Annotated in this window: 98 protein-coding genes, 5 tRNA genes and 1 pseudogene (2 of these 104 only partly in view); 52 read left to right on the top strand and 52 right to left on the bottom strand. The window is 65.4% G+C overall.

Annotation, left to right across the window (positions count from 1 at the left end; translation table 11 throughout):
* A protein-coding gene (locus AC2T4A_RS12530; RefSeq protein WP_486743425.1) for a DMT family transporter crosses the window boundary here: on the top strand, window positions 1–87 show its final stretch. 372 nt of this gene lie to the left of the window's left edge; only the last 87 of its 459 coding nucleotides appear in the window; its start codon lies off the left edge, out of view; its stop codon occupies window positions 85–87.
* Between the two features lie 149 nt (window positions 88–236).
* On the opposite strand, the gene AC2T4A_RS12535 is transcribed toward AC2T4A_RS12530, so the two are convergent.
* Window positions 237–3713: a PAS domain-containing hybrid sensor histidine kinase/response regulator gene (locus AC2T4A_RS12535; RefSeq protein ID WP_416745383.1), complete on the bottom strand. Its 3477-nt coding sequence runs from the start codon at window positions 3711–3713 to the stop codon at window positions 237–239.
* A gap of 229 nt (window positions 3714–3942) precedes the next feature.
* On the opposite strand from AC2T4A_RS12535, the pseudogene AC2T4A_RS12540 reads away from it, so the two are divergent.
* The 4 genes and pseudogenes from AC2T4A_RS12540 to AC2T4A_RS12555 all read left to right on the top strand — a co-directional run bounded on the left by AC2T4A_RS12540 (window position 3943) and on the right by AC2T4A_RS12555 (window position 10024).
* Window positions 3943–4544, top strand: a pseudogene (locus AC2T4A_RS12540) (GNAT family N-acetyltransferase).
* Window positions 4545–4760: 216 nt separating this feature from the next.
* On the top strand, window positions 4761–5612 hold the full coding sequence (locus AC2T4A_RS12545) for an AraC family transcriptional regulator (protein WP_478379685.1): 852 nt from the start codon (window positions 4761–4763) through the stop codon (window positions 5610–5612).
* Window positions 5613–5814: 202 nt separating this feature from the next.
* Entirely contained in the window at window positions 5815–7980 is a 2166-nt protein-coding gene (locus tag AC2T4A_RS12550) for a TonB-dependent receptor family protein (protein WP_486743426.1), read from the top strand.
* A 169-nt stretch (window positions 7981–8149) separates the two neighbouring features.
* Window positions 8150–10024 carry an MFS transporter gene (locus tag AC2T4A_RS12555; protein ID WP_486743427.1) on the top strand — a complete coding sequence of 625 codons (1875 nt, stop codon included), beginning with the start codon at window positions 8150–8152 and terminating at the stop codon, window positions 10022–10024.
* 66 nt (window positions 10025–10090) lie between these two features.
* Here the strand turns inward: AC2T4A_RS12555 and AC2T4A_RS12560 are convergent, their stop codons facing one another.
* The 4 genes from AC2T4A_RS12560 to rdgC all read right to left on the bottom strand — a co-directional run bounded on the left by AC2T4A_RS12560 (window position 10091) and on the right by rdgC (window position 12903).
* Window positions 10091–10300 (bottom strand): cold-shock protein, encoded by a 210-nt coding sequence (locus AC2T4A_RS12560; RefSeq protein WP_015478234.1) that lies wholly within the window; start codon window positions 10298–10300, stop codon window positions 10091–10093.
* A 206-nt stretch (window positions 10301–10506) separates the two neighbouring features.
* A complete protein-coding gene (sugE, locus tag AC2T4A_RS12565; RefSeq protein ID WP_416745375.1) occupies window positions 10507–10821 on the bottom strand; it encodes a quaternary ammonium compound efflux SMR transporter SugE in 315 nt (104 codons plus the stop codon).
* A 134-nt stretch (window positions 10822–10955) separates the two neighbouring features.
* On the bottom strand, window positions 10956–11912 hold the full coding sequence (locus tag AC2T4A_RS12570; RefSeq protein WP_486743428.1) for a bile acid:sodium symporter family protein: 957 nt from the start codon (window positions 11910–11912) through the stop codon (window positions 10956–10958).
* Window positions 11913–11982: 70 nt separating this feature from the next.
* Window positions 11983–12903: a recombination-associated protein RdgC gene (gene rdgC / locus AC2T4A_RS12575; protein ID WP_017522054.1), complete on the bottom strand. Its 921-nt coding sequence runs from the start codon at window positions 12901–12903 to the stop codon at window positions 11983–11985.
* A gap of 177 nt (window positions 12904–13080) precedes the next feature.
* Here rdgC and AC2T4A_RS12580 point away from each other — a divergent pair.
* From AC2T4A_RS12580 to AC2T4A_RS12595, 4 genes are all read left to right on the top strand, one after another.
* Window positions 13081–13156: transfer RNA gene (locus AC2T4A_RS12580), tRNA-Val, on the top strand.
* A 13-nt stretch (window positions 13157–13169) separates the two neighbouring features.
* Window positions 13170–13246 (top strand) — tRNA-Asp (locus AC2T4A_RS12585).
* 287 nt (window positions 13247–13533) lie between these two features.
* On the top strand, window positions 13534–14274 hold the full coding sequence (bamJ, locus tag AC2T4A_RS12590) for a BamJ family beta-barrel-assembly machinery protein (protein WP_416745370.1): 741 nt from the start codon (window positions 13534–13536) through the stop codon (window positions 14272–14274).
* A 374-nt stretch (window positions 14275–14648) separates the two neighbouring features.
* Window positions 14649–15074, top strand: a complete 426-nt coding sequence (locus tag AC2T4A_RS12595) for a YkvA family protein (RefSeq protein WP_416745368.1) — start codon at window positions 14649–14651, stop codon at window positions 15072–15074.
* Here AC2T4A_RS12595 and AC2T4A_RS12600 read toward each other — a convergent pair.
* Window positions 15062–15820, bottom strand: coding sequence for a substrate-binding periplasmic protein (locus AC2T4A_RS12600; protein WP_478379696.1), 759 nt, complete (start codon window positions 15818–15820; stop codon window positions 15062–15064). The genes AC2T4A_RS12595 and AC2T4A_RS12600 overlap by 13 nt on opposite strands.
* An 85-nt stretch (window positions 15821–15905) precedes the next feature.
* On the opposite strand from AC2T4A_RS12600, the gene AC2T4A_RS12605 reads away from it, so the two are divergent.
* The 3 genes from AC2T4A_RS12605 to AC2T4A_RS12615 all read left to right on the top strand — a co-directional run bounded on the left by AC2T4A_RS12605 (window position 15906) and on the right by AC2T4A_RS12615 (window position 17072).
* A complete protein-coding gene (locus AC2T4A_RS12605) occupies window positions 15906–16223 on the top strand; it encodes a helix-turn-helix domain-containing protein (RefSeq protein WP_416745366.1) in 318 nt (105 codons plus the stop codon).
* A complete protein-coding gene (locus AC2T4A_RS12610; protein ID WP_024763424.1) occupies window positions 16220–16585 on the top strand; it encodes a hypothetical protein in 366 nt (121 codons plus the stop codon). Before AC2T4A_RS12605 ends, AC2T4A_RS12610 begins: the two co-directional genes overlap by 4 nt.
* A gap of 70 nt (window positions 16586–16655) precedes the next feature.
* Complete coding sequence (locus AC2T4A_RS12615; protein WP_416745654.1) at window positions 16656–17072, top strand: SEL1-like repeat protein; 417 nt, start codon at window positions 16656–16658, stop codon at window positions 17070–17072.
* Between the two features lies 1 nt (window position 17073).
* On the opposite strand, the gene AC2T4A_RS12620 is transcribed toward AC2T4A_RS12615, so the two are convergent.
* Entirely contained in the window at window positions 17074–18822 is a 1749-nt protein-coding gene (locus AC2T4A_RS12620; protein WP_486743429.1) for a bifunctional diguanylate cyclase/phosphodiesterase, read from the bottom strand.
* Window positions 18823–18913: 91 nt separating this feature from the next.
* Window positions 18914–20992 carry a carboxy terminal-processing peptidase gene (locus tag AC2T4A_RS12625; RefSeq protein WP_478379681.1) on the bottom strand — a complete coding sequence of 693 codons (2079 nt, stop codon included), beginning with the start codon at window positions 20990–20992 and terminating at the stop codon, window positions 18914–18916.
* 138 nt (window positions 20993–21130) lie between these two features.
* On the opposite strand from AC2T4A_RS12625, the gene AC2T4A_RS12630 reads away from it, so the two are divergent.
* Window positions 21131–22093 (top strand): NAD(P)H-quinone oxidoreductase, encoded by a 963-nt coding sequence (locus tag AC2T4A_RS12630; protein ID WP_478379680.1) that lies wholly within the window; start codon window positions 21131–21133, stop codon window positions 22091–22093.
* 26 nt (window positions 22094–22119) lie between these two features.
* Complete coding sequence (locus tag AC2T4A_RS12635) at window positions 22120–23286, top strand: site-2 protease family protein (RefSeq protein ID WP_486743430.1); 1167 nt, start codon at window positions 22120–22122, stop codon at window positions 23284–23286.
* A 23-nt stretch (window positions 23287–23309) separates the two neighbouring features.
* Here the strand turns inward: AC2T4A_RS12635 and AC2T4A_RS12640 are convergent, their stop codons facing one another.
* The 6 genes from AC2T4A_RS12640 to AC2T4A_RS12665 are packed head-to-tail and all read right to left on the bottom strand — an operon-like array spanning window position 23310 to window position 28491.
* A complete protein-coding gene (locus AC2T4A_RS12640) occupies window positions 23310–23963 on the bottom strand; it encodes an HAD family hydrolase (protein WP_478379678.1) in 654 nt (217 codons plus the stop codon).
* Window positions 23963–24958: an ABC transporter ATP-binding protein gene (locus tag AC2T4A_RS12645; protein WP_416745355.1), complete on the bottom strand. Its 996-nt coding sequence runs from the start codon at window positions 24956–24958 to the stop codon at window positions 23963–23965. Before AC2T4A_RS12645 ends, AC2T4A_RS12640 begins: the two co-directional genes overlap by 1 nt.
* Window positions 24955–25743, bottom strand: a complete 789-nt coding sequence (locus tag AC2T4A_RS12650) for an ABC transporter permease (protein WP_416745353.1) — start codon at window positions 25741–25743, stop codon at window positions 24955–24957. The genes AC2T4A_RS12645 and AC2T4A_RS12650 overlap by 4 nt, the downstream gene beginning before the upstream one ends.
* On the bottom strand, window positions 25727–26569 hold the full coding sequence (locus tag AC2T4A_RS12655) for an ABC transporter permease (protein WP_486743431.1): 843 nt from the start codon (window positions 26567–26569) through the stop codon (window positions 25727–25729). The genes AC2T4A_RS12650 and AC2T4A_RS12655 overlap by 17 nt, the downstream gene beginning before the upstream one ends.
* The gene (locus tag AC2T4A_RS12660) at window positions 26566–27375 is read right to left on the bottom strand and encodes an alkaline phosphatase family protein (RefSeq protein WP_486743432.1); all 810 of its coding nucleotides are present in this window, start codon (window positions 27373–27375) and stop codon (window positions 26566–26568) included. Before AC2T4A_RS12660 ends, AC2T4A_RS12655 begins: the two co-directional genes overlap by 4 nt.
* A gap of 57 nt (window positions 27376–27432) precedes the next feature.
* On the bottom strand, window positions 27433–28491 hold the full coding sequence (locus tag AC2T4A_RS12665) for an ABC transporter substrate-binding protein (protein WP_416745347.1): 1059 nt from the start codon (window positions 28489–28491) through the stop codon (window positions 27433–27435).
* A 331-nt stretch (window positions 28492–28822) separates the two neighbouring features.
* Here AC2T4A_RS12665 and AC2T4A_RS12670 point away from each other — a divergent pair, with 331 nt between their 5' ends.
* Complete coding sequence (locus tag AC2T4A_RS12670; protein WP_486743433.1) at window positions 28823–29539, top strand: UTRA domain-containing protein; 717 nt, start codon at window positions 28823–28825, stop codon at window positions 29537–29539.
* A 155-nt stretch (window positions 29540–29694) separates the two neighbouring features.
* Here AC2T4A_RS12670 and AC2T4A_RS12675 read toward each other — a convergent pair whose 3' ends face one another.
* The 5 genes from AC2T4A_RS12675 to minC all read right to left on the bottom strand — a co-directional run bounded on the left by AC2T4A_RS12675 (window position 29695) and on the right by minC (window position 33942).
* Complete coding sequence (locus AC2T4A_RS12675) at window positions 29695–30984, bottom strand: M18 family aminopeptidase (RefSeq protein WP_486743434.1); 1290 nt, start codon at window positions 30982–30984, stop codon at window positions 29695–29697.
* Window positions 30985–31146: 162 nt separating this feature from the next.
* Window positions 31147–31782 carry an RluA family pseudouridine synthase gene (locus AC2T4A_RS12680; RefSeq protein WP_017522036.1) on the bottom strand — a complete coding sequence of 212 codons (636 nt, stop codon included), beginning with the start codon at window positions 31780–31782 and terminating at the stop codon, window positions 31147–31149.
* A 75-nt stretch (window positions 31783–31857) separates the two neighbouring features.
* Window positions 31858–32112 (bottom strand): cell division topological specificity factor MinE, encoded by a 255-nt coding sequence (minE, locus tag AC2T4A_RS12685; RefSeq protein WP_045210300.1) that lies wholly within the window; start codon window positions 32110–32112, stop codon window positions 31858–31860.
* The gene (gene minD / locus AC2T4A_RS12690) at window positions 32109–32924 is read right to left on the bottom strand and encodes a septum site-determining protein MinD (protein WP_413351307.1); all 816 of its coding nucleotides are present in this window, start codon (window positions 32922–32924) and stop codon (window positions 32109–32111) included. Before minD ends, minE begins: the two co-directional genes overlap by 4 nt.
* A 61-nt stretch (window positions 32925–32985) precedes the next feature.
* A complete protein-coding gene (gene minC / locus AC2T4A_RS12695; RefSeq protein ID WP_486743435.1) occupies window positions 32986–33942 on the bottom strand; it encodes a septum site-determining protein MinC in 957 nt (318 codons plus the stop codon).
* A gap of 144 nt (window positions 33943–34086) precedes the next feature.
* Here minC and AC2T4A_RS12700 point away from each other — a divergent pair, with 144 nt between their 5' ends.
* Both AC2T4A_RS12700 and AC2T4A_RS12705 read left to right on the top strand, forming a co-directional pair.
* Window positions 34087–35019 carry a lipid A biosynthesis lauroyl acyltransferase gene (locus AC2T4A_RS12700; protein WP_478379342.1) on the top strand — a complete coding sequence of 311 codons (933 nt, stop codon included), beginning with the start codon at window positions 34087–34089 and terminating at the stop codon, window positions 35017–35019.
* Between the two features lie 45 nt (window positions 35020–35064).
* Window positions 35065–36249: a patatin-like phospholipase family protein gene (locus tag AC2T4A_RS12705; RefSeq protein ID WP_486743436.1), complete on the top strand. Its 1185-nt coding sequence runs from the start codon at window positions 35065–35067 to the stop codon at window positions 36247–36249.
* Window positions 36250–36370: 121 nt separating this feature from the next.
* Here AC2T4A_RS12705 and AC2T4A_RS12710 read toward each other — a convergent pair whose 3' ends face one another.
* The 5 genes from AC2T4A_RS12710 to AC2T4A_RS12730 form a co-directional block, all read right to left on the bottom strand.
* A complete protein-coding gene (locus AC2T4A_RS12710; RefSeq protein WP_486743437.1) occupies window positions 36371–37231 on the bottom strand; it encodes a pirin family protein in 861 nt (286 codons plus the stop codon).
* A gap of 140 nt (window positions 37232–37371) precedes the next feature.
* Window positions 37372–38184, bottom strand: coding sequence for an MlaA family lipoprotein (locus AC2T4A_RS12715; RefSeq protein WP_486743438.1), 813 nt, complete (start codon window positions 38182–38184; stop codon window positions 37372–37374).
* A 4-nt stretch (window positions 38185–38188) separates the two neighbouring features.
* Window positions 38189–39538 (bottom strand): alpha/beta fold hydrolase family protein, encoded by a 1350-nt coding sequence (locus AC2T4A_RS12720; RefSeq protein WP_416745331.1) that lies wholly within the window; start codon window positions 39536–39538, stop codon window positions 38189–38191.
* A gap of 85 nt (window positions 39539–39623) precedes the next feature.
* Window positions 39624–40109 (bottom strand): GNAT family N-acetyltransferase, encoded by a 486-nt coding sequence (locus tag AC2T4A_RS12725; protein WP_416745329.1) that lies wholly within the window; start codon window positions 40107–40109, stop codon window positions 39624–39626.
* Between the two features lie 71 nt (window positions 40110–40180).
* The gene (locus tag AC2T4A_RS12730) at window positions 40181–40747 is read right to left on the bottom strand and encodes a hypothetical protein (RefSeq protein ID WP_416745327.1); all 567 of its coding nucleotides are present in this window, start codon (window positions 40745–40747) and stop codon (window positions 40181–40183) included.
* A 111-nt stretch (window positions 40748–40858) separates the two neighbouring features.
* Here AC2T4A_RS12730 and AC2T4A_RS12735 point away from each other — a divergent pair, with 111 nt between their 5' ends.
* Window positions 40859–41227 (top strand): hypothetical protein, encoded by a 369-nt coding sequence (locus AC2T4A_RS12735; RefSeq protein ID WP_416745325.1) that lies wholly within the window; start codon window positions 40859–40861, stop codon window positions 41225–41227.
* 1 nt (window position 41228) lies between these two features.
* Here the strand turns inward: AC2T4A_RS12735 and AC2T4A_RS12740 are convergent, their stop codons facing one another.
* Complete coding sequence (locus tag AC2T4A_RS12740) at window positions 41229–42788, bottom strand: glycoside hydrolase family 17 protein (protein WP_416745323.1); 1560 nt, start codon at window positions 42786–42788, stop codon at window positions 41229–41231.
* 73 nt (window positions 42789–42861) lie between these two features.
* Window positions 42862–43074: a DUF2061 domain-containing protein gene (locus tag AC2T4A_RS12745; protein ID WP_416745321.1), complete on the bottom strand. Its 213-nt coding sequence runs from the start codon at window positions 43072–43074 to the stop codon at window positions 42862–42864.
* A 286-nt stretch (window positions 43075–43360) separates the two neighbouring features.
* Between AC2T4A_RS12745 and AC2T4A_RS12750 the strand changes: the two genes are divergently transcribed.
* The 10 genes from AC2T4A_RS12750 to AC2T4A_RS12795 all read left to right on the top strand — a co-directional run bounded on the left by AC2T4A_RS12750 (window position 43361) and on the right by AC2T4A_RS12795 (window position 52009).
* Entirely contained in the window at window positions 43361–44215 is an 855-nt protein-coding gene (locus tag AC2T4A_RS12750; RefSeq protein ID WP_416745319.1) for a glycine betaine ABC transporter substrate-binding protein, read from the top strand.
* Window positions 44216–44427: 212 nt separating this feature from the next.
* Window positions 44428–44739, top strand: coding sequence for a DUF485 domain-containing protein (locus AC2T4A_RS12755; protein ID WP_205336883.1), 312 nt, complete (start codon window positions 44428–44430; stop codon window positions 44737–44739).
* A complete protein-coding gene (locus tag AC2T4A_RS12760; protein WP_081520245.1) occupies window positions 44736–46391 on the top strand; it encodes a cation acetate symporter in 1656 nt (551 codons plus the stop codon). Before AC2T4A_RS12755 ends, AC2T4A_RS12760 begins: the two co-directional genes overlap by 4 nt.
* Window positions 46392–46467: 76 nt before the next feature.
* Window positions 46468–48258, top strand: coding sequence for a DUF294 nucleotidyltransferase-like domain-containing protein (locus AC2T4A_RS12765; RefSeq protein WP_486743439.1), 1791 nt, complete (start codon window positions 46468–46470; stop codon window positions 48256–48258).
* Window positions 48255–48881: a 3'-5' exonuclease gene (locus AC2T4A_RS12770; RefSeq protein WP_416745314.1), complete on the top strand. Its 627-nt coding sequence runs from the start codon at window positions 48255–48257 to the stop codon at window positions 48879–48881. Before AC2T4A_RS12765 ends, AC2T4A_RS12770 begins: the two co-directional genes overlap by 4 nt.
* Before the next feature lie 121 nt (window positions 48882–49002).
* Complete coding sequence (locus tag AC2T4A_RS12775) at window positions 49003–49161, top strand: DUF3309 family protein (RefSeq protein WP_416745312.1); 159 nt, start codon at window positions 49003–49005, stop codon at window positions 49159–49161.
* A gap of 397 nt (window positions 49162–49558) precedes the next feature.
* Window positions 49559–49858, top strand: a complete 300-nt coding sequence (locus tag AC2T4A_RS12780) for a hypothetical protein (RefSeq protein WP_478379350.1) — start codon at window positions 49559–49561, stop codon at window positions 49856–49858.
* Between the two features lie 168 nt (window positions 49859–50026).
* Window positions 50027–50839, top strand: a complete 813-nt coding sequence (locus AC2T4A_RS12785) for an SDR family oxidoreductase (protein WP_416745308.1) — start codon at window positions 50027–50029, stop codon at window positions 50837–50839.
* 383 nt (window positions 50840–51222) lie between these two features.
* Complete coding sequence (locus AC2T4A_RS12790) at window positions 51223–51648, top strand: hypothetical protein (RefSeq protein ID WP_017522014.1); 426 nt, start codon at window positions 51223–51225, stop codon at window positions 51646–51648.
* A gap of 31 nt (window positions 51649–51679) precedes the next feature.
* The gene (locus AC2T4A_RS12795; protein ID WP_138215220.1) at window positions 51680–52009 is read left to right on the top strand and encodes a YnfA family protein; all 330 of its coding nucleotides are present in this window, start codon (window positions 51680–51682) and stop codon (window positions 52007–52009) included.
* A 196-nt stretch (window positions 52010–52205) separates the two neighbouring features.
* Here AC2T4A_RS12795 and AC2T4A_RS12800 read toward each other — a convergent pair whose 3' ends face one another.
* The 4 genes from AC2T4A_RS12800 to AC2T4A_RS12815 form a co-directional block, all read right to left on the bottom strand.
* Window positions 52206–52436, bottom strand: coding sequence for a YheU family protein (locus AC2T4A_RS12800; protein WP_081520251.1), 231 nt, complete (start codon window positions 52434–52436; stop codon window positions 52206–52208).
* A gap of 72 nt (window positions 52437–52508) precedes the next feature.
* A complete protein-coding gene (locus AC2T4A_RS12805; RefSeq protein WP_486743440.1) occupies window positions 52509–53729 on the bottom strand; it encodes an osmoprotectant NAGGN system M42 family peptidase in 1221 nt (406 codons plus the stop codon).
* Window positions 53726–55525 carry an N-acetylglutaminylglutamine synthetase gene (ngg, locus tag AC2T4A_RS12810; RefSeq protein ID WP_478379351.1) on the bottom strand — a complete coding sequence of 600 codons (1800 nt, stop codon included), beginning with the start codon at window positions 55523–55525 and terminating at the stop codon, window positions 53726–53728. The genes AC2T4A_RS12805 and ngg overlap by 4 nt, the downstream gene beginning before the upstream one ends.
* 72 nt (window positions 55526–55597) lie before the next feature.
* Window positions 55598–57367: an N-acetylglutaminylglutamine amidotransferase gene (locus AC2T4A_RS12815; RefSeq protein ID WP_478379352.1), complete on the bottom strand. Its 1770-nt coding sequence runs from the start codon at window positions 57365–57367 to the stop codon at window positions 55598–55600.
* A gap of 132 nt (window positions 57368–57499) precedes the next feature.
* Between AC2T4A_RS12815 and AC2T4A_RS12820 the strand changes: the two genes are divergently transcribed.
* A complete protein-coding gene (locus tag AC2T4A_RS12820) occupies window positions 57500–57982 on the top strand; it encodes a MarR family winged helix-turn-helix transcriptional regulator (RefSeq protein WP_416745299.1) in 483 nt (160 codons plus the stop codon).
* Window positions 57983–57985: 3 nt separating this feature from the next.
* Here the strand turns inward: AC2T4A_RS12820 and AC2T4A_RS12825 are convergent, their stop codons facing one another.
* The gene (locus tag AC2T4A_RS12825) at window positions 57986–58735 is read right to left on the bottom strand and encodes a sulfite exporter TauE/SafE family protein (RefSeq protein WP_416745297.1); all 750 of its coding nucleotides are present in this window, start codon (window positions 58733–58735) and stop codon (window positions 57986–57988) included.
* Window positions 58736–58790: 55 nt separating this feature from the next.
* Window positions 58791–60758, bottom strand: a complete 1968-nt coding sequence (gene mnmC, locus AC2T4A_RS12830; RefSeq protein WP_478379353.1) for a bifunctional tRNA (5-methylaminomethyl-2-thiouridine)(34)-methyltransferase MnmC2/FAD-dependent 5-carboxymethylaminomethyl-2-thiouridine(34) oxidoreductase MnmC1 — start codon at window positions 60756–60758, stop codon at window positions 58791–58793.
* Between the two features lie 107 nt (window positions 60759–60865).
* On the opposite strand from mnmC, the gene pap reads away from it, so the two are divergent.
* On the top strand, window positions 60866–62371 hold the full coding sequence (gene pap, locus AC2T4A_RS12835; protein WP_416745295.1) for a polyphosphate:AMP phosphotransferase: 1506 nt from the start codon (window positions 60866–60868) through the stop codon (window positions 62369–62371).
* Window positions 62372–62988: 617 nt separating this feature from the next.
* Here pap and lapD read toward each other — a convergent pair.
* Window positions 62989–64944, bottom strand: coding sequence for a cyclic di-GMP receptor LapD (lapD, locus tag AC2T4A_RS12840; RefSeq protein WP_416745294.1), 1956 nt, complete (start codon window positions 64942–64944; stop codon window positions 62989–62991).
* 12 nt (window positions 64945–64956) lie between these two features.
* Window positions 64957–65658, bottom strand: coding sequence for a cysteine protease LapG (gene lapG / locus AC2T4A_RS12845; RefSeq protein ID WP_478379355.1), 702 nt, complete (start codon window positions 65656–65658; stop codon window positions 64957–64959).
* A 208-nt stretch (window positions 65659–65866) separates the two neighbouring features.
* Between lapG and AC2T4A_RS12850 the strand changes: the two genes are divergently transcribed.
* The 4 genes from AC2T4A_RS12850 to AC2T4A_RS12865 are packed head-to-tail and all read left to right on the top strand — an operon-like array spanning window position 65867 to window position 72264.
* Window positions 65867–67012, top strand: coding sequence for an efflux RND transporter periplasmic adaptor subunit (locus AC2T4A_RS12850; protein WP_478379356.1), 1146 nt, complete (start codon window positions 65867–65869; stop codon window positions 67010–67012).
* Window positions 67009–70101, top strand: a complete 3093-nt coding sequence (locus AC2T4A_RS12855; protein ID WP_486743441.1) for a multidrug efflux RND transporter permease subunit — start codon at window positions 67009–67011, stop codon at window positions 70099–70101. Before AC2T4A_RS12850 ends, AC2T4A_RS12855 begins: the two co-directional genes overlap by 4 nt.
* Window positions 70102–70150: 49 nt before the next feature.
* On the top strand, window positions 70151–70843 hold the full coding sequence (locus tag AC2T4A_RS12860) for a heavy metal response regulator transcription factor (RefSeq protein WP_486743442.1): 693 nt from the start codon (window positions 70151–70153) through the stop codon (window positions 70841–70843).
* Between the two features lie 32 nt (window positions 70844–70875).
* Window positions 70876–72264, top strand: coding sequence for a heavy metal sensor histidine kinase (locus AC2T4A_RS12865; protein WP_486743678.1), 1389 nt, complete (start codon window positions 70876–70878; stop codon window positions 72262–72264).
* A gap of 261 nt (window positions 72265–72525) precedes the next feature.
* On the opposite strand, the gene AC2T4A_RS12870 is transcribed toward AC2T4A_RS12865, so the two are convergent.
* Window positions 72526–72927 (bottom strand): YbaN family protein, encoded by a 402-nt coding sequence (locus AC2T4A_RS12870; protein ID WP_486743443.1) that lies wholly within the window; start codon window positions 72925–72927, stop codon window positions 72526–72528.
* A 7-nt stretch (window positions 72928–72934) separates the two neighbouring features.
* Complete coding sequence (locus AC2T4A_RS12875; protein WP_416745289.1) at window positions 72935–73522, bottom strand: UPF0149 family protein; 588 nt, start codon at window positions 73520–73522, stop codon at window positions 72935–72937.
* Between the two features lie 164 nt (window positions 73523–73686).
* On the opposite strand from AC2T4A_RS12875, the gene recQ reads away from it, so the two are divergent.
* From recQ to AC2T4A_RS12900, 5 genes are all read left to right on the top strand, one after another.
* Window positions 73687–75831, top strand: a complete 2145-nt coding sequence (gene recQ / locus AC2T4A_RS12880; RefSeq protein ID WP_486743444.1) for a DNA helicase RecQ — start codon at window positions 73687–73689, stop codon at window positions 75829–75831.
* A 191-nt stretch (window positions 75832–76022) separates the two neighbouring features.
* The gene (locus tag AC2T4A_RS12885; protein ID WP_416745287.1) at window positions 76023–77219 is read left to right on the top strand and encodes a GGDEF domain-containing protein; all 1197 of its coding nucleotides are present in this window, start codon (window positions 76023–76025) and stop codon (window positions 77217–77219) included.
* Window positions 77220–77316: 97 nt separating this feature from the next.
* Entirely contained in the window at window positions 77317–78333 is a 1017-nt protein-coding gene (locus tag AC2T4A_RS12890; RefSeq protein ID WP_478379360.1) for a DUF2804 domain-containing protein, read from the top strand.
* Between the two features lie 107 nt (window positions 78334–78440).
* Window positions 78441–78875 (top strand): transcriptional regulator SlyA, encoded by a 435-nt coding sequence (gene slyA / locus AC2T4A_RS12895; RefSeq protein WP_169940203.1) that lies wholly within the window; start codon window positions 78441–78443, stop codon window positions 78873–78875.
* 294 nt (window positions 78876–79169) lie between these two features.
* Window positions 79170–81437 carry a FimV/HubP family polar landmark protein gene (locus AC2T4A_RS12900; RefSeq protein WP_486743445.1) on the top strand — a complete coding sequence of 756 codons (2268 nt, stop codon included), beginning with the start codon at window positions 79170–79172 and terminating at the stop codon, window positions 81435–81437.
* A 204-nt stretch (window positions 81438–81641) separates the two neighbouring features.
* Here the strand turns inward: AC2T4A_RS12900 and AC2T4A_RS12905 are convergent, their stop codons facing one another.
* Window positions 81642–83828, bottom strand: a complete 2187-nt coding sequence (locus AC2T4A_RS12905) for a patatin-like phospholipase family protein (protein WP_486743446.1) — start codon at window positions 83826–83828, stop codon at window positions 81642–81644.
* A gap of 70 nt (window positions 83829–83898) precedes the next feature.
* Here AC2T4A_RS12905 and AC2T4A_RS12910 point away from each other — a divergent pair, with 70 nt between their 5' ends.
* From AC2T4A_RS12910 to AC2T4A_RS12920, 3 genes are all read left to right on the top strand, one after another.
* Entirely contained in the window at window positions 83899–84183 is a 285-nt protein-coding gene (locus tag AC2T4A_RS12910) for an Rdx family protein (protein WP_416745283.1), read from the top strand.
* Between the two features lie 123 nt (window positions 84184–84306).
* Window positions 84307–85299 (top strand): ADP-glyceromanno-heptose 6-epimerase, encoded by a 993-nt coding sequence (gene rfaD / locus AC2T4A_RS12915; RefSeq protein WP_486743447.1) that lies wholly within the window; start codon window positions 84307–84309, stop codon window positions 85297–85299.
* Between the two features lie 121 nt (window positions 85300–85420).
* On the top strand, window positions 85421–85915 hold the full coding sequence (locus AC2T4A_RS12920; RefSeq protein ID WP_486743448.1) for a hypothetical protein: 495 nt from the start codon (window positions 85421–85423) through the stop codon (window positions 85913–85915).
* Window positions 85916–86147: 232 nt separating this feature from the next.
* Here AC2T4A_RS12920 and AC2T4A_RS12925 read toward each other — a convergent pair whose 3' ends face one another.
* The 3 genes from AC2T4A_RS12925 to AC2T4A_RS12935 all read right to left on the bottom strand — a co-directional run bounded on the left by AC2T4A_RS12925 (window position 86148) and on the right by AC2T4A_RS12935 (window position 88283).
* On the bottom strand, window positions 86148–87014 hold the full coding sequence (locus AC2T4A_RS12925; protein ID WP_478379364.1) for a DMT family transporter: 867 nt from the start codon (window positions 87012–87014) through the stop codon (window positions 86148–86150).
* A gap of 87 nt (window positions 87015–87101) precedes the next feature.
* Complete coding sequence (locus AC2T4A_RS12930; protein WP_416745279.1) at window positions 87102–87443, bottom strand: tRNA-binding protein; 342 nt, start codon at window positions 87441–87443, stop codon at window positions 87102–87104.
* Between the two features lie 75 nt (window positions 87444–87518).
* Entirely contained in the window at window positions 87519–88283 is a 765-nt protein-coding gene (locus AC2T4A_RS12935) for a helix-turn-helix transcriptional regulator (protein WP_416745278.1), read from the bottom strand.
* Between the two features lie 137 nt (window positions 88284–88420).
* On the opposite strand from AC2T4A_RS12935, the gene AC2T4A_RS12940 reads away from it, so the two are divergent.
* Window positions 88421–89230 (top strand): UDP-2,3-diacylglucosamine diphosphatase, encoded by an 810-nt coding sequence (locus AC2T4A_RS12940; RefSeq protein WP_138520370.1) that lies wholly within the window; start codon window positions 88421–88423, stop codon window positions 89228–89230.
* Window positions 89227–90258, top strand: coding sequence for a glycosyltransferase family 4 protein (locus AC2T4A_RS12945; protein ID WP_486743449.1), 1032 nt, complete (start codon window positions 89227–89229; stop codon window positions 90256–90258). The genes AC2T4A_RS12940 and AC2T4A_RS12945 overlap by 4 nt, the downstream gene beginning before the upstream one ends.
* Here AC2T4A_RS12945 and AC2T4A_RS12950 read toward each other — a convergent pair whose 3' ends face one another.
* Window positions 90259–90507: a hypothetical protein gene (locus tag AC2T4A_RS12950; RefSeq protein ID WP_192430399.1), complete on the bottom strand. Its 249-nt coding sequence runs from the start codon at window positions 90505–90507 to the stop codon at window positions 90259–90261.
* Window positions 90508–90722: 215 nt separating this feature from the next.
* Between AC2T4A_RS12950 and AC2T4A_RS12955 the strand changes: the two genes are divergently transcribed.
* A complete protein-coding gene (locus tag AC2T4A_RS12955) occupies window positions 90723–91856 on the top strand; it encodes a GNAT family N-acetyltransferase (protein WP_486743450.1) in 1134 nt (377 codons plus the stop codon).
* Between the two features lie 120 nt (window positions 91857–91976).
* Here AC2T4A_RS12955 and AC2T4A_RS12960 read toward each other — a convergent pair whose 3' ends face one another.
* The 6 genes from AC2T4A_RS12960 to AC2T4A_RS12985 form a co-directional block, all read right to left on the bottom strand.
* Window positions 91977–92540 carry a cytochrome b gene (locus AC2T4A_RS12960; protein ID WP_416745274.1) on the bottom strand — a complete coding sequence of 188 codons (564 nt, stop codon included), beginning with the start codon at window positions 92538–92540 and terminating at the stop codon, window positions 91977–91979.
* 141 nt (window positions 92541–92681) lie between these two features.
* On the bottom strand, window positions 92682–93956 hold the full coding sequence (locus tag AC2T4A_RS12965) for a virulence factor family protein (protein ID WP_486743451.1): 1275 nt from the start codon (window positions 93954–93956) through the stop codon (window positions 92682–92684).
* A gap of 1 nt (window position 93957) precedes the next feature.
* A complete protein-coding gene (mprF, locus tag AC2T4A_RS12970; RefSeq protein WP_486743452.1) occupies window positions 93958–96600 on the bottom strand; it encodes a bifunctional lysylphosphatidylglycerol flippase/synthetase MprF in 2643 nt (880 codons plus the stop codon).
* Window positions 96601–96764: 164 nt separating this feature from the next.
* Window positions 96765–96841, bottom strand: a tRNA-Met gene (locus AC2T4A_RS12975).
* Between the two features lie 117 nt (window positions 96842–96958).
* Window positions 96959–97035, bottom strand: a tRNA-Met gene (locus AC2T4A_RS12980).
* Window positions 97036–97151: 116 nt separating this feature from the next.
* A tRNA-Met gene (locus tag AC2T4A_RS12985) sits at window positions 97152–97228 on the bottom strand.
* 279 nt (window positions 97229–97507) lie between these two features.
* Between AC2T4A_RS12985 and dinB the strand changes: the two genes are divergently transcribed.
* The gene (dinB, locus tag AC2T4A_RS12990; protein ID WP_486743679.1) at window positions 97508–98506 is read left to right on the top strand and encodes a DNA polymerase IV; all 999 of its coding nucleotides are present in this window, start codon (window positions 97508–97510) and stop codon (window positions 98504–98506) included.
* 17 nt (window positions 98507–98523) lie between these two features.
* Here the strand turns inward: dinB and AC2T4A_RS12995 are convergent, their stop codons facing one another.
* The 4 genes from AC2T4A_RS12995 to AC2T4A_RS13010 all read right to left on the bottom strand — a co-directional run bounded on the left by AC2T4A_RS12995 (window position 98524) and on the right by AC2T4A_RS13010 (window position 103200).
* Window positions 98524–98922, bottom strand: a complete 399-nt coding sequence (locus tag AC2T4A_RS12995) for an META domain-containing protein (protein WP_486743453.1) — start codon at window positions 98920–98922, stop codon at window positions 98524–98526.
* Complete coding sequence (locus AC2T4A_RS13000; protein WP_416745270.1) at window positions 98919–99359, bottom strand: hypothetical protein; 441 nt, start codon at window positions 99357–99359, stop codon at window positions 98919–98921. The genes AC2T4A_RS12995 and AC2T4A_RS13000 overlap by 4 nt, the downstream gene beginning before the upstream one ends.
* 62 nt (window positions 99360–99421) lie before the next feature.
* Entirely contained in the window at window positions 99422–100411 is a 990-nt protein-coding gene (locus tag AC2T4A_RS13005) for a 2-hydroxyacid dehydrogenase (protein ID WP_486743454.1), read from the bottom strand.
* A gap of 17 nt (window positions 100412–100428) precedes the next feature.
* Complete coding sequence (locus AC2T4A_RS13010; RefSeq protein ID WP_486743455.1) at window positions 100429–103200, bottom strand: response regulator; 2772 nt, start codon at window positions 103198–103200, stop codon at window positions 100429–100431.
* A gap of 127 nt (window positions 103201–103327) precedes the next feature.
* Between AC2T4A_RS13010 and AC2T4A_RS13015 the strand changes: the two genes are divergently transcribed.
* The 6 genes from AC2T4A_RS13015 to mazG all read left to right on the top strand — a co-directional run bounded on the left by AC2T4A_RS13015 (window position 103328) and on the right by mazG (window position 110944).
* Complete coding sequence (locus AC2T4A_RS13015; protein ID WP_416745267.1) at window positions 103328–104038, top strand: response regulator transcription factor; 711 nt, start codon at window positions 103328–103330, stop codon at window positions 104036–104038.
* 1 nt (window position 104039) lies between these two features.
* The gene (locus AC2T4A_RS13020) at window positions 104040–105386 is read left to right on the top strand and encodes a HAMP domain-containing sensor histidine kinase (protein ID WP_486743456.1); all 1347 of its coding nucleotides are present in this window, start codon (window positions 104040–104042) and stop codon (window positions 105384–105386) included.
* 112 nt (window positions 105387–105498) lie between these two features.
* Window positions 105499–106398, top strand: coding sequence for a cysteine synthase CysM (gene cysM, locus AC2T4A_RS13025; RefSeq protein WP_037010266.1), 900 nt, complete (start codon window positions 105499–105501; stop codon window positions 106396–106398).
* Between the two features lies 1 nt (window position 106399).
* The gene (rlmD, locus tag AC2T4A_RS13030; protein ID WP_486743457.1) at window positions 106400–107770 is read left to right on the top strand and encodes a 23S rRNA (uracil(1939)-C(5))-methyltransferase RlmD; all 1371 of its coding nucleotides are present in this window, start codon (window positions 106400–106402) and stop codon (window positions 107768–107770) included.
* A gap of 89 nt (window positions 107771–107859) precedes the next feature.
* Window positions 107860–110118, top strand: a complete 2259-nt coding sequence (gene relA, locus AC2T4A_RS13035) for a GTP diphosphokinase (RefSeq protein ID WP_416745263.1) — start codon at window positions 107860–107862, stop codon at window positions 110116–110118.
* Complete coding sequence (mazG, locus tag AC2T4A_RS13040; RefSeq protein ID WP_416745262.1) at window positions 110111–110944, top strand: nucleoside triphosphate pyrophosphohydrolase; 834 nt, start codon at window positions 110111–110113, stop codon at window positions 110942–110944. Before relA ends, mazG begins: the two co-directional genes overlap by 8 nt.
* 154 nt (window positions 110945–111098) lie before the next feature.
* On the opposite strand, the gene AC2T4A_RS13045 is transcribed toward mazG, so the two are convergent.
* Window positions 111099–111264: the end of an aspartyl/asparaginyl beta-hydroxylase domain-containing protein gene (locus AC2T4A_RS13045; RefSeq protein WP_486743458.1), read on the bottom strand. Its footprint extends 767 nt past the window's final position; the window shows 166 of its 933 coding nt (coding positions 768–933); the start codon falls outside the window, past its right edge; the stop codon is at window positions 111099–111101.

Below are 111264 nucleotides of genomic sequence, written 5' to 3' on the forward strand. Positions count from 1 at the left end.
CGAAAATTATCGCCCGAGGGCTATCTGGCCATTGGGCTGATCATTGCCGGGGTGGTGTTGTTGCAGTGGCGCGGGAGGGTGGCGTGAAGTATCGCTGGCAGCTGGTAGTGGGTGGGTTCGCGAGCAAGAACTGGGCGTCCCCCTCGATCCTACAAGAGCCACTCAGAGGCTCGGTGTGGCTGTAGGAGCGAGCTTGCTCGCGAACCGCCGCGGCTGCCAAGGCACGGCTGGACAATCTATTTCAGGCTCAAATGCCGACTCAACAACGCGCGTAACGCCGCCGGCTTCACCGGCTTGGGCAGGAAGTCCAGCCCGGCCGCGTGGATTTGCGCCACCAGTTCGGGGCGGGCGTCCGCGCTGATCACCACGCCCGGCACCGGTTCACCCAGGCGGGTGCGCAGCCAGGCCATGAGGTCCGTCCCCAGTTCGCCGTCATCCAGGTGGTAGTCGATCAGCGCCAGTTGCGGGCGAGCGTCGCCGTCGAGCAGGGCCTGGCATTCCTCGCGGCTGCGTGCGGTGAGCACGCGGCAGCCCCAGCGAGTGAGCAGGCTGTTCATGCCGGTGAGGATGCTGTCCTCGTTATCGACGCAGAGCACCTGCGCGCCGTTGAGTTGTTCCGGGGTTTCCACTTTGTGCCCGTTGAGCGGCGCCGGGGCCGGCTGGCGCGCCAGCGGTACGCTGACGCTGAACACGCTGCCTTTGCCCGGCCACGAGCGCACTTCCAGGCGGTGGTCGAGCACCTTGCACAGCCTGTCGGCAATGGCCAGGCCGAGGCCCAGGCCCTTTTCGGCGCGGGTCTGGTGGCTGTCCAGGCGTTTGAATTCCTCGAAGATCACCTGCAGCTTGTCTGGCGGGATGCCCGGGCCGTGGTCCCAGACCTCCAGGCGCAAGTGCCCGGCTTCGCGACGCACGCCGAGCAGTACGTGGCCCTTGGCGTAGCGGAAGGCGTTGGTGAGGAAGTTCTGCAGCACGCGGCGCAGCAGCTTGATATCACTTTCCACGCGCAGCTTGCTGCCGCGCACGTGGAAGTCGATGCCGTGCTCCTGGGCCAGCACGCGGAACTCCACGCCGAGGGTGTCGTACAGGTTGCTCAGCGGGAAGGCCGCGATGTCGGCACTGACGCGGCCGCCTTCCAGGCGCGAGATGTCCAGCAGGTCGGTGATCAGGTCTTCCGCCGAGCGCAACGAGGAGTCCAGGTGGCGTACCAGCTCGGTGGCCTCTTCGGGCAGTTTTTCCTGGTGGGCGAGGGCGGCGGAGAACAGCCGCGCGGCGTTCAGTGGCTGCATCAGGTCATGGCTGACGGCGGCGAGGAAGCGCGACTTCGACTGGTTGGCGGCTTCCGCGGTGCCCTTGGCTTCGGTCAGCGCCTGGTTGAGTTGCGACAGCTCGAAGGTGCGCTCCTGCACGCGTTGCTCCAGGCTCTCGTTGGCGTCCTTGAGGCCCTGTTCGGCATCGCGGTAGTTGGTGATGTCGGTGAAGCTCATGACGAAGCCGCCGCCCGGCATCGGGTTGCCGATCAGTTCGATCACCCGGCCATTGGGGAACAGTCGCTCGGAGGTATGCGGCGTGCCCTGGCGCATCCAGTACAGGCGCTTGGCGACGTGCAGGTCCGGGTCGCCCGGCCCGCAGAGGTTACGCTCGGCGTTGTAGCGGATGATGTCAGCGATCGGGCGGCCGACGTAGATCAGCCCGTCCGGGTACTCGAACAGTTCGATGTAGCGGTGGTTCCAGGCCACCAGGCGCAGCGACTGGTCGACCACGCTGATGCCCTGGGTGATGTTCTCGATGGCGCCCTGCAGCAGCGCGCGGTTGAACTGCAGCACCTCGGAGGCTTCGTCGGCGATCTTCACCACGTCCTCCACCTGCATCTCGCGGCCTTCGATGGCGGCCTTCACCACGGCGCGCGCGGAGGAGGCGCCGAGCACGCCGGCGAGCAGGCGTTCGGTGTGGGCGATCCATTCGTCGTTGGCGTTCTGGCTTGGGGTGAAGCCCTTGCCCTGGCGGTAGGCGAAACGGATGAAACTCTGCCGCGCGCGTTCCTCGCCGACGAAACGCGCGGCGAGCATCAGCAGGTCTTCCAGCTGCACAGCGAGCATCGAGCGCGAGCTGAGCTTCTGGGAGATTTCCTGGCCGATGAAGCGGCTGGCCTGCCAGTGCTCGGAAACACGGGTACGGGAGAACACCGAGACCAGCCCGAACAGCGCGAAATTGCCGATCAGCGAGAGCAGCACGCCGAGGGTCAGCGGTTCGATGGACAGGCCGAACGGCCGGCCAGCGAGCCAGGCCAGGCCGGGGAAGGTTTCCAGCGGCCAACCCAGGCCCTTGGCAACGACCGGCAACACCAGGGTGTAGGCCCAGAGGAAGGAGCCAGCGGCCAGGCCGGCAAACACGCCGCGGCGGTTGGCCTGCTTCCAGTACAGCGCGCCGATCATCGCCGGGCCCAGCTGAGCGATGGCGGCGAAGGCGATCTGGCCGATGGTGGCGAGGCTCGCGGTGGAGCCCAGCAGTCGATAGCTGACATAGGCCAGCAGGAGGATCAGCGCGATGCTCACCCGGCGCACGGTCAGCAGCCAGTGGCGGAACACCTCGAAGGGCTGCTCGGCCTCGCCCTTGCGGCGCAGCAGCCAGGGCAGCAGCATGTCGTTGGAGACCATGGTGGACAGCGCCACGCTGGCGACGATGACCATGCCGGTGGCCGCCGAGGCGCCGCCGATGAAGGCCAGCAGGGCCAGGGCGGGATGGGCCTCGGCCAGCGGCAGGCTGATCACGAAGGAGTCGGGCATCACGCCAGCCGGCAGGTGCATCTGCCCGGCGAGGGCAATCGGCACCACGAACAACGCAGCCAGCACCAGGTAGATCGGGAACACCCAGCGCGCCAGGTTCAGGTCGCGCGGCTCGATGTTCTCCACCACCAGTACGTGGAACTGGCGCGGCAGGCACATGATGGCAGTCATCGCCACACCGGTCTGCAGTAGCATGGCCGGCCAGTGCACCGTCTCCTTCCAGTACTCGTTGAGCTGCGGGGCGACGCGGGCCTTGTCCACCAGGTCGCCGAAGCCGTCGTAGAGGCCGTAGGTGACGAAGATGCCGACGGCGAGGAAGGCGGTGAGCTTGACCAGCGATTCGAAGGCGATCGCCAGCACCATGCCGCGGTGGTGTTCGGTGACGTCCAGGTTGCGGGTGCCGAAGACGATGGTGAACAGCGCGAGGATCAGCGACACGATCAGCGCCGTGTCCTGGGCGCGGATGCCGGTGGAGTCGGGCCCGGCGCCGATCAGCAGGTTCACCCCGAGGACGATGCCCTTGAGCTGCAGGGCGATGTAGGGCAGCACGCACACCACGCAGATCAGTGCCACCACCACAGCCAGCGCCTGCGACTTGCCGTAGCGCGCGGCGATGAAGTCGGCGATGGAGGTGATGTTCTCCTGCTTGCTGATCATGATCATCTTCTGCAGCACCCAGGGCGCGAAGAGCATCAGCAGCACGGGGCCGACGTAGATCGGCAGGAATGACCAGAGTTGGTCGGCGGCCTGGCCGACGGCGCCGAAGAAGGTCCAGCTGGTGCAGTATACGGCCAGCGAGAGACTGTAGACCCAGGCGCGGACACGCGGCGAAAGAGGGGCGCGACGGCGGTCGCCATAGAACGCGATGGCGAACAGGACCGCCATGTAGAGCAGGGCGACCGTTGCGATCAACCCACTGGACAACGACATGCTGACTCCGGAAGTGAACTGGCTCCCCCGCAGGAGCACTGGCAGCAGTTTCGCACCAAAGTCCGGAACTGTCAGACGCCTGCTACCAATGTCTCAGTGGCGCTGTGTCGCGCCTCACACTTGAGGACGCGGCGCCAGGCTGGTAGCTTGCCGGCCTTTTCGCGGTCCGTCTGTCGTGCGCCTGCCGGCAGGCGGCACTTCATCGGGCCGCTACGCTCTGATGTGAGCGATGATTTCGCGTCGAGTTTCGAGGAGGGCGCCATGTTCAGACCGTTACCCATCACCTTGCAGCGCGGGGCCCTGCGCCTGGAGCCGATGGTGGAGGCCGACGTGCCGGACCTGGTGACGCTGGCGGAGCAGAACCGTGACGTCCTGCAGTTCATGAGTGCGCCGGGGCGCCCGGACTGGTACCGCCAGGGCCTGGCCGACCAGCGCGAGGGCCGCTCCCTGCCGCTGGTAGTGCGCCTGGGCAACCAGATCGTCGGCACCACGCGCTTCATGGACTTCCTTCCGGCGCTGCCGGCCTGCGAGATCGGCGCCACCTGGCTGGACCAGGCCCAGCACGGCAGCGGCCTCAACGCCACGATGAAGTACCTGATGCTGCGCCATGCCTTCGACAGCTGGAAGATGGTCCGCGTGCAGTTCAAGACTGCCGCCAGCAACGAGCGCTCCCAACGCGCAATCGAGAAACTCGGCGCAGTGCGCGAAGGCGTGCTGCGCAACCACCGTCGCCTGGCTGGTGGCCGGCTGGACGACACCATCCTGTACAGCATCACCGACCAGGAATGGCCCCAGGTGAAGGCCACGCTGGAAGCCGGTTTCGTCGGCTGAGTGGTACTCTGGTCTCGGCTTCAGAACCCCTCACCCTCTCCCCAGGGGAGCGAGGACTGATCGGCGCAGGCTGAAGCCATCGTGCCAGCCGGCACGGACGGCCCCTTCTCCCTCTGAGCGGGGCGCGTAGCCAGGGCTGGGGTGAGGGGAAAGTCCTGGCACCGTAGTAGCTTCCGAATGGCGCGGTGCTCAGAGAATCGATTGACGGGATGACCCATGGCAGAACACGACGCGAGCGGCGAACGCACCCGCTTCTGGCGCGCCCAGGAGTTGGGCGGCGTCGAGTTGCTGCACGCGCGTTATATCGAGCAGGTGTTCTCGCCCCACGTCCATGAAGGCTTCGCCTTCGTCATGATCGAGCAGGGCGCACAACGTTTCCACCACCGTGGCGCCGAGCACTTCGCCCCGGCCGGCAGCGTGGTGCTGATCAACCCCGACGAGGTCCATACCGGCTCCAAGGCCGATGAGGCCGGCTGGCGCTATCGCGGCTTCTACCCAGAGCTGGCGCAGGTCTCGGGCGTGCTGGAGGAGTTGGAACTGGGCGGAGGCGGCACACCGTCCTTCGATGCCAGCGTGGTGTTCGACCCGGAACTGGTGCAGGCGCTGTTCGCCGCGCACCACCTGCTGGATTCCGATGCCACCGTGCTGCAACGCCAGACTTGCTGGCGCGAGGCCTTGCTGATGCTGTTCCAGCGTCATGCGCGGATTCCCGAGGCGCCGCCGGCCGGTAGCGAGCCGGTGGCTGTGGCCCGAGCCCGTGAGCTGCTGGGTTCGCGTCTGATGGAGCCACCGTCACTGGAAGAACTGGCCACCGCCGTTGGGCTGTCGCCGTTCCACTTCGCCCGGGTGTTCCGCAAGGCCACTGGCCTGCCGCCGCATGCCTGGCTCAAGCAGCGTCGGCTGGAGCAGGCGAGGGCACTGCTCAAGCAGGGCTGCATGCCGGTGAACGTCGCCATGCAACTGGGCTTCGCCGATCAGAGCCACCTCAGCCGTCAGTTCAAGCAGGCTTATGGCGTCGGTCCCGGTGAGTACCGTCAGGCCTGTGCTCGGTCGTTCCGTTCGGCCTGATTGTCTTCATCGATTCTCGGAACTCCCATCGCACAGGGGCTGGTGGCCTATTGCCGTGCCTGATGAACAGTTGTTCGAGATGCCGAAAAGAGAATCTGAGTCAACCGGAATATTTTTTCATTTGCGATACATTTGCATTTACAAAATTTACAATCAGTTCTAATTTCCCGCCCCTTCACGAAGTACCCGGGGAGGGGGATGCATGTCGCACGTTCGTTCATGGTCGCGCCTGGCGATCGCCGTAGCCCTGGCCACGCCGCTGCTGCCAGCGCAGGCCGAGGAAGAGACCAAGGAGTTGGAGACTGTCACCGTCGTCGGTGACTGGCTCGGCGAGGCCGACCAGCAGGTGGTGCAGAACCACCCCGGCGCCCGCACCGTGGTGCGGCGCGAACAGATGATCGAAGAGGGCGCGCAGAACGTGCGCGACGTGCTGCGCGGCATTCCCGGCGTGCAGGTGCAGGACAACAACGGCACCGGCGGCAGCGATGTTTCCCTCAACGTCGGCGTGCGCGGTTTGACCTCGCGCTTGTCGCCGCGCTCGACCGTGCTCATCGACGGCGTCCCGGCTGCCGTGGCGCCCTACGGTCAGCCGCAGCTGTCGATGTTCCCGCTGTCGGTCGGCAACCTCGACAGCGTCGACGTCGTGCGTGGCGCAGGTTCCGTGCGCTATGGCCCGCAGAACGTCGGCGGGGTGATCAACTTCGTCACCCGCGCGATTCCCAAGGAATTCTCCGGCGATGTTGGCAGCACCGTGGAAACTGCTTCCCACGGCGGCTGGAAGAAGCTCTACAACGCCTTCCTGGGTGGCACCGCCGACAACGGCATGGGTGCTGCGCTGTTGTATTCGGGCGTGAAGGGCGCGGGCTACCGCGACAGCAACGATTCCACCGACATCGACGACGTGATGTTCAAGACCCACTGGGCGCCCACCGACGTCGATGAGTTTTCTGCCAACTTCCACTACTACGACGGCAGCGCCGACATGCCCGGCGGCCTGACCCAGGCGCAGTTCGACAAGGACCCGTACCAGTCGGTACGCGACTACGACAACTTCACCGGCCGCCGCAAGGACGTCTCGCTCAAGTACAAGCGGCAGATCGACGACCTCACGCAAGTGGAAGTGCTGACCTACTACAGCGACAGCTTCCGCGGCAGCACCATCGCCAACCGCGACCTCAAGACCCTGGCGTCCTACCCGCGCGACTACCACACCTTCGGCATCGAGCCGCGCGTGTCGAAGATATTCATGGTCGGCCCGACCACCCAGGAAGCCAGCATCGGCTATCGCTACCTGAAGGAAGCGATGCACGAACGCGCCAGCCAGGTCGGCCTGGTGAACAACATTCCCACCGTGCAGCCGGGCGCTGACGGCCACATCTATCAGGACCGCACCGGCGGCACCGAGGCGAACTCCATCTACCTCGACGACAAGATCGACGTGGGCAACTGGACCGTTACCCCGGGCATCCGCTTTGAGCGCATCTCCACCGACTGGCACGAGCGCCCGGTAATCGACAACAAGGGCAAGCCGGTCCAGGAAAAGAACCGCAGCAGGGACTACAACGAGCCGCTACCGGCACTGGCGGTGATGTATCACCTGTCGGACGAGTGGAAGCTGTTCGCCAACTACGAGACTTCCTTCGGCAGCCTGCAGTACTTCCAGCTTGGCCAGGGTGGCAGCGGCAACGACACCGCCAGCGGCCTGCAGCCGGAAAAGGCGAAGACCTACGAAGTAGGCACCCGCTACGACAACGGCACCTGGGGTGGCGAAGTCACGCTGTTCTACATCGACTTCGACGACGAGTTGCAATACATCAGCAACGACGTGGGCTGGACCAACCTGGGCGCTACCAAGCACCAGGGCATCGAGACCTCGGCGCACTACGACATGGCCGCGCTCGATCCGGTTCTCGCCGGCCTGACCGCCTACGGCACCTTCACCTACACCCGCGCCACCTATGAAGGCGAGATCCCGTCGTTCAAGGGCCGCGACCTGCCGCTTTACTCGCGCCAGGTGGCCACCATCGGCCTGCGCTACGAGCACGACCGCTGGACCTACAACTTCGACGGCTTCGCGCAGTCGGGGCAGCGCGCGCCCGGCCCGACCACCAACTCCAACGGCAGCTTCACCGGCAACTACATTACCGAGCCGAGCGCCGATGGCCAGTACGGCGACATCCCCGGCTATGTGCTGTGGAACGCCCGTGTGGGCTACGACTTCGGGCCGCAGGCGTCGAATCTGAAGGTTGCCGCCGGGGTGAAGAACATCTTCGATCAGATGAACTACACCCGCTCCAGCGACAACAACGCCGGTATCTACCTGGGTGAGCCCCGCACCTTCTACGTGCAGGGCAGCGTCGGCTTCTGACCGCCTCCCCTCCAGCGAAAAAGCCCGTCCCGCGTGACGGGCTTTTTTCTGTCCGGGATTTCATCACCGGAATGGATTTGTGCGGAAAATGTGGCTTTTCTTCACGCTGTTGCCGTCATATCCGTGCTGTCATTCCGGCTCAAGGCCGCCACGCAGGTATACAAGGACGATGTCTCAACACTCGCAATTCGCCCTGCTGGGCACCAAGCGATTCCTGCCCTTCTTCATCACCCAACTGCTGGGTGCGTTCAACGACAACATCTTCAAGCAGTCGCTGATCCTGGCGATCCTCTACCACCTCACCATCGGTGGTGACCGCAACCTGCTGGTCAACCTCTGCGCGCTGCTGTTCATCCTGCCGTTCTTCCTGTTCTCCGCCCTGGGCGGCCAGTTCGGCGAGAAGTTCAACAAGGACGCGCTGATGCGCGCGCTGAAGCTGGCCGAGATCGTGATCATGGCGGTGGGCGCAGCGGGCTTCGTGTTCGGCAGCCTGCCGCTGCTGTTCCTCGCGCTGTTTGCCATGGGCACCCACTCGGCGCTGTTCGGCCCGGTGAAGTACTCCATCCTGCCGCAGCACTTGCGTGAGGACGAATTGGTCGGTGGCAATGCCCTGGTGGAAATGGGCACCTTCCTGGCCATTCTGTGCGGCACCATCGGTGCGGGCGTGCTGATGTCGCGGCAGGACTACGCTGCTGGCGTTGGCATTGCCGTGGTGATGGTGGCCGTCTGTGGCTTCCTTGCCAGCCGCAACATTCCTCGCGCGGCCGCCGCGCTGCCGGAGCTGAAGGTTGACTGGAATATCTTCCGCCAGTCCTGGAGCATCCTCCTGCTCGGCCTGCGCCAGCGCCCGGCGGTGTCGCGCTCGCTGGTGGGCAACTCCTGGTTCTGGTTCCTCGGCGCGGTCTACCTGACGCAGATCCCGACCTACGCCAAGGAACTGCTGCATGGCGACGAGAGCGTGGTGACGCTGATTCTCACCGTGTTCTCGGTGGGTATCGCGCTGGGTTCGATGCTTTGCGAAAAGCTCTCCGGCAAGAAGGTGGAAATCGGTCTGGTGCCCTTCGGCTCCATCGGCCTGAGCCTGTTCGGCATCCTGCTGTGGTGGCACTCGGGCGGCTTCCCGCAGGGCGAACAGCCTTACAACTGGCTGGCCGTGCTGGAGCATTCGCAGTCCTGGGCGGTGCTGGCGGATATCCTTGGCATCGGCATCTTCGGCGGTTTCTACATCGTGCCGCTGTATGCGTTGATCCAGGCGCGCACCGAGGAGGACAAGCGTGCGCGGGTGATCGCGGCGAACAACATCCTCAACGCGCTGTTCATGGTGGTGGCGGCGGTCGTCTCGATCCTGCTGCTGTCGGTGGCGAAGCTGAGCATCCCCGAACTGTTCCTCGTGCTCTCGCTGATGAACGTCGCGGTGAACGTGTACATCTTCAAGATCGTGCCCGAGTTCACCATGCGCTTCCTGGTCTGGCTGCTGACCCACTCGATGTACCGGGTCGATCACCGCAACCTCGAAGCCATTCCCGACGAGGGCCCGGCGGTGCTGGTGTGCAATCACGTGTCCTTCGTCGACGCGCTGCTGATTGCCGGGTCCGTGCGCCGTCCGGTGCGCTTTGTCATGTACTACAAGATCTTCCGCATCCCGGTGCTCAACTTCATCTTCCGTACTGCGGGCGCCGTGCCCATCGCCGGGCGCAACGAGGATGCCGAGACTTATGAGAAGGCGTTCGCCAGAGTCGCCGAGTACCTGCGTGAAGGGGAACTGGTGTGCATCTTCCCCGAGGGCATGCTGACCCTGGACGGCGAGATGAATGAGTTCCGCGGCGGTGTGGAGCGGATCATCGAAGAGACCCCGGTACCGGTTATCCCGATGGCGCTGCAGGGGCTATGGGGGAGCTTCTTCAGCCGTGATCCGCAAAAGGGTTTCCTGCGTCGGCTGTGGTCGCGGGTCTGCCTGGTGGCCGGCCAGCCCGTTGCGCCGGAAGAGGCCAAGCGCCTGCTGCTGCAGGAGCAGGTAGCCGAACTGCGTGGCGTGGCTCGCTGAGGGCCGGGTGACGGAAAAGAAAAAGCCCCGGCATTGCCGGGGCTTTTTCATGGTGCAGGACGAGGATCAGATAACCTGAACTTCGTCAGCCTGCAGGCCTTTCTGGCCTTCAACAACGATGAAGGAGACCTTCTGGCCTTCCTGCAGCGACTTGAAGCCATTGCCCTGGATGGAGCGGAAGTGAACGAACACGTCGTTGCCGCTTTCCGGGGTGATGAAACCGAAGCCTTTAGCGTCGTTGAACCACTTGACGGTGCCGGTCTGACGATTGGACATGGAATTACACCTTGAACTATTGAAGATTGTTTTGCGGAAAAGGTCCGCGCTCGTCCTGAGTTGCAAGGTGCAGTCGAAGCCGGGTGGTGGGGAATGGCCCCTCCAGGTCACGAGCCACAGTGACCCAAGCAAACACAGTGGCCCGCAGCATACCGACAAATTTTCGGGAAAGCGACAGCCCGCCGGTATCGAAAACCGATACAGCGTCAGTGGCTCATTTTCAGTCCGACCAGTCCGCACAGAATCAGCGCAACACTGAGCAGGCGTACCGGCGCCATGGACTCGCCGAACAGCACGATCCCGACGATGACGGTGCCGACGGCGCCGACACCGGTCCAGATGGCATAGGCAGTGCCCAGCGGCAGGTTCCTCATGGCCAGGCCAAGCAGGCCCATGCTGGTGATGATCGCCAGCACGGTGAGGACGGTTGGTATCGGCCGGGTAAAGCCTTCGGTGTATTTCAGGCCGACAGCCCAACCCACTTCGAACAGGCCGGCGACGAACAGAATGATCCAGGACATGGAGCTCTCCAGACGGTGGATGGATTGGAGGGCCGTCCCCGCTGGAGCACCGGAAGGTGGTGAGGTCGTCCTCACAATGTGCAGTATTTTGCACAAAACCGGTGCGCCGGGCAACCCGGCGCCGGATTCCTGCCCTATTGCGGGGCCTGTTTCTGGGCGGATGGCTCTTCGGTCATGCGGCGGAACCAGGTGGAAAGCGTTGCGCCGGAGATGTTGTGCCACACGCTGAACAGTGCGCTGGGCACTGCCGCCAGTGGCGAGAAGTGCGCGCTGGCGAGGGCGGCGCCGAGGCCGGAGTTCTGCATGCCCACCTCCAGCGCCAGTGACTTGCGCTGCGCCAGCGGCAGGCCGAAGACCTTGGCGGTGAAGTAGCCAAGCAGGAAACCGAAGCCGTTGTGCAGGATCACGACGGCCATGATCAGCAGGCCGGATTCGGCGATCTTTGCCTGGCTGGCGGCAACCACCGCGGCGACGATGATGACGATAGACACCACCGAGATCAGTGGCAGCACGTCCACCACGTGGCGCACCCGCGCGCCGAGCAGGCGCTGGGCAACGATGCCGAGGACGATCGGCACTACCACCACCTGCAGGATCGACCAGAACAGCGCACCGAAGGATACCGGCAGCCACGCGGAAGCCAGCAGCCAGATCAGCGCCGGGGTGAGCAGCGGAGCAAGGAGGGTGGTTACGCCAGCGATGGCCACCGACAGCGCCAGGTCACCGCGCGACAGCCAGGTCATCACGTTGGAGGCGGTGCCGCTGGGGCAGCAGCCGACCAGGATGACGCCCACGGCAATCTCCGCTGGCAGGTGCATCAACTGGCAAAGCAGCCAGGCCATGCCGGGCATGATGACGAAGTGGGCGATCACGCCGAGGGTGACGCGCCAGGGATGTCGGGCGACTTCGGCAAAGTCCTCGACCTTGAGCGTAAGGCCCATGCCGAACATGACCACGCCGAGCATGGGCACGATGGCGACAGCGAGCGGCGTGAAGAGGGAGGGAACGAAGAGCGCCAGGATGGCGAAGAGCAGCACCCAGAGGGCGAAGGTGTTGCCCATGAAGCGGCTGAGCAGGATGAGAGCACGCATGGGCCCTCCTTCTTGTGAGTGGGCCTTTTATGGTGTCAGGCGCCGCGCGGGCGCGGCGCCTGAAGGGGCGTCAGATGCCTTCGGGCATCGCCTCGCCACCGAGAGCCTCGATCAGCGCCGGGATGAACTCGGCGAAGGTCAGCATCATCAGCGTGAAGCTGGCGTCGAGTTGGCCGAGGGCATCTTCGCCGCCGTCCTGCTCCGCCTTTTCCTGCAACATGTCTTCGAAGCGCAGGCGCTTGATCGCCACCTTGTCGTCGAGGACGAAGGACAGCTTGTCCGACCAGGCCAGCGACAGCTGGGTGACCAGCTTGCCGGAGGTCAGGTGCAGCTGGATTTCCTCGCTGGTCAGGTCCTGGCGCTTGCAGCGCACCACGCCGCCGTCTTCGTGGGTGTCACGCAGCTCGCACTCGTCGAGGACGAAGAAGTCGCCGGCGGCTTCCTGGGTCTTCACCCAGTCGGTCAGGGTGGCGGTCGGCGCGGTCTTCACGGTCAGCGGGCGAACCGGCAGCGAGCCCAGGGCCTCGCGCAGGGTGGAGAGCAGGTCTTCAGCCTTCTTCGCGCTGGAGGTGTCGACCAGGATCAGGCCGAGGCTCGGTGCGATGGCAGCGAAGGTCACCGAGCGGCGAATGAAAGCGCGCGGCAGCAGGGTCTGGACGATTTCGTCCTTGAGCTGGTCGCGTTCCTTCTTATAGACCTTGCGCATCTGCGCGGCTTCGATCTCGTCGACCTTTTCCTTGAGCGCGTCACGCACGACGCTGCCGGGGAGAATGCGCTCTTCCTTGCGGGCGCTGACCAGGAAGAAGCCTTCGCTGGCATGCACCAGCGGAGCGTCCGGGCCCTTGCCGAAAGGCGCGGAGAAACCGTAGGTAGTCAGTTCCTGGCTGGCGCAGGAGCGCGCCGGCTTGCTGGCCAGGGCCTTCTCCAGGGCATCGGCGTCGATCTGCAGATCCTGGGTGAGGCGATATACGAGCAGATTGCGGAACCACATGAGGGTCTAACTCCTGGACACAAAGGACGCATTATTCCGTTCGGCGCGGTTCAGGCCAACCCCGTTTCGTCATTCACCCTCTTCATCTAAGCCTTTGGAACATCTGAAAATTTTTTTCATTCGGGGGCTTGCCAGGTTCAAATGTCCTCCGTAGAATGCGCCCCACTTCGAGACGAAGGGTGATTAGCTCAGCCGGGAGAGCATCTGCCTTACAAGCAGAGGGTCGGCGGTTCGATCCCGTCATCACCCACCACTCGAGGTCCGACGCAGCGGTAGTTCAGTCGGTTAGAATACCGGCCTGTCACGCCGGGGGTCGCGGGTTCGAGTCCCGTCCGCTGCGCCACAATTCGAAAAGCCCTCAGGTAGCAATACCTGAGGGCTTTTTCTTTGCCTGCCTTTTTTATCTGCGAACCTCGTTCCTGCAAAAGCTTCCCGTCGAAAATTGCCCCGCCGAGTCACAGTGATTCCGTGCTGGCCGTCTGACTTATCCTGTTAATTTTCTTATAAGTTTGCTGTGGGAACTTCTCCCTCGGCAGTGGTTCCTATTGCCCATAGCCACTGGCCACGAGCGCCTGATAAGCTCGCGGCTTCATTACTTCAGCCATGACGGCGCATAGACAAGGATTCAGCATGAAACAACATCGGTTGGCGGCAGCGATCGCGCTGGTCGGCCTGGTTCTCGCGGGCTGCGACAAACAGGCCGCCGAAGTGGAACTCAAGACTCCTGCGCAGAAAGCCTCCTACGGCATCGGCCTGAACATGGGCAAGAGCCTCGCCCAGGAAGGCATGAATGACCTGGATTCCAAAGCCGTCGCCCTGGGCATCGAAGACGCCGTTGGCAAGCAGAAGCAGAAGCTGACCGATGAAGAGCTGACCGAAGCCTTCACCGCCCTGCAGAAGCGCGCTGAAGAGCAGGTCGCCAAGAAGAACTCCGAGGCTCTGGAAGCCGGCAAGAAGTTCCTCGAGGAAAACGGCAAGCGTGAGGGCGTGGTCACCACCAAGTCCGGCCTGCAGTATGAAGTCGTGAAGAAAGCCGACGGTGCACAGCCCAAGGCCACCGACGTCGTCACCGTTCACTACGAAGGCAAGCTGGTCGATGGTACGGTCTTCGACAGCTCCATCCAGCGTGGCAGCCCGATCGATCTGCCGGTTGGCGGCGTGATCCCGGGTTGGGTCGAAGCCCTGCAACTGATGCACGTTGGCGAGAAGATCAAGCTCTTCATCCCGAGCGAACTGGCCTACGGCGCCCAGAGCCCGAGCCCGACCATCCCGGCCAACTCCGTGCTGGTGTTCGACCTGGAACTGCTGGCCATCAAGGACCCGAACCAGCCTGACGCGGCTGAGGCTCCGGCAGAGCAGCCGAAGAAGTAACTGAGTACCTTCGTACCAGTGAAAACGCCCCGTAACCCACGGGGCGTTTTCGTTTGTGCGGGAAGCGCTCTGGAACGGTACGCTGACCGTCGGGTCTGAAAGGGAGTAACCTTGGACCCGGTGTTACCCTTATGCACATATTTGACGCAGTTGAAACAATGTCCTCCCCTTGACATTGATCAGCCCATCGCTTAGCCGCAACTGCATGATTTTTAACGCATTTACAGGGGTGAACAAAAAATCGCCGATCTGTCTGCAGCCCTCATGGCTCGGGCGTTTGGGCGATATCAAGGGTGGCTTTCAACAGAGTTATCCACAGGAAAGGTGGATAACCTGAACCCGCCCTGTACGAATCTTCCTATCGAGGTGAGTCGATGAAAAAGCCTCCGGGATTTGACCGTTTTCTCAATCTCGCCAGCCGCTTTATCGCGGGTGGGCGGGTGCCTGCGCTGCTGTTCGCCGTGGCGCGCAAGAGTGGCCGGGTCAAGTTGGCAAAGACCGATCTGAAGCTACTGCAGGAACTGCTGGTGGCCTGGGTGCGCGGCGACTACCGGGGTATCAGTTCCCAGGCGCTGGTTTCCGTCGTGGCGGCGCTGCTGTATTTCCTCTCGCCGGTGGATCTGGTGCCCGACTGGTTGCTGGGCGTCGGTTTCCTCGATGACCTGGCGGTGCTGGCGTGGGTGGTTCGTCGCTGGCAGTCGGAGATCGATGCGTTCAAGGTCTGGCGCGACGCGCAGGGTGTGGAAACCCGCGAGGCCCTGAAGCAGCTGCCGCCGCCGGAAGCGATTCAGCGTCTCTGATGCATCCGTGCAGTCTGTTCGCCGAGCAGGCGCTGTATGGAGCCGTCGCTCACCATCGCCTGCAGCACGGCATCCAGGCGCTCGGCGGGGAGCGGTAGCGCGGGGCCGTACGAGCAATAGATCGAGTAGCGCTGCACAGTGTTACGGCTGATCGCGACCGGCAGTTGGCGGTGTTCCGCGAGGAGAAACTCCAGCGGTCGGCGCATGTCTATCAACGCGTCCAGACGGCCGGCCTCAAGCATGTGCAGACGGGTATCCAGGTCGCGCACATCGGCGCGTTTCACCCGGCCTTCGGCGAAAGCCTGCATCAGTGGCGCGGGGTAGACGTAGCCCAGACTGGTGCCAACGCGTATGCCGCGCAACTGCGCGAGATTTTCCACCGGCGGCGCATCCGCACGCTGGGCCATGGAATCTTCTTCCTCGAACAGACTGGGCGACCAGCGCAGCTTCTCCGGCGCCTTCATCCACTGCGGATTGTTGATGCACAGCAGGTGGATTGCGCCTTGGGCGAGAGCCGGTTCGGCGCGCTTGTCCGGGGTTTCCACGAAGCGAACCTCCAGTCCCAGACGCTGTCCGACGGTTTCGCCCAGATCGCGGATGAAGCCAGGCGCCAATTCATGGTCGATACTTTCTGCGTAGGGCATGCCGTTGCTTGGCGAATAGCCCCAGCGCAGTTCCTCGGCGCCGCACAGGGCGCTCGCCAGGCATAGGCACAATGGAAGGAAGCGCTGCAAGTCGGACCCCATGTCTGGTGGCGAGAAGCGCTGCGCAGTATAGCCGGCACAGGCGCGCATCAGACTGTTAAGATGGCCGCCTGCAAGGAGTGTTGTCATGAACGTTCAAGTCATCATGCGTGACGGCGAAGCGGAGTACGCCGTGGTTCCCTGGGCCGAGTACCAGGCCCTGCTGGCAGCCGCCGGCCGGGGGGCCGCCCAGGTCGTCAAGCCGGCTGCCGCTCCGGCACTCGATGAGAAGCCGGACTGGAAGGCACTGCGCGAAGCCCGGGGCTTCTCCATCGAAGCGCTGGCGCGTTCGGTGGGCATCAGCCCGTCCTACCTGGAACTGATCGAGAACGGCGAACGCGAAGCCAGCGACGCCATCCAGCATGGCCTGCGTCGTGCCCTGGGCACTGGGGAGTCTGCTTCTTGAGCGTGCAGATCAGTCGCAAGCATTGGGAAGGCCTGCTCGGCGAGCTGGAAGACGCCCGCCGCCAGCGCCATCTGCTGACCTACCGAGCGCTGATCGAGCGCCTGCAACTGCCAACTCCGGCCATGACCGTGCTGACAGCCGCGCTGGAGCACCTGGCCGCGCTGGACGCCCGTGCGGGGCGCCCGATACGCAGCTCGCTGGTGATCAGCCAGGGTGCCAGCCGCCTGCCGCGCACCGGTTTCTTCGAGCACGTCGAGCGCCTCGGCCGCTTCTCCGGTGCGCCGGATGGCCCCGCCGCCGCCGGTTGGCACGCCGCAGAAGTGGTGCGCGTCTTCGAGTTCGAGTACCCCGAGGAGCTCTGACGTGGCGACACCCCGCGAGCTGTTCTGGCGCCTGCGTGCGCGGCTGAGTTACGCCGTGGCGCGACGCCTGATGGGCTGGCCGTGGATGGTTCGCCAACCGCGCGCCTGGGCCTGGATGCAAGGCCAGTTCGCACGCATGGCAGCTCTCGGCGACGTAGGGGCGCAGAGTTTCTACGGCCACCTGCTGCTGTTTCGCGGACAGGGTTTCGGCGCTCGCGAGGAAGGTCTGCGTCTGTTGCGTCTCGCCGCTGCGGCAGGCGATCACAAGGCCGCGTATCAGGTGGGCGTGCAATCGCTCAAGGGCGATACCCGGCAGGCCGGTGACGCGCAGGAGGCTGCACGATACTGGGCGCAGGCTGCCGAGGCAGGCCATCCGCTGGCGGCGCGCAAGCTCGGTGAGTTGTACCGCAGCGGTGGCCCTGGTCTTGAGCCCGATGAAGCCCAGGCCGAGCGCTACGAGACGCGCGCGCGCCAGTTGGGCCTCTGAATCATTCCGCCGTGAGGATGTGCAGGCTGTAGCCGGGCATGTTCTTCGCGTGGCGCTTGGCCTCCGAAGCGAGCCCGGCCAGTTGACTGGCATCCAGGCGCTGCCCGGCGCCACTCTTCACGTGCACCACGCCGATCGACAGGGATAGCAGCGGATATTCCTCGCGTCGCCCCTGGCGGTTGTACGCGACGAAACAGCCCGCGTCCAGATGCTCGCGGCTGTAGAAGCGCCGGCACTGGCCCTGGAAATCCTCCAGCAAGTGGTTGAGCCGCTCGCGCCAGTCCTGCGTCCCCAGCACCAGCATGAAATCGTCGCCGCCGATATGGCCGACGAAGTCCCGCGTCGGGTCCACGCGCTCGCCCAGGCACTGCGCCAGGCACAGCAGAACTTCATCGCCACGGGCATAGCCGTAGAGATCGTTGAAGGGTTTGAAGCTGTCGATGTCGACGTAGCACACCACGGCTTCGCGACCTTGCTGCAGCAGGCGCGACAGGCACTGCTGGATGGGTACGTTGCCCGGCAGCAGGGTAAGCGGGTTGGCGTGGCGCGCCTGGCGGATCTTCAGCTCGGTGATCAGCTTGAGCACATCGATCACCCGGCCCAGGCCCAGGTAGCGGCCGTTCAGGGTGATGATGAAGTCTTCCTCGATGCGTTGCCGCGCGCGGCTGGTGAGCAGGCGGCTGACCTGCTGCAACGACTGGCTGCGTTCTACCGCGAGGAAGTCATCGCTCATCAGCCGGCTGATCGGTTTGCGTGCATACAACTCCGGTGCGAATGGCTTGAGCAGCGCGTCGGACAGTGCGTGGCGGTGGACGATGCCGACGGGGTGGTCATGACTGTCGAGCACTGCCAGCGAGTTGAGGTTGGCCTGCGCGCGGAAGGCCTCCAGCACGTCGCCAATGGGTGTGCTGTCGCGTACCGCCGGTTGGTCCAGCAGCAGCGGTTCGAGGTCGGACTGATCTTCGGCAAGCAGCGCGCCAGCGCTGTCGACTTCCGGTAGCAGGGCGCGGGCGTCGCGCGGTGGCGTTTCGTTCGGGCGGCCAAGCAGGTAGCCCTGTACCAGGTCGACGCCCATCTCTGAAAGCACCGCCAGTTCTTCCGCAATCTCGATGCCCTCGGCAATCACCTGGGCACGGGAGGCGTGGGCCATCTTCAGGATCGAGCCGACGAATTCGCGCTTCACCGCATCCAGGTGGATGCCTTCGATGAAGTGGCGGTCGATCTTCACGTAGTCGGGGCGCAGTTCGGACCACAGGCGCAGGCTGGAATAGCCTGCGCCCAGGTCGTCCAGGGCGATGGAAAAGCCCATGGCGCGGTAGTGGTGCAGTGCGGTGTCGAGGAGGGTGAAATCCTCGATGGGCGTCTGCTCGGTCAGTTCGATCACCACGTCACTGGGCGATATGCCGAAGGTCTGCAGCAATTGCAGCGTGCGGCCGGGCTGGTGGGTCGGTTCCAGCAGGGATTCGGGGGACACGTTGAGGAACAGCTTGCCCTCGAGCTTCAGGTCGCGAAAGCGTGCGCAGGCCTTGCGTCGGCAGAGCAGTTCCAGCTGGCTCAGGCGGCCGCTGCTGCGGGCGATGCTGAACAGCGGCAGGGGCGAGTGCAGGGGGCCGTTGGACGGGCCGCGCGTAAGGGCTTCGTAGCCCACCAGGCGCCTTTCCGAAAGCGACAGGATGGGCTGGAACAGGCAGTGCAGGTCGCCGTGAGCGAGGATCTGGTCCAGCGCGCTCAACTGCTCGGTGACGGTCATGACGGTTCTCGGTGGCTGTAAAAAGCAAAAGGGCCGGTTTCCCGGCCCTGTGCATTTCACGACAGCGTCATGACTGTTTGATTACATCCGATCAGTGTTTGGCGACCTGGGAGTCCAGATTCAGGTAATCGATCAGGATGTGCCCGGACTCGGTGAGGTAGGCGTCGTCCTGCGGCTTGGTCTTGTCCTCTTCCGGCAGGGCGTTCTCGTCTTCCTTCTTCAGCTCCTTGAGCGGCTCCTGGCCCTTGGATTTGCGCAGGGCGTTCTCCATGGCCAGCTGGCGGTTCTCGATGCTGGTCTGCTGGGCGCGACGCTTGGCTTCGTTGAGGCTGACGGTCTTCTCCTTCATCAGCTCCTGGGCCAGGGCGAGACGCTCGCGGGCATAGACGAAGTCCGCGTTGTGCTCGGTGCGCGCGTCGTGGCGGGTACGCAGCTGGTCGAGGAACGGCTTGAACGGGTCGGCCTGGGCCTTCAGCACGGGCTTGATGGTGTCCCACGGCATCGAGTCGGGCAGGGCGCTCTCGCCGATTTCCTTATCGTCGACGATGGACGGGTAGCCGATGTCCGGAATCACGCCCTGGTGCTGGGTGCTCTGGCCGGAGACGCGGTAGAACTTGGCCAGGGTCAGCTTCAGCTCGCCATGGTTGAGCGGCTGGATGGTCTGCACGGTGCCCTTGCCGAAGGTCTGGCCACCAACGATGAGTGCACGGTGGTAGTCCTGCATGGCGCCGGCGAAGATCTCCGAAGCCGAGGCGGACAGGCGATTGACCAGGACGGTCATCGGGCCGGTGTAGAAGGCCTTGCCTTCGTCATCATTGAGCACGTCGACGCGGCCATCGCTGTTGCGCACCAGTACGGTCGGGCCCTGGTCGATGAACAGGCCGGTCAGCTCGGTGGCTTCCTGCAGGGAGCCGCCGCCGTTGTTGCGCAGGTCGATGACGATACCGTCGACCTTGTCCTTCTGCAGTTCGGCGATCAGCTTCTTCACGTCGCGGGTGGTGGACTTGTAGTCCGGGTCGCCAGCGCGATAGGCCTTGAAGTCGAGGTAGAACGCGGGCACGTCGATGATGCCCAGCTTGTAGTTCTTGCCTTCGTGGTCGATGGTGATTTCCGACTTCTTCGCCGCCTGGTCTTCCAGCTTCACCGCCTCGCGGGTGATGGTGACGATCTTGCTGGTCTGGTCGTTCGGCGCGTTGGTCGACGGAATCACTTCCAGGCGGACCTGCGAGCCTTTCGGGCCACGGATCAGCTTGACCACTTCATCCAGACGCCAGCCGACCACATCGACCATCTCGCCCTTGCCCTGGGCGACGCCGATGATCTTGTCGGAGGTGGCGATCTGCTTGCTCTTCTCGGCGGGGCCGGCCGGTACCAGGCGCACGACCTTCACGTAGTCGTTGTCGCTCTGCAGTACGGCGCCGATGCCTTCCAGCGAGAGGCTCATGTTGATGTCGAAGTTTTCCGCGCTGTCCGGCGACAGGTACTGGGTGTGCGGATCGTAGGTCTGGGCGAAGGCGTTGATGTAAGCCTGGAAGATGTCTTCGCTGCGGGTCTGCTCCAGGCGCATCAGCTGGTTCTTGTAGCGCTTGGTCAGCTGTTCCTGGATGGCCTTGTTGTCCTTGCCGGCGATCTTCAGGCGCAGGACCTCGTCCTTCACCTTCTTGCGCCACAGGTCGTCGAGCGCAGCGCTGTCCTTCGCCCAGGGCGATTTCTCGCGGTCGATTTCCAGCGACTCGTCCTTGGTGAAGTCCATCTTGTCGACACCCTTGTTCAGGGTGGCCAGGGCAAAGTCCAGGCGCTCCTTCAGGCGGTCGAGATGACGCTTGTAGATGGTGAAGCCGGGCTCCAGTTCACCGCTCTTCAGGAAGTCGTCGAACTGGGTGCGCCAGGGTGCGAACTGGTCGATATCGGCCTGGGTGAAATACATCCGCGCCGGATCGAGAGTCTTCAGGTAGCTGTCATAGATCTTCGCCGAGCGCTCGTCGTTCAGCGGCGGCTTGTTGTAGTGATGGCGCTTGAGCAGCTCAACGATGTTGAGGCTGGCGATCACTTGATCCCGGTCGGGCTGCAGGCCGTCCCAGACGTTCGGGCTGGTGGTTGCCGCGAACGAGGAAAAGGCGGTTGCGCCGAGGATGAACAACAGGGCGGTACGGGGCAAAAATCGCTTCATGCTGATTCGACTGATCGCGGAGTTATGACGCATATTAGGCCTTAATTGGCGGCGCCGGGTTCAATCGCAGATTAATTCGGCGCGAAGAAAGGGCCCGACCTTACGGATCGGGCCCTGCAAGGTCACTATGGAGGCAGCGTGAACGCATTGCAAGGCATCGAAGGGCGAGTGGAGTGGGCCGAACGCCCCAACCCGACTTGTGCACAGGGGCAGATCCGGATCCAGGTCGCCGCCGCGGGACTCAACCGTGCCGACCTGCTGCAGGTGGCCGGTCTTTACCCGCCGCCGCCGGGGGCGAGCGACATCATCGGGCTGGAATGTTCCGGCGTGGTGACCGAGGTCGGCGCCGGCAGTACCTGGCAGGTGGGTGACCGCGTCTGCGCGCTGCTGGCTGGTGGCGGCATGGCCGAGGAAGTGGTGGTGGACGAGCGCCATGCACTGCCGGTGCCCGCGGGCCTGAGCCTGGCCGAAGCCGCTGCGCTGCCCGAGGTTTACGCCACTGCCTGGCTGAACCTGTTCATGCTCGGCGCGCTGCAGCCGGGCGAGAAGGTGTTGCTGCACGCGGGTGCCAGCGGCGTCGGCTCGGCCGGTATCCAGCTGTGCAAGGCCTTCGGCAGCCCTTGCTGGGTCAGCGTCGGTTCGGCCGATCGACTGGCCTACTGCGAAAGCCTGGGGGCCGAGGGTGGTGCGTTGCGCGGCGAGAGTCTCGAATCGCTTCGGGATTTCGCACCCTTCGATGTGATCCTCGATCCGGTGGGCGCTAACTACGCCAAGCTGGACCTGGAAATCCTCGGCCGTGACGGGCGATGGGTGGTCATCGGCCTGATGGGTGGTCGCAAGGCCGAACTGGACCTGGCCCTGCTGCTGGGCAAGCGTATCCAGCTGATCGGCTCGACCCTGCGTTCGCGGGATGCCGACTTCAAGGCGCAGCTGATCGCCGAACTGGGGATGAAGGTCTGGCCGTTGTTCGAAACCGGCAAGCTGAGCCCACAACTGGAACGCACCTTTCCGGTCCGCGAGGCGCAGAGCGCGTTCGATGCCCTGGCGAGCAATCAGGTGCAGGGCAAGGTCGTGGTGCTGATCGACGAAAGCCTGAGCTGATCAGGCGCAGGACGCAGGGAGCGGCCATGAGCGAGACAGGGATGTCGCAAAGCAGAGCCGGCAATGCTGCCGGCCTCTGGTCACTGCCTGAGTGGCTCAACACGCCACTACGAATGCTGACGATCGTCCTCGGCGGCGCGACGGGCGCGCTGGGTATGGCCCTGAGCATGCTCTCGATGCCAGCCGAGCCGGTGTGGATCGTCCCTGGTCTGCTACTTGGCTTCGTGGCCATTTACCAGTCCATTGTCGTGCATGAGTTCGGACATCTCCTGGGGGCGCGCCTGGGAGGCATGACGGTGATGCGCCTGCGTGTTGGCCGCTGGGATTTCCGCATGCGGCGCCGAGGCTGGACTTTCAGTCGGCAACCGAAGCACCCGCAGAAGCTCGCTGGCTATGTGATGGCTTTCGCCGACCCGCGTGGTCCCTGGCGGCGCCAGCATGTCTGGTTCAATGCCGGCGGGCCGCTGGCGAACCTGCTCGTGGCTGGGCTCACCGGACTGGTTTCGCTGGCGCTGGAGGACGGGCCCGGGCAGGGGCTCCTGCTCGCGGTGGCTGCGACCAATGCCTGCACGGGCGTTGCCAATCTGTTGCCGGTACAGGGCAAGCTCAAGCAGGTCAGTGATGGCTTGTGGATGATGCGCTGGTGGCGAGGGCTGGATGCGGCGCATCCGCAATTGGCATTCGCTCGTCTGATGGGGCTTTCGTGCGCGGGGCTGTGCGCGGACCAGGTGCCGGAAGCGGATCTGCAACTTCTGGAATCCCAGGAGTCGCCGATGCCGCTGGTGGCGCTGTATATCCGTCTGCGCGCGCTGCAGATACAGGGGCGCTGGCAGGAGGCTGCCGCGCTTGACGCTTCATTCCAGGCGCAACGCAACGCCCTTCCCGAAGCCCTGCAAAAGGTGCTGTACGACATGCTCAGACTGATCGGCGCCGAGCTGGCGTTCGCCCAGGCCGTTGCGTCGCGCAGTGCCGTGGGTTTGTTCGATGAGTTGCTGCCGCAGCGCCTGCAACGCGAGTATGCAAGCATATGGGCGCGTTGCCTGGCGATGCGTGCCGCAGCGGCGGGGGATCAACAGGAGTTTCGCCATCAGCTCGATCGAGCGGTGGCCTTTGCCCGACTGTCACCGGACCTTTCCCAGGAGACGGAAGAGCTGCGCATGCAGAAGCATTTGCTGGAGGTTCTGCCGGCCTGACGGTTCAGGCCGGCACGCCAGGATCATTTCCAGTCGAGGATGTCCCAGCCCATCTTCTGCGCATGTTCCAGCAGCACCGGGTCGGCATTCACCACGTGCGGCTTGCCCACCAGCTTGAGTAGCGGCAGGTCATTGCGCGAGTCGGAGTAGAAGTGCGCGTCGGCCAGTTGGCTGTCGTCGCCTTCGAGCAGGTCGAGCAGGCGCAGCACCTTGCCTTCGCGGTAGGTCAGGGTGCCGACGGTGCGGCCGGTGTAGTGCCCGTTCACCACTTCCAGGTCGATGGCCAGCACTTCGTCGATGCCGATGCGTTCGGCGATGGGTTTGACCAGGTGCACGCCAGAGGCGGAGATCACCAGCGGACGGTCGCCGGCCTCGCGGTGGCGGGCGAGGGCGGCGCAGGCGTCGCTGTGGATCAGCGGTTCGATCACGTCCTCGACGAAGGCTTCCACGTCACGCTCGATTTCTTCCACGCTGCGCCCGGCCATCGGCTCCAGGGCGAAGGCCATGTAGTCCTCCATGGGCAGCTTGCCCTGCGCGTACAGCGCCATCAGTTCGGCGTCGCGCTTGAGGAACGACTCCGCGTCGACCCAGCCGAGATCGGCCATGCGCTTGCTCCACAGGCTCGCGCAGTCGCCGTCGATCAGGGTGTCGTCGAGGTCGAATATCACCAGGGCCATCAGGCCACCTCCCGAATACTTTCAATGTCGATTTGCAGGCTGAGCTCGGTGCCGGCCGGGTACAGGCGCTCGGCGCTGCGGTTGAGGACGTCCACGGTCAGCTCGACGCCACTGGCGTCGACCCGATAGCGGATCACGTTGCCCAGCAGGCTGTGGGAGAGTACCCGAACCGGGATGCCTTCGCCCGGCTCGACGCTCAGACGCAGGGATTCGGGGCGGATCGCCACCTGCTGGCGGAAAGGGCGGTCCAGCAGCCTGGTCGCCTGGGCCGCGTCGAGCAGGTTGTAGTTGCCGATGAAGCCGGCGGCGAAGGCGTTTTCCGGGGCGGTGTAGAGGGTTTCGGCGTCGCCGCTCTGGACGATGCGCCCGGCGTTCATCAGCACGATGCGGTCGGACAGCGTCAGCGCTTCCTCCTGGTCGTGGGTGACGAACACTGTGGTCAGTTTCAGTTCCTGCTGGATGCGCCGGATCTGTTCGCGCAGGTGCTTGCGGATGCGCGCGTCCAGCGCTGACAGCGGCTCGTCGAGCAGCAGCAGGCGCGGGCGGGTGACCAGCGAGCGGGCCAGGGCGACGCGCTGGCACTGGCCGCCGGACAACTGGTGCGGATAGCGCGCCGCCAGCGGGCCGAGCTCGACCATCTCCAGCGCCTCGCGCACGCGCTGGGCCGATTCTGCCGCTGGCACTTTCTGCATGCGCAAGCCGAAGGCGACGTTCTGTTCGACGGTCATGTTGGGGAACAGTGCGTAGCTCTGGAACACCATGGCGATGCCGCGCTTCTGCGGGCTCTTGGGCACGATGTCCTCGCCGTCCAGCAGGATGCGCCCGCTGTCCACGGCGGTGAGGCCGGCGATGCAGCGCAACAGGGTGGACTTGCCGCAGCCGCTGGGGCCGAGCAGGGTGACGAACTCACCGCTCTCGGCGGCGAAATCGATGTCCTGGAACACCGTGGTGGTGCCGTAGCTCTTGTTCAGTGTCTCGACGCTGAGGAAGCTCATGCCTTGTCCTTGCTTAAACGATTCGCCGCCCAGGTGAGCAGCAGGACGAAGAGGAAATACGAGACCACCACCGCGCTGGTGTAGTGGCCGCTGCTGTTGCGCATGTTGTTGAGGAACACCTGCAGCGTTTCGTAGCGGGTGCCCACCAGCAGGTTGGCGAAGACGAACTCGCCGATGAGGAAGCTGAAGGACAGGAACAACGCCACCATCAGGCCCTTGCGCAGGTTCGGCAGCACCACCAGCAGGGCGGCCTGCCAGGTGCTGGCGCCGAGCAGGTGGGCGGCGTCCATCAGGTCGTGCAGGTTGATCGCCTGCAGGTTGTTGCTGATCGCCCGGTACATGAAGGGCAGGGCGATGGTGAAGTAGCAACCGATCAGGATCCACGGCGTACCGACGATGGGCACCGGGCCCGAGGCGTAGAGTTGCAGCAGGCCGACCGACGACACCACCGGCGGCACCGCGAAGGGCAGCAGGATCAGCACGTTCATCAGCGCATCCAGGCGCGGGAAGTAGTAGTGGATGACGAACATCAGCGGCAGCACCAGCGCAACGCTGAGGATCAGTGAGCCGAAGCACACCAGCAGCGACTGGCCGAAGGCAACGAGGAAGCGCGGGTCGCTCCACAGGGTCATGAACCACTTCAGGGTCAGGCCGTCGGGCAGCACGCTGGCGCTCCACGAGGTGGCCAGCGAGTAGAGCAGGGTGGCGGCCAGCGGCACCAGCAGGATCAGGAACAGCGCATGGACCACCACGCGGTGGTACAGCGCGTTAGCGTTTCTGGACATGGTAGCTCCGGCGTAGCAGCCACTGGTGGGCCAGGGTAATGATGCTCATCAGGCCGACCAGCACCATCGCCAGCGCGCTGGCCATGTTCGGGTCGAGGAACACGTCGCCCGAGACCAGCCCGGCGATGCGGATCGGCACCACGTTGAAGTTGCCGGTGGTCAGCGAGTAGACCGTGGCGTAGGCGCCCAGGGCGTTGGCCAGCAGGATGACGAAGGTCCCCAGCAGCGCCGGCGTCAGCACCGGGATGCCGATGTGCCGCCAGAATGCCCAGTGGCTGGCGCCCAGCAGTGCCGCGGATTCGCGCCAGTCCTCGCGCAGGGCGTCGAAGGCCGGGTAGAGCAGCATCACGCCCAGCGGAATCTGGAAGTAGGTGTAGAGGATGATCAGGCCGGTCTTCGAGTACAGGTTGAAGTCCTCGATGATCCCCGCCTGCTTCAGCAACAGCGTGATGGCGCCGTTGAAGCCCAGGATGATGATGAAGGCGAAGGCCAGCGGCACCCCGGCGAAGTTGCTGGTCATGTTGGCGAAGGCCATCACGAAGTCACGCAGCTTGCTGTCCACCTGGCGCAGCGAGTAGCTGCCGAGGATGGCGATGAACAGGCCGATCAGGCTCGACCACAGCGAGATTTCCAGGCTGTAGCGGATCGCCTGCAGGTAGAACGGTGAGCCGAAGATTTCGCTGAAGTTGCCCAGGCCCCAGCCGTCGCCGGTGCGCACGCTGTTGATCATCACCCACAGCAGCGGTGCGAGCTGGAAGGCGAAGAAGAACAGCGCGAAGGGCAGCAGGCAGAGCAGGGCGACGAGTTTTCCGGTGTTCGATCTCATGCCTTGAGCAACTCCCGGCAGACCGGTTTGTCGTGCGGCGCGCCGAGGATCTCGCACAGCGTGCCGCAGAGTTCGACCTGGCGCGGGCGCGCCTGGCCATCGAGGCTGAACACCTCGCCGAAGGCGAACAGCGGCACTTCGCGCTCCTCGGGGAGGATGCCGCCGTGGCTGCGGTCGTCGTTCATGCCGTGGTCGGCGGTGACCATCACCTGGTAGCCGGCGGCCAGCCACTGGTGCAGGTATTCGGAAAGGATGATGTCGACGTGCCGCGCGCTGTTGCGGTACTGCGGCGTGCCCAGGCCGTGCTTGTGGCCGGCGTCGTCGATGTTCATCGGGTGCACCAGCAGGCAGTTCGGCGCATGCCGGCGGCGCAGCGACTCGGCGTCGGTGAACAGGTGCGAGTCGGGGTAGTGGTCGGTCCAGTAGAAGTGGCCGTGCTGGATCGGCAGGGATTCGTCGTCGGTATGACGATCGCGCGCCGGGTCGAAGGGCGTGCGGTTGTACAGCTCGCTGACCCAGTTGTAGGCCGCCGCGGCGGTGGTCAGGCCGGCGTCACGGGCATAGTGGAACAGGCTGCGCTGGTTGGACAGGCGCGACACATCGTTATGCAGGATGCCGCTGTCGATGGGGCGCACACCCGTGAGGATGCATTCGTAGAGCGGGCGCGACAGTGAGGGCAGCTCGCATTCGAGCCGGTAGAGCTGGCCGCGGCCGGCGTTGCACAGCGCTTGCAGGTGGCCCATGCAGTCGTGGGCGACGCTGTAGTTGAGGCCGTCGAGGACGACCAGGATGACGTCGTGGCGCATGGGCGGGAGCCTTCGTCGAAACGCAGCCGCCCCGGTGCTAACCGGGGCGGCTGGGCGTTATTGCATGTTGATGATCACGCTTTCCTGCCACTGGCGCGGCAGACGCTTGGAGGTCTCTTCCCAGGCCTTGGGGTCTTTGATCGGCTGGGCCTTGGCGTACTGCTCGTTGGGCAGCAGCTTGGCCTTCACCTCGGCCGGCAGGGTCAGGTGCTCGGCGCGGATCGGCCGCGCGTTGCCCTTGGCCAGGTTGATCTGGCCGGCGTCGCTGAAGATGTACTCGCGAGCCAGCTTGGCGGCGTTCGGGTTCTTCGCGTACTTGTTGATGATGGTGGTGTAGCCGGAGATCACCGAGCCGTCGGAGGGGATCAGCACCTCGAAGCGCGACGGGTCGATCTGGTCGCGGTAGCTCAGGCCGTTGAAGTCCCAGACGATGCCGACTTCCACTTCACCCTTCTCCAGGGTGTTGATCACCGGGTTGGTCAGCGACAGGCGACCCTGCTTGGCGAGTTGGGCGAAGAACTCCAGGCCCGGCTTGATGTTCTTCTCGTCGCCGCCGTTGGCGATGCTCGCGGCGAGCACGCCGTTGACCGCCTGGGCGGCAGCGCTGACGTCACCGATGGTGACCTTGTACTTGCCCTTGAGCAGGTCGGCCCAACTGTGCGGGACGTCCTTCACCAGCTGCTTGTTGACGATGAAGGCGATGGTGCCGGTGTAGGCGAGCGCCCAATGGCCGTCCTTGTCCTTGGCCCAATCCGGGACCTGGTCCCAGGTACTGGGCTTGTAGGGCTGGCTGACGTCCATCTGCATGGCGATGGGGCCGAAGGCTGCGCCGACGTCGCCGATGTCGGCGCTGGCGTTTTCCTTCTCGGCCTTGAACTTGGCCAGCTCCTGGGCCGAGCTCATGTCGGTGTCCATGTGCTTGAGGCCGTACTTGCTCTCCAGGTCCTTCCAGGTGTCCTTCCAGTTCGCCCAGCTGTCGGGCATGCCCACGCTGTTGACCTGGCCTTCCTTGCGGGCGGCGGCTTCCAGCGATTGCAGATCGGCGTTGGCTGCCATGGCGAGGCCGCTGCCAATGGCAATGGCTGATCCCAGCAGTGAAGCAAGCAAGCGTTTCATTCGGTGCTCCTTCGGATGAAGTTCAGTGTTTTCAAGCGTGGTCTAGATCAGCAAGACGCAGGCCAATCTAAGCGGGGCGGATGACAGTTTGATGTAAGCCCCAGGTGCGCCGGCCCGGCCTTGAGCGCCCTGTGGGTCGTCGGAGAAAAGCGTAGACCATGGCCAACGCCTTGATCCGCCTGGTCTACGCTGGTGTCGTTAACTGGCATGGGCGCTGCTTGCAAAGACTCTGTCACGGGACGGTCATCGGGCTTTCCTAGGATGACGGCACCCCGTTGGGGGAAAGAAATGCCCTGTTCTGGGGCTGGACTAGTCCAAAAGAGGGAATCGAATGCGCGATTCGGCGCTACCCACGGTCACGGCGATCTGCCGCGCACTCATCGAGCAGATCGACAGCGGCCTGCTCAGCGCCGGCGGCAAGCTGCCGGCCGAACGCAAGCTGAGCGAGCTGTTCGACACCACGCGGATCACTTTGCGCGAGGCGTTGGGGCAACTGGAGGCACAGGGCCTGATCTACCGCGAGGAGCGCCGCGGCTGGTTCGTCTCGCCGCCGCGCCTGCTGTACAACCCGCTGGTGCGCAGCCACTACCATGCCATGGTGGAAGGGCAGGGGCGGGTGCCGGCGACCGAAGTCCTGTCCGCGCGGCAGGTGCCTGCCAGCGCAGCGATCTGCGAGCTGCTGGAGCTGCCGGCGCTCTCCAGCGTCTACCAGATCCGCCGGGTGCGGCGGGTGGACGGGCGGCTGGTGTTGTACGTCGAGCACTACCTCAACCCGGCCTACTTCCCCGGTATCCTCGACAGCGACCTGACCTGCTCGCTGACCGAGCTATATGCCAGCCGCTACGACATTCGCTACGGCCGCGTGCGCTTCGACATGGTGCCCACCGCCTTGCACGGCGAGGCCGCCAGTGTGCTGCGCGTCGCCGAAGGCAGCCCGGCGCTGCGCATCACCCGCATCAATGGCGACCAGCATGGGCGCATCATCGATTGCGACCTGGAGTTCTGGCGGCACGATGCTATCCACGTGAGTGTGGAAGTGCCGGATTGAGGTCGGATCTGTAGGAGCGAGCGTGCTCGCGAACGGAGTCAGCCAATGGCACTGGGACTGGGTGGTTCGCGAGCAAGCTCGCTCCTACTAGGAAGTTGTGCCTTGGTAGTTGCGGCCTGAATGAAAAACGCCCGGCGGGTGCCGGGCGTTGGGGGTCAGGGCAGGTCTGCGCTGTCGTAGAAGGCGCTGAGGACCTTGGCCAGGTAGTGCAGGTCCTGGCTGCCGGCCAGTTCGCGGATGGAGTGCATGGCGAACGTTGGCAGGCCGATGTCCACGGTGCGCACGCCGATCTGGCTGGCAGTGATCGGGCCGATGGTGGAGCCGCAACCCATGTCGCTGCGGGTCACGAAGCTCTGCACCGGCACTTCGTTTTCCAGGCACAGGTGGCGGAAGAAGCCGGCGGTTTCGCTGTTGGTGGCGTAGCGCTGGTTGCTGTTGATCTTGATCACCGGGCCGCCGTTGAGCTTCGGGCCGTGGTTGCCGTCGTGCTTGTCGGCGTAGTTCGGGTGCACGCCGTGGGCGTTGTCGGCGGAAACCAGCAGCGAGCGCTGTACCGTACGGGTGAAGGCGTCGCCCTCGGGCAGCAGTCTGCGCAGCACCTGCTCCAGGAACGGACCGTCGGCGCCGCAGGCGGAGCAGGAGCCGACTTCTTCATGATCGGTGCAGACCAGCACGCCGCTCTGCTCGTCACTGCTGCCCAGCAGCGCCTGCAGGCCGGCGTAGCAGGACAGCAGGTTGTCCAGACGGGCACCGGCGATGAAGGCCTGGTCAAGGCCGATCACGGCCGCGCGCTGGGTATCGTAGAAGCTCAGCTCGTAGTCGAGGATGGCGTCGGCGGTGATGCCATGCTCCAGCTGCAGCTGCTCGCCGAGCAGGTCGCGGAAGTCGCGGGTCTCGCCAGCGGCGACCTGGGCGAGGATCGGCGGCAGTTCCGTCTGCGCGTTGATCGACCAGCCCATGTTTGCTTCGCGGTTGAGGTGGATCGCCAGGTTGGGGATCACCGCGATGGGCGCCCTGAAGTCGATCAGCTTGCTCTCGACCTTGCCGGCCAGGCGGAAGGTGACGCGGCCGGCCAGGGACAGGTCGCGGTCGAACCAGGGGGCGAACAGCGCGCCGCCATAGACTTCCACGCCCAATTGCCAATAGCCATTACGCACCAGTTCGGGGTTCGGCTTGACGCGCAGGCAGGGGCTGTCAGTGTGCGCGCCGACCAGGCGCAGGCCATTTTCCAGCAGCGGCACTGTGCCGAGCTTGAAGGCGATCAGGGAGGAGTCGTTGCGGGTGACGTAATAGCGGCCACCGGCTTCGGCGCGCCAGGCATCGCGCTCGTCCAGGCGCTGGTAGCCGGCCTCTTCGAGGCGGAGGGCGAGGGCCTGGGTGGCGTGGAAGGGGGTGGGGGAGGCCGCGAGGAAATCGATCAGGCCCTGGTTGAGTTCTGTACGCATGGGTAACTCCGAACAGCGAATGGCCGGAAGTTTAACGTAAATGTGCAAATCTGCGGCCTGGGAGGAGCGGTGTAGGAGCGAGCTTGCTCGCGAATGGATTCAGCCGGGTGATTGGAGCTGGGCGGTTCGCGAGCAAGCTCGCTCCTACAACCGCCGAAACCGTCAGAACGGCGCGGGCGATTCGAAGCGCAGGCGCTCGCCCGTCTGCGGGTGGGTCAGGGCCAGCATGCTGGCGTGCAGGCACAGGCGGTCGCGCAGTTCCAGGGCTTCGCCTTCGGCGTACAGGCGGTCGCCCAGCAACGGATGGCCGATGCTCAGCATGTGCACGCGCAGTTGGTGCGAACGGCCGGTGATCGGCGTGAGTTCGACACGGCTCCAGTTGCCGTGGCGCTCCATCACGCGCCAGAAGGTCAGCGCATGGCGGCCCTGCTCGAAGTCCACCACGTGGCGAGGTTTGGTCGGCGGGTCGTAGCGCAGCGGCGCCTCGATGCGGCCGCTGTCCAGTTCCGGCTCACCCCAGCACAGGGCGGTGTAGGCCTTCTCGGTTTCGCGGTCGTGGAACTGGCGGGACAGCTCGCGGTGGCTGTCGGCATCACGGGCCAGCACGATCAGCCCGGAGGTCTCCCAATCCAGGCGGTGGACGATGCGCGCTTCCGGATAGCCGTTCTCCTGCAGGCGGGTGATCAGGCAGTCCTTGTTGTCATCCGCGCGACCGGGCACGGAGAGCAGCAGGGTGGGCTTGTTCACCACCAGCAGGGCGGCGTCCTCATGGACGAATTCGATCTGGGAAAGCGGCATGGAAGCTCTTGCGCGAATAAGAATGACGAAAACGACTGCGGCGGCCGAAGCCGCCGCAGGTTCACCAAAGCCGGATCAACGTTCCGGCAGGGTGATGTTGAGTTCCAGGATCGAACAGCTGCCCTGGTTGGCCAGCTCGACCTGGACTTGTTCCTGGTCGATGGGCACGTATTTGCGGATCACTTCCAGCAGGTCTTTCTGCAGCTGCGGGAGGTAGTCCGGTTGCGAACGGTTGCCGCGCTCGTGGGCGACGATGATCTGGAGTCTTTCTTTCGCGATGGATGCGCTGTTTTGCGCCTTCCGGCTGCGGAAGAAATCTAAAAGGCTCATTCACGTCCTCCGAACAGTCGTTGCAGGAATCCTTTCTTCTGCACATCGAGGAACCGATGGGGCATGTCCTTGCCCAGCAGTCGCTCGACGGCGTCGCTGTACGCCTGGCCGGCATCGCTTTCTTCATCGAGGATGACCGGTACGCCCTGGTTGGATGCTTTCAGCACGGCCTGGGATTCCGGGATCACGCCGAGCAGACGGATGGCCAGGATTTCCTCGACGTCCTCGACGCCGAGCATTTCGCCCTTGGTGACGCGCTCGGGGTTGTAGCGGGTCAGCAGCAGGTGTTCCTTGATCGCGTCCTCGCCTTTCTCGGCGCGGGCGGACTTGCTGGCCAGCAGGCCGAGCATGCGGTCGGAGTCGCGGACCGAGGACACTTCCGGGTTGGTCACGACGATCGCCTCGTCGGCGTAGTACATGGCCAGGTGGGCACCTTTCTCGATGCCGGCCGGGGAGTCGCAGATCACGTAGTCGAAGGACTGCTTGAGTTCTTCGATGACCTTGCCGACGCCTTCCTGGGTGAGGGCGTCCTTGTCGCGGGTCTGGCTGGCGGCCAGCACGAACAGGTTCTCGAGGCGCTTGTCCTTGATCAGGGCCTGGGTCAGGGTCGCTTCGCCGTTGATGACGTTGACGAAGTCGTAAACCACGCGGCGTTCGCAGCCCATGATCAGGTCGAGGTTACGCAGGCCTACGTCGAAGTCGACGATGACGGTCTTGTGGCCGCGCAGGGCCAGGCCGGTGCCGATGGCTGCGCTGGTGGTGGTTTTACCGACGCCACCCTTACCGGAAGTGACTACGAGGATCTTGGCCAAGGTGATTCACCCCAAAGAAAAAACGAAGAATTCTGGTCCCTGAAAGTCGCGGCAGTATCCGTTAAAGGCGGGTGATGTTCAACACGTCACCCGACAGGCTGACGTGCACTGCCTGCCCCCATTGCGGACTGCGTCGAAGGTCTTCGGCGACCTTGTAATTACCGGCGATGGACACGAGTTCCGCGGCCAGCTGCTGGCAGAAAATGCGGGCACTGGTATCGCCCTTGACGCCGGCCAGGGCGCGACCGCGCATCGGACCGTACACATGGATATTTCCGTCGGCGAGAAGTTCCGCACCGGGACTGACGGGGGCGAGCACGATCAGGTCGCCGCCGGCGGCATAGATCTGCACGCCGCCGCGTACCGGAGTGGTGACCAGCTTGGTCGGACGGACGACCGGTGCCGGCGGCTCGACAGGCTTTTCCGCAGCGGCTTGCGGAGCCGCTTCCGGGGTGGCTTGCTTGTCCCCTTCCGGAGATTCGGCGGTTGCCTCGGCAGCTTCGGTCGGTTTTTCCGGTTTGGCCTCGGCGGGCTGCTCGGTCGATTTTTCGGCCTGCACACCAGCGCCGGCGGCCTGCTCGACCACCTTCTCGGAGAGTTTCTCGCCACGCGGACGGCGCACTGGCGTGGCGCCGGTCACCTGTGGGACGGCGTCCTTGGGCTCGACCGCGCGTTCACGGGAGGAGCCGGACGGCGGCAGCACGGGGATGTCGAACATGGTGGCCAGGCGAATGTCTTCCTCGCGGCTGGCGCGAATGGCCAGGGTGCGCAGGCCGTGGCGGCGACAGATGTCCAGCACGCCTTGCAGGTCGAGCTGGCCTTCGCCGTCGGGCAGTTTGTCCAGCGCCAGTACCAGCGGGGTATCGCGGAAGAAGTTGGGCGCCTGGGCGACCTTGTCGGCGAGCTGGCGGTCCAGGCGCGGCAGGTCATTGTGGGCCAGTTCCAGAACGGTGACGGCCAGCATGCTGCCCTTGAGCTGGAATACGGGATCGTGGTCGAGAAGGTCGGCTTGGCTCATGGTCAGGCTGCATCACTAAATGGTGTGGACTTATAACGGAGCGCCCCGGTAGCCGCAAGCGTGGCTGAACGCCAGGGCGCGAAGGCGGGCACGGCATGCGCCGGCAAGGTAGAATGTCGGGCTTTGACCCAGCCGGAAAGTTCCATGGACCGCCCCACCTTTCGCCGTGAGTTCCTCCATCCCCGCCACTGGCCGCTCTGGCTGGGCCTCGGCGTGCTCTGGCTGGTGGTGCAACTGCCGTACCCGGCGCTGCTGGGCCTGGGGCGTGCGCTCGGCGCGCTGATGTACCGCGTAGTGGGAAGCCGCCGCGCCATCGCCCAGCGCAACCTGGAACTGTGCTTCCCGGAACTCTCCGCTGCCGAGCGCAAGCGCCTGCTCAAGGAAAACTTCGCTTCCACCGGCATCGCTTTCTTCGAGATGGCCATGAGCTGGTGGTGGCCCAAGGCCCGCCTGGCGAAGCTCGCCCACATCGAAGGCATCGAGCACCTGAAGAAGGCCGAGGCCGAAGGCAAGGGCGTGATCCTCATGGCCATGCACTTCACCACCCTGGAGATCGGCGCGGCGCTGCTGGGCCAGGTGCAGACCATCGACGGCATGTACCGCGAGCACGACAACCCGGTGTTCGATTACGTCCAGCGTACCGGCCGCGAACGGCACAACGCCGACGCCACCGCCATCGAGCGCGAGGACGTGCGCGCCATGCTCAAGGTGCTGCGCGCCGGCCGCGCCATCTGGTACGCGCCGGACCAGGACTACGGCGCCAAGCAGAGCCTGTTCGTGCCGCTGTTTGGCATCCAGGCGGCTACCGTCACCGCCACCACCAAGTTCGCCCGTCTGGGCCGGGCGCTGGTGCTGCCCTTTACCCAGTCGCGCCTGGCCGACGGTTCCGGCTACCGCCTGACCATTCACCCACCGCTGGACGATTTTCCCGGCGAGAGCGAAGAGGCCGACTGCATCCGCATCAACCAGTGGGTGGAAAGCGAGATTCGCCGCCAGCCCGAGCAGTACCTCTGGGCGCACCGCCGCTTCAAGAGCCGCCCCGAGGGCGAACCGAAGCTCTACGACAAGAAGAAGTAGCGCTTCGGCGGACTACGCTGGTACGACGAGACAAGGACTTCTGCCGTGACCGACTCCGCCACTCCCCAGCAAACTCCGGCCGTTACCGGCCTGATCCTCTCCGGCGGCGGGGCGAGAGCGGCCTATCAGGTCGGCGTGCTGGCCGCCATCGCGGAGCTGCTGCCCGAGGGGGCCGAGAATCCTTTCCCGGTCATCGTCGGCACTTCCGCTGGTGCGATCAACGCGGTCGGGCTGGCGTGCGGTGCGTTGTCCTTCACCGGTGCGGTGGAGCGCCTGACCCAGGTCTGGAAGGGCTTTCGCACCGGACAGGTCTACCGTTCCGACTGGCCGGGTGTGTTCAGCCAGGCCTTCAAGTTCCTCGGTCACAGCCTGCTCGGGCTGGGCAAGCGCGAGCCGGTGGCGCTGCTGGACAGCACGCCGCTGCGCTATCTCCTGGAACGTGAACTGGATCTATCCGGCATCGCCGCTGCCGTGCGCCGCCGCAACCTGCGCGCGGTGGCGGTAACCGCCTTCGGTTACGAATCCGGGCAGGCGGTGACTTTCTACCAGGGCCGCGCCACCATCGATCCCTGGTTGCGCCACCGGCGCATTGGTGTGCCGACACGGCTGGATATCGAGCATCTGTTGGCCAGCTCGGCGATTCCGTTGCTGTTCCGCCCGGTGAAGATACTTCGCGAGTTCTTCGGCGACGGTGCGGTGCGCCAGCAGGCGCCGATCAGCCCGGCGCTGCACCTGGGCGCCACTCGCGTGCTGGTGATTGGCGTCAGCGGTAACCCCACGGTCGGCAGCGCCAACGAGCAGGTGGCCAACTACCGTACGGGCCAACCGCCGAGCCTGGCGCAGGTAGGCATCCATCTGCTCAACAGCACCTTCATCGACAGTCTGGAGGGTGATATCGAGCTGCTGCACCGCATCAACTTCCTCAGCTCGCTGGTCCCGGAAGAGGCGCGCCGCAAGACGTTGGGCCTGGCGCCGGTGGATGTACTGCTGATTTCGCCGAGTCGACCGCTGGACGAGATTGCCGCGCAATATCGCCATGAGCTGCCCAAGGCGCTGCGCCTGTTCCTGCGCGGGCCGGGCGCGACCAAGGCGAGTGGTGCGGGCGTGCTCAGTTACCTGCTGTTCGAACCGGGTTACTGCAATGCGCTGATCGAATTGGGCTATCGCGACGCCATGGAAAAGCGCGCGGAGATCGCGCGCTTTCTGGGGATGGAAGATTGGTCGCTGTAGGCTCGCGGCGGTGTTTCCATGAGCGTAGGAGCGGACTCCGTCCGCGATTGGCATCCGGCACGTGGGGAAACCATCGCGGACAGAGTCCGCTCCTACGTGTAGCCAGCCCTGTGCGTCTCGGTCAGACCGCGAAAACGCCATCGCGGTAATCGCGCAGGGCCTGCTCGATTTCCTCACGGCTGTTCATCACGAAGGGGCCGTACTGCACGATGGGTTCGCCCAGCGGCTTGCCGGCCAGCAGCAGGACGCGAGCGCCTTTGTCGCTGGACAGCTGGATTTCGTCGCCCTGACCCAGACGCACAAGTCGGTTGGTGGCGACGGTCTCATCCGCGCGCTCGCCCGGCACCTGCAGCGCACCCTCGTAGACGTACAGCATCACTCGATGGCCCGCCGGAATCCGCGGAGCCACGGAGGCGCCCGCCGGCAGCACCAGGTCGTAGTAGTGCGGCTCGGTGCCGGGGCGCTGCACGGCGCCATCGATGGCGGTCTGGCCGTCGTCGAAGCGCCCGGCGATCACGGTGACACCCACGCCTTGCGCGGTGGTCACGCGAGGCACGTCTTCGGGTTCGATGTCGCGGTAGCCGGCCGGGGACAGCTTGTCCTTGGCTGGCAGGTTCAACCACAGCTGGAAGCCGCGCATGGCGCCTTCCACCTGCTCGGGCATCTCGCTGTGGATGATGCCGTGGGCGGCCGTCATCCACTGCACGCCGCCGGGCTTGAGCAGGCCGGTATTACCCAGGTGATCCTCGTGGCGCATGCGCCCTTCGAGCATGTAGGTAACGGTCTCGAAGCCGCGGTGCGGGTGCGCGGGGAAGCCAGCGATGTAGTCGTCGGGGTTCTGCGTGTCGAATTGGTCGAGCATCAGGAACGGATCGAAGCGTTCGATGCCCGCGCCGCCAATGACGCGGGTCAGGCGCACGCCGGCGCCGTCGGAGGCCGGGTGGCCGATGTGCTGGTCGATCACGGTACGTAAGCGGGTCATGGGGACCTCCTTGATCTGTGAATGGAGATCATCCTAGTCCCAAATGGTGGATCAATGGTTGCGAGTTTTTCAGCTTAACAATCGATAAAATAGATGTGTCAATGGAAAGAAAACCGCCGCCCAAGGGCGACGGTTCCGATTCACTCCTGGATCTGCAGGCGCCGGGCTTCGGTATAGAAGTAGCGCAGCTTCTCGTACTCGAAGGGCGTGTTCATCTGCCCGTAGCGGAAGCCGTTGCTGTAGCGCTTGTCGATGATCTCCAGCACCGGCAGTTCCCAGTACTCGTGGCTGAGCTCGGAGTAGTTCAGGTAGTTCACCTCGCGGGCGGCGACGAAGTCGGTGACCAGCCCGCCGGTGTCGCGCAGGTTGGACGGGCCGAGGATCGGCAGCATCAGGTAGGGACCATCGGGGACGCCCCAGTAGCCCAGGGTCTGGCCGAAGTCCTCGCTGAGCTTGGGCAGGCCCATGGCGGTGGCCGGGTCCCACAGGCCGCCGATGCCGAAGATGGTGTTGAACAGCAGCCGCGCGGTGCTGTTCGCCGCGCGCTGGGGCTTGAGCTGGGCAACGCTGTTGAGCAGCGTCGGCACTTCGCCCAGGTTGCTGAAGAAGTTGCTCACGCCAGTACGCACGAAGTGCGGGGTGACGTACTCGTAGCCGTGCACCACGGGCAGGAACACCCATTCGTCGAAGCGGTAGTTGAAGTGGTAGACCCGGCGGTTCCACGACTCCCAGGGATCGTAGACGTTGAGGGCGTCGAAGGTGGCGCGCTCGAATTCCCGCTGGTCCAGGCCGGGGTTGAACTTCAGCGCATCCAGCGGGTGCTTGAAGCCGTCCTCGTCCGGGACCATGTCGAATTTGGTGGTGGTCGGCGTCTGCACCGGTTGTGGCGTTTGGGCCTGGGCGAAGCCGCAGGCCAGCAGCAGGGCGAGAGTCCAGGAATGGCGGAATGGCATGGAGTCAGTTCCCTGTCTGCGCGGTGGCCAGGCCGTCGGCCGGGGCACCCTGTCCCTTGAAGAAGCCCAGCATGTCCTGGGCGTTCACGCGGTAATTGAGGTTGCCGCAGTGGCCGCCGCGGGGGTAGAGCGTCAGGCGATCGCCAAAGGTGCGGCGCAGGAAGCCGATATCTCCCGGGCCGAGGATGACGTCGTCGGCGTTGTGCATGACGGCGATCTTCGGGCTCTGCTTCAGGTAGTCCTGGACGCCATACAGGCTGACCTGGTCGATCAGCTGCGGGAGGCTGCCGCCGTCGTACTTGGCGCGCCAGAGCGGCATCAACTGGTCGGTCATGTAGCACTCGAAGTCGCATTGCATGGCGCGCTTGAAGAACGGCGTCAGGCTGGTGCCTTCGGTGATCGGGTACTTGGGCGGGGTGATCAGGCCGCGGCGGTTGATCAGGTCGGAGGTGAAGGCGATGTCGGCGGAGGAGAAGCGGAATACCGCGCCGATCAGCATGGCCATCTCTTCATTGGAAAGGTGTTGCTTGGACTGCTGCAGGTCGAAGAGGAAGGCGTCGTTGAGGTCGACATAGCCCTTCTGGTTGAAGTAACGGGTCAGCTTGGCCAGGATCACCTGGTAGAAGGTGTTGGTGTCGTTGATGCCCTTGACCTGGGTCTGCACCAGCTTGTCGAGGTTGCTCACCGAGGTGTAGAGGTTCACCGGCGGGTTGAGCAGCAACACACGCTTGAAGTTGAAGCTGCGGCGGGTTTCGTCGAGCTTGCTGACGAAGGCTGCGTGCAGCGCGCCCAGGCTGTAGCCGGTCAGGTAGTAGTCGCTGACAGGCAGGTCCGGATGCTGCGCGCGCACCGCCTGCATGACTCTGTACAGGTCGTCGGCATCGTCGGGCGTGTAGCCAGGAGTGGCGACGTGGGAAGCGCCAACCATGAAGTCCCAGCTGGTGGGAGAGGACAGTTGCACCACGTGGTAGCCGGCGCCGTAGAAGAGGCGCTTGAGGTATTCCGGGGTGCTGCTGGCGTAATGCGCGCCGGTACCGGCGATGATGAACACCAGTGGCGCAGCATGGTCCTGCCAGGCCAGGCGGTAGTGCAGCTTCTTCACTGGCCAGAAGTTGCTCGGCAGCTCGTACTCGCGCTCCGGGCGTAGTTTGAGCGCGTAGTCCGACTGGCGGATGTCATCGTCCGTCGGCAGTTGCGGGCGCAGCTCCGGCGGAGTGGTGGCAATGGTCGCCTCGAACGGGTTGACCAACGGATAGCCGTAGCTGGCTTGATCCACGTCGCGGGCCGATGCCGGCCCGGCCAGTCCCATTGCGAGGCAACCGATCAGGGCGGCCACGCGGTAAAGAAATGTCATGGTTCGGAGTCCTTTCAAGAGGAGGCCAACTCTAGGGTGACCGGGCATTAAGACCAGCACATTTCCTACAAGTGCAATGCGCGTCTCAGTCCTTGCGCGCGAGGTCACGCAAGGCATCGCCGGTTAGACGATAGACGGTCCATTCGTCCTGCGGGCGCGCGCCCAGGCTGCGGTAGAAGCCGATGGCGGGTTCGTTCCAGTCCAGCACCGACCATTCCAGGCGCCCACAGTCGCGCTCCACCGCCAGCCGTGCCAGCTCGGTGAGCAACGCCTTGCCCAGGCCGGCGCCACGGGCGGCGGGGCGTACGTAGAGGTCTTCGAGGTAGATGCCGGGCTGGCTCAACCAGGTGGAGTAGTTGTGGAAGAACAGTGCGAAGCCCTGGGGTTCGCCGTCCACTTCGCCGATCAGCACCTCGGCATAGGGGCGCGGGCCGAACAGGTGATCGTGCATGCGCTGGGCGTCGGCCCTCACTTCGTGGACCAGCTTCTCGTAGTCGGCCAGTTCGCGGATGAGATCGAGGATCAGCGGGATGTCTTCGGGTGTGGCGGGACGCAAGGTGACACGGGGCATGGGGGAAATTCCTCGTGGAGCGAATTGCGCCGAGCATGCCCAAAGCCCCGCGCCGCTGGCAACCGGTTGCTTCAGTAGCGTTCCAGGCGCTCCACCCAGACCAGTTCGCAAGCGCCGGCGCCGGTGTCCTCGCGGGTCAGTGAACTGACCCAGCGCCAGCCGTCGTCGCCTTCCACGCGCACCAGCTTGCCGGAAAGGCGCACGTGTTCCCCGGCGCTGACCTGGGCCAAAGCGCGCGCCACCTCATCGTTGGCCGGGATCATGTGCATGTTGGCGGCGTGGGTTTCCAGCTCGCGGCGGGGAATCGGCAGCTTGTCCGCGTGCCAGTAGAACCAGCGGTTGCCCTGGGTGATGCGGATATCGGCCAGCACCTTGGGGTCGTCCATCGGGCCCCAGCCAAGGGCGAGATCGGTGGGCGACAGCTCGGCCTCGCGGCCCAGGCGGTAGTCCTCGCGGCCCAGTACGCGCGCTTCGATGCTGAAGTCCTGCAAGGGATAGATGGAGTACCGCTCGACGCGCATGCCACCATCGGACAAGGACTGGCTGTGCTGCTGCGGGGCCTGGGGACGGTCGGTCGGCCACAGCCACCAGAAGCTGGTGGCCAGGCAGGCCAGCAGGAACAGGGACGATCGCTTCATCGAGGGCTCCGTTGATGGGCAAAGTCTAGGCTGCAAGCGGCTCCCCTTGCATCAGCCCTTGCGCTGGTTATGCTGGGCTCCGGTTTTCCGCCTGCCCGGAGTAGTGGCGCCATGTCCCGTCGTTTTTTGCCCGTGATCCTTCTGCTGCTCGCCCTGGCGCTCTGGCTGGCCGCCAGCTATGGCGTGCGTTTCGGGTTGATGGAAGACGGCCGCTGGGTTGGAGTCTGCGCCGACGAGGCCGCGCGCTGGCAGTGCGGCGTGCGCTCACAGCTGGGCTGGGCGATCCATTTCGGTGTGTTCGGCAAGCTGGCGCTGGGGCTGGCGCTGCTGGCCTTCTTCGTGCCGCGTCAGGCGGGTTGGTGGCTGGCTGTGCTGGCAATGCTCGTTACGCTGCCGGCGCTGGTGCTGTACAACGCCGGGCTCGCGGTGTTCGCGGTGGTACTGGCCGGGCTGCGTCTGGTGCGCGCCTCGGCCCGCTGAATCAGGTCTTTCGCTCTGTCTGGCGCAGTCCGCGTAACAGCGCGCCGAGCAGGAGCAGGCTCACCGCCGCCCAACCCAATGCCTGAAGATTGCTCAACCCTTCCTGCGCCAGCTGTGCCGGAATCCCGACGGCGATGATCAGCGAGAGCAACAGTGCCTCCCTGCGTGGTGCCGACACTGGCCGGCACAGGTAGGCCAGCGCGGGGAACAGCAAGGCCGCGCTGGGAAAGCTGCGATAGCGCGCATCGAAGACCATCCCGAGCATCAGCACCGCGCCGGCGAAACCGGCGGCGGCCAGCCACAGGCCGGCGCGCTGCTCCATCCAGTCGAAAGCCCTGGCGCGCCAGTCCTCGCGGGCCGACAGCGCCAGGCTGATGTGCAGCAGTACCAGCAGGTTGAGAGCGGTAAGCGCTGCCGCCCAGAGCCACTCGCCCCAGAAGCGGCTGGTGATCACCGACAGCTCCAGCCACAGGCCGATGCAGCCTGCGCCCATCGCGCCGGCCAGGGGCAGCAGGAAGGCACTGCGGACAGACGTGGGGCGGCCGCCGACAAGCAGCCCGACAAGCAGGATCACGCCGGAAAGCCCGAGCCACAGCGGCCAGCCGGGCAGGTTGCTGACCGGCCCGGCGAGCACGCCTTTTTCTTCGCGGTCCGCGCTGAACAAGCCCCAGTAGCCACCCACCGCGCCTTCGCTCTGGCGTTTCCAGGGTTGGTCGAAGGCCTCGATCAGGTTGTAGCGCCAGCCTTTCTCCTCGGCCATGTGCACGAAGCCGCGGATGAAGCGCGCCTCGTTGACGCGGCTGGGCAGGGCCGTCTCGCGCTGACGTCCCTCGCTGGGCCACCCAGTCTCGCCGATGAGGATGTCCTTGGGCGCGAACTCGTGGCCGAAGTCCTCGCGAATCTTCGCCACATGGGCGAGGGCATCGTCGATGCCGCGTGGATTGTCTTCCCAGTAGGGCAGCAGGTGGATGGTGACAAAGTCCACCGCCGGGGCGATTTCCGGGTGCTGATGCCAGAACTCCCAAACGTCGGCGTAGGTCACCGGCTGGCGCACCTGGGCCTTCACCTTGTGGATAAGTCCGGCCAGGTAGCGCCCGGTGACTTCCTTGCGCAGCAGCGTCTCGTTGCCGACGATCACCGCCTGGACCACGTCCGGGTATTGGTTGGCGGCCTTGATCAATGCCTCGACCTCACGCTCGGTATCCACCGGATTGGCGTTCACCCAGGCGCCGAGCATCAGCTTCAGGCCGTGCTTGCGCGCCAGCGCCGGGATGCCTTCCAGGCCGGTCATGGAATAGGTGCGCACGCACTCGAAACGCGTCGCCAGCAGCGCCAGGTCGGCGTCCATCTGCTCTGGGCGCAGGACGAAGGGCTGGTCGAACGGCGACTGATCCTTGGCGAACGGACTGTAGGACGCGCACTGCAGCTTATGCGTAGGCGTGGCCGCGTCAGGCAGGGTTACCGGTTTGCCCAGGCCGTACCAGAGCCCGGCAAGGGCGATGAAGGCGAGCAGCAGAGCGAGGCAGTAGGGGAGGAGCGGAAAGCGCGAGGACTGTGGCATGGGGACACGCGAACCGTGGCGAGGCGCGCATCTTAGCAACGCTGCTCGCCGCCGTCAGTGCCCGCGCGGGGACTCAGGCGTGGCGATGAATCCAATTGTGCGTCGGCTGCGCCGTGTTGCCCTCGATGCGCTTCCAGAACTTCTCGTGGAAGTGGAAGCCCACCGCGTTGCACAGCGGTTCGACGATGGCCACCAGCCCGCCCACGGTGATGCTGCCGGTCAGCGCGTAGGCGACGCTGAAGGCGATGGCGAAGTGCATCAGGGTGAAGGTGACGGTCTTGAGCATGGCGGCGGTCCTCAAGGTGAGAATGATTCTCCGTTGTTGAAAGACTACTGCGGAGGAACATCGCTGGGTAATCGAGCCTCTGTATGGAGGCGATAGGCCGGCCACCTTGGTCGCGGATGGAATCGCGTGGTCGTGGATGGGTGGATTCTGTCGTGGATCGGACCGTTTGGCGTCGCTCTCAGAGCAGTTCGCCAGCAGCGTGCGCCGATCATGAAAGGGCGGCCAAGACCGCGAATGGCGCCGGGTCCGCCCGGACGCTGCAACGAAAAATCACGGGGAGAAAACCATGACAATGATGCGACGCCTGTTGGGCCTGGGCGCAGGGCTGGTGTTATCGGCCGCGGCCGGGCTGGCCGGTGCGGCGGCCAAGCCGGAAATCACCATTGGTTACGTGGATGGCTGGTCGGACAGCGTGGCGACCACCCACGTCGCCGCCGAGATCATGCGCGAGAAGCTCGGCTACCAGGTCAAGCTGATGCCGGTTGCCGCCGGGATCATGTGGCAGGGCGTGGCGCGCGGCAAGCTCGACGCCATGCTTTCGGCCTGGCTGCCGGTCACCCACGGCGCCTACTACGAGAAAATGAAGGACAAGGTCACCAACCTGGGCGTGAACTACCCGGGCGCGAAGATCGGCCTGATCGTGCCCGAGTACGTGAAAGCCAACAGCATCGAGGACCTCAAGGCGCAGAAGGATGATTTCGGCGGTCGCATCGTCGGTATCGATGCCGGTGCCGGGGTGATGCTCAAGACCGACCAGGCGATCAAGGACTACGGCCTGGACTACAAGCTGGTGGCCAGTTCCGGCAGCGGCATGATCGCCGAGCTGACTCGTGCGGAGAACGACAAGAAGGCCATCGCCGTCACCGGCTGGATTCCGCACTGGATGTTCGCCAAGTGGAAGCTGAAGTTCCTTGAAGACCCGAAAAAGGTCTACGGCGACGAGGAGCACGTCGACAGCGTCGCCAACCCGGCGCTGGAGAAGAAAGCGCCGGAAGTCTGGGCCTTCCTGAAGAAGTTCCAGTGGAAGGACGGCCAGGAAATCGGCGAAGTGATGCTCGCGGTGCAGAATGGCGAGAAGCCGGACGTGGCCGCCAAGAAGTGGGTCGAAGCGCACCCGGACCGTGTGAAGGAATGGCTGTGATCGCCAGCATCGCACCCTAGCCAGAGATAGAAAAATCCCCCGCGAACCTTATCGTTCGCGGGGGATTTTTTTATGCCGAAGCGTCTATTCCGGGCTTGTTCGCACATCGTGGCGCAACGCTACGACTAAAGTCGTCTGGAGCCCTTGCAGCGCTCAAATAAATTAGGGATCGACGACATCCGCGTCATCCCCGCTGTGAGGACAAGAACAAAATGAACGACAGCATCTACCAGCGGATTGATACCAATCCGCGCTTCAAGGAATTGGTGGCCAAGCGCGAGCGATTCGCCTGGCTGCTCTCTTCGGTCATGTTGGGCCTGTACGTGGTCTTCATCCTGCTCATCGCCTTCCAGCCGCAGTTGCTGGGTACGAAGATCAGTGCCGATTCGTCCGTCACCTGGGGCATCCCCATGGGCGTCGGGCTGATCCTCTCGGCCTTCGTGCTCACCGGCATCTACGTGCGCCGGGCGAACGGTGAATTCGACCGCCTCAACCAGGAAATCCTCAAGGAGGCCCAGCAATGAAAGGCCGAATTTCTGCGGCGCTCGCGTTGGCCGCGTTCGCTCCCGCACTCTGGGCTGACGCCCTTACCGGAGAAGTGCAGCGCCAGCCGCTGAACGTCTCCGCCATCGTCATGTTCGTCGCCTTCGTCGGCCTGACCCTGTGCATCACTTACTGGGCCTCCAAGCGCAGCAAATCCGCCGCTGACTTCTACACCGCCGGTGGCAGCATCACCGGGTTCCAGAACGGCCTGGCGATCGCCGGCGACTACATGTCCGCCGCGTCCTTCCTGGGTATTTCCGCGCTGGTTTTCACGTCGGGCTACGACGGCCTGATCTACTCCATCGGCTTCCTTGTCGGCTGGCCGATCATCCTCTTCCTGATCGCCGAGCGCCTGCGCAACCTGGGCAAGTACACCTTCGCTGACGTGGCGTCCTACCGCCTGAAGCAGAAGGATATCCGTACCTTGTCCGCCTGCGGTTCGCTGGTAGTCGTGGCCTTCTACCTGATCGCGCAGATGGTCGGCGCTGGCAAGCTGATCGAGCTGCTGTTCGGCCTGAACTACCACGTCGCGGTTGTGCTGGTCGGTATCCTGATGGTGCTCTACGTGCTGTTCGGCGGCATGCTCGCCACCACCTGGGTGCAGATCATCAAGGCTGTGCTGCTGCTCTCGGGCGCCACCTTCATGGCGATCATGGTGCTCAAGCACGTCAACTTCGACATCAGCACCCTGTTCTCCGAAGCCATCAAGGTTCACCCGAAGGGCGAGTCGATCATGAGCCCCGGCGGCCTGGTGAAGGACCCGATCTCCGCGTTCTCCCTGGGCTTCGCGCTGATGTTCGGTACCGCTGGCCTGCCGCACATCCTGATGCGCTTCTTCACCGTCAGTGACGCCAAGGAAGCCCGCAAGTCGGTGTTCTTCGCTACCGGCTTCATCGGCTACTTCTACATCCTGACCTTCATCATCGGCTTCGGCGCGATCCTGCTGGTCAGCACCAATCCTGACTTCAAGGACGCCACCGGCGCGCTGCTGGGCGGCAACAACATGGCCGCCGTGCACCTGGCCGACGCCGTAGGCGGCAGCCTGTTCCTGGGCTTCATCTCTGCCGTGGCCTTCGCCACCATCCTCGCGGTGGTTGCGGGCCTGACCCTGGCCGGCGCTTCGGCCGTTTCCCACGACCTGTACGCCAGCGTGCTGAAGGGCGGCAAGGCCAACGAGAAGGATGAGCTGCGCGTCTCGAAGATCACCACCGTATGCCTGGGCGTGGTCGCGATCGTGCTCGGCATCCTGTTCGAGAAGCAGAACATCGCCTTCATGGTCGGCCTGGCCTTCTCCATTGCCGCCAGCTGCAACTTCCCGGTGCTGCTGCTCTCCATGTACTGGAAGAAGCTGACCACCCGTGGCGCGAAGATCGGTGGCTGGATGGGCCTGATCACCGCCGTCGTGCTGATGATCCTCGGCCCGACCATCTGGGTGCAGATCCTCGGCCACGAGAAGCCCATCTATCCGTTCGAATACCCGGCGCTGTTCTCCATGGCCGTGGCCTTCATCGGTATCTGGTTCTTCTCCATCACCGACAAGTCCACCGCTGCCGACGAAGAGCGCGCACGCTTCTTCCCGCAGTTCATCCGTTCGCAGACCGGCCTGGGGGCCAGTGGCGCTGCTGCCCACTGATAGCCTGAGCTAACCTGCCGGGGCCGGGGGTGGAAACACCTCCGGCCCTGCTTTTTTCGAAAGGGATGGATAACGGATGTCCGACGATTTCAACTTCGCCTCGCCACCCTTCGACCAGCTTCGCCCGCTGGAGCGCGAACAGCTGCGCGACGCGCTGAGTGTGGGCTATTACACGGTCGACGAAGTGCTGCTCGAAGCCGGCGCGCCGGTGCCCTGCCTGTTCGTGCTGATGAAGGGCGTGATCGAAGAGCGTGGCGAGGACGGCAAGCTGTTCGCCCACTACGGCGCCGAAGACCTGTTTGACGTGCGCGGGCTGTTCTCCGGCAGTAGCAAGCACCGCTACCAGGCGGTGGAAGAGAGCATCGTCTACGAACTGCCAGCGGCGGTGTTCCACCAGCTCTGCGCCGACAACCCGCAGTTCGCCCGCTTTTTCCGCGCGGACCTCGCCAGCAAGCGCCAATTGGAACGCCGCGACGGGCAGAACCTGGCCGAATTCATCCTCACCCGCATCGCCGCCGAACATTTGTTGCCAGCGATCGAGGTGGAACCCACGCTGCCGCTGGGCGACGCTGCCCGCCTGCAACTCAGCCGTGGCGCGGACGCCTTGCTGGTACGCGAGGACGGCGCCCTGGGTATCGTCACGCGCACCGACCTGATGACCGCGCACTTCCGCGATGGCTTCAGCGAGGCGCAACCCATCGGCCCGCTGGCGCACCGCCCGCTGAGCCACGTCGAGTTGGGCGACTTTCTCTTCGACGCGATGATCCTCATGACCCGACAGCGCATCGAGCGCGTGGCGGTGTGCGAGGAGGGCAGGGTAGTCGGCCTGCTGCACCTGACCCAGGTGCTCAGTCTGTTCTCCACTCATTCCCATGTGCTGGCGCTGCGTATCGCCCGCGCCGAAAGCGAGGCGGAACTGCGCGCGGCGGCAGAGACGCTGCACACCCTGATCGCGACCCTGGCGGGCAATGGCATTCGCCTGCGCTTCATCATGCAACTGGTCAGCGCACTCAATGAGCAGTTGCTCGAGCGCCTGTTCGAACTGCAGGTGCCGCCGGTATTGCGCGGCCGCTGCTGCCTGCTGGTAATGGGCAGCGAAGGCCGCGCGGAACAATTGCTGAAAACCGATCAGGACAACGCCCTGATCCTCGACGACGGCCTGCCGGTGGAGCAAGGCCTTTTGCTGATGCAACGCTTCTCAGCCGCGCTGCTGGAGTTCGGCTACCCGCCATGCCCTGGTGGCGTAATGGCCAGCCGGCCGGAATGGTGCAAGCCGTTGTCGGAGTGGCAGCGCGAATTGCGCGAGCTGCCCTTGCTGGGCCGGCCGGAGCAACTGATGCGCCTGTCGATACTCGCTGATGCCTGGCCGGTGGCGGGCAGCCGTCACCTGTTCGACGGCCTGCGCGAATGTCTCGCAGGGCTGGCAGGTGACAGCAGTCGCTGGATGAGCGATCTCGCCCTGCCGGCGCTGCAATTCGACACGCCGCTGACCTTCCTCGGCCAACTGAAGACCCATGACGCGCACCTGGATGTGAAGCGCGGTGGCCTCTTCCCTATCGTCCACGGCGCCCGCGTGCTGGCCGTGCGTGAAGGGCTGGAGGAGCGTGGCACCCTCGGCCGCCTCGCCGCCCTGAAGGCGCTCGGCGTGCTGGATGAGTCGCTGGTCGACAACCTGGTCGAATCCTTCGAGCTGTTCCTCCAACTGCGACTGCGCCAGCAGTTGGACGGCCAGCGTGACGGCCGCGTGCAGGGTCTCGACGTGTCGCGCCTGAGCCGCCACGAGCGCGATCTGCTGCGCTTCGGGCTGCACACGGTGAAGAAGTTCAAGCAGAGCCTGACCCGCCAATTCCACCTGGAGACCCGATGAACGCCTGCGTCGTTGCTCCCGATCAGCACTGGTCTGCCTGGCGTCGCCGCCTCTACTGGTGGCGACACGATCCGGCGGAAGCGGAAGAGTTGGTCTCGCTGGACCTGGAAACTACCAGCCTCGACCCGCGCAAGGCCGATATCCTCAGCATCGGCGCGGTGGTGATCCGGCGCGGCAAGCTGATCCTCGGCGAGCGCCTGGAGCTGCTGGTGGAACCGCCGCCGTCGCTGGACGGCGAATCCATCCGCATCCACAAGCTGCGCCGTGCTGATCTGGAAGGCCAACTGCCGTTGGCGGAGGCGCTGCGCCAGGTGCAGGCATTCATCGCGGATCGTCCGCTGTTGGGCTACTACCTGTCGTTCGACGTTGCCGTGCTGCGCCGGCATTTGCGCGAGCAGTTGGGAGCGCGGCTGGACAACCCCCGCGTGGAAGTCTCGGAGATCTACCATCGAAAGATGAGCCGGCGCTTCCCCGACCTGCACCTGGACCTGCGCTTCGACACCCTGGCGCGCAACCTGGAAATCCCCATTGAAGGCCGCCACACCGCCATCGGCGACGCACGCACTGCCGCGCTGATGTTTCTGCGTTTGCGCAAGGGCTCGCTGCCCCGCGACCTCAGCTGATTACAGGCGCGTGCAGATTCTTTGAATCTTCCATGCGCGGGCCCGGTCGGAATTTACAAGCGCTGGCCCATCGCACTACCGCGAGCCATCGCCCCTCGTCGACTGAAAGAGGAGAGACGATATGGGACTCGGGACCATCCTGTTGATCATCCTGATCTTGATGCTGATCGGCGGCCTGCCGGTCTTCCCCCACTCGCGCAACTGGGGTTACGGCCCCTCCGGCATCATCGGTGTGGTGCTGGTCGTGCTGCTGGTGTTGTTGTTGCTCGGGCGGATCTGACGCAAGTTGCGTCAGGGCCATCGCGGATGAGCTCGCTCCTGCGCAAGCTCCAGGCATTCGGCCTGCGTAGGAGCGACTGTCTTCTTCTGCGAGTTCGTGCCTTCGGCGTTTCCGCTGCCCAGCCAGGGCCCGCAGAGCGGCTCTGGATCTTGTAGGAGCGAGCTTGCTCGCGAGCAGATTCCTCGACGGCTCCGGCGTTGGGTGGGTTCGCGAGCAAGCTCGCTCCTACAGGCGCTGCTCCGCCGAGCAGGGGTCTCTGTCGGTAAGTGTTCGACGCTCGCTCCGGCGATGCCCCTCTTCGTCACAGCGCCGATACGCCACAGGGTGATTCGTCGCACACCCCGTCGCAGATGCCTGTAATAACATACTGGGCCTTTGCCATCAGGGAGTCTTGGGGATGCTGGGCGTTGTACTGGTTGTGCTGGGCGTGGTGTGGTTGCTCGTCCAGTGCGGGCTGGGCCTGCCGCCGCTGGCCGAAGCCATGACCCTGGACCCGGTGGTCAACTCTGACCGCTATTGGCAGTTCGCCTTCCTCGGCCCGGCCCTTCCCGTTGCGCTGGGCATCTTCATGCTGCGCTACCGCATCAGCGGCTTCGCCCAGTTCAAACGCGAACGCATCAACTGCGCTGCTCATCTGCTCGTCTCCGCCGGTATCGCCCTGGTGCTGGGCAAGCTCTGCGTGCTCCTCCAGGCCTGAGCGCGCAGCCCGCGAAGCGCTAGTGCGCCGGCGGTTTGCCAGGGGCATTCAGCGCCCTGATTTCGCCGCTGGAAGCGGAAAGCCTTGGTTACACTTCGGGCCACAGTCGTCGACAAAGCGTTGTCGATCCTCCGTCCCGAACAAGACAAGAAAAGGCAGACCTCCCCTATGCAAAATCGCATCATGATCACCGGCGCCGGTTCCGGCCTCGGACGCGAAATCGCCCTGCGCTGGGCCCGCGAGGGCTGGAAGCTGGCGCTGGCCGATGTCAACGAAGCAGGCCTGCAGGAAACTCTGAAGCTGGTGCGCGAGGCCGGCGGTGACGGCTTCACCCAGCGCTGCGACGTGCGCGACTACAGTCAGCTGACCCAACTGGCGCAGTCCTGCGAAGAGAAATTCGGCGGCATCGACATCATCGTCAACAACGCCGGCGTCGCTTCCGGCGGTTTCTTCAGCGAACTGTCGCTGGAAGACTGGGACTGGCAGATCTCGATCAACCTGATGGGCGTGGTCAAGGGCTGCAAGGCCTTCCTGCCGCTACTGGAAAAGAGCAAAGGGCGCATCATCAACATCGCCTCCATGGCCGCTCTGATGCAGGGCCCGGCGATGAGCAACTACAACGTGGCCAAGGCCGGCGTGGTAGCGCTGTCGGAAAGCCTGCTGGCCGACCTCAGCCTGGTGGACGTGAAGGTCCACGTGGTCTGCCCGTCGTTCTTCCAGACCAACCTGCTGGACTCCTTCCGCGGCCCGAGCCCGGAAATGAAGACCCAGGTCGGGAAACTGCTGGAAAGCTCGCCGATCAGCGCCGCCGACATTGCCGACTACATCCACCAGGAAGTGGCCCGCGACGTCTTCATGATTCTGCCCCACGAGCAGGGCCGCATGGCCTGGCAGATCAAGCAGCAGAACCCGCAGGCGATCTACGACGAGATGGCGAAGATGGCGGAGAAGATGCAGGCCAAGCGCCGCAGCCTGACCTGAGAACCTGATTACGATCTGCTGCGCGTCGGCATAACGGCGTTGAGTGCCGCTGAGAAATGTTCATGGACTGCGTGTCCACTCCGCTTTCTCAGCTGCCCTCGCCTTGTTCCGCTCTTCTGGCTCGCAAGATCGTAAAGCAGGTTCTGAACCAGGAATTTGCCCCCTTTCAGTGCACTGAAAGACAGGGCTTGCCCAGGCCGGTGCAAAGGGTTAGTTTTAGTCACCGGCCTGCCTGGCTGATGTACGTTGGACCCCGGTGAAAGCCCCGCTTATTTCGCGGGGCTTTTGCTTTTTCGGGCTACCGCCCAACGCTTGGGATTCGTGCTTTGCGCATCGTCAGGCCTGTGTTAGAAGGCTCCGGTGCCATTGAAGGAAGAACCCGCTTGCACTCTGAATCCATCGTCTATGGTTGCATCCGCGACTGGCCCGGCGACTCGATGGAGCGCCGCCTGCGCCGCGCCGCCAACCGCAAGGTGCTCGACAGTCTGCCCATGGGCGAGGCCTGGCCGTTCCTTGGCCGCGAGATGTTCAGCCGCTGCGAGACCGAAGGCGCGGGCCTGTACCAGTCGCAGGTGATCCATTTCGGCGCCAGCTACCAGACCATCGAGTACGAGTGGAAACTCTGGGTCGAACAGTTCGAAGCCCTGCTGCGCCGTCTGTACTGGGCCAGCGCGGTGGTGCACCTGGAAACTGAAGTCAACGGCAGCCATACCTTCCGCTGGGAATCCGAGAACGGCTTCCACAGCCCGCGCGAAGGCGAACTGAAAGTGCGCTGCGCCTGGGAACGCGAGGGCGGCCTGCGCGGCTGACCAGCGCACTGCCCGTTACGGAAAGAACCCCATGATCAATTACCTCTGGTTCGTCCTCGCCGCGTTCTGCGAGATCGCCGGCTGCTACGCCTTTTACCTCTGGCTGCGGCTGGACAAGAGCGCCCTGTGGATCATTCCCGGCCTGCTCAGCCTGACGGTCTTCGCCCTGCTGCTCACCCGCGTCGAGGCGAACTATGCCGGGCGCGCCTATGCTGCGTACGGCGGTATCTACGTCGCTGCGTCGCTGTTCTGGCTGGCCTTCGTCGAGAAGAGTCGCCCGCTGTGGAGCGACTGGGTCGGCGTGGCACTCTGCGTGATTGGCGCCAGCGTGGTGCTGCTGGGGCCCAGGCTCGCGCCTTGATGTTTCGCCGGTGGGTCGAGTTCGGCGGATAACGCCTGTGGCGTTATGCCTTCTGCTCTACTGATCCGCTTGGCATCGGCGTTGCGCCGCAATCTGTAGGAGCGAGCTAGCTCGCGAACCGGATTACCAGGCGATGCGGGAGCAATCGACTGGCGCAGAGTTCGCGAGCAAGCTCGCTCCTACGAAAAGCCGTCACTCAGTCCTCCAGCCACTCTTTGGGCACTTCGCTTTTCAGCATCAGTTGGCACTGCTGGCTTTCCGGATCGAAGACGATCACCGCTTCGCCGCGCTTGAGCGCATGGCGCGCGCGCTCCACGCGTACGTCCAGCGGCGTGTCATCGCCGTTGTCGGTGCCTTCGCGGGTGACGAAATCTTCCAGCAGGTTGTTGAGGGTGTCGGCTTCGATGAGCTCGAAGGGAATCAGCATGGCTGGCTACTCGTGAATCGTACTCGAAATCGCAGCGCGGGATTGTAGTCCCGCGCTGCGCTGAGTGCAGCTTCACTTCTTGCGCTTGTCGGCGTCCTTGCCCTTGTCAGCTCCGTCGCCACTGTCGATCAGGTCGTCCACTGGCGGCACATGGGTGGTGCTTTCCATGTGCACGGGATGCTCCAACTGTTTGCTGAAGCGCTCCAGCGCACCTTCGCTGGGCTCAGCATCGCTGTCGAACACTGGCGGGCTGAGCATGTAGGCGGTCAGCAGTTTGGCCAGGGCGGCCAGGCTGTCGATATGGGTGCGCTCATAGCCGTGGGTGGCGTCGCAACCGAAGGCCAGCAGGGCGGTGCGGATGTCATGGCCGGCGGTGATCGCTGACTGCGCATCGCTGTGGTAGTAGCGGAACAGGTCCCGCCGCACGGCAACCTCGTGGCGTTCGGCCAGGCGCAGCAGGTGGCGCGAAAGATGGAAATCGTAAGGCCCGCCGGAGTCCTGCAACGCCACGCTCACCGCATGCTCGCTGGAGTTCTGTCCCTCGGCCACTGGGGCGATGTCGATACCAACGAATTCGCTCACGTCCCAGGGCAGTGCGCCGGCCGCGCCCGAGCCGATCTCCTCGGTGATGGTAAACAGCGGATGGCAGTCGATGGGCGGCACCTGGCCGGCTTCGACGATAGCCTTGAGCGAAGCCAGCAGCGCAGCGACGCCGGCCTTGTCATCCAGATGGCGGGCGCTGATGTGGCCGCTCTCGGTGAACTCCGGCAGAGGGTCGAAGGCGACGAAATCGCCGATGGCCACGCCGATGGATTCGCTGTCGGCGCGGCTGGCGGTGTAGGTGTCCAGGCGCAACTCGACGTGGTCCCAACTGATCGGCAGGGTATCCACCGCAGTGTTGAAGGCGTGCCCGGATGCCATCAATGGCAGCACGCTGCCGCGGAACACGCCGTTCTCGCAGAACACCGTGACTCGGCTGCCCTCGGCGAAACGGCTCGACCAGCAGCCCACCGGCGCCAGTGCCAGACGGCCATTGGGCTTGATCTCGCGGACGATCGCGCCAATGGTGTCCAGGTGCGCCGAGACCGCGCGGTCCGGGCTCTTGCGCCGGCCCAGGAGGGTCGCGCGGATGGTCCCGCGGCGGGTCATCTCGAACGGCACGCCGATTTCTTCCAGCCGCTCCGCAACGTAGCGCACGATGGTATCGGTGAAACCGGTGGGGCTGGGGATGGCGAGCATTTCCAGCAACACGCGTTGCAGATAATTCAGGTCGGGTTGTGGCAGTTGGGTCATGCCGGGGCCTCCACGTTGGGGTGTGGCTGGTCACGATTATCGCGGTGCAGCAATTCGCGGCTGAGCGGGAAGAGCAGGTCGACGAAGCGCTCGGCGACAGGCTGCGGCTCGTGATTGGCCAGGCCCGGCCGCTCGTTGGCTTCGATGATCACGTAGTCCGCCTGGTCGGCCTCGGTGACCAGCAAGTCGAGGCCGGTGACCGGAATCTCCAGCGCCCGCGCTGCTCGGATGGCAGCGTCGGCCAGCGCCGGGTGCAGGCGCTCGGTGACGTCTTCCAGGGTGCCGCCGGTGTGCAGGTTCGCGGTGCGGCGTACGGCCAGGCGCTGGCCACTGGGCAGCACGTCGTCGTAACCGAAGCCGGCTGCGCTCAGCGTGCGTTCGGTCTCGCCATCCAGCGGAATGCGGCTCTCGCCGTCGGTAGCGGCCTGGCGTCGACGGCTCTGGGCCTCGATCAGCTTGCGGATGCTGTGCCGGCCATCGCCGATCACCTCGGCAGGCCGGCGAATGGCGGCGGCCACCACTTCGTAGCCGATCACCACGATGCGCAGGTCCTGGCCGGGATGGTAGCTCTCGAGAATGACGCGGGTGTCGAACTGCTGCGCGTGGACGATCGCGTTCTCCACCTCCTCCGGCGTGCGCAGGTCCACGGCGACGCCCTGGCCCTGTTCGCCGTCCACTGGCTTGACCACCAGCGCGCGGTGTTCAGCGAGGAAGGCGGCGTTGTCCTCCGCGCTGCCCGCCAGGCGCTGCTGCGGTTGACGCAGGCCGGCCCGTTCGAGGGCGCGGTGGGTGAGGGTCTTGTCCTGGCACAGGCTCATGCTCACCGCGCTGGTGAGGTCGCACAGCGACTCCCGGCAGCGGATGCGCCGGCCGCCCTGGGTGAGGGTGAAGAGGCCGGCGTCGGCGTCCTGTACCTGCACCTCGATGCCACGCCGATGGGATTCGTCGACGATGATCTTGGCGTACGGGTTGAGGCCTTCCTCCGGGCCGGGACCGAGGAACAGCGACTGGTTGATGCCGTTCTTGCACTTCACCGCAAAGGTCGGCAGCTCGCGGAAGCGCAGCTTGCGATACAGCGACTTGGCCTGCTGGTTGCCGTGCAGCACCGACAGGTCCAGATACGCCAGGCCGCGACTCATGAAGTGCTCGATCAGGTGGCGCACCAGCGCCTCGCCGACGCCGGGGCGGCTGGACTGCGGGTCCACCGCCAGGCACCAGAGGCTGGAGCCGCCTTCCGGGTCGCGGAAGGCCTTGGCGTGATTGATGCCCATGACGGTGCCGATCACCGTGCCGGTCTCGGCGTCTTCGGCGAGCCAGTAGGCCGGGCCGCCCTGGTGGCGCGGGGTGACGTTGGACGGATCGACCGGCAGCATGCCACGCGAGAGGTACAGGCGATTGATCGCCGCCCAGTCGTCATCGCTGTGTACGCGGCGGATGCGGAAGCCACGGAAGGGCCGGCGTGCCGGACGGTAGTCGGTGAACCACAGGCGCAGTGCGTCGGACGGATCGAGAAAGAGCTGCTGCGGGGCATGGGCCAACACCTGCTGCGGCGCGGCGACGTAGAGGGCGATGTCGCGTTCGCCGGGCTGTTCGTTGAGCAACTCGGCAGCGAGCTTGTCGGGGCTGGAGAAGGTGTGGCCGATCAGCAGGCGCCCCCAGCCGCATTGCAGGATCAGGGGGCCGTGGCTCTCTGTGTGATCACCGGCAAAGCGCGCCTGCAGCCGTTCGTAGGTCGGGGTCTGGCCGCGCAGCAGCCGCTGGTTGTGCGGATGGGGCAGGTTGGAATGGGGTTTCATCTTGCGCTCCCTGATAAGGCATCTGTCCTGGGCTGAAGGGAAAGGCGGCGTCGTACCCGACGCCGCCGGGCTCTAGAGGCCTTGTTCCGTCAGCCAGAGGTTGAGGGCCGCCAACTGCCACAACTTGGAACCACGCAGCGGGGTGAGGTCGGTCGCCGGGTCGCTGAGCAGGCGGTCGAACATTGCCGTCTCGAACAGCCCCCGGTCCTGGCTCGGGTCCAGCAGCAGTTCGCTGACCCAGGCGCGGGTATTGCCTTGCAAGTGCTTGAGGCCCGGCACCGGGAAATAACCCTTGGGCCGGTCGATCACTTCGCTGGGGATGACCTTGCGCGCGGCCGCCTTGAGCACCTGCTTGCCGCCGTCGCCAAGCTTGAAGCGCGACGGAATGCGTGCCGACAGTTCCGCCACGCGGTAGTCGAGGAACGGCACGCGGGCCTCCAGGCCCCAGGCCATGGTCATGTTGTCCACGCGCTTGACCGGGTCGTCCACCAGCATGATGGTGCTGTCCAGGCGCAGCGCCTTGTCCACCGGGTCCTGGGCGCCGGGCTGGGCGAAGTGCTCGCGGACGAACTCGCTGGCCACGTCTTCTACCCGCAGGGCTTCGCGCACGGTGTCCAGGTACTCGCCGTGAGTGCGGTCGAAGAAGGCGGCGCGATAGGCCTGCAATGGGTCCTTCGCGCCGGCCACTTTCGGGTACCAGTGGTAGCCGGCGAAGAGCTCGTCGGCACCCTGGCCGCTCTGCACCACCTTGCAGTGTTTCGATACTTCCCGCGAAAGCAGGTAGAAGGCGATGCAGTCATGGCTGACCATCGGTTCGCTCATGGCGCGGAAGGCCGCCGGCAGTTGCGAGATGACTTCGTTCTCGTCGATGCGCAACTGGTGGTGGCGGGTGCCGTAGCGCTTGGCAATCAGGTCCGAGTACTGGAATTCATCGCCGCGCTCGCCGCCAGCGTCCTCGAAGCCGATGGAGAAGGTCAGCAGGTCCTCGACGCCGGCCTCGTGCAGCAGACCGACCAGCAGACTGGAGTCGACGCCGCCGGAAAGCAGCACGCCGACCTCGCGGGCGGCGCGCTGGCGCACGCTTACGGCATCGCGCAGGCTGGTCAGCAGGCGGTCTTCCCAATCGTCCAGGGTCAGCTCGCGCTCGTCCGGCAGCGGGCCGTAGTCCAGGGTCCACCAGCGCTGGCGCTCGGCGTGGCCTTCGGCGTCGATGGTCATCCAGGTGGCCGGTGGCAGCTTCTGCACCTCCGCCAGCAGGGTGCGCGGCGCGGGCACCACGGCGTGGAAGTTCAGGTAGTGATTGAGCGCCACCGGATCCAGCGCCGGGTTGATGTCACCGCCCTTGAGCAGGGCCGGCAGGCTGGAGGCGAAGCGCAGGCGCTTGCCGGTCTGCGACAGGTACAGCGGCTTGATGCCGAGGCGGTCGCGGGCGATGAACAGGCGCCGTTTGTCGCGTTCCCAGATGGCAAAGGCGAACATGCCATTGAGGCGTGGCAATAGTTGTTCACCCCAGGCGTGGTATCCCTTGAGGAGTACTTCGGTATCGCCTCCGGAAAAGAAGCGGTACCCAAGGGCTTCCAGCTCGCCGCGCAGTTCGGGGTAGTTGTAGATTGCCCCGTTGAACACCAGCGACAGGCCCAGCGCAGTGTCGATCATCGGCTGACCGGAGGCTTCGGCCAGGTCCATGATCTTCAGTCGCCGGTGCCCCAGGGCCACCGGCCCTTCGCTGTGGAAGCCCCAGGCATCGGGGCCTCGTGGGGCCAGGTGATGGGTGATGCGTTCGACTGCGGCAAGGTCCGCAGCCTGTTTATCGAAACGTAACTCTCCTGCTATTCCGCACATGTCCTTACCGGATCTCCGTTGGGGATGAAGTGGGTGGCGCCTCACGGACGCCTTAGGGGATGACCCATCGATCCGGCGAGAGTTCTATTTGATTTCATTGAGGAAAAATGACGGAGCAGCAGGTGGACTGAGATGACCGACAGCAAGGCTTCGATGAGCAACGCCCACGCACTCTCCATGCTGCAGGCCCTGAGGCGCCTGCAGCAGGCAGCGGAAGTGCACTCCAAGAGCTTGGGCCGCGATGGCGAACTGACGCCGCTGCAGTTGTTGATCCTGCAGGTGGTGGAATTGGAGGGGGAAATGACCGCCGGTCAGTTGGCGCGGCAGGTGGCGCTATCGCAGTCGTCCATCTCCAGTGCGCTGACCCGCCTGGAAAGCAAGGGCTTGCTCAGCCGGCGGCGCGACGAGGATGACCGGCGCAAGCAGTGGCTGAGCCTGGACGCAGACGGCCGCACGGCGCTCAAGCATGGCCCGGCGTTGCTGCCCGAGCACGCCCTGGAGCGCTTTGCCGGGCTGCCGGAGTGGGAACAGCACGCCATTCTCGCCGGGCTGTTGCGCGCCGCCGAGCTGTTCGAGACGCCGGGTAGCGGCACCGAGGAAGAAGAGGAGTTCTGAGGCTCAACTCATGAGCTTCTGCGCAGCCAGCGACAGGCTGACTGCCACCAGCATCAGCGCGAACAGGCGCTGTAATGTCGCGCCGCCCAGGCGCACGGCCAGGCGATTGCCGAACAGCACGCCGAGCGCGCCACCCGCCGCCAGGCAGGCCAGCAACGGCAGCGGCGGCTGTGCGTGGGTGAGGTAGAGCAGGAAGCCGCCACCTGACACCAGCGCGATCACCGCCATCGAGGTCGCGGTTGCCGCCAGCATCGACAGCGGCGTGAACCACAGCAGCCCCGGCACGATCAGGAAGCCGCCGCCCACACCCATCAGGCCGGACAGCATTCCCACCGCGAGCCCGACCCCCAGCAGCGGCCCATTGCGCGTCGGCAGGTCGGACACACGTGCCTGGCTGGAGCCTTGCCACATGCGCCACGCCGACCACAGCACCAGCAGGCAGAAACCGATGATCAGCCAGGCGTCGGGCACGAACTTGCCCAGCCACTGGCCGATGGCATTGCCCGGCCAGCCGGTGATCACCAGCCAGAACAGCGGCTTCCAGGCCACCTGGCCCTGCCGGGCGCGCGGCACTGCGCCAATGGCGGCGGAGAGGGCGACGGCGCCGAGGCTGACGCCGATGGCATCGTGCAATGGCAGGTGCAGGCTGAGCAGCAGCGGCAGGGCCACCAGCGAACCGCCGGCGCCGGTCAGGCCCAGCAGCAGCCCGAGGATCAGGCCGATGGCGGAGGATTCAAGCAGCAGTGCATCCATGTCGGTGGTCCGCTCTGGAGGCTGGTCGCGGTCCTGTCGATGGACCGTGAGGTAATCAGGAGTTCTTCTGGCCGCGCACGACGTCGCGCAGGAAGAAACGGTTCGGGTGGCAGGCCTCGGCCACGGCGCGCGGCACGGGCAGCGGTTCGTCGTCGATCCAGGCTGCCAGCAGTTCGCCGGCCAGCGGTGCGGTGACCAGCCCGCGTGAGCCGTGGGCGCTGTTCAGGTACAGGCCGTCGAGCCAGGGGCAGGGCGTTTCCGGCACCTGGCGCGCATCCTTGCCGAGTACCGCGTAAGCCTGAGCAAAGGAATCGCGATCCGCCAGCGGGCCCACCAGTGGCAGGTAGTCCGGGGTAGTGCAGCGGAAGGCAGCGCGGCCCTGGAGGGTTGCCGGGTCGAGTTGGGCGATGTGCAGGCGCTCGGTCAGGTCTGTGGATATCTCCGCGAGCAGGTCGAGGTTGCCCAGGTGTTCTTCCAATGATGGCTCAGTGTCGTCTCGTTTGAATTCGAAACTGGCGCCCAGGGTGTGCTCGCCGTGACGCGGCGGGGCGACATAGCCTTCGGCGCAGACCACGGTACTCAGCGCCGCGCTGTCGGCGGTCACGGGGATGCGCGTGATCTGCCCGCGGATGCGCTTCATCGGCAGCGTCTGGGCTCCTGCAAATCGGCGCACTTCAGCCGCGGTGGCGAGGATGGCGATGGGCGCGCTGGCGAGCTTTTCATCACCGTTCCAGGCACTCCAGCCATCGGTTTCGCGCTGCAGGCGGACTTCCTCGCCAGTCAGTACACGGATGTTCGGATGCCGGGCGAGGTGCCGGCACAGCGCCGGTGGGTGCACCCAACCGCCCTCGGGGTAGAACAGTCCGCCGGCGGGCAGGCCGACGCCCGCGATGGATTCGGCTTCGGCCTTGTCCAGCAGGCGCAGCAACGTGGCCGGGAAGGCTTCGGCCAGTTTGGCCTGGCGTTGGCTTTCGGCGTCATCGAAACCCAGTTGCAGCACGCCGCAATCGGACCATTCCTCGCCCTTCTGCAAACGCTGGATCAGCCGGCGCGTATGGCCGAAACCGCTGACGATCAACCGCGACAGCGCGGTGCCGTGGGCGGACAGCTTGAGATAGAGCACGCCCTGGGGATTGCCCGAGGCCTCTTCGGCAAGCCCCGCGTGGCGTTCGATCAGTGTCACCTGCCAGCCGCGCGCGGCGAGACTGGCGGCGCTGGCACAACCGGCCATGCCTCCGCCGATCACCAGCGCCTCTCGCGCAGCGGCGTGACGGGCAGGGCGCGCATACCACGGTTTGCTGGCGGGCTGTTCGGTCCCGATGAATTCGCCCTGGGACATCTCCCATTTCTTGCCGAAGCCCAGGGTGCGACGAATCTTGAAGCCGGCGGCGCCCAGCCCACGACGGACGAATCCGGCGCTGGTGAAGGTGGCCAACGTCGTGCCCGGTGCGGACAGGCGCGCGAGTTGGGCATAGAGCGCGTCGTTCCACATCTGCGGGTTCTTCGCCGGGGAAAAGCCGTCGAGGAACCAGGCATCGATGCGCGCGTCCAGCTCGGGCAGGGTTTCCAGCACGTCGCCCACCAGCAGGGTCAGGACCACGCGGCCCCCGGCGAAGACGAAGCGCTGGAAGCCGGGGTTGATCGCCACGTACTGCTCCAGCAGCGGTGCCGACAGGTGCGCCAGTTCCGGCCAGAGGGCGAGGGCGCGGCGCAGGTCGTCCAGCGCCACTGGGTACTTCTCGGTGCTGACGAAGTGCAGCCGTGCGTCGAGCGGGGCCTGCGCCTCGAACAGTTGCCAGGCGCAGAGGAAGTTCAGCCCGGTACCAAAGCCGGTCTCGCCGATACACAGGCGCCCGCCAGCGGGCAGCGCGGCGAAGCGTTCGGTCAGGCGGTTGCCGTTGATGAACACGTGCCGCGTCTCCTCGATGCCGGAGACGGGGGAAAAATACACGTCGTCATAGAGGCGGGACGTGGGCTGGCCGTTTTCGTCCCAGTCGATCTGGGCGCTGCTGATGTCTGGCATGTGAAGGCAGGGCAGGGATACGAAGGCGGCAGTTTAGCCGATCCGCCGCGCAGACAGCCTGCGTCACATCCGCTACCTTTTATTCACTTCGAATCAAGGAGAGCTGCATGTTCGAATCCGCCGAGATCGGTCATTCCATCGACAAGGAAACCTACGAGAAGGAAGTCGCGGTACTGCGCGAGGCCCTGCTTGAGGCGCAGTACGAGCTCAAGCAGCAGGCGCGCTTCCCGGTGATCATCCTGATCAACGGCATCGAGGGCGCCGGCAAGGGCGAGACGGTCAAGCTGCTCAATGAGTGGATGGACCCGCGGCTGATCCGGGTGGAAAGCTTCCTGCTGCCCACCGACGAGGAACTCTCGCGGCCGCCGCAGTGGCGCTTCTGGCGCCGCCTGCCGCCCAAGGGTACGACCGGCATCTTCTTCGGCAACTGGTACAGCCAGATGCTCTACGCGCGGGTCACCGGCGAGATCAAGGACAGCCAGCTCGATGGCCTGATCAACGATGCCGAGCGCTTCGAGCGGATGTACTCCGACGAGGGGGCGCTGATCTTCAAATTCTGGTTCCACCTCTCCAAGAAGCAGCTCAAGGAGCGCCTCAAGGCACTGGAAAATGACCCGACGCGCAGCTGGCAGTTGAGCGAGATCGACTGGAAGCAGAGCGAGGTCTACGACAAGTTCGTGCGCTATGGCGAGCGCGTGCTGCGCCGCACCAGCCGGGACTATGCGCCCTGGTACATCGTTGAAGGCTCCGACGAGCGCTACCGCAGCCTGACGGTTGGCCGCACCATCCTCGAAAGCCTGCAGGCCGCGCTCAAGCGCAAGGACCGCCCGACTCCGCAGCCCCACGCGGCGCCGCTGGTCTCCAGCCTGGACAACAAGGGCCTGCTGGATGCGCTGGACCTTGGCCTGAAGCTGGACAAGGACCAGTACAAGGAACAACTGGCGAAGGAGCAGGCGCGGCTGGCGACGCTGATGCGCGACAAGCGTTTCCGTAGCCACTCGCTGATTGCCGTGTTCGAAGGCAACGACGCCGCCGGCAAGGGCGGCGCGATCCGCCGCGTCACCGACGCGCTGGACCCGCGGCAATACCGCATCGTGCCGATCGCCGCGCCTACCGAGGAGGAGCGTGCGCAGCCCTACCTGTGGCGCTTCTGGCGGCACATCCCGGCGCGCCGGCAGTTCACTATCTTCGACCGTTCCTGGTATGGGCGTGTGCTGGTGGAGCGGGTCGAGGGCTTCGCCAGTGACGCCGACTGGCTGCGCGCTTATGCGGAGATCAATGACTTCGAAGAGCAACTGACGAACTACGGTATCGTGCTGGTGAAGTTCTGGTTGTCCATCGACCAGGAGACCCAGCTGGAGCGCTTCAAGGAGCGCGAGTCGATTCCCTTCAAGCGCTTCAAGATCACCGAGGAAGACTGGCGCAACCGCGACAAGTGGGATCAGTACGTGGACGCGGTGGGGGACATGGTCGATCGCACCAGCACCGAGATCGCGCCCTGGACCCTGATCGAGGCCAACGACAAGCGCTATGCGCGGGTGAAGGTGCTCAAGACCATCAACGATGCACTGGAGGCGGCTTACGGGAGTTCGAAGAAGAGCAAGAAGGACTGAAACGTCGGTCCGTTTTTGTAGGAGCGAGCCATGCTCGCGAACCAGGCCTGGCGCCGGCCTTGCCGGCGGATCGCGGGCGTGGCTCGTTGCTACAGGTTGGCGGCTACCGCGGGTGAATCCCTGTCAGCGCGGATTTCTCCGCGAGGGATTTCGCGGTAAGGGGAAGGCGCCCCTGCCTTTCCTTTGAAAGCGTGCGCACCGCATCACTGTGGCTCTGGATTCAACGACTTCCAGAGAAACCTCCGCGCTCACCGGAGCGCCCCTCCAGGAGGCCGAGTGGAATCGGAGTTTCAGGGGTTGAGCGGCATGGATGCCGCGAGAGCCGCGATGGGCCATGGATGGCCCTTCGCGGCGTGCCCCTGACACTCCGATGGAGCGAGGGAACCCCGGCGAAGCCGGGGCCGGATGATGGGGCAGAGACCTTTGCCTACTTTGCGTCGTTTGGCAAAGTAGGTCGCCCGAGGGGGCGAAACACAAACCTTCAGCACACGCCGAAGCGGCGCAGAAACGCCTAACCCCAAGCCTCGCGGACGAAGTCCGCTCCTACGCAAACCGATACGCCGGAGCGGGTCTGAAGTCGCGGGCCTTGCCTGAAATCTGTCGGCAAGGCCGGCGTCCTACCCCCCATTTCGCTGTGACGGTTTCGGCGGCCCGACCAGCCGTCCCATCGCCCCGGCAATCCCCATCTCCCGCAATACCTGCAGCTCACCCTCGGTTTCCACCATCTCTGCAATCAGCGGCAGGTCGATACTGTTGGAGGCGCGGTACATGGCTTCGATGAACAGGCGCTTGTCGTTGTCCTGGTCGATGGCGCGGATGTAGCTGCCGTCGATCTTCAGGTACGCCAGGCCCAGGCGGGTCAGGTTGCCGATCAGGCTGAAGCGCCCGCCGAAGTGCTGCAAGCCGAGCTTGGCGCCGACTTCCTGCACCGATTGGGCGAGCTTCTCCAGCTCAGCCGGTGGCGGCAGGTAGCGCTCGTCCACTTCCAGGGTCATCAGCTGCGCTTCCTGCGGGTGGGCGCGCAGGATTTCGAAGAGCTGGCGCAGCGGCTCGGCGCTGCGCACGGTTTCCGCCGAGAGCGACAGGGCCAGCGGTGCCGGTTGCTGGGCGAGGTGGGCAAGGGCGTGTTCGAGCATCGCCAGGTCGAAGCGCGCGGACCAGCCGAAGCGTTCGATCCAGGGCAGGAACTGCCCGGCCGCGATGGCCTCGCCCTTTGGATCGAGCAGCCGCGCGAGGACCTTCTGGTGCAGCACCTCGCCACCTTCGGCGCAGGCACGCACGGGCTGGAACCACAGCTGCAGCTTGCCCTTCTGCAGGGCGTCATCGAGCCATTCGCGCCAGGCGCGAGAGTCCTGCGCGGGCTGGCCGCCGGAGCTGTCCAGGCGTTGCCAGGGGCGATCGGGTGAGGATTGCGATTGCGCCAGGGCCTGGTCCGCGCGGGACAGCACGCTGGCGGCGGATTCGCCAGGACGGAAGGCCGCGAGGCCAAGGTGGGCGACCGGTTTGCAGTCGCTGGCGCCAGTGCCGCGCAGGTTTTCCAGGGCGGCGCTGAGCTGGTCGGCCAGCAGTTCGGCGCTGGCGCTGTCGACGCCTGGAGCGAGCAGGGTGAATTCGCCGCCGCGGCTGCGCGCGGCCAGCCAGTCCGGAGTGCCGTGGGTCTCCCGCTCACGCTCCAGTAGCTCAGCGACGTCGCGGATCAGCGCGTCGGTGCGCTGCCCGCCCAGGCGCTGGTTGAGCCCGGCGAGGTCGTTCAGGCGCAGCAGCAGCAGATAACCGGCGGCGTTCTGTTCGCTGGGCGAGAGTTGCGCGTCCAGTCGTGCATCGAACAGCCGGCGGTTGGCCAGGCCCGAGAGGCTGTCCTGGTAGGCCTCTTCGCGCAGCTTCTCGCTGCGGGTGGCTTCCTCGGCGAACAGCGCCTTGAGCTTGTCGACCATCTGGTTCATCGCCTGCACCACGCGCTTGAGTTCGGGCGTGCGCGGCTCCTTGGGCAGGGTGAGGAATTCGCGGCGGGTGATGGCGTGGGCCTGCTGCACCATCTGATCCAGCGGCTTGAGCTGGGTGCGCAACAGCCAGCCGCCGAGGATGGCGCTGACCAGCCCGCAGGCCAGCAGCCAGGCGAGGCTGCCCAGCGCGCCGTCCCACAGCTTGGCCAGGGCGAACTGCGGATGGCTGACCACCTCGACCCGCGCGGCCTGTTCCCAGCCGCGCATGATCAGCGCGTCGCCGCCCTGAGCCTTGAGGTTGACCAGTTTGGCGAACCAGGCCGGTACTTGCTGGTTCTGCGTATCGCTGTCGCGTTCGACGATGACCTTGCCTTCGGGAATGCTGACTACGCGGATGGTGGCGAAGTAGCCGGAATCGAAGATGGAGCTGACCATCAGCTCGATCATTGCCGGGTCGTCCACATGTGGGGTGAGCGACAGCCCCAGCGCGGTGGCGGCGTCCTGGGCGTGGGAGCGCAACTGGCTGATCATCTGCTCGCGGGAGCTTTCCAGGCTGGCGGCGAAGCTGCCGGCGAAGGCCACCACGAGGAACAGGCAGATCGCCAGGAACAGTTGCTTGAGCAATGACATGCCGGGGTTCTCCTATCGCGTCTCGTCGAGGTCCAGGCCCTCGGCGCGCATCTTGGTCAACAGGTCCTGCCAGCGCGACAGCTTCTTGCTGTCGCCGGTGCGCTTGCCGCCGCCGGGGCCGGGCAGCCACAGCCCCTCGGCGTTGAAGGCGTAGACGGGCAGGAGGTCCTTGCGCTGGGAAGCGGGTTTGATCTGCGGGATCAGGTTGTCCAGCACCAGCGGCTCGGCAGTGGGGGAGGCGTAGTAGGTGAGCACCATGTGCGCCTGGTTCTGTTGCAGCGCCTTGACGTAGGTGATGCGCAGCTTGTCGCTGGCGACCCCGAGGCGGCGCAGGGTGACGAACTTGGCGATGGAGTAGTCCTCGCAGTCGCCGGCGCCCTTGTAGAGGGATTCCACCGGTGTCGCCCAGTAGTCCTCCTGGTGCCAGACGGTGCGGTCGTCGGTGAACACCAGGGCGCCGTTGAAGAAGGCGTTGACCGCCTTGAGCTTGGCGTTTTCGTCGAGGTTCTCGCTGTCCTGGATGAGCCGGCCCCAGGACTCGATGCGGGTCTTGGCGGTGCCGAGGTTGCCGTAGCGCTGTTCGGCATTCTTCAGGATGGTGTCGAAGTTCCAGGCGGCGCCGGCGGTCAGTGCGAGGAGCGCGAGCAGCAGCACACCGGCCCGCAGACGCAGCGGGCTGGCGAACAGCCTAAGGGCTCCTCGGGGTGGCTGCATCGCCAGCGCTCCATGTGGGATGTGTGGAGTCTAGGCGCTCTTCGTAAACTTGCGCTGGCGTATCGCCACTGGGCGCAAGGCCGCGTCGTACGGGCCTTGCCGGTGAAACTGACAGGATTGTCATTTAAGGGTCAGCATCCGGTCCCGACGGTGGGCTTATAACCCCAGGATGCGGCCGCTGTGGCCGAACCAGACGCAGGAGAGCGGGATGCAGGGGCAACGGCGGGTTTGGCTGGCAGCAGGGTTGCTGGGGGTGACGGCGCTGGGAGCGGGCATCTGGGGTTTTGCCGGCCGCCACGAGGCGCCGCAGGCCGCAGCCCAGGCAGCCGGAGTGCCGGTGACCCTGGCGCGCGTTGCCCGCGAAGACCTGACGCAGAACATCGATGGCGTCGGCACCGTCACTTCGCTGGCCAGCGTGCTGGTGCGCCCGCAGGTGGAAGGCCAGCTCACCGCCCTGCTGGTCGAGGAGGGGCAGATGGTGGAGAAGGGGCAACTGCTGGCGACCATCGATGACCGTGCCATCAAGGCCGCGCTGGAGCAGGCCGAAGCCACCAAGCAGAGCAACCAGGCGCAATTGCGCATCGTCGAGCAGGACCTGGCGCGCTACCAGACGCTGATCCAGCGCGGCTCGATATCCCGGCAGACGGTCGAGCAGAGCGAGGCAGAAGCCGCCCGCCTGCGCGCGACCTTGCGCGGCAACGACGCCACCATCGACGCCGAGCGGGTGCGCCTGTCCTATACCCGTATCACCTCACCCGTCGCCGGCCGCGTCGGTATCCGCAACGTGGACGTTGGCAACCTGCTGCGCACCAACGACAGCAACGGCCTGTTCAGCGTGACCCAGATGTCGCCGATCTCGGTGGTCTTTGCCCTGCCGCAGGAAAACCTGCCGCAGCTGCAACCGCTGATGAAGGGTGATTCTCCGGTGGTTGCGCGCAGCCGCGACGGCGGCCAAGTGCTCGGCGAGGGCCACCTGCGCAGCATCGACAACCAGGTCGCCAGCAGCACCGGCACCATCCGCGTGCGCGCTGTGTTCGACAACAAGGACGGCCAGCTCTGGCCGGGGCAGTTCGTCGCCATCGACCTGCAATCCGGCGTGCTGCGCAACGGCCTGGTGCTGGACAGCCGCGCGGTGCGCCGTGGCCTGGACGGCGCCTTCGTGTTCCGCATCGAGGACGGCAAGGCGCAGAAGGTGCCGGTGCGTATCGTCGAGGAAGTGGACGGTCGCACCATCGTCGAAGGTCTGGCGGCAGACGATGAAGTGGTGCTCGACGGCCACTCGCGCCTGACCCCCGGCGCCCGCGTGGACGTGCAGGGCGACGTGCAGGCCCTGGCCCGCCGGAGCGAACCATGAGCGTGCGCGCCGGCATGTCCGGCTGGTGCGTGCGCCACCCTATCGCCACTTGCCTGCTGACCATCGCCTCGTTGCTGCTTGGCCTGCTGGCATTCTTCCGCCTCGGCGTGGCGCCGCTGCCGCAGGTGGATTTCCCCACCATCCAGGTGCAGGCGCTACTGCCCGGTGGCAGCCCGGAGACCATGGCATCTTCGGTGGCGACTCCGCTGGAGGTGCAGTTCAGCGCCATTCCCGGCATCACCCAGATGCTCTCCACCAGTGCACTGGGCTCCACTACCCTGACCCTGCAGTTCGGCCTGGAAAAGAACATCGACGTCGCCGCCCAGGAAGTCACCGCTGCGATCAACGCTGCCGCCGGACGACTGCCGGCAGACATGCCGAACCTGCCCACCTGGCGCAAGATCAACCCGGCGGACAGCCCGATCATGATCGTGCGGGTGAACTCCGAGCTGATGCCGCTGATCGAGCTCAGTGACCTGTCTGAAACGCTGCTGGCGCGTCAGCTCAGCCAGATCAGCGGAGTGGGACAGATCTTCGTGGTCGGCCAGCAGCGCCCGGCGATCCGCATCCAGGCGCAGCCGGAGAAGCTCGCCGCCTACCGTCTGACCCTGGCCGACCTGCGCCAGTCGCTGCAATCGGCCAGCATCAACCTGGCCAAGGGTGCGCTGTTCGGCGATGGCCGCGTGTCCACCCTGGCCGCCAACGACCAGTTGTTCAGCCCTGAAGAATACGGCGATCTGGTGGTGGCCTACCGTGCCGGCGCGCCGGTGTTCCTGCGCGACCTGGCGAAGGTGGTGAAGGCGCCGGAAGACGATTACGTACAGGCCTGGCCGGATGGCCGGCCGGGCGTTGCGCTGGTGATCCTGCGCCAGCCCGGCGCGAACATCGTCGAGACGTCCGATGCCATTCAGGCCGAGTTGCCGCGCCTGCGTGACATGCTGCCGGCGGGCGTCGAGGTGGAAGTGCTCAACGACCGCACCCGGACCATCCGCGCCTCGCTGCACGAGGTGGAACTGACCCTGCTGCTGACCATGGGCCTGGTGGTGCTGGTGATGGGCCTGTTCCTGCGCCAGCTGTCGGCGACCCTGATCGTCGCCACGGTGCTGGCGGTGTCGCTCAGCGCCAGCTTCGCGGCCATGTACCTGCTGGGCTTCACGTTGAACAACCTGACGCTGGTGGCACTGATCATCGCCGTGGGCTTCATCGTCGATGACGCCATCGTGGTGGTGGAGAACATCCACCGACATCTGGAGCAGGGCAAGAATCGGGTCGAGGCGGCGCTGACCGGAGCCTCGGAGATCAGCTTCACGGTGGTCTCCATCAGCTTCTCGCTGATCGCCGCGTTCATCCCGCTGCTGTTCATGGGCGGCATCGTCGGACGGCTGTTCCGCGAGTTCGCGGTGAGTGTCACGGCGGCCATCCTGATTTCCGTGCTGGCCTCGCTGACCGTGGCGCCGATGCTCGCTTCGCGCTTCATGGGCGCGCCAAAGCATGGGAGCGAGGATGGCGGTATCGCTGGCTGGCTCCTGGCGCGCTACGCCAAGGGGCTGGACTGGTCGTTGCATCACCAGCGCACCGTACTCGCCGGCTTCGTGATCTGCGTGGCCATCGCAGTGGGCGGCTACGTCGGCATTCCCAAGGGCTTCTTCCCGTCCCAGGACACCGCCTTCGTCTTCGGCACCACCCAGGCCGCCGAGGACATCTCCTATGCCGACATGGCCCAGAAGCACAAGCAGCTGGCCGACATCATCGCCGCCGATCCGGCGGTGCAGAGCTACAACCACGCCATCGGCATTACCGGCGGTAGCCAGAGCCTGTCCAACGGGCGCTTCTGGATCGTGCTCAAGGACCGCGGCGACCGCGATGTGTCGGTGGACGAGTTCATCAACCGCATCCGGCCCAAGCTGGCCAAGGTGCCGGGCATCGTCCTCTACCTGCGCTCTGCGCAGGACATCAACCTCGCCACCGGCCCGGTGCGCACCCAATACCAGTATGCCCTGCGCAGCAATGACAGTGCGGCGCTGGCGCTGTGGGCGGACCGCCTGACCCAGCGGCTGAAGGAGGAGGGCGGCCTGCAGGACGTCTCCAACGACCTGCAGATGGGCGCCAGCGTGACCTCGCTGCAGATCGACCGGGTGGCGGCGGCGCGCTTCGGGCTGTCCGCCGAGGACGTCAGCCAGACGCTGTATGACGCCTTCGGCCAGCGCCAGGTCGGTGAATTCCAGACCGAGGTCAACCAGTACAAGGTCATCCTCGAGCTGGATGCGCGGCAGCGCGGCCGCGCCGAGAGCCTGGCGTGGTTCCACCTGCGCTCGCCACTGACCGGCGAGATGGTCCCGCTGGCGGCATTGGCGCGGGTCGTGCCGGACAAGTCCGGGCCGTTGCAGATCAACCACAACGGCATGTTCCCGGCGGTGACCCTGTCCTTCAACCTGTCGCCGGGCGTGGCCCTGGGCGATGCGGTGGGCCTGGTGCAGCGCGCGCAGGAGGAGATCGGCATGCCGTCCAGCATCAGCGGCGAATTCCAGGGCGCTGCGGCGGCCTTCCAGAGTTCGCTGGCGAGCCAGCCGCTGTTGATCCTCGCCGCGCTGTTCGCGGTCTACGTGATCCTTGGCGTGCTCTACGAAAGTTTCGTGCACCCGCTGACCATCCTGTCCACCTTGCCCTCGGCGGGCATCGGTGCGGTGTTCCTGCTCTGGGGCTGGGGGCTGGAGTTCTCGGTGATGGCGCTGATCGGCCTGGTGCTGTTGATCGGCATCGTCAAGAAGAACGGCATCCTGATGGTCGACTTCGCCTTGGCCGCGCAACGCCAGCGCGGGCTGTCACCCTATGACGCGATCCGCGAGGCGTGCCTGGCGCGCTTCCGGCCGATCATGATGACTACGCTGGCCGCGCTGCTGGGCGCCATTCCGCTGATGATCGGCTTCGGCACCGGCTCGGAGCTGCGTCAGCCGCTGGGCGTGGCGGTGGTCGGCGGGTTGATCGTCAGCCAGGCGCTGACCCTGTTCAGCACCCCGGTGGTGTACCTGGCGCTGGACCGGCTGTTCCACCGCCAGGCCGCGCCGGCGCTGATCGAAGGTGCGGCGTGAGGCGGGGCTGGGTAGCATGGATGATGGGCGTGGCGAACGAGGAACGGGCATGCGCGTACTGATTGTCGAAGACGAGAGCAAGACCGCCGACTACCTGCAGCGCGGGCTGAGCGAGCAGGGTTTCACCGTGGATGTCGCGAGCAATGGCATCGACGGCCGGCACCTGGCGCTCAACGGCGAATACGACGTCATCGTCCTCGACGTGATGCTGCCCGGCATCGATGGCTACGGTGTGCTGCGCGCCTTGCGCGAACAACGGCAGACGCCGGTGATCATGCTCACCGCCCGCGAGCGTGTGGAAGATCGCGTGCGCGGCTTGCGTGAAGGCGCCGATGACTATCTGATCAAGCCGTTCTCCTTCCTCGAACTGGTGGCGCGCCTGCAGGCTCTGACCCGTCGTGGCGCCCACCTGGAGAGCGCGACGCAGATGCGCATCGCCGACCTTGCCATCGATCTGGTCAGCCGCCGCGTCCAGCGTGGCGGCACGCGCCTGGAGCTGACCGCCAAGGAGTATTCGCTGCTCTGCGTGCTGGCCCAGCGCAGTGGGGAAATTCTCTCCAAGACAGCCATCGCCGAGCTGGTCTTGGACATCAATTTCGACACTGACACCAACGTCGTCGAGGTCGCCATCAAGCGTCTTCGCGCCAAGCTGGACGGGCCTTTCGACACCAAGTTGCTGCATACCATCCGCGGCATGGGCTACGTGCTGGAGAGTCGCGCGGCCCAGGAGCGCGAAGCGTGAGAGGCCTGTCGCTGTCGACCCGCCTGGCTGGCATGTTCGCTGCCGCCGCGCTGGGCATCTTCCTGCTCATCGGCTCGGCCCTGTATTGCGTGCTGGATGGGCAGATCGAGCGGTTGCAGCGATCGGAGCTCGACACCCGCTTCAACATGGTCGCGCGCATGCTCGACAAGCCGGACCTCGCCGAACGCTGGCCGCACATGCAGCTCAAGCTCAACACCCTGAGCCAGGAGTACCAGCTGATCCGCTTCTGGATCGACAGCGACGATTCTCGCTTCCGCTACGGCCAGCCCAACGATGCGGTGCTGCGGATGCTCGGCAGCGGCAACGGTTACGCCGAACTGGAACTGCCCGAGCATGACTCGCCGCTCAGCGCCCGTGTCGGCGTGCTGCCGGCCAGTGGCGGTCGCCCGGCGCTGGTACTGCTCGCGGCGATCGACAGCGTGGCCTTCCAGCATGCCCGCCACGCCACCTTGATCACCCTCTTCGTACTGTCCGCGCTGGGCATTGCCCTGGCGACGCTATGCGGGCACTGGATCGCACGGGTCGGCCTGCGACCGGTGCATGAGCTTTCCGCCGAAGCGCGGCAGATCAGTCCGAAGCAGCTCTCCCAGCGCCTGCGCCTGGAAGGGTTGCCGGCGGAGTTGTCGGCGCTGGCTGGCGCCTTCAACGAAGCGCTGGACCGACTGGAGCAGGCCTACCTGCGCCTGGAGTCGTTCAACGCTGATGTCGCTCATGAGTTGCGTACGCCGCTGGCCAACCTGATCGGCCAGAGCCAGGTCGCGCTGTCCCGCGAGCGCAGCGCGCAGGATTACGAAGAGGTGCTGCAATCCAACCTGGAAGAGCTGGAGCGTCTGCGCGCCATCGTCAACGACATGCTGTTCCTCGCCCGCGTCGACCAGGGCGGGTTGGCCGCCGAGCGGGTGGAAACTTCGCTGGCGACCGAGGTGGCGACCACCCTGGACTTCCTCGAGGTGATCTTCGATGAGCAGGGTGTGCAGGTGAACCTGCGCGGTGACGCGCGGGCTTGTGTCGAGCGCGCGTTGTTCCAGCGCGCGGTGACCAACCTGCTGTACAACGCCGCCCAGCACACCGCGCCGGGCGGCCGTATCGAGGTGCGCCTGAGTGGCGAGCGCGGCGCCGCGCTGGTGGAGGTCAGCAATCCCGGCGAGCCGATCACTGCCGAACAGCGCGCGCGCCTGTTCGAGCGCTTCTACCGCGCGGACATGGCCCGCGCCAACAGCCAGAGCAACCATGGGCTGGGGCTGTCCATCGTCAAGGCGGTGGCGAGCATGCACGGCGGCTCGGTGTTCGTGCGCAGCGAGGGTGGGGTGAATACCTTTGGCTTCACCGTAGATGCAGTGGGGCCGGTGGTCAGGCGGCCGGATGATGATGGGCTGGTCGGGGCGGTAGTGCCAGTCTGAGCGTTTCGGCGCTTGGGCGTTTGCCCTCTCCCTAACCCTCTCCCTGAAGGGAGAGGGGACAGTCTTCTGCGCTTTGGAAGCTCGGCGCGATTGCACCCATGCACACCAAATGGCTCCCGCTCCCTTCAGAGAGAGGGGACAGTCTTCTGCGCTTTGGAAGCTCGGCGCGATTGTACCCATGCCCACCAAACGGCTCCCTCTCCCTTCGGAGCGGGGCGCGCAGTCAGGGCTAGGGAGAGGGTCTTCGAGCCTGCAGAGGACTCAGTCCAGCCGCCGGGTCTTGGTACGGATCAGGTAGATGCTCACCAGCGTCGCACTGGTCAGCATGAACGCCCAGGCCCAGGGCCGCTGCACGATGAAGCCGGAAACCAGGATGCTGCACCACATCAGGCCGATGGCGTAGACCTTGCCCTTGAGCGGAATGCCTTCGCCGTCGAGATAGTCGCGAATCCACGGGCCGAGTCTGGGGTGGTTCACCAGCCAGTCGTAGAAGCGCTGGGAGCTGCGCATGAAGCAGGCGGCGGCGAGCAGGAGGAAGGGCGTGGTAGGCAGGACCGGCAGGAAGATGCCGATCACGCCCAGTGCCACGCTGAGCCAGCCCACGCCGAGCAGGCAGTAGCGAACCCAGGCGTGGCGGCTCTGGCGGATTTCCCGCGAAGGCATCGAACGCTTAGTGAGTGCGCGGCTTCAGGAGCGCAGGTTTCTCTTCCGGCGCCTGGCACAGCAGGAACAGGTTGGTCAGCAGTTCGGGGATCTGCGCGACCATGTCGTCCACCAGCCCGCGGTCGCTGGCGATCTCGTCGAACTCGGGCTGTTCGTCGAACAGGCCGGAACCGACCATGATCGGCAGCAGCAGCTCGCTGACTTCTTCCTCGGCCTGTTCGAACCAGATGGCCTCACGCAGGAACACGCCTTCCATGAAGCCGATGCACCAGCCGCGAATGTCGGAGTCGTCCGGCTCGTCGCCCAGGTAAGGCTCGCAGGGCAGTTCCAGTTCCTCGTCACCGGCCATCTGGCGGATGATGTGCGCCTTGAGCTGGACCAGGGTGGACTCGATCTCGTTGCGCTCTTCCTCGCTGCGGTAGTGCGGCGGCTCGGCGAACAGGGCGTCGATCCACTCGCGCTCCGGCACTTCCTCCGGGCAGATCGCCAGGGCGGTCAGGTAGCCGTGTGCCGCCACGTAGTCCAAGGCTTCCTCGTGCAGGTCATCGGCATCGAGAAAGGCTTGCAGGCGGGACAATTGGTCGGCGAAGGACATCGGGTACTACCTCGGAGGTGATCGGTCCCGAATTGTAGTCTTTCCGCGGGCCCGCGGCAAAAGCCAAATGCCCGTGCAGCCCGCGCCGACGCAGGGCTCCGACGCAGAGCTCGGACGCAGTGGGATCGCTTGCGTATAATGCGCGGCTTCATTCGGAGTCCCCCATGCTCGATCAGGCCCTGCGCATCCTCAAAGACGTTTTCGGTTACGACGCCTTCCGCGGCAATCAGGCGCGGATCATCGAGCGCGTGGCCAGCGGCGGCGATGCCCTGGTGCTGATGCCCACCGGCGGCGGCAAGTCGCTGTGCTTCCAGGTCCCGGCGCTGCTGCGCGAAGGCCTGACGGTGGTGGTCTCGCCGCTGATCGCGTTGATGGAAGACCAGGTCGCCACGCTGGACGAACTGGGCGTGCCGGTGGCGGCGCTGAACTCCTCGCTGAGCCCCGAGGCCCAGCGCGACATCGCCGACCGCCTGCAGCGCGGTGAGATCAAACTGCTCTACCTGGCCCCGGAACGCCTGGTGCAGCCGCGCATGCTGGCTTTCCTGCAGCGCCTGGAGATCGGCCTGTTCGCCATCGACGAAGCGCACTGCGTGTCGCAATGGGGCCACGACTTCCGTCCCGAATACCTGCAACTGGGCCAGCTTGCCGAGCTGTTCCCGCATGTGCCGCGCATCGCCCTGACCGCCACGGCGGACATGCGCACCCGCGAGGAGATGATCCAGCGCCTGCACCTGCAGGATGCCGAGCAGTTCCTTTCCAGCTTCGACCGGCCGAACATCTTCTACCGCATCGTGCCCAAGGAGCAGCCGCGCAAGCAGCTGCTGGGCTTCCTCGCCGAACGGCGCGGCGACGCGGGCATCGTCTACTGCATGTCGCGCAAGAAGGTCGAGGAGGTCGCCGAGTTCCTCTCCAACCAGGGCTTCCCGGCGCTGCCTTACCACGCCGGGTTGTCCAATGACCTGCGCGCCTATCACCAGAAGCGCTTCCTCAACGAGGAAGGGCTGATCATGGTCGCCACCATCGCCTTCGGCATGGGCATCGACAAACCCAACGTGCGCTTCGTCGCGCACCTGGACCTGCCCAAGAGCCTGGAGGCGTACTACCAGGAAACCGGCCGCGCCGGCCGTGACAGCCTGCCCGCCGACGCCTGGATGGCCTACGGCCTGCAGGATGTGTTGCTGCTGCGGCAGATGATGCAGAACTCCGAGGGCGACGAGCGCCACAAGCGCGTCGAGCGGCACAAGCTCGAAGCCATGCTGGCGCTGTGCGAGGAAACCCGCTGCCGCCGCCAGGCATTGCTGGCCTACTTCGACGAGGTGATGCCCAACCCCTGCGGCCATTGCGATATCTGTGTCGACGGCGTGGAAACCTGGGACGCCACCGAGCCCGCGCGCCAGGCCCTCTCGGCCATCTACCGCAGCGGCCAGCGCTACGGTGTCGGCCACCTGGTGGACGTGCTGCTGGGCAAGGACACCGAAAAGGTGCGCAGCGTCGGGCACCAGCACCTGGCGGTGTTCGGCATCGGCAAATCCCGTGGTGAAGACGAATGGCGCACGCTGTTCCGCCAACTGGTCGCCCGAGGCTTCGCCGACGTGGACGTCGATGGCTTCAACGGCCTGCGCCTGACCGAGGCCTGCCGCCCGCTGCTGCGTGGCGAAGAGACGCTGGCCCTGCGCCGCGATCCCAAGCCGCAGCGCAGCAAGTCCTCCTCCTCCGGCGGCGCCAGCCCGGCCAGCCAACTGGTGCGCCAGGAAGAACGCGAGATGTGGGAAGCCCTGCGTACCCTGCGGCGCAAGCTGGCCGAAGAGCATTCGGTACCGCCCTACGTCATCTTCCCCGACGCCACTCTGCTGGAAATGCTCCGCAGCCAGCCCACCACGCTGTCCGCCATGGCCCAGGTCAGCGGCGTCGGCGCGCGCAAGCTGGAGCGCTACGGCCAGGCCTTCCTCGATGTGCTCACCGAGTCCGCGGCGGCACCCGAAGCGCCTGCACCGGTCACTGACCTGCGCCACGAACTGGTGACGCTGGCCCGCGCCGGCATGACCCCCGCGCAGATCGCCCGCCAGCTCGATTGCAGCGAGAAGAACGTCTACAGCCTGCTGGCCGAAGCCATCGGCAAGCAGCAACTGACTCTGGAGCAAGCGCTGGACCTGCCCGAGGAGCTGCTTGGCGAAGTCCAGGATGCCTTCCTCGACGAAGACGGCGAGCTGCCGCCGGTGAGCGCCATCGCCGAGCTGTTCGAAGGCCGCGTACCGCTGGGCGTGCTGCACTGCGTGCGCGCCGCCCTGCAGGCCGAACTGGAAGTCTGACCGCAACACCCGTGTAGGAGCGGACTTTGTCCGCGATCGGTTCACCGTTCGCTCCTGTCCACCAGGGAGCTGGGCCAGTCGATCGCGGACGGAGGCCGCTCCTGCGGCAAGGTCTTTTTCGTCGGGCCATTGCTCCGTCATTTTCGTGACGGGGCAAACTGACAAACTTGTGACGCACGTCCCGAACGGCTATGGTGGCACTTAGACCTCCACGAGAAGAGGTGAGCGTGCCACAACAACAAAGCTGGCTGGACGACGTCCGCTCCAATGCCTATGCCGAACAGCTCTCCCGGGGCTTTCGCCGCCTGCGTTTCGAACCCGACCTCGAGACCCAGTACCGCCATTACCTGCTGGAAGACAGCTTCGATCTCAAGCGCACCGCGCTGACCATCGGCGTGCTGATCTGGCTGGCGCTGGCGGCCATCGATTTCCTCCTCATCCGTGGTCCCGAACACTGGCAGATGCTTGCCGTGCGTATCGGCGTGCTGGTGCTGCTGAGCGTTTGCGGCGGGTTGATCCTGCAGCGTCGGCATATTCACTTGCTGGTGCCGCTGAGCCTGGCCTGCATCCTCAGCGTCGGCATCGGTGCGGCGGCGGTGGCGGGTATCGCCCATACCGTGGACCAGAGCTATCCCTACGAGGGGCTGCTGCTGGTCAGCATGGCGGCGTATTTCCTGATCGGCCTGCGCTTTACCGAGGCGGTGGGCTGCGCCTCCGTGATCCTGCTGGCCTATGTGGGTTTTGAGCTGTACGCCGGGTTACCGTTGCCCAAGCTGATCAGCAACGTGGTGTTCCTGTTGTTCGGCAACCTGGTCGGCGCCGTGGGCTGCTACCTGCTCGACTACAAGTCCCGCCAGCATTTCCTGATCAGCCGCCTGCTGAAGGTCATGGCCGAGCACGACGCCTTGACCGGACTGCACAATCGCCGCAGCTTCAATCGCCAGTTGGAGCGCCTGTGGCGCCAGGCCCAGCGCGAAAGCGTGGGGCTGGCGTTGCTGCTCTGCGATGTCGACCACTTCAAGGCCTACAACGACCGCTATGGCCACCAGGCCGGCGACGGCGTGCTGCAGCGAATCGGCGAGGTGCTGACGGCCAGCGCACGACGCCCGCTGGACATGGCTGTGCGCCTGGGCGGCGAGGAGTTCGCCGTGTTGCTCTACGGCGCCAGTGAGCGCGAAGCCAAGGAGCGCGCTGAAGTGCTGCGCGAGTCGGTGCAAGCCCTGGGCATCGCCCACGAGGGGTCGCTGACGGCGGATGAGGTGACGCTGTCCATCGGCGTCTCCTGCCTGTGGCCGGAGACCGGCCACCCGTTGCGCAGCATCTACGAACATGCCGATCGCGCGCTTTACGAGGCCAAGGCATTCGGGCGCAACCAGGTCGTCGCCTGATGGCCCATTCGGTCCCCCGAGCTGGCGCCGTGCGTGACTGCGGCACGCGCAGGCCCGGTGCTAGCATGCGCCGGACCTTGCCACCGAGCCCGCGCCCATGCAGCAGCTGATCCAGCCCAACGGCCAACCGCACTACGGCATCTTTCCCGGCACCCCGGCGACCATCAATTACCGCGACTTCGACTTCCGCTCACCCATGGGCCGCCGCCTCGGCGCGTTGAGCAAATGGCGCAGCTTCCATCAGTTCCAATACTTCGGCCTGATCAGCCCGACGCTGATCGGCGGCTGTGCGCTGGCGGATGTCAGCCTGCTCACCATCGGTTTCGTCTACCTCTATCACCCCGAAAGCGGGCGGATGATCGAGCGCCAGTTCAAGTGCCCGCTGGGCATGGGCTCGAATTTTTCGCAGACGCCCAACGACGGAGTCTGTGAACTGCGCCAGGGGCGCAACCTGCTGCGCCTGGAGAACAGCGCCTCGCCCTTCGAGAAGCGTCTACTGGTCGAGCTGGACGACGGCACGCGTATCGACGCGCGCTTCAGCGAAGAGCAGCCGACGTTCGAGCCCATGAGTATCTGTACGCCGACCGCGGTGAACGGCTGGGTCTACGCGCGCAAGGTGGCCGGCGTGCACTGCCACGGTGAGGTGCGCAGCGCGCTGGGCAATTACGACCTGCGTGCGCTGGATGCCTACGCGCACCACGATTGGTCCGCCGGCTACATGCGCCGAGAGACCTTCTGGAACTGGGCGTGCCTGTCCGGCGAGACGGAAGGGCGGCGCATCGGGCTGAACCTGTCGTGCGGGGTCAACGAGACCAGCTTCACCGAGAACTGCTACTGGCTCGACGGCCAACTGGTCAAGGTTGACACGGTGCGCTTCGAGTTCGACCGCGATCACCCGCTGCAACCCTGGACCATTCGTTCCCACGACGGCCAGGTCGAGCTGCATTTCGAAGCCCACGGCCTGCACCAGGAGCGGCTGAACCTTGGCGTGCTGGCGAGCAACTTCAAGCAGATATTCGGACGCTTCAGCGGCGTGCTGCGACCGGCGGGGCAGGCCGAGGTGCGCATCGAGAACCTGTGGGGATTCGTCGAGGACCAGTACGCGAAATGGTGAAGTAGCGATTTACACCCTGCGACAATCTGTCATTGTACGGTCTTGATTAGCTGGCTAATAATTAGTCAAATCAACTTAGCCGATTCACTCCCGAAATTTGCGGAACAATGTCAGATAACGATAAGCACTACTTCGGTACCCAACTGGCCCAGGCTTCGCGTGCATGGCGGGCCGAACTCGACCGCCGTCTCAGCCATCTTGGTCTGTCCCAGGCGCGCTGGCTGGTGCTGCTGCACCTGGCGCGCCACTCCGCCGCTCCGACTCAGCGCGAGCTGGCCCAATCTGTCGGTGTCGAAGGGCCGACCCTGGCCCGCCTGCTCGACGGCCTCGAAGCGCAGGGCCTGGTTCGCCGCCAGGCTGTCGCCGAGGATCGCCGCGCCAAGCGCATCGCCCTGACCCCCAAGGCAGACGTCCTGATCACCGACATCGAGAATATCGCCGCCGCCGTTCGCAACGAAGTGCTGGCGGGGATCACCGAGGAAGAAATCGCGCTGTGCCAGAAAACGCTCAGTCGGATTCTCGGCAATCTCGAGCGAAACTGAGCAATTCATCACGTTATTCGGGTAAAGTAGCCATTTTTCTGGCGGTCCTTCGCGGGGCCGCTGGCCATTCGCTAGCCACCCCTTAACCATTCGCCGGTTTTTCGACGAATTATCTTGACCAAACCCAGTGCACCACCTAATCCGTGATATCAGACGGCCTGTACCCTGCAAGGTACAGAGGAGTGGTGCGTGACGGTCTGCAGTCCGGCATGGTTCAAGCGTGTGGACAGGTTCAGCCTGCCGCTTTCGAGTGGTCAGGGAATGGCGTGCAGACCCGGACAATGGGATGGGGTTATGGCTCGAATAAATAAAATTCCGCTGACGCTTGCCGCACTTTCGGTTTTTGTCTCCGCTCACGCGAATGCCCTCGGTCTTGGGGATATTACGTTGCATTCAGGGCTGAACCAGCCGCTGGATGCCGAGATTGCCCTGCTCGAGACTGGCGACATGACGTCCGACGAGCTGATCGCCAAGCTTGCGAGTCCCACCGACTACGAGAACGCCGGTGTCGACCGTTTCGTGTTCCTGCAGAACCTGCGTTTCACCCCGGTGATCCGCAACGGGCGTGGCTACATCAAGGTGGTGTCCACGCAGCCGGTCCACGAGCCCTACCTGAATTTCCTGATCGCCGTGGAGCGCCCCAACGGCCGCATGCTGCGCGAGTACACCCTGCTGATCGATCCGCCGGAGTACAACAGCGCCAACCGCAGCGTGGCCGCCAATGTCGGAGCGAGCGACAGGGCGCCAGCGCGGTCTTCCGGCTACCAGCCGGACAGCTACCGTTCCGAGCCCGTGCGCCGTGCACCGGCGCAACCGCCCCTGCCGGCGGGCGATGGTCGCTACACCACGGTGCGCAACGACACCCTGTGGAAGATTACGTCGCACCTGAGTGGCGCCGGTGCCTCGCGCGCGCAATTGATGGACAGCATCGTCGCGCTGAACCCGCAGGCCTTCGTCAATGGCGACCCGCATCGGCTGAAGGTCGGCCAGACGCTGACCCTGCCGCAGGGCCAGCAGTACGCCGGCGCCGGCAACGTCGCATCGGTAGCGCAGCCGGCAGCCACCGCGCCTGCCGCGGTCGCTGAACAGCCCACTGGTGCACCGCAGGCCCCTGTCTCGGCCGCAGCCGCTGCACAACCGCAAGGCAATGCCGCCGCAGCGGTGGCGCCTGCCGGTGACACCAATATCGCCAAGGTCGAAGCCGACCTGCTGGTGGCCAATGCCCAGCGCGACCAGATGAACCAGCGCATGGACGACCTGCAGAAGCAGCTGCAGACGCTCCAGCAGGCGCTACAGAGCCGCGACCAGCAGGTGCAGTCGCTGCAGGCGGAGCTGGATCGCCGCCAGGGCGCCGAGGCCTCGGGCAATGCTCCGGTAGCCAACGCTCCGGCTGTCGATGCCGCAACCGCCAATGCTGCGACAAATGCCGCTCCCGCTGCCCCTGGTGCCGTGGCACCGGCGCAGCAGGACGCTCCAGCCCCGAGCGTTGCCCAGCCGGCAACCCCGGCGCAGGATGTGCAAGGCTCCGGCTTCAACTACTGGCCCTGGTTGGGCGCAGGCGCCCTTGGCGCTCTGCTGGTCGGCCTGCTGTTCGCCCGTCGCAAGCGCGAGGAAAAGCCGGTCGAGATGCCGCCGCTGAGAGCGGCTGCCCCCGAGCCGGTCAAACCGCTTCCGGCAGTCAAACCCTTGGCTGCTGCGGTGGTGGCTCCGGTCCCGGTGCCGCATCCGGTGGTGGTCGCCACCCCGGAGCCCGGCGTCGCCCGTCTGCCAGCCGCAAGCTCGGACAGCCTGGAAGGCGCGGATATCTACATTGCCTACGGCCGCTTCACCCAGGCCCGAGACATGCTGCGCAAGGCCGTCAATGCCGAGCCGAATCGCCGTGAGCTGCGCATGAAGTTGCTGCTGGTGCTCGCCGAACTGGGCGACGTGGCCGGTTTCCACGACGAAGAGCACGCCCTGGTGGCCGTTGGCGGCGATCAGAAACAGATCGATCAGCTCAAGTCGCGCTATCCGGCGATGCTGATCCGCCCGGAAGACAGCTTGCAGCCGCCTACCGGCGAGACGCTCACCGACTGGGACGACCTGGAGCTGGGCGAGCCGGTTGTCTCCCCCCTGGAGCAGCCCAGGGCTGCGCAGGACCAGCCGGACTTCGCCATGAACCTCAGTGACCTGTCGCTGGATCTGGACTGGGACAAGCTCGACAACCCCTTCGATTCGCCCAAGCAGGGCAAGCCGGCTCCCAAGGCTGCTCAGGAAGTGCCGTCGGACTTCCGCAGCAACCTGCACGAGCTGCCGGAAATCACCGAACTGGACCTGGGTGAGCATGGCGAGATGTTCGGCCATGGCAGCAAGATTCAGGGCGCGGACGAGGACCTGATCTTCGACCTGCCGGATGATGTCGGCCATGAGCACGACGAACTGCTTGCCAGCCTCGACCGCGCCCGTCGCTGCATCGACCAGGGCAATCTGGAAGAAGCCTACGGCATCCTCAAGCAGGTGATCGCCAGCGGTGACTCCAAGGCCAAGGCCGAAGCGCGCGAGCTGTTGGCGCTGATTGCCTGATCTGCTGTCTGAATGAAAAAGCCCGGCACATGCCGGGCTTTTTCATTGGCGAGAGGCCGATATTGCTCACCTCCCGAGGATGGGGCTGTGAAGGCTATTGTAGGAGCGAGCTTGCTCGCGAACCGCCTGGCGCCGGAGCTGTCGGAGGGATCGTTCGCGAGCAAGCTCGCTCCTACAGGTTTCCTGCACCTTCTGCGTGAGGCCTTAGAAATTGCGGCCCAGGTTGATATACACCGCGTGCTCGCTCGCATCGTTCAGGCCGTAGCTGAAGGACAGCGGCCCCAGCGGCGTCTCGAAGCCCATCAGGATGCTGCCGGCGTTGACGTAGCCGGTGTCGTAGCTGTTGTCGTTGTTCCACACCCGTCCGCGCTCCAGGCTGCCGCCCAGGTAGAAGGGGAAGTCCAGCGGCAGGAAGGAGCGCTCGGTCATGCGCCGGTAGTAGATGACCCGGCCGAGGCTGTAGTTCTGCCCGGCCAGTGCGTCCTGGCGATAGCCGGAGAGCTGCCGCGCGCCGCCGAGCAGGAAGCTCGATACCACCACCTCGGCATCGTCGATGGTGCGTCCGTAGCCGCCGCCCAGCACCCAGGTATTCGGGCCGCTGCTCAGCGCCTTGTCCAGGCGAAAATCCCATTGCCGGTAGCGGTCGTCGTCGCCCAGGGATGGCGTGTGTTCGCGGAACGAGGTCTGGATGTTCTCGCCTTCGCGGGGGAAGTCGACGTTGTCCATGGTGTCGAAGGAGTACTGCAGCTGCGCATAGCCTTCGGTGAAGTGGAAGTCCGGCAGGTCCTGTTCCCCGACCCGCACGTCGGCCTTGCCGAAGGCCTGGGCGACGCCGAGGCGAATCTCGCCGTTGTTGGCGATCTGCCGGCCGAGATTCAGCCCGTAGCCGTAGCGCTCCAGGCGGTATTCGGCGATCGGGTCGTCATTGTCGGTGGCCTCGACGTTCTGCGCCTGGTTGAATACATAGGGTGCGACGAAGTAGCGCGAGCCCACGTCCAGCGGCTGGTAGAACTCGCTGTAGAGCTCCTGCTGGTCGCCGATCTGCACGCGTGACAGCCATTCCGCGCCGAGGCGATTGATGCCGTTCATGCGATAGCTGCCGCCGACGTTGAAGGTACTGTCGCCGCGCAGGTCGTCGGAGAGGCTCAGGCCCAGGCGCAGGTAGTCGGTGCCGCCGCGCTTGCCGTAGGCGTGGATCACCAGCGCGTTGCCCTCCTTGCGGTGCACGACGCGGTACTGCACCTGGTCGAAGTAATCCAGGCCATAGAGGGTGCTCATGTCGCGCTGCAGGCGCTCCAGGTCCAGGTGCTCGCCCAGCGGCTGGCGGATGTAGTGGCGGATGACGTCGTCGCTGACCTTGGAGTTGTTCTCCACCTCGATGCTGTTGATTACCGGCTGGCGCTCGCCGGGCTCGCGCGCTTCATTGAGCGCAACGGCCTCGGCGTCGGCCGGCTTGCGCAGGGCGGCCAGGCGGGGGGCGAGGATGCTGGTGGCGCGGTAGCCGGCGTCGATCAGCTGCGGCACGCGGCCGAAGTCGGTGGAGCTGTAGCCGCTGAGCGGCGGCTGCACGAGGATGTCGCTGGACTTCAGGGTGGCCAGCTGTGCCTCGGAGTTCTTGCGGGTCATCAGGGTGACCGACTGGTTGAGCATGTCCACCACCGTGGTCAGCTGCTTGCGGTCCAGCAGCGGGTTGCCGATGTCGACCACGATGACCACGTCGACGCCCATCTGCCGCGCCACGTCCACCGGGATGTTATCGACCATGCCGCCGTCCACCAGCAGCTTGCCGTTGACGTCCACCGGCGCGAATACCGCCGGGATCGACATGCTGGCGCGGATCGCCTGGGGCAGGTGGCCCTTGCTGAACACCACTTTCTCGCCTGTGGATATGTCGGTAGCCACGGCGCGGAACGGGATCGCCAACTGGTCGAAGTTACGGGTGTCGCTGGTGTGCACCAGCAGGCTTTCCAGCAGCATCGACAGGTTCTGCCCCTGGATCGCGCCCAGCGGCAGGCCGAGGGTGCCGTCGTCGCGGAAGCTGAGCTTCTGCTTTACCAGAAAGTCGCGGTCGTCCTGCTTGCGGCGGAAGGGTACGTCGACCCGCGGCGGCGAGTCGGACAGCGCTTCTTTCCAGTCCAGCCCAAGGGCCAGCTGCTCCAGTTCCTTGGGCGTGTAGCCGGCCGCGTACAGGCCGCCAATCACAGCGCCCATGCTGGTGCCGGCGATGGCGTCGACGTGGATGCCCTGTTCGTCCAGCGCTTTCAGTACGCCGATATGTGCCAGGCCGCGCGCCGCTCCGCCGGAGAGAACCAGGCCGATCTTCGGCGGAGTGTTCGCCGCCAGGGCGCCGAGGGGAAGGAACAGGAGAAGGGCGAACAGCAGTCGGCGCATGAAGAGAAGAGTCCGGTAGGGCATTTCAGAGCGGTATTATAGGTTCGCGTCCTACTGCAGAGTCTGATTCATGTCCGAAGCCAAAGCCGAAATCGTCATCACCTATTGCACCCAGTGCCAGTGGCTGCTGCGCGCCGCCTGGCTGGCCCAGGAACTGCTGAGCACCTTCGGCGATGACCTGGGCAAGGTCAGCCTGGTGCCGGGTACCGGCGGGGTCTTCCACATTACCTGCGATGGCGAGCAGCTCTGGGAGCGCAAGGCCGACGGCGGTTTCCCCGAGGCCAAGGTGCTCAAGCAGCGAGTACGCGACCGCATCGATCCGCAGCGCGACCTGGGCCATAACGACCGTTCCTGAATCGGCGCTGTACCGGCCGGCGGAACCATTCGATAGCTGGCTAACTTCCTTGCTTCATGTCAACGGGGTACGCCGGTTCCACTTTTAGTCTGAGAGCACCCATTCTCCACAGGAGGTGCCCTCATGAGCATCATCGTCACAGGCGCCGCCGGCTTCATCGGCAGCAACCTCGTCAAGGCGCTGAACCAGCGCGGCGAGACCGACATCATCGCGGTCGACGATCTGACTGAAGGTGACAAGTTCGCCAACCTCGCCGATTGCGACATCAGCGACTACCTCGACAAGCGCGACTTCATCGAGCGCTACGCCCGCGGTGACTTCGGCGTGGTGCGCGCACTGCTGCACCAGGGCGCCTGCTCCAGCACCATGGAGCGCGACGGGCGCTACATGATGGACAACAACTACCGCTACAGCTGCGAGCTGCTGGACGCCAGCCTGTCGCTGGGCGTGCCATTCCTCTACGCCTCGTCGGCGGCGGTGTACGGCGGTGGCCACGAGTTTCGCGAGATACGTTCCTGCGAGAAGCCGCTGAACGTCTACGGCTATTCGAAGTTTCTCTTCGACCAGCGCGTGCGCAAGGTGCTGCCTACCGCGCGCACCCAGGTGGCCGGCTTCCGCTACTTCAACGTCTACGGCCCGCGCGAGCAGCACAAGGGGCGCATGGCGTCGGTGGCCTTCCACTGCTTCAACCAATTCCGTGAGACCGGCAAGGTGAAGCTGTTCGGCGAGTACGGCGACTATCCGGCCGGCGGCCACCTGCGCGATTTCGTTTCGGTGGAGGACGTGGCGAAGGTCAACCTGCACTTCCTCGACAACCCCGAACGCAGTGGCATCTTCAACCTCGGCAGCGGCCGTGCCCAACCGTTCAACGACGTGGCCCTGGCGGTCATCAATACCCTGCGCGAACAGCAGGACCTGCAACCGCTGACCCTGGATGCGGCGATCCGCGCCGGATTGCTGGAGTACACCGAGTTCCCCGATGAGCTGCGCGGCAAGTACCAGTGCTACACCTGCGCCGACATCGCCTTCCTGCGCGAGGCGGGCTACCGCGCGCCGATGATGGGCGTGGAAGAGGGCGTACAGGGCTATTGCCGGTGGCTCCTGCAACAGGACTGATACCGCGTGTATCGGGCTTTTTACCCAGTCTTTACCCAGTGCTGACACTCGGCGCAGGGGCGGCGCGAGACAATGCTCACCATGAACGGCGGGCGCTGGATCGCCCGTGACCGGAGGTGAAATGAAGCTGTCCCCGCGCATCGCGCACCAATCCATCGCCACGCTGCTGGCCCTGAGCCTGGCGGCTGCAGCGGTGGCCGGACCCCATAGTGGCCCGGGCGGGCCGGGACCTGGCCCGTACCATGGCTGGGGCCCCGGACATGGCTATGGCCTGCCGGATTACGCGCGGGAAGTCTGGATCGGCAGCATGCTCTATTTCGTCGCCGCCGGAACTTACTACCTGTGGAACGCCGACCGCCGCCAGTACGTCGCGGTGGAGACACCGCCAGCCGTACAGGCCGCGCCGACCACCAGCTACGAGGTGATCGCCTATCCCGCCAACGGCCAGTCGCCGGAGCAGCAAAGCCGCGACCGCTATGAGTGCCACACCTGGGCTGTCGGCCAGAGCGGCTTCGACCCGGCCGTCGCCACCCAGGCGCCGCCGCCCGGCCAGGCCGACACCTACCGCCGCGCGCTGGGCGCCTGCCTGAGCGGGCGCGGTTACAGCATCAACTGATTTCCCGGCGTCTTATCCACAGGCGCCAAACCGAACAGGCCGCCTCGCAGGCTGTCGTGCGATGAATCCTTGGCATTCCCTCCCCGGGGCAAGGTTCGAGATACGCACGCTGCGGGGCGGCCTTCTTTTTGTCTCACGCACCGCTTGAGGCTCTTGTAGGAGCGAGCTTGCTCGCGAACCGCTTGGCAGCGGAGCAAGGCTTGTTCGCGAGCAAGCTCGCTCCTACAGGTCGCTAATGCGAGCCGCGTGCGCTGAGGAAGGTCGCGAAGATAATCAGCGCGCCACCTGCCAGCATCCGTGCACTCGGCTCTTCGCCGAACAGCATGGCGGCGAAGGCGATGCCGTAGACAGGCTCCAGGGCGAAGATCACCGCCGCCGTACGGGCCTTGATCAGCCGCAGGCTGGCGACGAACAGGCTGTGGGCGACACCGGTACAGAGCACGCCCAGCGCGACCAGCCAGAGCCAGTCCATGCCGCGGACCGAGGGCAGGTCGAACAGCACCAGTGGCAGCAGGCAGGCGATGATCGTCAGGTTCTGGCACAGCGCTGCCTGGATCGGGTCGATGCCGCGCACGCTCACCCGGTTGGCCAGCGACAGCAGCGCGAACAGCAGTCCGGAGAGGGTGCCCCAGAGCAGGCCGGCGGTGGCTCCGTCGCGCAGGTCCAGGGTCGGCGTGACCATTACCAGGCCGATGCACACCAGCGCCACCACCAGGTACTCGCCCTTGCGGATGCGTTCGCGGAACAGCAGCCCCTCCAGCAACACGGTAAAGGCCGGGAAGCTGGCGAAGCCGAGGGTGGCGACGGCGACGTTGCCCACCTTCACCGCGAGGAAGAAGGTCAGCCAATGCGTACACAGCAGCACGCCGCCGCCCAGCAGCATGGCGGCCTGCTTCAGCGTGGGTCGCTTCTGTTGGCGCAGGTGCCCGGCGAACACCGCCGCCAGCGACAGCGAGCCGAACAGTGCGCGGCCGAAGACGATGATCAACGGGCCGGCGAGGATGAGTTTGCCGAAGATGCCTGACAGCCCGAACATCAGGGCGCCGATGTGCAGGCCGATCAGAGCGCCGCGGGGAGTGAGCTGGGTAATGCGATTCATGCCGGACCCCCCGCCGACTGCGCTGGCGGGGCCTTGACTGGAAGTGGAAAGGCGCGCCGGATCAGCCGGCGCGCGGTGAAACGAACGTCAGGCCAGCCGCGCGCCATTGGGCAGCGGCTTGTCGAAGCCTGCCAGCACCACCTTCTCGTCGCTGTCGTAGGCGCCAGTGATCAGCACTTCCGAGCGCACGCCGGCGATGGACTTGGGCTCGAAGTTGCACACGCACAGCACCTGGCGGCCGATCAGTTCGTTGGCTTCATAGTGGGCGGTGATTTGCGCGCTGGAGGTCTTGATGCCCAGCGGGCCGAGGTCGACCTGGAGGATGTAGGCGGGCTTGCGCGCCTTCACGTTGGGTTCGGCCTGGACGATGGTGCCCACGCGCAGTTCGACGCGTTCGAAATCCTTCCATTCGATGGTGTCTGCCGACATTGCTGCTCCCGTTGGGGTTGCTCGGTTCGATGGCCGGCAGTCTAGGCCCTGGGCGCGCGGCTGTCTGTCGCGCGGCTAGCGGGAATTGTCGCGTGCCTGCTGGCGCAGTTGCCGTGGCGTGGTGCCGAACTGGCGGACGAGGGCGGCGGTGAAGGCGCTCTGTGAGGCGTAACCGACCTGTGCGGCGATTTCGCCGACCGATTGATGCGAACCGCGCAGCAGATCGCGGCCCAGTTGCAGGCGGCGCTGGCGTACATAGTCCATGGGTGTCTGCCCGGTTTCGGCGAGGAAGCGGGCATGGAAGCGTGCGGCGGACAGCCCGGCGAGCCGAGCCAGGTCGGCCACCTGCAATGGGTGCGCGGCGTGGCGGTCGATGTAACTGTCGAGGCTGGCCAGTGGCAGCTGCACCGGTTCCTCGATGCGCTGTTGGCCGGCGGCGAGGCTGGCCAGCAGCAGGATCGCGCCCTGGCGGGCCAGCACCGGGTCGTGCAGCGGGCTGCCGGCAAGCCAGTGCACCAACTGCGCCTGGTCATTGCTGAGCAGGCGTTGGCCGGGGGTTTCCAGCAGGCGGCGGCCGGCGTCTGAATGCAGGCCCAGGCCGCCGAGCAGGTCTTCTTCATCCTCCAGATCCACGACCAGGCAGCGGCTGCCGTCGGGGCTGGCGCAGGCGTGGTGTTCTTCGCGCGGGACCACGGCGAACGTCTGCCGGGTCACCAGGCTGCCGCGGCCACCGACTTCGAAATCCAGGCTGCCGGACAGCCCCAGCACCAGCTGCGCATGGCTGTGGCTATGGGCGAGGTGGTCGTGGCTGTAATGGCGCAGGGAAAGAATCCGGCTCATGCAAGGTGGCTTTCAAGCTGGCGGGCAGGTTGCCAGTCTAGCGCGCCGCGGGCTGTAACGGGACTGTCGCCAGTCGGTCATGTGGACTTCACCGCGAGCGCCGACACTCGGAGAAACCCCACTGGAGGTCGCCGACGATGAGCAGCGCACAACGCATGACGCCGACGAAGAAACAACGGGTACGGACCCTGTGGATATCCGACGTCCACCTCGGTACCCGCGACTGCCAGGCCGAGCACCTGGCCGGCTTCCTCAAGCGCTACCACGCCGACCGCATCTACCTGGTGGGCGACATCATCGACGGCTGGAAGCTGCGCGGCGGCATCTACTGGCCGCAGGCGCACACCAACGTGATTCGCCGCCTGCTGACCATGAGCAAGCGCGGCACCGAGGTGATCTACGTCACCGGCAACCACGATGAGTTCCTGCGCCGCTATTCCTCGCTGCTGCTGGGCAACATCCGTCTGGTCGACGAAATCGTCCACACCACCGCAGACGGCCGCCAGTTGCTGGTGATCCACGGCGACCAGTTCGACGTCATCACCCGCTACCACCGCTGGCTGGCTTTCCTCGGTGACTCTGCCTACGAATTCACCCTGACCCTGAACCGCTGGCTCAACCACTGGCGCAGCCGCTATGGCTACGGGTACTGGTCGCTGTCGGCGTACCTCAAGCACAAGGTGAAGACAGCGGTGAACTTCATCAGCGACTTCGAGGAAGCCATCGCCCACGAAGTGCACAAGCGCGGCCTCAACGGCGTGGTCTGTGGGCACATTCACCATGCGGAAATCCGCCAGATCGGCGAGGTGGAATACCTCAACTGCGGCGACTGGGTGGAATCCTGCTCGGCGCTGATCGAGCATTGGGACGGCAGCATCCAGCTCTACCGACTGGCCGAGGAGCAGGCCCGCGCCGAAGAGCCAGTGGTGGTCGAGTCGGCGGCATGAGGCTGCTGATCGTCACCGATGCCTGGCTGCCGCAGGTCAACGGCGTGGTCACCAGCCTGAAGGCGCTGGTGGCCGAGCTGGAAACACTGGGTCACGCGGTCGGCCTGATGACCCCGCAGGATTTTCGTCACCGCCCGTGCCCGAGCTATCCGGAGATCCCGCTGGCGTGGGACTTATGGACGCTGGGTGAGAAGATCACCCACTTCGCTCCCGACTGCGTTCACCTCGCCACCGAAGGTCCGCTGGGCTGGGCCGCGCGGCGCTGGCTGATGCGCCGGGGGCTGAAGTTCACCAGCGCAATCCACACGCGCTTTCCCGAATATGTGAACACCCGCTGGCCCTGGCTCCCGCTGGGCTGGGGCTATGCCTTCCTGCGGCGTTTCCACGCACCGAGCCAAGCCGTGCTGGTGAGCAGCGAGCGCATGCGGGGCGCTTTCGCCGATCACGCTTTCGACCACCTCGTGCTGTGGCGCAAGGGCGTGGATATCCAGTGCTTCCAGCCGGGGGAGGGCGTGCCGAGTGATGATCCCGTATTCCTCTATGTCGGTCGCCTGGCGCGGGAGAAGAACCTCGAGGCCTTTCTCGCCCTGGACCTGCCGGGACACAAGCGCGTGGTGGGCGACGGCCCGCAGCGCGCCGAGTTGGAGGCGTCTTATCCACAGGTGCAATTCCTCGGCTATCGCCATGGCGATGAGCTGGCCAATACCTACCGTAGCGCCAGCGTGCTGGTGTTCCCGTCGCTGACCGACACCCTTGGCCTGGTGATGTATGAGGCGCTGGCATGCGGCACGCCAGTGGCGGCGTTCCCGGTGGCGGGACCGTTGGATGTACTGGAACAGGACGTGACCGGGGTGATGGACGCCGATCTGCGCAGCGCCTGCCTGCAGGCACTGAAGTTGGACCGCCAGGCCTGCGCGCAATGGGCTCGCGGGCAGACCTGGCTGGCATCGGCACATGAATTCCTGGCGCTTCAGGTGCGCCTGTCGCAGATACCGGTCAGTGAAGAGCCGGGCTACGTGAACGGCTGATCAGAACAGTTGGCGGTCGTGGTCCAGGCTCTGGTCCACCAGCCATTTACCGTGGGCGATGGAGGCGTGCTGGGCTTTCTGCAGGTCCGACATGAAGGCGAATTCAACCGGCAGTGTCTTGCGCTTGGTGGTCTGTCCGTCCGGTGCGGTGATGTGGCAGCCGGCGGCCCAGGGAGTGGGGATGCCGGGGTGTTCGACGACATCGGCAGTGATGGTGTACTTGCGGTACTCGCATTGCATCAGGCTCATGGGGCGTCCTCCTGGCGGTTCGCCAAAGGCCCGGAACGGGCGGATGGCGAGCGGAACGGTGCTGGCGTCATGCGCCGGCAAGCCTTCTCAGCCCCCAACATAGACCACCCCACCAGGCCTTTCCGCCGGATACCGACGAACGTGAATGTCAGCTTCGCCGGAGATTTCCCGCGCGAATCTTCCCAACACCCGCGCGGCGCGCCAGACTGTCGGCCATGCCAATTCAGACCCTTTCCCGTCTTGCCGAAGTCGACGCCCGCCAGTGGGACGCCCTGTTGCTGGACGATCAGCCGTTCCTGCGTCACGTCTTTCTCTGCGCCCTGGAAGAGAGCGGCAGCGTCGGTGGGCGTACTGGCTGGAAGCCGTCCCATCGTGTGCTGCTGGGCGATGATGGCCGCCTGCTCGCCGCCGCACCGGCCTATCTGAAAAGCCATTCCTACGGCGAGTACGTATTCGACTGGAGCTGGGCGGATGCCTGCCTGCGCGCTGGTATTCCCTACTACCCCAAGTTGCTGGTGGGCATTCCCTTCACGCCGGTGGGCGGCGCACGGTTGCTGGGAACGCCGGAAGCGGCGCTGAGCCTGGTCGGCGCCCTGGCAGGGGAGGTGGACGAAGGGCATTGCTCCGGCGTGCACGTGAACTTCACCGATCCTGCCGCCGATGCGCTGCTGCGTGACGCCGATGGTTGGCTGGAACGCCTGGGCTGCCAGTACCACTGGAGCAACCGCGGCTATCGCGACTTCCAGGACTACCTCGACGCGCTCAGCTCGCGCAAGCGCAAGCAGTTGCGCAAGGAGCGCGAGCAGGTCGCCGGGCTCGGGCTGGATTTCATCTGGATGGAAGGGCGCGAGCTCTCCGAGGCGCATTGGGACTTCGTCTACGCCTGCTACAGCAGTACCTATGAGGTGCGCGGGCAGGCGCCTTACCTGAGTCGCGAATTCTTCAGCCTGATCGGTGAGCGTATGCCCGAGGCGATACGCGTGGTTTTCGCTCACCAGAATGGCCGGCCGGTGGCCATGGGCTTCAGCCTGCTGGGCGGCGACACGCTGTATGGCCGCTACTGGGGTTGCCTGGCGGAATTCGACCGCCTGCACTTCGAGACCTGTTTCTACCAGGGCCTGGATTTTGCCATTAGCCACGGCCTGAAACGCTTCGACGCCGGGGCGCAGGGCGAGCACAAGCTTATCCGTGGCTTCGAGCCGGTGATCACGCGCTCCTGGCACCGCCTGGGGCATCCGGGGCTGCGTGACGCGGTGGCGGAGTTCCTGGTGGGGGAGCGGGCGGGCATCCTGGCCTACGCCGAAGAGGCCCGCACCGCACTGCCATACCGGCAGGGGGATTCCGTGTAGGAGAGGACTTTGTCCGCGATCGTTTTGCGGCCGCTCAGGCCAATCCGGAAGCGCGGCCAGCCGATCGCGGACGGAGTCCGCTCCTACGGGGAGCTGGCAGCATGGGCCTTGCGCGGGCCGTCACTCCGGCTTCGCCTCACCCTTGCCCGGCAGCATCCGCACCAGGGTGTTGTCGCGGCTGATGTAGTGGTGGAACAGCGCCGCCAGGGCGTGGATGCCGATCAGCCAGTAGCCGAGCACGGCAATGGTCTCGTGCCAGTACTTCACTTGCTTGGCCAGGTCCGGGTTCTTGTCCACCAGGTGCGGCAGCTCCATGCCCCAGAACGGCACCGGCTTGTCGGCGGCGCTGAGGATGATCCAGCCGGCCAGCGGCAGGCCGATCATCAGGCCGTAGAGCGCCAGGTGCGCAAGCTTGGCCAGCGCCATCTGCCAGACCGGTGGTGCCGGGACGATCGGCGGGGTGGGGTAGATGAAGCGGCCGATGATGCGCAGCCAGACCAGTACGAAGACGCTCAGGCCGAGCATGAAGTGCCATTGGGAGAACAGCGCGCGGGTGTCGCTGCCTTTGGGGAAGTTGGTGCGGTACTCCATGCAGAAGTACGTGGCGGCGATCAGCACCAGCATTATCCAGTGCATGGCTATGGACAGGCTGCCATAGCGGGACGGGGTCTTGGACAGGCTCATGACGGTTCCTTGTTTGGCTCGGAGTCGTGACGCTCCGTTCTGGCGACGGGGCTGTCAGTCTCAGCATAGAGCCTTAACCCTGCCTGAAAAACCGTGAAGGCAAAGTGAAAGGGCCGCAATGTGCGGCCCTTTTGACGTCGGTCAGCCTTCGTCGTCGGCTGACTGGCGGGAGCGGATGGCGTTCACCAGTCGTTTGGCCAGCGCCGGGTAGTCCTCGTCGAAGTGGTGCCCGCCGGGCAGCTGCAGGTTTTCACCCACGGCCTGGGGCTGTGTGCAGCCGCTCTCGTCCTTCTCCTCGATGCCGTACACGCAGAGCACCTTGGGCCCGGGCAGACGGGCCATTTCCGGGCCTGTGGAGGCTTCCTGGCCGGCCTTGCCGAGCCAGCCCTGCACCTCGATCTCGAAGCTGCCGCTGCGGGCGAAGGCCAGCAGGATTACCGAGCTGACGTCCTTCTTGGCGTCCGCCGGCAGGCGGTTGTAGATCGCCGGCAGCACGTCGGCGCCAAAGGAATAGCCGGCCAGCACGAAGTGCTTGGCGCCCCATTTCTCGCGATAGTGCTGCATCAGCACGGCGAGATCGGCGGCGCTCTGTTCCGGGGTCTTGTGCTCCCAGAAGTAGCGCAGGGCATCCACGCCCACCACCGGGTAGCCCAGCTCGGCCATCTGCGCGGCAACGTCGCGGTCCAGGTCGCGCCAGCCGCCATCGCCCGAATAGAACAGGGTGACGGTTTCCGAGGGCTTGGCGGCCGGGACTTCCACCACCGGCACGTTGTCGCCGCCGCCTTGCAGCTGCTGGCGCAGTTGATCGGCGAGGACCTTGGGCAGCGGGGTGTCGTAATCGCTGATCACCGTCTCGGCGTTCTTCAGACCGCGGGCAAAGCGCGCGCTGGCGTCGTCCGGGTTGTCATTCCAGGCGGCCAGCCAGTGGCCGTGGGCGGCAGTCGTCGGCAGCGGGGTGGCGGCGCAGTCGGGCTTCTCCAGGGAGAACCCGACCGACAGGGCCTTGGCCTTGTCGTCGGTCTGCCCGGCGAGCCAGCGGAACGCCCAGGCGCTGCCAGGACCAATGCCGGCAACCAGGGTCGGCTGGCCGTCGAGCAGCTCGCTGGCAGCCTTGATACGGGCCTGCTGGGTGGCGCAGTCCTTGTCCGGGAAGACGAACTGCACCACGCGGGCCCCGCTGTCGTGAGCCAGGGCCAACAACTGGCCGTCGTCGAGTTTCTGGTCGGCCTGCACGGCCAGCAGTACACGGGCGTTCGGTTGCTTGCCGGGGATGGCCAGTGCGACGGCGCTGCCGTCGGCGAGCTGGCGGTGTTCGAGGGAAGCCTGGGAAGCCGGGCGGCTCCACAGCAGCAGACCCACGGCGATGATGATCAGCAGGAGGAGGGCGAGCAGGTGTCGCCAGCGTCGTTTCAACATATCAGCGTTTTACCAATCCACTCAGGCCGCCTGCGATGAGGGCGGCCGTATCGGCCAGGGCCACCAGCGGATCCAGTCCGGCGGGCACGGCCAGGTAACGGGGTTCCCAGTCGGGCTGGAACTTGTCCTTGAAGCGCCGCAGCCCCTGGAAATTGTAGAACTGCTCACCCCGGCGAAAAACCAGCGCGCCGAGACGTTGGGTCAGCGGGGCGCCACGGCGCGGCTGCAAGCCGGCCAGGGGCACCATGCCGAGGCTGAAGCGGGTGTGCCCGCTCTCCTTGTAATGCAGGATCAGGCCGAGCATGAGGAACTCCATGGTCAGCTTGGGTGCGTCGGGGGCCACGCGCATCAGGTCGATGCTCGCCAGTTCCTTGCCGGAGGTTTCCAGCAGGTTGGCAAAGGCCACGGCGCGGCCCTGGAAGCGGACCACGACGATGCGGAAATAATGCAGGTATTCGGGCGTGAAGCGGCCGAGGGAGAAGCCCTTCTCGCGGACGTTCTTGCCGGCCAGCCAGGCATCGGAGATCGCGCGCAGCTCATCCATCGGCGCGTGGCCGGCGTCATGGAACTCCAGGCTCAGGCCGTCGCGCTGGCCGCGGTTCCAGGTGTAGCGCAGGTCTTTCATCTCCTTGCCCTTGCTCTCCAGGTCGAAGCGGCGCAGATCGACGCGCGCCTCCTCGCCGAGCTTGAGCGCGGTCAGACCGATGTCCATGTACAGCGGCAGGTTCTCCGCACGCACCTGGTAGAACACCGGGCGCGCGTGGTGCAGGTCGCACAGGTCGCGGAATTGCCAGATCAGTTCGGCGCGGGCCTGGGCCGGGCCAACCGGATCGAACAGCGCCACCAGGCTGCGGCCACGGCGGGCGTACATCAGGAAGGCGTCGTTGCCCTCATGGAAGAGCAGCGCCTTGTCGCCGGACAGGGCCAGGCCGCCGTCGGGTTGCGCGGAATTGGCCAGGATGCCGGCGGCAGTATCCAGCTCCTCGCGAGTGGGCGCATGGATTGCCGGCGGCGCGGTGCGCAGCAGCCAGTACAGCGCCAGGGCGGCCAGCAGCAGGCAGCTGCCCAGGGCTGCACGCAGGCCGCGGGGGGCATCGGCGTCCAGGGCGAACTGCCACCAGAGTTCGTGACTGTAGGGCACGTCCTGGTAGGCGAACAGCAACAGCCAGATCGACGCGGCGATAACGCAGGCCGCCGCGCCCAGGTAGATCGGCGAGAACGGCAGGTCCATCAGGCGGCTGCGGCGGTAGAAGGCGCTGCGGAAGATCACCAGCAGGCCGGCGGTGAAGCTGAGGATCAGCGCTTCCTCCCAGTCGAAGCCCTTGAGCAGCGACAGCGCCGCGCCGGCGATCAGCAGGCCGATCGTCAGCGCCCAGGCGGCAGACAGGCGGCGACGCAGCCCGTAGGCGAGCAGCAGGCAGAGCACGCCGATCAGACTGGCGGCCAGATGCGAGGCATCGATCAGGCGGTGCGGCACGAGGAAGCCGACTTCGTCCAGGCGGGTATCGATGGAGGGCGTGGCGCCGGAGAACAGCAGCACGATGCCGGAGATGAATACCAGCAGCGAAAGGATCTGCGCGGCGAAGCCTGAGGTGATGCGTACCGCCTGCTTGGCCACCAGGATGCGCCGTGCTTCGAGGAACAGCAGCAGCAGGCAGGCGGCAATCAGTGGCAGCACCACATAGATCAGGCGGTACAGCAGCAGCGCGGCGGCCAGCGGGGCGGCGCCCAGTTGGTTGGCGAATGCCGCGAGCAACACCGCTTCGAACACGCCGACGCCACCCGGTACGTGGCTGAGCACGCCAGCGGCCAGGGCGATCAGGTACACCAGCAGGAAGGCGCCGAAGGGCGGCGCCTCCGGCAGCAGCAGATAGAGCACGGTGGCGGCGGCGGCGACGTCCAGCGCGGTGATCACCAGTTGCAGCAGCGAAAGGCGCAGGCCCGGCAGGCGCAGTGTGCGGCGGCCGAAACGGACCAGGTGGCTGTCGGGTGAAGGCTGCTCCGGCAGGCGGCGGCGTTCGATGGCCACGACCAGCAGCAGGCAGAAGCCGATGATGCCCAGCGCCAGCACGGCGACCAGCCACTGTGGCAGGTGCAGGGCCAGGGAGGCGTCGGAGAGATCGCTCAGCGCGGCGAGCGCCGCCAGCACTGGCAGGGCGCAGCCCAGCGACAGGCTGGCGAACAGCGTCATCAGCGCGACGTCGCCTGCGCCCAGGCCCTGGCGGGCATACAGGCGATAGCGCACCGAACCGCCCGAGAGCATCGACAGGCCCACGGCATTGCCGATGGCGAACGCCGCGAAGCCCCCGGTCAGCAGTGCTGGCACGGGCAGCTTCACGCCGGCGAAGCGGCTGGCCGACCATTCGTAGCCGAGCAGGAATATGAAGCCGACCACGGTGGCGGCAAAGGCACCGAACAGTGCGGTGCTGGGCACGTCGAGCAACGCGTCGTGCAGGGAATAGGCGTCGATGTCGCGCAGCAGGTGATAGCAGGCGATCAGCGCCAGGCTGAACAGAACCAGGGTTACGCCCAGGCCGAGTGCCTGGCGATTGCTGTTGATCCAGTCGAGCCAGGCCGCTCGTGGCGCGACGTCTTCGGCGGCAGGTGCAGCGGGTGTATCAGGTGTGGCGGGGTTGGCGCTCATCGGGCACCTCAATCGATTTAGCGCGACAGAGTAGGGGCACTGACGCGAATTCCCAAGTCCCCGGAAGAGTATTTTCCCGATCCGTGAGACGCCACCCGTGGGCGATCAATTTTTCCGGCACAACGAAAAAAGCCACTCCTAAGAGTGGCTTTCTTCTTGGTGTCTGGTTGCGGGAGCAGGATTTGAACCTACGACCTTCGGGTTATGAGCCCGACGAGCTACCAGACTGCTCCATCCCGCGGCGGCAATTCTACGGATATGAAGCGTGGTGTCAAACGATATTTTCGTTTTCGATCAAAGATTTAAATGCGCGCAAGCGAAAAAGGGCCACTCCGAAGAGTGACCCTTTTTCTGTGTCTGGTTGCGGGAGCAGGATTTGAACCTACGACCTTCGGGTTATGAGCCCGACGAGCTACCAGACTGCTCCATCCCGCGGCGGCAATTCTACGGAAATGAAAGCCTCTGTCAATCGATATTTCTGCTTCGATCAATAATTTAAATCGCGCGCAAACGAAAAAGGCCACTCCGAAGAGTGGCCTTTTCACGGTATCTGGTTGCGGGAGCAGGATTTGAACCTACGACCTTCGGGTTATGAGCCCGACGAGCTACCAGACTGCTCCATCCCGCGGCAGCCATTCTACGCCGGTGGGCTTTGGTGTCAATGAAAAAAGAGAAAAAGTGATTTTCTTTCAGATATTTAGCTGAGTGGAAGGGCGACAGGGCAGGTGGCGGCGCGGGGGATTTTCCTGGCTGTGGATAACCGAAGCTGCAGCTTTTTGCATTACCATGGGCGGGATTTCCGCCGCCTGCCCAGGCGGCTTCCGATGGTGATGCAGGCGCCTTCTTCGTGACTCGGCAGAGAAAGATCATCCACATCGATTGCGACTGCTTCTACGCCGCCATCGAGATGCGCGACGACCCGAGCCTTGCGGGCAAACCGCTGGCTGTGGGGGGCTCGCCGGACAAGCGTGGCGTGGTCGCGACCTGCAACTACGAAGCCCGTGCCTACGGCTTGCATTCGGCCATGGCCATGCGCACTGCCGTGAAACTCTGCCCGGACCTCACCATCGTGCGTCCGCGCATGGACGTCTATCGCGAGACCTCGCGGGACATCCACGCGATCTTCCGCGACTACACCGACCAGATCGAGCCGCTATCCCTGGACGAGGCCTATCTCGATGTCAGTGACAGCGAGCGCTGCGGCGGCAGCGCTACGCGTATCGCCCAGGAAATTCGCCAGCGTGTCTGGGAGACTCTGCACATCACGGTGTCTGCCGGGGTGGCGCCGAACAAGTTCATCGCCAAGATCGCCAGCGACTGGCGCAAGCCCAATGGCCTGTTCGTGGTCACGCCCGATGAGGTGGACGGCTTTGTCGCCGAACTGCCGGTGAAGAAGCTGCATGGCGTGGGCAAGGTTACCGCCGAGAAGCTGGCGCGCCTGGGGATTCGCACCTGCGCGGACCTGCGCGATTGGTCGCGGATCCAGCTGGCCAAGGAGTTCGGCAGTTTCGGCGAGCGGCTCTGGGGCTTGTCGCGGGGCGTCGATGACCGGCCGGTGCAGGTGGACAGCCGTCGTCAGTCGATCAGCGTGGAGAACACCTTCGATCAGGACCTGCCGGACCTGGCAGCGTGCCAGGAGGAATTGCCGTCACTGCTGGGCGAACTGGAGCGGCGCATGACGCGCCTGGACACCAGCTACCGGCCGGGCAAGCCATTCATCAAGCTGAAGTTCCACGACTTCACCCAGACCACTCTGGAGCAGGCGGGCGCGGCGCGAGACCTGGAAAGCTACCGGTTACTGCTGGGGCAGGCCTTCCAGCGCGGCAACAAGGCGGTGCGGCTGATCGGCGTGGGCGTGCGCCTGGTCGATCTGCGCGGCGCCCACGAGCAGCTCACGCTCTTCTAGCTCTGGCTAAAAGAGCCTCAGCCTTCGGGCCACATGCGCATGGCGCGGCCGGAGACCGGCCACAGGCGCAGCTCGCCTTCGTCGGTGATGTCCCAGCGTTGCACTTCGCCGAGCATCTTGAGGAACTGCTGTTCCTGCTCCATCACCAGGTCGGCGCACAGCTTGCGGGTGGCGCCGGGCTGGCCGAAGGTCAGTTGCTCGCCCTCGAGCTTGTAGCTGGCGAACCAGTGGTTGCAGCCGGCGCTGCCGTAGGCGCGGCCGTTGCCGTCCAGGGTCAGGCTGATGTGGGTGTAATCGATCAGCGGGCGTTCACCGATCCACTCCACGCGGTAGGCCTGCTCCGCTTCGGGAACCGGCTTGCTTGCACAGCCGGCCACGGCCAGCGCGGCACAGGCGCCGGCGATCAGGGCTTTCATGCGGTCTCCTTGCTCTGGCAATCCGGGCAGAGGTGGCGGTTGCCGACCTTCGTCCATCCGAGTTCGGCGATGCGCAGCTCGGCGGCGGGTTGCTGGGCGGCCTTGCCGAGGGTGGCATCGACGGCGAATTCGAAGTCCAGTGTAGCTTCGCAGCCGTCGCAGTTGACCTTCCATTCATGGATGCCCAGTTCCCGGAAAACCGGGCCCTTGGCCACGGCCATCCACTGCCCCGGCGGGTTGATCAGGTGGCGGACTTTTTCCACTTCCAGGGTCATGCTCAGGCTCTTGCTGCCCTTGAGGCTGACCAGCAGGGTGTCGCCAGCCTTGATCGAGCCACCGATGCCGGTGACCTGGTAACGGCCCGGAGTCAGTGCGCGGCACTCGTTGAGGGTGAATTGCGGGTTGAGCAGGGTGTAGCGGAAATCGTGCTGAGCCATGGGTCCTCCGGGAAAGCGCGGCATTCTAGGGCGCGTGGCGTGCGGATGCGAGTGCCTTCTGCTCAGTTTTTCACCAGGTTGACCGGATTGCCGGCCCGCCAGGCGGCAATGTTGGCCAGGGTGGTCTGGGCGATCCCGGCCAGCGCCTCGCGGGTGAGGAAGGCCTGGTGCGCGGTGATGATCACGTTGGGGAAGGTCAGCAGGCGTGCCAGGACGTCGTCCTGCAGCGGCTGGTCGGAGCGGTCGGCGAAGAATATCTCGGCTTCTTCTTCATAGACGTCCAGGCCCAGGTAGCCCAACTGGCCGCTTTTCAGCGCCTCGATCAGCGCCGGGGTATCCACCAGCGCGCCGCGGCCGGTGTTGATCAGCATGGCGCCGCGCTTCATGCGCGCAAGGCTCTGGGCGTTGATCAGGTGTTTCGTGGCCTCGTTGAGCGGGCAGTGCAGGCTGATGATGTCGGACTGCGCGAGCAGTTCGTCCAGCTCGACGAAGCGCCCGCCCAGGGCCTCGATGGCGTGGTTGGGGTAAGGGTCGTAGGCCAGGATGTGGCAGCCGAAGCCGCTCATGATGCGGGCGAAGACCTCGCCGATCTGGCCGCTGCCGATCACCCCGACGGTACGTCCGTGCAGGTCGAAGCCAGTCAGGCCATGCAGGGAGAAGTCGCCTTCGCGGGTGCGGTTGTAGGCACGGTGAAGGTGCCGGCATAGCGCCAGGACCAATCCCACGCCATGTTCGGCCACGGCGTGGGGCGAATAGGCCGGTACGCGCACCACGGCCAGCCCCAGCGCGTGGGCGGCGGCCAGGTCGACATGGTTGTAGCCAGCCGAGCGCAGGGCGATCAGTTTCGTCCCGCCGGCTGCCAGGTGCTCCAGCACCGGACGCGACAGGTCGTCGTTGACGAAGGGGCAGACCACCTCGAAGCCCATGGCCAGGGCGACGGTGTCCTCGCGCAGCTGCGCCTGCTGGAAATGCAGCTCGAAGCCGAGTCCATGGTTGGCGGCCAGGAAGCTGTCACGGTCGTAGGTCTGATTGCTGAACAGGATGATGCGCATCGCAGGGTCGTCCGTCTTCAATGAGGCTGGCCGGCTTCGGCTTCCAGGTGGCCCTCGGTCGCCAGGGCCAGCTCGACCATGGCCTTGTCCAGTTCGTCCAGGGCGGTGGCCGCGTCCGGGTCGCTCTGCTTGAGCAGCGTTTCGGCGCGCTGGCAGGCGGCGCGCAGCATCGGCACGCCACAGTAGCGGGTGGCGCCGTGCAGGCGGTGGATGCGTTCGAGCATGGTGTTGCGGTCGTTGCGCTCGCGGGCCTGGCGAATGACTTGGCGGTCCGCGGAGAGCGAGGCGAGCAGCATGCCGAGCATGTCTGCGGCCAGCTCTGGCTTGCCGGCGGCCAGGCGCAGGCCTTCCTCCGGGTCGAGCACGCTGAGGCCGTCGATGGAGGATTCTGCTTGGCGCGGACGCTCGTCGCGCGGCTCACCCAGTGCGAGGCCGGTCCACTTGAGGATTACCTGGACCAGTTGGCGCTCGTCGATGGGTTTGGTCAGGTAGTCGTCCATGCCGCCCTGCAGCAGGGCGCGCTTCTCGTTGGCCAGGGCGTGGGCGGTGAGGGCGATGATCGGCACCGGGCTGACCTCGCGGTCGCCTTCCCACTGGCGGATCGCCTCGGTAGCCTGGCGGCCGTCCATGATCGGCATCTGCACGTCCATGAAGACCAGGTCGAAACGCTCGCGCTGCACCGCTTCGACGGCGGCCAGGCCGCTGTCCACGGCGATCACCTCGGCGCCCATGTCGGTCAGCAGGGTCTTCACCAGCAGCAGGTTGGCCGGGTTGTCGTCGACGCAGAGCAGGCGTGGCGTGCGTTCGAGCTTGCCGTTGACGTTCTTGTCCTTGCGCAACGGGCGCAGGTGCAGCAGTTCGTTCATCGCCTGCTGCAGCTTGCGGGTGCAGGCGGGTTTGCTCTGCACCTGGGCGTCGGGCAGCACGTCGTTGTAGTGCGCCTGTTCGATGGTCGGGCAGAGCACCAGGCTCTTGCAGCCGTGCTGCTCCAGTTCGCGGATGGACTGGCGCAGCGCCTCGGGCGGGTGTTCGGCGGCAGTCACGCCGAGCAGCGCCAGGGTGATCGGCGCCTTGTCGGACGGCCCGGCCAACAGGGCCTTCTCCAGGGCGGCGAGGTCGGGGAATTCGGTGACTTCCAGGCCGCAGTCTTCCAGTTGGTGGTGCAGGGCAGTGCGGGTCAGTTCGTGGGGTTCGTAAAGCGCCACACGCAGGCCGCCGGCCAGGGCGTGCGGGAGGTCGTCGCCATCGTCGCGGGCCTTGGGCAGGTTGAGGCTGATCCAGAATTCCGAGCCGTCTCCGGCGCTGCTTTCCACGCCGATCTCGCCGCCCATCTGTTCGATCAGGCGCTTGGAGATCACCAGCCCGAGACCGGTGCCGCCGGCTTGGCGCGAGAGGGAGTTGTCGGCCTGGCTGAACGCCTGGAACAGCGCACGCAGGTCGGCGTCGGTCAGGCCAACGCCGGTGTCCTGCACGCTGATGCGCAGCTGTGCGCGGTCGTCGCTCTCGTCTTCGAGCATGGCGCGCACGGCGATGCTGCCGTCGTGGGTGAACTTGATGGCGTTGCTCACCAGGTTGGTCAGTACCTGCTTCAGCCGCTGCGGGTCGCCCACCAGCTGCAGCGGGGTGTCGCGGTAGATCAGGCTGACCAGTTCCAGATGCTTCTCGTGGGCGGCGGGGGCGAGGATGGTCAGGGTGTCCTGGATCAGTTCGCGCAGGTTGAACGGGATGTTCTCCAGCACCAGTTTGCCGGCCTCGATCTTCGAGAAGTCGAGAATCTCGTTGATGATTCCCAGCAGGCTCTCGGCGGACTTGTGGATGGTGGAGAGGTAGTCCTGCTGGCGGCTGGTCATCTCGCTCTTCTGCAGCAGGTTGGTGAAGCCGAGGATGCCGTTGAGCGGAGTGCGGATCTCGTGGCTCATGTTGGCGAGGAACTCGGACTTGATCCGGCTCGCCTCCAGGGCCTCCTTGCGCGCGAGGTCGAGCTCGATGTTCTGGATCTCGATGGTCTCCAGGTTCTGCCGCACGTCGTCGGTGGCCTGGTCGATGTTGTGCTGCATCTCTTCCTGGGCGCTTTGCAGCGCCTCGGCCATGCGGTTGATACCGCCGGCCAGTTCATCCAGTTCGTGGCTGCCGAGGGCGGGCAGGCGAGTTTCCAGGCGGCCTTCCTTGAGCTGGGCGACGCCCTGGGCGATCTGCCCAAGGGGCGCATTGATCGCGCGGCTCATGCGCAGGGCGAGGAGGGCGGTGACGGCCAGCCCCGCGCCGATCAGCAACAGGCTGGTGAACAGGCTGCGATAGCCGCGCAGCAGGGTGCCGTGGTGCGACAATTCCAGCTCGACCCAGCCCAGCAGCTTCTCGGCGTCATCGTCCGGGTCGCCGGACAGGCTGCGGTGCTTGCCCAGCACCGGCAGGAGGAAGTGGGTGGTATCCAGATTGCTCGCCATGCTCAGATGCGAACCGTCGCCCGAAGGCATGGGGGTGAGGATGCTGGGGCCGGCGTGGACGAGTTTTTCCCGGTCCGGGTCAAGGAAGGTCACGGCGCGTACGTCGGGTTGGTCCAGCGCTTCGTTGGCGATGCGCTCGAGCAGCTCGTTGTTGTGGTTGGCCATGGCCGGGGCGGACAGCGGTGCGAGTTGTTCGGCGATCAGTTGCCCGCGCTCGATCAACTGGGCGTGCATGTCCGACAGCTGCACCCAGGTGAAATAGCCGCCCAGCACCAGCGCCAGCAGACTGGTGGGCAGCAGGGTGAGCAGCAGTACCCGTCCCTTGATGCCGAGATCCTTGAACACGCGCTTCCTCCGATGCGTTTATCCCCGGCAGTGTAGCGGTTCAGACCCTCATCGGAAGCCCTTTGCCTTGCCGAGATCGCGTGGAATCGTGAATACTTCACGCAATTGCTAATCACTCTTATTTGATATGAATGCCATTGCTTCCTCCGGTCTGCGGCTGCTGACCATCGAGGACGACCCGACCCTGGGCGCCCACCTCTCTTCCCATTTGAGCGAACGCGGCTTCGAGGTCACCTGGTGCCAGGACGGCGACGAGGGCCTGGCCCAGGCGCGCGGCGGCGACTACGATCTGGTGCTGATGGACATCATGCTGCCCGGCACCGGCGGCCTGGATATCCTCCGCACCTTGCGCCGCGAGCGTGCGGTGCCGGTTATCCTGATGTCCGCCCTGGGCGCTGAGCAGGATCGTATCGCTGGCTTTTCACAGGGCGCTGACGACTATCTGCCCAAGCCTTTCAGTCTCGCCGAGCTGAGCGTGCGTGTGGATGCGGTGCTGCGCCGTGTGGCGCTGGAGCGCGGCAGCCAGGCGCTGGCCAGCGCGCCCACCGGCTTGCAGATGGACCCGCAGAAGGACGACGTTGGCCTCGACGGCCAATGGGCGGGCCTCACCGGCACCGAGTACCGTCTGCTGGAAACCTTCCTCGGCAGCCAGGGCGAGACCCTGAGCAAACCCTTCCTCTACCAGCACGTGCTGCACCGCGCCTTCACCGCCCACGACCGCAGCCTGGACATGCATGTCAGCCACCTGCGCCGCAAGCTGCAGGCTATCGGCTATGTTCGCCACCAACTGCACACCGTCTGGGGCAAGGGCTACGTGTTCGCTGAGGCCGAGGACTGACATGCCCGGTCGCCACTCGCTGTTCTGGAAACTCGCCGTCGCCCTGGTGATGCTGTGCCTGTCGGTGATCTGGCTGTCCTGGAGCTGGGGCAAGCAGATGGAGCGCGACAGTTACTTCCTCTCCGAAGCCGCGCGGCAGGTGCTCGCGGGGTACGCCGACGAGGCCCAGCAGGCCTGGCGTGCCGGCGGCCCGGCGGGCGTCGACGCCTGGCTGGCGCAGATGAAGCAGCGCGAGCCGGTGTGGATGGTCGTGGTCGATGCGCGCTTGCAGTCGCTGGGCACGCGGCCATTGCCGATAGAGGATGTGGCGCACCTGACGTTCCAGCGCGGGCTGGATTGGCCGGTAAGCTCGCGTTCGGTGAATCTCCCGTTCATCGGCATTCCCTTCCCCGACGAGCCGAATGCCGGCCGCTTGGTCGTGCAGCTGCCGCAGCGCTTCCTGCCCGGCGGCCTGACTTTCCTGCGCCAGTCCATCAGCCATGCGCTGGTGCCGGGGATCCTCGCGCTGCTGCTCTGCGGGCTGATCTACCGCCGCTTGGTGCGCCCGCTGAAGCGCCTGCGCGAACACGCCAACGCCCTGCAGGCAGATAACCTCGGCTCGGTCGCCGGCCCGGAATTGATTGCCCGCCGCGACGAACTGGGCGAGTTGGGCCGCGCGCTGGACCACATGGCCGAGCGCCTGAGCGGCCATGTCGGCCTGCAGCGCCAGTTGCTGCGCGACCTGTCCCACGAACTGCGCACACCGCTCAGCCGCCTGCGGGTGGCGGGGGATAGCCCGATCAGCGAAGCCGCACTGCGCCAGCGCGTGGAGCGCGAGGTGGAAGTGATGCAGCGCCTGGTCGCCGACACCCTTGAACTGGCCTGGCTGGACACCGAGCGCCCGCGCCTGGAACTGGAAGAGATCGACCTGCGTTCGCTGTGGGACCTGCTGGTGGACGATGCGCGCTTCGAGGCGGGCTGGAGCGCCGAACGCTTCCTTTATCAGGTCCCGGCGGGTTGCCGCGTGCGCGGCCATCTCAACGGTCTGGCCCAGGCGCTGGAAAACCTGCTGCGCAATGCCATCCGCCATTCCCCGGAAAACGGCCGCATCCGCCTGAGCGGTCGGCGCGAGTCCGCTGGCTGGCACCTGTGGCTGGAGGACGATGGCCCGGGTGTGGCGGAAAGTGACCTGGAGCGCATCTTCCTGCCGTTCACCCGGCTCTCCGACGCGCGCACCGGCGAAGGCTTCGGCCTGGGCCTGAGCATTGCCCGCAGCTCGCTGCGCATGCAGGGCGGCGAACTCTGGGCCGATTGCGCCGAGGCCGGGCTGCGCGTGCACCTGCGCCTGCCGGATGCGGCAGCGGCCTGAGCCGGGCCGCGGACGCCGAACACGGCTTGTTAGGAAGTTTCGTATGGCGAGGCGTCGTTTGCCGGTATCATAGGGGGTCTTCCCCCTCTGCGATTCGGAACCGAGTGCCTCCATGACCGTGCAGTACCCGACTATCGCCGATTGCGTCGGCAATACCCCGCTGGTGCGCCTGCAGCGCCTGGCCGGGGAAACCTCCAACACCCTGCTGGTGAAACTCGAGGGCAACAACCCCGCGGGTTCGGTGAAGGATCGCCCGGCGCTGTCGATGATCACCCGTGCCGAACTGCGCGGCGACATCAAGCCTGGTGACACGCTGATCGAAGCCACTTCCGGCAACACCGGCATCGCCCTGGCGATGGCGGCGGCGATCAAGGGCTACCGCATGATCCTGATCATGCCCGACAATTCCACCGCCGAGCGCAAAGCCGCCATGACTGCCTACGGCGCCGAGCTGATCCTGGTGACCAAGGAACAGGGCATGGAAGGCGCCCGCGACCTCGCCGACCAGATGGCCCGCGAAGGCCAGGGCAAGGTGCTCGACCAGTTCGCCAACGGCGACAACCCGATCGCCCACTACCATTCCACCGGCCCGGAAATCTGGCAGCAGACCGGCGGCGAGATCACCCATTTCGTCAGTTCCATGGGCACCACCGGCACCATCATGGGTGTATCGCGCTACCTCAAGGAGCAGAACCCCAACGTGCAGATCGTCGGCCTGCAGCCGATGGAAGGCTCGGCCATCCCCGGCATCCGCCGCTGGCCGCAGGAATACCTGCCGAAGATCTTCGACGCCACCCGCGTGGACCGCGTCGTCGACATGCAGCAAACCGAAGCCGAGGACGTGATGCGCCGCCTGGCCCGCGAAGAGGGCATCTTCTGCGGCGTATCCTCCGGTGGTGCGGTAGCGGCCATGCTGCGACTGTCCCGCGAGCTGGAAAACGCGACCCTGGTGGCAATCATCTGCGACCGTGGCGACCGTTACCTGTCCTCGGGCGTGTTCGACGCCAACTGACATGGCCAAGCAGAGATCCGGCCTGCGCTTCCAGCCCAGCGGCGGAGCGCGCAGCCCTGCGGTACCGGTGGGCAAGAAGCAGCGCCTGAACATCGAGCGCCTGGCCCACGACGGCCGCGGTATTGCCCATGTCGACGGGCGCACCTGGTTCGTCGACAACGCCCTGCCGGGCGAGTCGGTGGAAGCCCGCGTGCTTTCTGCTCGCGCGCAGATCGTCGACGCCCGTAGCGAAAGAATCTTCACCGCTGCTGCCAACCGCCGCGCCGCGCCGTGCCCCGTGGCCGGCACCTGTGGCGGCTGCAGCCTGCAGCACCTGTCCCACGCCGATCAACTGGCACTCAAGCAGCGCACCCTGGCAGAGCAGCTGGAGCGCTTCTCCGGCCTGGTCCCGCAGGAGTGGGCAGCACCGCTGGTCGGGCCGGAATTCGGCTACCGCCGGCGCGCGCGCCTCGCCGTGCGCTGGGACGTGAAGGCCAAGCGCCTGGACGTCGGCTTCCGCGCCGCCGCCAGCCAGGCCATCGTCGCTTTCGACGACTGCCTGGTGCTGGTGCCTGAGCTGCAACTCCTCGCCCGCGAGTTGCCAGAGCTACTGCGCGGCTTTGCCAAGCCGCAGTCCCTGGGGCACGTCGAGCTGTTCCACGGCACTTCCAGCGCGTTGCTGCTGCGGCATATCGAACCTTTGTCCGATAGCGACCGCGCGCGACTGCTGGAATTCTGTTCGGCACGGGATGTGCAGCTGTGGTTGCAGGGTGACGGCGAACCGACGCTTTGTTCCGATGGCGCAGAAAACAGCGGGAACCGGGAGCTCGGCTTCCGGCTCGAAGCCTGGAATCTGACCCTGGCCTACCGCCCCGGCGACTTCGTTCAGGTGAACGAGCCGGTGAACGAGGCGATGGTCGCCCAGGCGCTGGACTGGCTCAAGCCAGGCAGCGACGAGCGCGTGCTGGACCTGTTCTGCGGCCTGGGCAACTTCGCCCTGCCGCTGGCGCGCCAGGTGCGTGAGGTGGTGGGCGTGGAAGGTGTGCAGACCATGGTCGAGCGCGCCGCCGCCAATGCCCGGACCAACGGCCTGGCCAATACGCGGTTCCATCAGGCTGACCTGACAAAACCGCTTGCCGACGCCCCCTGGGCGGCGGAGGATTTCACCGCCGTGCTACTCGACCCTCCGCGTGACGGAGCCTTCGAGCCGGCGCGGCAGATGCGTTCACTGGGCGCGGAGCGGGTACTCTATGTGTCCTGCAATCCGGCGACCCTGGCGCGCGACGCTGGCGAGCTGGCCCGACAGGGCTATCGTCTGAAGCGCGCCGGCATTCTCGACATGTTCCCGCAGACGGCTCATGTCGAGGCCATGGCTTTGTTCGAGGCAGGCTAGGACGGCCTGCGCAATCCGACCGGCTCAAGCAAGAAAGGCCGGCGCAGTGAGCGGTGTGTTGTGGCGCACCGTGGGGAAGGGTAGACACGATGGTACAGGTGAGAGCGCACCAGCCGGTCAACACCGACGGCAGCATCAATCTCGAGGCCTGGCTGGACCATGTCCAGACCTTGGTCCCGGGCCTGGATCGCAAGGTCCTGCTGGAAGCCTGCGAGTTCGCTCGCGAGGTGGAAGACAGGGCTGTCAGCACGGCTGACAATTCCTGGGCGGATGGCACCTCCAGCTTCCAGACGGGGCTCGAGATCGCCGAAATCCTGGCGGACCTCAAGCTCGACCAGGAATCGCTGGTCGCCGCGGTGGTCTACCGTGGCGTGCGCGAGGGCAAGGTCAAACTCGAGGACGTGGCGCAGCGTTTCGGCCCTGTCGTCGCCAAGCTGATCGAAGGCGTGCTGCGCATGGCGGCGATCAGCACCAGCCTCAGCCCGCGACAATCCCTGGTGCTCGGCACCCAGGCGCAGATCGAGAACCTGCGCAAGATGCTGGTGGCCATGGTCGACGACGTGCGCGTCGCGCTGATCAAGCTGGCCGAGCGCACCTGCGCGATCCGCGCGGTGAAGAACGGCGACGAAGAAAAGCGCATGCGTGTCGCCCGCGAGGTGTTCGACATCTACGCGCCGCTGGCCCACCGCCTGGGCATCGGCCACATCAAGTGGGAGCTGGAAGACCTTTCCTTCCGCTACCTCGAGCCCGACCAGTACAAGCAGATCGCCAAGCTGCTGCATGAGCGCCGGCTGGACCGCGAGCAGTACATCGCCACCGTGATGCAGCAACTCAAGGACGCTCTGGCTGCCACCGGTATCAAGGCAGACCTGTCCGGCCGCGCCAAGCACATCTATTCCATCTGGCGGAAGATGCAGCGCAAGGGCCTGGACTTCAGTCAGATCTACGACGTGCGCGCCGTGCGCGTGCTGGTGCCGGAAATGCGCGACTGCTACACCGCGCTGGGCATCGTCCATACCCTGTGGCGACACATCCCCAAGGAATTCGACGACTACATCGCCAACCCCAAGGAAAACGGCTACCGCTCGCTGCACACCGCGGTGATCGGTCCCGAGGGCAAGGTGCTGGAAGTGCAGATCCGCACCCACGCCATGCACGAGGAAGCCGAGCTGGGCGTCTGCGCCCACTGGCGCTACAAGGGCACCGACGTCAAGGCCAGCTCCAACCACTACGAAGAAAAGATTTCCTGGCTGCGCCAGGTGCTCGAGTGGCACGAGGAACTGGGCGACATCGGCGGCCTGGCCGAGCAACTGCGGGTGGATATCGAACCCGATCGGGTCTACGTCTTCACCCCCGACGGCCACGCCATCGACCTGCCCAAGGGCTCCACGCCGCTGGACTTCGCCTACCGGGTACACACCGAGGTCGGCCACAACTGCCGTGGCGCCAAGATCAACGGCCGCATCGTGCCGCTGAACTACAGCCTGCAGACTGGCGAGCAGGTGGAAATCATCACCGGCAAGCAGAGCGGCCCGAGCCGTGACTGGCTGAACCAGAACCTGGGCTACGTCACTACCTCGCGGGCGCGGGCGAAGATCGTCCACTGGTTCAAGCTGCAGGCGCGCGACCAGAACGTTGCCGCCGGCAAGGCCATGCTCGAACGTGATCTGGGCCGCCTGGCGCTGCCGCCGGTGGACTTCGAGAAGCTTGCCGAGAAGGCCAACTACAAGACCGGCGAAGACCTGTTCGCCGCCCTGGGTGCCGGCGACCTGCGCCTGGCCCATGTGGTCAACTACGCGCAGCAGCTGGTGGAGCCTGAACGCGGCACCGAGCAGCTCGAGCTCATCCCGCGCAAGCCGAGCAAGATCGGCCATGGCAAGCGCGGCGACATCCAGATCCAGGGCGTCGGCAACCTGCTCACGCAGATGGCCGGCTGCTGCCAGCCGCTGCCGGGCGACCCGATCGTTGGCTACATCACCCTTGGCCGCGGCGTGACCATCCACCGCCAGGACTGCGCCACCGCGCTGCAACTGGCCGGCCGCGAGCCGGAGCGGATCATCCAGGTCAGCTGGGGGCCGGTGCCGGTCAGCACCTATCCGGTGGATATCGTCATCCGCGCCTACGACCGTTCCGGCCTGTTGCGCGACGTCTCGCAGATGCTGCTCAACGAGCGCATCAACGTGCTGGCGGTGAATACCCGTTCGGACAAGGAAGACAACACCGCGATCATGCGTCTGACCATCGAGATCCCCGGTCTGGATTCGCTGGGACGCTTGCTGGCGCGCATCTCGCAGCTGCCGAACATCATCGAGGCGCGGCGCGACCGCGCGGGTGCCAAGGATGCATAAGCTCGAAGACCTGCTGTACCTCATGGCCCGGCTGCGCGACCCGCAGCACGGTTGCCCCTGGGACCTGAAGCAGAGCTACGCGACTATCGTCCCGTACACCCTCGAGGAAGCCTACGAAGTCGCCGATGCCATCGAGCGCGGTGATTTCGACCACCTGCGCGAGGAGCTGGGCGACCTGCTTTTCCAGGTTGTCTACTACGCGCAGCTGGCGCGGGAGGAGGGGCGCTTCGAGTTCGACGCGGTGGTTGATGGCATCACCAGCAAGCTGATCCGCCGCCATCCCCATGTGTTCCCCGACGGCGATCTCTACGGCGAGTCCGACCCGGCGAAGCTGGCGGAAGCGGCGGTGAAACAGCGTTGGGAAGAACTGAAAGCCGAGGAACGCGCTGCCAAGGCCGCCGAACCCGTGCAGCTCTCCCTGCTGGACGATGTGCCCAACGCTCTGCCGGCGCTGAGCCGCGCGGCCAAGCTGCAGAAGCGCGCCTCCCAGGTCGGCTTTGACTGGGCCGACGCGTTGCCGGTGGTGGACAAGGTCCGCGAGGAACTGGACGAGGTACTGGAGGCCATGGCCGGCGGCGACACCGAAGCCCAGGCCGAGGAAGTCGGCGACCTGCTGTTCGTGGTGGTCAACCTGGCGCGCAAGCTCAAGGTCGACCCGGAGACCGCCCTGCGCGCCGCGAATGCCAAGTTCGAACGACGCTTCCGTTACATCGAGACTGCCTTGCGTGACCAGGGCCGCACGCTGGAAGACAGCAACCTGGAAGAGATGGACGAGCTGTGGGGCGCTGCCAAGCGTGACGAGAAGAACCCGCTTAGCTGTGGATAAGTTCATGTCTTGCTGAAACGTCGCCCATGAAAAAGCCCCGCAATGCGGGGCTTTTTATTGCTCTTCGCAGGAGCGAGCTTGCTCGCGAACCCCTTGATGCCGTAGCTGCCGGGAAATCTGTTCGCGAGCAAGCTCGTTCCTACAGAAATATCGATCAGCCGAACAACCAGCGCAGGATCAGCACCAGCAGCGCCACCGCCAGAATCGGCCGGCCGATGCGATAGGCCTTGGGATAGGCACGCTTGAACACCTTGACCTTGCTGCCCACGGCGTCACCGAGGCGAATCAATACCGAGTAGGCCTGGTTGATTCCGCCCACG

The organism is Pseudomonas sp. PVC-3-1 (assembly GCF_057444315.1).

Excerpts from the sequence above, each read along its gene's own strand:
- mnmC (WP_478379353.1), bottom strand. The coding sequence starts at position 60,758 with ATGCCAGACATCAGCAGCGCCCAGATCGACTGGGACGAAAACGGCCAG.
- AC2T4A_RS12535 (WP_416745383.1), bottom strand. The coding sequence starts at position 3,713 with ATGTCGTTGTCCAGTGGGTTGATCGCAACGGTCGCCCTGCTCTACATG.
- AC2T4A_RS12710 (WP_486743437.1), bottom strand. The coding sequence starts at position 37,231 with ATGACCCGCTTACGTACCGTGATCGACCAGCACATCGGCCACCCGGCC.
- AC2T4A_RS12650 (WP_416745353.1), bottom strand. The coding sequence starts at position 25,743 with ATGTCCAGAAACGCTAACGCGCTGTACCACCGCGTGGTGGTCCATGCG.
- relA (WP_416745263.1), top strand. The coding sequence starts at position 107,860 with ATGGTACAGGTGAGAGCGCACCAGCCGGTCAACACCGACGGCAGCATC.
- AC2T4A_RS12960 (WP_416745274.1), bottom strand. The coding sequence starts at position 92,540 with ATGAGCCTGTCCAAGACCCCGTCCCGCTATGGCAGCCTGTCCATAGCC.
- AC2T4A_RS12955 (WP_486743450.1), top strand. The coding sequence starts at position 90,723 with ATGCCAATTCAGACCCTTTCCCGTCTTGCCGAAGTCGACGCCCGCCAG.
- AC2T4A_RS12995 (WP_486743453.1), bottom strand. The coding sequence starts at position 98,922 with ATGAAAGCCCTGATCGCCGGCGCCTGTGCCGCGCTGGCCGTGGCCGGC.
- AC2T4A_RS12680 (WP_017522036.1), bottom strand. The coding sequence starts at position 31,782 with ATGCCGCTTTCCCAGATCGAATTCGTCCATGAGGACGCCGCCCTGCTG.
- AC2T4A_RS12700 (WP_478379342.1), top strand. The coding sequence starts at position 34,087 with ATGGACCGCCCCACCTTTCGCCGTGAGTTCCTCCATCCCCGCCACTGG.
- AC2T4A_RS12800 (WP_081520251.1), bottom strand. The coding sequence starts at position 52,436 with ATGCTGATTCCCTTCGAGCTCATCGAAGCCGACACCCTCAACAACCTG.
- AC2T4A_RS12940 (WP_138520370.1), top strand. The coding sequence starts at position 88,421 with ATGAGCAGCGCACAACGCATGACGCCGACGAAGAAACAACGGGTACGG.
- AC2T4A_RS12675 (WP_486743434.1), bottom strand. The coding sequence starts at position 30,984 with ATGCGTACAGAACTCAACCAGGGCCTGATCGATTTCCTCGCGGCCTCC.
- AC2T4A_RS12935 (WP_416745278.1), bottom strand. The coding sequence starts at position 88,283 with ATGAGCCGGATTCTTTCCCTGCGCCATTACAGCCACGACCACCTCGCC.
- lapG (WP_478379355.1), bottom strand. The coding sequence starts at position 65,658 with ATGCAGCCACCCCGAGGAGCCCTTAGGCTGTTCGCCAGCCCGCTGCGT.
- AC2T4A_RS12910 (WP_416745283.1), top strand. The coding sequence starts at position 83,899 with ATGTCCGAAGCCAAAGCCGAAATCGTCATCACCTATTGCACCCAGTGC.
- rfaD (WP_486743447.1), top strand. The coding sequence starts at position 84,307 with ATGAGCATCATCGTCACAGGCGCCGCCGGCTTCATCGGCAGCAACCTC.
- AC2T4A_RS12925 (WP_478379364.1), bottom strand. The coding sequence starts at position 87,014 with ATGAATCGCATTACCCAGCTCACTCCCCGCGGCGCTCTGATCGGCCTG.
- AC2T4A_RS12920 (WP_486743448.1), top strand. The coding sequence starts at position 85,421 with ATGAAGCTGTCCCCGCGCATCGCGCACCAATCCATCGCCACGCTGCTG.
- AC2T4A_RS12775 (WP_416745312.1), top strand. The coding sequence starts at position 49,003 with ATGGGACTCGGGACCATCCTGTTGATCATCCTGATCTTGATGCTGATC.
- pap (WP_416745295.1), top strand. The coding sequence starts at position 60,866 with ATGTTCGAATCCGCCGAGATCGGTCATTCCATCGACAAGGAAACCTAC.
- cysM (WP_037010266.1), top strand. The coding sequence starts at position 105,499 with ATGACCGTGCAGTACCCGACTATCGCCGATTGCGTCGGCAATACCCCG.
- AC2T4A_RS12900 (WP_486743445.1), top strand. The coding sequence starts at position 79,170 with ATGGCTCGAATAAATAAAATTCCGCTGACGCTTGCCGCACTTTCGGTT.
- bamJ (WP_416745370.1), top strand. The coding sequence starts at position 13,534 with ATGAAACAACATCGGTTGGCGGCAGCGATCGCGCTGGTCGGCCTGGTT.
- AC2T4A_RS12625 (WP_478379681.1), bottom strand. The coding sequence starts at position 20,992 with ATGAAGCGATTTTTGCCCCGTACCGCCCTGTTGTTCATCCTCGGCGCA.
- AC2T4A_RS12620 (WP_486743429.1), bottom strand. The coding sequence starts at position 18,822 with ATGACCGTCACCGAGCAGTTGAGCGCGCTGGACCAGATCCTCGCTCAC.
- AC2T4A_RS12550 (WP_486743426.1), top strand. The coding sequence starts at position 5,815 with ATGTCGCACGTTCGTTCATGGTCGCGCCTGGCGATCGCCGTAGCCCTG.
- minE (WP_045210300.1), bottom strand. The coding sequence starts at position 32,112 with ATGAGCCTTTTAGATTTCTTCCGCAGCCGGAAGGCGCAAAACAGCGCA.
- AC2T4A_RS12865 (WP_486743678.1), top strand. The coding sequence starts at position 70,876 with ATGTTCGCTGCCGCCGCGCTGGGCATCTTCCTGCTCATCGGCTCGGCC.
- AC2T4A_RS12730 (WP_416745327.1), bottom strand. The coding sequence starts at position 40,747 with ATGAAGCGATCGTCCCTGTTCCTGCTGGCCTGCCTGGCCACCAGCTTC.
- mazG (WP_416745262.1), top strand. The coding sequence starts at position 110,111 with ATGCATAAGCTCGAAGACCTGCTGTACCTCATGGCCCGGCTGCGCGAC.
- AC2T4A_RS12665 (WP_416745347.1), bottom strand. The coding sequence starts at position 28,491 with ATGAAACGCTTGCTTGCTTCACTGCTGGGATCAGCCATTGCCATTGGC.
- AC2T4A_RS12870 (WP_486743443.1), bottom strand. The coding sequence starts at position 72,927 with ATGCCTTCGCGGGAAATCCGCCAGAGCCGCCACGCCTGGGTTCGCTAC.
- rdgC (WP_017522054.1), bottom strand. The coding sequence starts at position 12,903 with ATGTGGTTCCGCAATCTGCTCGTATATCGCCTCACCCAGGATCTGCAG.
- rlmD (WP_486743457.1), top strand. The coding sequence starts at position 106,400 with ATGGCCAAGCAGAGATCCGGCCTGCGCTTCCAGCCCAGCGGCGGAGCG.
- AC2T4A_RS12720 (WP_416745331.1), bottom strand. The coding sequence starts at position 39,538 with ATGACATTTCTTTACCGCGTGGCCGCCCTGATCGGTTGCCTCGCAATG.
- AC2T4A_RS12820 (WP_416745299.1), top strand. The coding sequence starts at position 57,500 with ATGACCGACAGCAAGGCTTCGATGAGCAACGCCCACGCACTCTCCATG.
- AC2T4A_RS12950 (WP_192430399.1), bottom strand. The coding sequence starts at position 90,507 with ATGAGCCTGATGCAATGCGAGTACCGCAAGTACACCATCACTGCCGAT.
- AC2T4A_RS13020 (WP_486743456.1), top strand. The coding sequence starts at position 104,040 with ATGCCCGGTCGCCACTCGCTGTTCTGGAAACTCGCCGTCGCCCTGGTG.
- AC2T4A_RS12930 (WP_416745279.1), bottom strand. The coding sequence starts at position 87,443 with ATGTCGGCAGACACCATCGAATGGAAGGATTTCGAACGCGTCGAACTG.
- AC2T4A_RS12740 (WP_416745323.1), bottom strand. The coding sequence starts at position 42,788 with ATGCCACAGTCCTCGCGCTTTCCGCTCCTCCCCTACTGCCTCGCTCTG.
- AC2T4A_RS12735 (WP_416745325.1), top strand. The coding sequence starts at position 40,859 with ATGTCCCGTCGTTTTTTGCCCGTGATCCTTCTGCTGCTCGCCCTGGCG.
- AC2T4A_RS12605 (WP_416745366.1), top strand. The coding sequence starts at position 15,906 with ATGAACGTTCAAGTCATCATGCGTGACGGCGAAGCGGAGTACGCCGTG.
- dinB (WP_486743679.1), top strand. The coding sequence starts at position 97,508 with ATGCGCGACGACCCGAGCCTTGCGGGCAAACCGCTGGCTGTGGGGGGC.
- AC2T4A_RS12815 (WP_478379352.1), bottom strand. The coding sequence starts at position 57,367 with ATGTGCGGAATAGCAGGAGAGTTACGTTTCGATAAACAGGCTGCGGAC.
- AC2T4A_RS12770 (WP_416745314.1), top strand. The coding sequence starts at position 48,255 with ATGAACGCCTGCGTCGTTGCTCCCGATCAGCACTGGTCTGCCTGGCGT.
- AC2T4A_RS12755 (WP_205336883.1), top strand. The coding sequence starts at position 44,428 with ATGAACGACAGCATCTACCAGCGGATTGATACCAATCCGCGCTTCAAG.
- AC2T4A_RS12725 (WP_416745329.1), bottom strand. The coding sequence starts at position 40,109 with ATGCCCCGTGTCACCTTGCGTCCCGCCACACCCGAAGACATCCCGCTG.
- recQ (WP_486743444.1), top strand. The coding sequence starts at position 73,687 with ATGCTCGATCAGGCCCTGCGCATCCTCAAAGACGTTTTCGGTTACGAC.
- AC2T4A_RS13015 (WP_416745267.1), top strand. The coding sequence starts at position 103,328 with ATGAATGCCATTGCTTCCTCCGGTCTGCGGCTGCTGACCATCGAGGAC.
- AC2T4A_RS12765 (WP_486743439.1), top strand. The coding sequence starts at position 46,468 with ATGTCCGACGATTTCAACTTCGCCTCGCCACCCTTCGACCAGCTTCGC.
- ngg (WP_478379351.1), bottom strand. The coding sequence starts at position 55,525 with ATGAAACCCCATTCCAACCTGCCCCATCCGCACAACCAGCGGCTGCTG.
- sugE (WP_416745375.1), bottom strand. The coding sequence starts at position 10,821 with ATGTCCTGGATCATTCTGTTCGTCGCCGGCCTGTTCGAAGTGGGTTGG.
- AC2T4A_RS12875 (WP_416745289.1), bottom strand. The coding sequence starts at position 73,522 with ATGTCCTTCGCCGACCAATTGTCCCGCCTGCAAGCCTTTCTCGATGCC.
- slyA (WP_169940203.1), top strand. The coding sequence starts at position 78,441 with ATGTCAGATAACGATAAGCACTACTTCGGTACCCAACTGGCCCAGGCT.
- AC2T4A_RS12850 (WP_478379356.1), top strand. The coding sequence starts at position 65,867 with ATGCAGGGGCAACGGCGGGTTTGGCTGGCAGCAGGGTTGCTGGGGGTG.
- AC2T4A_RS12595 (WP_416745368.1), top strand. The coding sequence starts at position 14,649 with ATGAAAAAGCCTCCGGGATTTGACCGTTTTCTCAATCTCGCCAGCCGC.
- AC2T4A_RS12805 (WP_486743440.1), bottom strand. The coding sequence starts at position 53,729 with ATGACCCAACTGCCACAACCCGACCTGAATTATCTGCAACGCGTGTTG.
- AC2T4A_RS12965 (WP_486743451.1), bottom strand. The coding sequence starts at position 93,956 with ATGTTGAAACGACGCTGGCGACACCTGCTCGCCCTCCTCCTGCTGATC.
- AC2T4A_RS13005 (WP_486743454.1), bottom strand. The coding sequence starts at position 100,411 with ATGCGCATCATCCTGTTCAGCAATCAGACCTACGACCGTGACAGCTTC.
- AC2T4A_RS12890 (WP_478379360.1), top strand. The coding sequence starts at position 77,317 with ATGCAGCAGCTGATCCAGCCCAACGGCCAACCGCACTACGGCATCTTT.
- AC2T4A_RS12745 (WP_416745321.1), bottom strand. The coding sequence starts at position 43,074 with ATGCTCAAGACCGTCACCTTCACCCTGATGCACTTCGCCATCGCCTTC.
- AC2T4A_RS12660 (WP_486743432.1), bottom strand. The coding sequence starts at position 27,375 with ATGCGCCACGACGTCATCCTGGTCGTCCTCGACGGCCTCAACTACAGC.
- AC2T4A_RS12760 (WP_081520245.1), top strand. The coding sequence starts at position 44,736 with ATGAAAGGCCGAATTTCTGCGGCGCTCGCGTTGGCCGCGTTCGCTCCC.
- AC2T4A_RS12670 (WP_486743433.1), top strand. The coding sequence starts at position 28,823 with ATGCGCGATTCGGCGCTACCCACGGTCACGGCGATCTGCCGCGCACTC.
- AC2T4A_RS12750 (WP_416745319.1), top strand. The coding sequence starts at position 43,361 with ATGACAATGATGCGACGCCTGTTGGGCCTGGGCGCAGGGCTGGTGTTA.
- lapD (WP_416745294.1), bottom strand. The coding sequence starts at position 64,944 with ATGTCATTGCTCAAGCAACTGTTCCTGGCGATCTGCCTGTTCCTCGTG.
- AC2T4A_RS12570 (WP_486743428.1), bottom strand. The coding sequence starts at position 11,912 with ATGCGTGCTCTCATCCTGCTCAGCCGCTTCATGGGCAACACCTTCGCC.
- AC2T4A_RS12600 (WP_478379696.1), bottom strand. The coding sequence starts at position 15,820 with ATGGGGTCCGACTTGCAGCGCTTCCTTCCATTGTGCCTATGCCTGGCG.
- AC2T4A_RS12795 (WP_138215220.1), top strand. The coding sequence starts at position 51,680 with ATGATCAATTACCTCTGGTTCGTCCTCGCCGCGTTCTGCGAGATCGCC.
- mprF (WP_486743452.1), bottom strand. The coding sequence starts at position 96,600 with ATGAGCGCCAACCCCGCCACACCTGATACACCCGCTGCACCTGCCGCC.
- AC2T4A_RS12825 (WP_416745297.1), bottom strand. The coding sequence starts at position 58,735 with ATGGATGCACTGCTGCTTGAATCCTCCGCCATCGGCCTGATCCTCGGG.
- AC2T4A_RS12640 (WP_478379678.1), bottom strand. The coding sequence starts at position 23,963 with ATGGCCCTGGTGATATTCGACCTCGACGACACCCTGATCGACGGCGAC.
- AC2T4A_RS12555 (WP_486743427.1), top strand. The coding sequence starts at position 8,150 with ATGTCTCAACACTCGCAATTCGCCCTGCTGGGCACCAAGCGATTCCTG.
- AC2T4A_RS12560 (WP_015478234.1), bottom strand. The coding sequence starts at position 10,300 with ATGTCCAATCGTCAGACCGGCACCGTCAAGTGGTTCAACGACGCTAAA.
- AC2T4A_RS13000 (WP_416745270.1), bottom strand. The coding sequence starts at position 99,359 with ATGGCTCAGCACGATTTCCGCTACACCCTGCTCAACCCGCAATTCACC.
- AC2T4A_RS12860 (WP_486743442.1), top strand. The coding sequence starts at position 70,151 with ATGCGCGTACTGATTGTCGAAGACGAGAGCAAGACCGCCGACTACCTG.
- AC2T4A_RS12715 (WP_486743438.1), bottom strand. The coding sequence starts at position 38,184 with ATGCCATTCCGCCATTCCTGGACTCTCGCCCTGCTGCTGGCCTGCGGC.
- minC (WP_486743435.1), bottom strand. The coding sequence starts at position 33,942 with ATGAGCCAAGCCGACCTTCTCGACCACGATCCCGTATTCCAGCTCAAG.
- AC2T4A_RS12635 (WP_486743430.1), top strand. The coding sequence starts at position 22,120 with ATGAGCGAGACAGGGATGTCGCAAAGCAGAGCCGGCAATGCTGCCGGC.
- AC2T4A_RS12545 (WP_478379685.1), top strand. The coding sequence starts at position 4,761 with ATGGCAGAACACGACGCGAGCGGCGAACGCACCCGCTTCTGGCGCGCC.
- AC2T4A_RS12780 (WP_478379350.1), top strand. The coding sequence starts at position 49,559 with ATGCTGGGCGTTGTACTGGTTGTGCTGGGCGTGGTGTGGTTGCTCGTC.
- AC2T4A_RS12645 (WP_416745355.1), bottom strand. The coding sequence starts at position 24,958 with ATGAGCTTCCTCAGCGTCGAGACACTGAACAAGAGCTACGGCACCACC.
- AC2T4A_RS12615 (WP_416745654.1), top strand. The coding sequence starts at position 16,656 with ATGGGCTGGCCGTGGATGGTTCGCCAACCGCGCGCCTGGGCCTGGATG.
- AC2T4A_RS12885 (WP_416745287.1), top strand. The coding sequence starts at position 76,023 with ATGGTGGCACTTAGACCTCCACGAGAAGAGGTGAGCGTGCCACAACAA.
- AC2T4A_RS12785 (WP_416745308.1), top strand. The coding sequence starts at position 50,027 with ATGCAAAATCGCATCATGATCACCGGCGCCGGTTCCGGCCTCGGACGC.
- AC2T4A_RS12855 (WP_486743441.1), top strand. The coding sequence starts at position 67,009 with ATGAGCGTGCGCGCCGGCATGTCCGGCTGGTGCGTGCGCCACCCTATC.
- AC2T4A_RS12655 (WP_486743431.1), bottom strand. The coding sequence starts at position 26,569 with ATGAGATCGAACACCGGAAAACTCGTCGCCCTGCTCTGCCTGCTGCCC.
- AC2T4A_RS12945 (WP_486743449.1), top strand. The coding sequence starts at position 89,227 with ATGAGGCTGCTGATCGTCACCGATGCCTGGCTGCCGCAGGTCAACGGC.
- AC2T4A_RS12905 (WP_486743446.1), bottom strand. The coding sequence starts at position 83,828 with ATGCGCCGACTGCTGTTCGCCCTTCTCCTGTTCCTTCCCCTCGGCGCC.